Consider the following 115343-nt stretch of genomic DNA (forward strand, 5'->3'; position numbering starts at 1 on the left):
AAAAAATAAAGCTAATAATGATTGGCAATATGGTTTATTAATACCAGGTACAGCACCTTTTGTTGGAGCTGCATTAGCTGCCCTATTTATTCGTTGTTACTTTGGCGTTTAATACTCTAATTTACTAATTTATTTAAATTAAAAAACTTTCTTCGTTTATTAAAAATGAAGAAAGTTTTTTAATATTATGCTAGTAGTATAAAAGTGAATTTTTCCAAACTATTAATTTTTCTAACTTAACTTACTCTGTTTTTTAATCTTAATTTATCAGCAACCATTGCAATAAACTCTGAATTTGTAGGTTTACCTTTGTCATTATGAATGGTATAGCCAAATATTTTATTTATTGTTTCTATTTGGCCTCTAGACCAAGCTACTTCTATAGCATGTCTTATAGCTCTTTCTACTCTACTTGCTGTAGTATTATACTTCTTAGCAATGGATGGATATAACTCCTTTGTAACTGCTGATAAAAGCTCCATATCATTTACTACCATGGTTATAGCTTCTCTTAAGTACATATATCCTTTTATGTGAGCTGGTACACCTATTTCATGTATTATATCGGTTATTTCCTGTTCTAAGTCTACCGGCTCATTTTTAGTTATGCTTACCTGCTGTGGTACATCATTTATAGTAACAGGTTTTTTTGTTTCCTCATCTGTAATAGTGTTGTTAAACATTTGTCTTATTCTCTTTGTAAATACATCCATATCAAATGGTTTAACAACGTAATAATCTGCCCCTAATGTTATGGCTCTTTGGGTTATCTTATCTTGACCTACTGCAGATAATACAATTACCCTTGGTAATGGTTCTATATCCATACTATTTAACTTTTCTAACACTCCTAGTCCGTCTAAATGTGGCATTATTATATCTAATATTATTAAATCTGGTTTTTTCTCCTCCACAAGTTTTAAAGCTTCTACACCGTCATTTGCTATACCTGTGACTACTATATCCCTTTGGTTTAATAGATAATCACTTAAGATGTTGCAAAATTCCTTATTATCATCTGCAATGATAACATTAATTTTTGTTTCTTCCATAGAACGACTCCCCTTTTCTATTAATTACCATATCTTAACAAATTATTATTTCGACAAAAGTAAAACAAATCCTTCTTATTTATAAAATTTTTATATAAATAATATAAGATAGTATATTATTATACTATCTTATATTAATATAGTATCATATATAAATTTATTTGTCATAAAAATTACAAATTAGTTATTTTGAAGCAATCCTGCATCTTTTAGCATCCATTCTATATAAATACCATATCCTACATCTGGTCTATTTATAAGTACATGAGTTACTGCGCCTACTATTTTATTATTCTGTATTATAGGGCTTCCACTCATTCCTTGAACTATTCCACCTGTTTTTTTCATAAGCTTTTCATCTGTAACTTTGATTATCATACTTTTAGGACCAGGTTTATCTTGGGACAATAGTTTTTGAATTTCTATATTATATAGTTTTGGCTCTTCTCCTTCTAAAGTAGTTAAAACCTGAGCAGGACCCTCTTTTATTTCATTTCTTAGAGCTACTTCCATTGGTTTTTTATATATTTTGTTATCCATTTTTAAATTACATGTTCCAAATATCCCACATTCTGTATTATTCTGTATCTGACCTAAAATTAAATCTTCATCTAAAAATATACCTTTTAGTTCCCCAGGACTTCCTTTTATACCTTTCTTTACAGAAACAATAGAGGAAGGAACTATTTCCCCAGAATCTATAGTTAATATTGTTCCTGTATCTACATCTGTTATAGGGTGGCCTAATGCTGCGAATTTGCCCGTTTTGTTATGATAAAATGTTAAAGTCCCTACTCCAGCTGTAGAATCTCTAACCCACAATCCTATCTTATATCTATTATCTTTTTTACTTTGTATAGGCTTTACACCTTTTACGATTTTTTTACCTTTTCTATATAATGTTATCTTTATTTCTTTTCCATCACAAGAACCTACTTGCTTTTCTACATCTTCTGAATTATTTACTTCCCTATCGTTTATTCTTACTATACTATCTCCTATTTCAACTCCATTTAAAGCTGCTGGACTTTGTGTTTTTCCATCCTTACCTTCTATATCAGATAAAGCTATTACTAATGCTCCTTTAGTATTTAATTTTACTCCAATAGGTCGGCCTCCAGGGTATACTGTAATGTTTTTGGATACAGATTTTAAGTCCACAGATTTTACTGGAAGCACTCCTAAAATTTTAACATCTAACTTTTTGTTGTAAGATTTAATATCTGAATTTACATTTTTACTATTGCACTCTTCAGTTAATTTTATAAAATTATTATTTTTTACATTTTCCCCTTCTCTTACAAAAATAGTTGTAGGTATATTTTCAATTTTAAAATAGGTAATTAAACTTATTAACAGGATAGGAATTAAAAAAAAGCTTAATACTTTTTTAAATTTTTTGTGCATAATTTTACCTCCTGTTTCAAAACTTTATTTAATTTTAAATTTCCCCGTTTAGTTTTTTATTATGCTATTATATAGTTTCATTAAAAACCAATACTTTCTTAATTTTTTATTAAATATGTTTTTACTGTAATTTATGCTTATTATATTATTCTTGACATTTATTTTTATTGTTAACAAAAATAAAAAAAATATATCCTCATAAATTTATATTATAAGGATATATCTTTTATTTATTTATAATGGTTATTTTTTTAATTTTATTATTTCTTTTTTCTTGTTATCTGCTATTTTTATCATTTCCTTAGAATTTTCAAAGGTTATATCTGTAATATTATACCCACCAATTATTCTTGCAATTTCTTTTTGTTTTTCTTCTTGATTTAATTTTTTAATTCTAGTATAAGTTTTATCATTTATTATTTCCTTATGTATATAATAATGATTGTCCGACATACAGGCTATCTGTGAAAGGTGAGTTACACAAAATATTTGATGTCCATAAGATATAGAATACATTTTTTCCCCTACACTTTGAGCTACTACACCACTTATTCCTGTATCTATTTCATCAAATATAACTGTTGGTATTTTATCCTTGTCTACAAATACCGTTTTTAAGGCTAGCATTATTCTTGAAAGTTCTCCTCCAGATACTACTTTATCTAAAGGTTTAAGCGGTTCTCCTGGATTAGTAGACACATAAAATTCCACCCTATTCATACCATTTTTCAAAATTTTGTCTATTAAATCTATCTTTATTTTAAAAACAGTTTTTTCTAGTCCTATGTATGCTAACTCTTTCTTTATATTTTTTTCTAACTCTTCCGCATAATTAGATCTTATATCGTGTATTTTTAAAGCTATATTCTTAATGATATTCTCTAGCTTTTCTTTTTCATTTTTTAAATTTTCTATTATTTCTTCACTATTTGACATTTCTTCATATTGTTTGCTTATTTTATCTCTATACTCTAATATTTCTTTTATTGTACTACCATACTTCTTTTTATATGTAGATATCTGAAACAATCTACTATTTATAGAATCCAATTCATTTTCATCATAATAAAATTGATCCTTTATATCTCCTACATTTCTTATAGTTTCCTCTATAATGTAGTAAGCATCCTTTAAAGAGCTTTCTATATTTTTTATTTTATCTATACTATCTATAGATTGTAACTCCCTTAATACATACCCTAAGCTTTCAAAAATAGAAAAGCTTTCTTCTAATCCGCCATATAAAATACCATAACTATTTAAAAGAACTTTGCTTATTTTTTCTGCATTAGAAAGCTCTTTAAATTTTTGTTCTAATTCCTCTTCTTCTTCAGCTTTTAAGTTAGCATTATCTATTTCATTTATTTGGTATCTTAAGAAATCCATTAACTTTTCTCTTTCACCGTTTTCTCCTGAAAGTTCCTTTATTTTTTTGTCAATTTCATATAAATTATCATAATGCTCTTTATAGCTTTTTATTACTTCATATATTTCTTTTTCTGCGAAATAATCTAAATAATTTATATGATTTTCTATGTTTAATAAATTTTGATTTTCATGTTGACCATGTATATCTAATAAAGTTGCACTTATTTCTTTTAAACTTGATAATAATATACTTTTTCCATTAACTTTTGCTATACTTTTACCATATTGAAAAGTTTCTCTACTTATTATAAGTAAATCATCAAATTCTATATTATATTTTTTTAAAATATCTATAGTATTATCATTTTCAATGGTAAATATTGCTTCTACATAAGTTTTATTTTCCCCAGTTCTTATCAAATCTCTATTAAATTTGTTGCCTAATACATAGCTTATAGCATCTATTAGTATAGACTTTCCTGCTCCAGTTTCTCCAGTAAAAACATTAAATCCCTTATTAAAAGATATACTAAGTTCTTCAATAAGCGCAAAGTTTTTTATATTAAGTTGAAGGAGCATATACATCCCCCTTACTATTTTAAAATTTGTTTCATTTTTTGAACTACTTCCTCAGCTTTTTCATTATTTCTTGCTATAGCAAATATAGTATTATCCCCTGCAATAGTTCCAGCTAATCCATCAAGACTTAATGAATCCACAGTTTCTGCCGCTGCTGATGCCGAACCTGGTATAGTTTTTATAATAATAAACTTTTCTATGTTCTCTACACTAACTACAGTTTGAGAAAATATATTAACAAGTTTATCAGACATAGTACTTTCTGTATGATTTATAGTAGCATATTTATATTTACCAGAATCAGCTAATACCTTTATAAGTTTAAGTTCTTTTATATCCCTTGAAACAGTTGCTTGAGTAACATTCATTCCTATTTTTTTTAATTCTTCTGCAAGTTCCTCTTGAGTGTCTATATCCTTTGAATTTATTATTTCTAAAATTTTAGCATGTCTTGAAACTTTCATATTTATTCACCTTCGCATTCTTTAGATCTATAAGTAATTTTTTTTCTTAATATTTTAAAATAATTTTTATTCTTAAATTTTATAATTTTGCATTTATAATCAGATTTACTTACAGTAACAGCATTTTTATAAAGCTTTCTATATACCTGGCCATCTACAGTTAAAACAGGTTCTTCATAACTTTTATTTATTTGTATATAAATTTTACTGTTTCCATTTAATATTATAGGTCTTATGCCTAAAGAATGTGGACATATTGGAGTAACTTCTACTACATCTAAATTTGGATAAATAATAGGTCCTCCTGCTGAAAGAGAATAGGCTGTAGAACCTGTAGGTGTTGATATAATAACACCATCTGCCACAAAAGTAGTATAAAAAACATCATCTATATATATACTGTACTTAACTATTCTAGATAAATTTCCTTTATTAATTACTACATCATTTAAAGCTAGCAATTCTTCTTCATGATGATCCTCTAGAAAATCACATTTAAGCATAATTCTATCTTCTATAATATAATTTCCATTAAAAAGGTTTTCTATAGCATTTTCACACTCTTCCATTTCTACTTCTGCTAAGAAACCTAAATGTCCTTTATTAATACCAAAAATAGGCACTGAGTATTCTGCTAAATTTCTTAAAGTACTTAATATAGTACCATCTCCGCCTAAAACTATTAGTGCATCTAAATTTTTGTTTTTTTCATCTTTTATTCCTTTAGAGTCGTAAAATAGTTTTACATTAGCTTCTCTACACTGTTTATATATACAATTAGTTATAAAATCAATTGTATCCTTGCTTATATTTTTATCTGTATTTATATTTATACCTATATTTTTCATTACTTCTCCCCATTTAAGTTTCCATGTGCCTTATCTACAATATAATCTACATAATCATGAGTGAAATTTGATTCCCTATGCATATCCTTTGTAACATATATAAGATATTCTATATTTCCTTCTGGTCCTTTTATAGGAGAATAATCTAATGACAATATATTAAGATTATTATTTTCTGCGAAATTAACTATTTTATTTATAACTTCTTTATGAGTACCACTTTCTCTTACTACACCTTTTTTACCTACTTTTCCTCTACCTGCCTCAAATTGAGGTTTTATAAGTGCCATAATTTCTCCATTGCCTTTTAATAACTTCATAACTACTGGCATTACAAGCTCTAAAGATATAAAAGATACATCAATGCTTGCAAAATCCCCCAATTCTCCTAAATCTTCTGGATTAACATATCTTACATTGGTTCTTTCCATGCATACTACCCTAGGATCAATTCTAAGTTTCCATGCAAACTGACCATAGCCTACATCTATTGCAAATACTTTTTTTGCTCCATTTTGAAGCATACAATCTGTAAATCCACCAGTTGATGCACCTATATCTAAACAAGTTTTTTCTTTTAAATCTATATTGAAATTATTAACAGCCTTTTCTAATTTCAATCCACCTCTACTTACATAGGGAAGTTTTTGTCCTCTAAATTCTATATTAGAACTTTCTTTTACCTTTTCTCCACATTTATCTACTCTATTTTCATCTACAAATATTTCTCCTGCCATTATGCTAGCTCGCGCTTTTTCTCTAGAATCAAAAAAACCTTTTTGTACCAATAGCACATCTAATCTTTCTTTTTTCTCTGCCATAATTAACTCCTCTATACTTATTATATTATTTTCATTACACTTTTGATAATACCTTCTGTATCCAGCCCTTCTGATTTATATAATAATTCTACATTACCATGAGGTACAAATTTGTCTTTAAAGGCTAAATTTAACACTTTCGTGTTGGTATTTATACTGTTTATGTACTCTAATACCATACTGCCAAATCCACCATGAAGTACATTATCCTCTATAGTAATTATTTTATAATGATTTTTTATAAAATAATTTAGTAAATTTTTATCTAAGGGTTTAATAAATATTGCATTAACTACTGTTACATCTATTCCTATTTCCTTTAATTTTTCCTTTGCCAACAAAGCATGTTGAACCATTTTGCCTGTAGCTATTAAAGCTATCTTACCCTCCTTGGAAATCACTTCCCATTTACCTTTTTCTATATTTACATTAGGTAAAAGTTTTAATTTCTTAATATCTCCACCTCTTGGATAACGAATAGCTATAGGTGAATTTTCATTTAATGCCCATTTTAAAATATATGTAAGTTCCTCAGTACACTTAGGTGCAACTATAGTCATGTTAGGCATATGGGTTAAATAAGATAAATCAAAAATTCCTTGATGAGTTTCTCCATCATTTCCTACAATACCAGCCCTATCTATAGCGAAAACCACAGGTAAGTTTTGTATGCATATATCATGTATTATTTGATCATATGCTCTTTGAAGAAAAGTAGAATATACAGCAAAAACTGGTTTAAGCCCAGCTGTAGCCATACCTGCCGCTAATGTAGTAGCATGTTGTTCTGCTATACCTACATCAAAAAATCTATTAGGATAAGTTTTAGCAAATTCTGAAAGTCCCGTACCATCTCTCATTGCTGCTGTAATAGCAACTATATTTTCATCTTCCTTAGCAAGCCTTGTTATCTCCTTGCCAAAAATCTTAGAATAAGACACACAGGCCTTAGAATTAACCTCTCCACTATTACAGTTAAAAGGTCCTATGCCATGAAATTTATCTGGATATTTTTCAGCATACTCATATCCTTTACCTTTTTTAGTAATAGCATGAATTAAAACTGGACCTTTTATATTTTTAGCCATAGCCATAACTTCTGTTAATTCTTTTATATTGTGACCATCTATGGGTCCTAAATATTTTATACCTATATTTTCAAAAAACATTCCAGGTACAACCATTTGTTTTATACCATTTTTCATCTTCTCTAAGGATTTAGCTACACCCCTACCTATATTAGGTATTTTTCTTAAAGTAGTATCTACTTCTGACTTAAGTCTATTATATGTAGGATCTACTCTTATTTTACTTAAATAGCTAGACATACCTCCTACATTTCTACCTATAGACATTTGATTGTCGTTTAATATTATTATAACATTAGTTTTATTAAAACCTAGATCATTTAAAGCTTCAAAAGCCATGCCTCCTGTTAGTGCTCCATCACCTATTACAGAAATTACATTATATTTATCTTTTTTTAAATCTCTAGCCCTTGCAATACCTAATGCTGCAGATATAGAAGTGCTACTATGTCCCGTTTCAAAAATGTCATAGATACTTTCACATCTCTTAGGAAATCCACTTATTCCTCCGTACTGCCTTAATGTATTAAATTTTTCTTTTCTTCCTGTTAATATTTTATGTACATATGCTTGATGACCTACGTCCCATATAAGTTTATCTTTATCTAAATCAAAAACTTTATATATACTCAAAGTAAGTTCTACTACACCTAAATTAGATGCTAAATGTCCTCCTGTTTTTGAAACATTTTCTATTAAAAATTCTCTTATTTCAAAAGCAAATTCATTTAACTCTTTTGTAGACATAGACTTTATACTATTAGTATTTTTATAATAATTATCTAGTATTTTTTTCATCTTCATCTATCCTTTTTAAAAAAATGTATAATATTAGAAACTTTTCTCACGATTTCGTTACTATTCTTTATAGCAAAACCTTTTCCTAATGCTTTTCCTCCTATTGTTGCTGCTCCTACTAGTACTCCTATTAAAGTAGTTATTATAGTTGTATTTATATCTCCTTTGTAAGCTATAATCTTACTAGCTATAATAACTCCGATGGAACCACTTACTATTCCACATACGTCTCCTACTACATCATTACAAAAACTTGAAACCTTATCTGCATTTCTTATAAGTTTTACCGCAATTTTTGCACCAGATACTTTATTTGCAGCCATAGAATGAAAAGGAACTTCATCTGCAGCTGTTACTGATACTCCTATTATATCAAATATTATACCAATTAATATTATAAATATTAATATAATAAAAGCTACTAACAAATTTACATTTTTTAGTAGCACATCTGAAATAAGAGATATACTTCCAGAAAAAATCATGGACCATACTATAATGGTAGCCATCCATTTTATATTAACACTGGAATTACTCTTTTTATTATTTTTTTTACTTGCCAATTGACTCTTCCTCCAATAAATTATAAAAAAGTGGTAATACTTTAGGTTAATTTTGCGGCTTAGGTCTAGTTGGATTTCCCATAAAGCAATCAAAATGTCGCCATTTTGACGGTTTCCCTTTAATGCCTTATCCATACAATAAAATGTATAGTACTAGATTGCCACTTAGTCCGCACTGCAATCCCTAAAATATCTCTAAAGTTAGAACAGTCTAGGAGATTTCCTCTACAGTTGGGTATATCTCTAGCCTCTTTTGCAACATAGGTTTCAGTAAGCAATAGCTTGAAAGTTTGGCCTTCCTTTCAAGTTTAGACTTAACCTCTCCCTATATCACTCAAGGCAGGCTACACTGCACATAGCATTTAGCCACATTGCAGGTTTAATCCATTATCGTCTATAGGATATCTCTCCCTATACACAAGTAATGGTCTCCGCGAAGGTAGGGTCAATTGCGCATGCCATTGCGGTTGCCCCATCCCCCTTACTCCCAGCACCAACCCACAACTGGGCGTCATAAGCCAGCACCAAGAGCTTCATCGATGTGCCCTTTGGCGGATTTTTAGCCCCGCCTTCAAAATATACTTACCTGACTAGAATACTGCACCACTTTTAATAAAATCTATATATTCAACAATTAAGATAAATTTCAAATTTATTAATTACTAGTGTTTCTAGCAAAGTAGTTTTTATTATATCATATAAAATTAGTTATTGCATTGGTTTATTTTTAAATTTTATTTATTTATAAACCATTTAAGTTTAATAATCTCTTTTTAATAAAAATAGTGTAATATCTCTTAATTTTTCTGTGTTTCTGTCCAACTTATCTAATATATTTAAACAATCTTTAGTTAAGTTTTCACACATAGTCTTACAGTTTTCTATACCATAAACTTTTATAAATGTAGTTTTGTTATTTTCTTCATCACTTTTTACTTTTTTACCTAATAACTTTGAATCTCCTGTTACATCTAATATATCATCTTTTATTTGAAATGCTAATCCTAACTTTTCTCCAAAATCCTCCAAGTAATTTAAATCTTCTAAACCTGCACCAGCAGCTGTAGCACCAGCTAATATAGATGCTTTAATTAAAGCTCCTGTCTTTTTTTTATGCATATAATTTAATTGTTTTTTAGATATTTCTTTATTTTCACTTAAAATATCCACTACTTGACCACCTATCATTCCATTGACTCCAGCTGCTTCAGATATTAAATAAGCTGATTTTAAGGCATCTAATCCATTTTCTATTGAATATTTAAACATTATATTCATAGCTTCATTTAAAAGTCCATCCCCTGCGAGTATTGCGATAGCCTCGCCAAAAACCTTATGATTAGTAGGTCTTCCTCTTCTTAGATCATCATTATCCATACTAGGCAAATCATCGTGAATTAGTGAATAGGTATGTATCATTTCTATAGATGCTGCCATTTCTATAGCTTTATTGTAGTCTTTTTTGTAAAGTTCATAAGTATTTAAGAACAGTATGGGTCTTATTCTTTTTCCACCAGCTTCTAAACTATAGGTCATAGCTTCATATATCTTCTTATCATAAGAACCTTTATTCTTGAAATAATCCTTAAGATGTTTATCTATTTTCACCTTTAATTCTCTCATGTTTTCCATAGATTCATCAATCCCCATTCCTAATTTTTATAAATTTTGAAATTCTTCTTCACCGTTTTCTGTGAGAATCTTTATTTTGCCTTCTGCATCATTTAATATTTTATATAACTTATTGCAAAGTTTTACACCTTCCTCATATTCTTTCATAGAATCTTCTAAGGTTATGTCCTCACTATCCATTTTGTCTACTATAGTTTTCAATTTACCTAGCATAGTTTCAAAAGTTTCTTTTTTCCTCGGCATAATATCCTCCTTAAATTACTATTTTACTTCCTCTATCTTTAATTTTGTACTTCCATCCTTAAAAGTAATATGAATAAAGTCCTTATTTTTTAAGTTATTCTTACTTCCTATAACAATATCATTGTCATCTTTTACGATGGCATAGCCCTTATCTAATATATTAAGAGGATTATGAGCTTTTAAAAGTTCCCTAAGTCTATAAAGTCTTTCTTTTTCCCAATTTACCTTTGAAGTAATTTTTATATTTAAAAGTTCTTTTAACTTATCTATATTATTGTATTCATTTACTATAATATTAAATGGGGTATTAGATTCTAATCTATGTTTTAAAAAAGCTAATTGATTCTTACCCTGTTTAAATAAATTATCCATGGAATTTTCTAAGTGATACTTATAGTTTATTATTTGATTTTCCCATTCTTCTTTATTAAACACTGCAATTTCTGCTGCTGCTGAAGGAGTAGGTGCTCTTTTGTCACTAACAAAATCTGCAATAGTAAAATCCGTTTCATGTCCAACACCTGTAATAATTGGTTTTTTAGAGTTATATATAGCATACGCTAAATTCTCATCATTAAAGCTCCATAATTCCTCTATAGAGCCACCACCACGGGCTATTATTATTATATCTATATCCTCTATTTTATTAAGTTTCTCTATACCCTCTATAATAGTTTTACTAGCATCCGTTCCTTGTACTAAAGCTTTGCATATTAAAATATCTATAGATTTATTTCTTCTCGTAGTAACATTTATGATATCTCTTATAGCAGCCCCTGTAGGAGATGTTATAACCCCAATTTTTTTAGGAAACTTAGGAATAGATTTTTTGTGTTCTTCATCAAAAAGCCCTTTCCTACCAAGCTTTTCCTTTAACTTTTCAAAAGCCATATAAAGATCTCCAAGTCCTTTAGGATTCATATCCACACAATAAAGTTGATAAATGCCCTCCTTCTCATATACAGACACATAGCCATTTATCACTACATTCATTCCGTTTTCTGGTATAAATTTTAATTTTGCTGCATTACTCCTAAACATTATACAATTTATTTTGCTAAAAGAATCCTTTAATGAAAAATAAATATGACCACTACTATGTATCTTTAAATTAGATATTTCTCCCTCTATCTTAGAGTTATTTAATATAAAATCATTATTTAAAATATTTTTTACATATTTATTTAATTCTGAAACTGTTAAGGTTTTAATATACATAAAATTCACCTTTTATCATAATATTATTTAATATAAAAGTGAAAAGCTGAGCTCTCCACTTTCATACAAGTATTATCTTTTAATCATATTTCCTAAAACTCCATTTATAAACGAAGCAGATTTTTCTTCTGAGTATTTTTTAGCAATTTCTATAGCTTCATTTACTGCTACTTTATTTGGTATTTCTTCTTCATATAATACTTCATAAGTAGCTAATCTTAATATAGTTAAATCTATTTTTGATAATCTTGAAAGTTTCCATTTTAATAAGAATTTCTCTATTTCTTTATCTAATTCTTCTCTATGTTCTTCTACACCTTTTAAAATTCTAACTATGTAATCCATGTCTAAATGATTTTCTTTTTCATCTAAAATTTCTTTAGAATTATCCACAACATCTTCGTATTTTTCACCATTAATAGTTACTTGGAATAGTAATTTCATTGCTACTTCTCTTGATTTTGTTCTGTTCATATTTTCCTCCTACATTTACATTATATATTTTTTATTATTAGCACTTTTATTAATATTAATCTTTTACATAGAAACACCCTCTCTCAGAGAGGGTGAATAATATTTTATTATTGTTCTAAATCTATAAACTCCTCTGGTTCTTTATCCATTTTAGGTATCATTACGTTTTGTACATGTATATTTACTGCTGAAACAGTAAGTCCAGTCATAGTTTCTATAGATCTTCTTACATCTTCTTGAACTTTTAAAGCAACATCTAAAATTTTAATTCCATATTCTACAACTACATATAAATCTATAGATACGCTATCCTCAGTTGCATTAACCTTTACACCTTTAGATAGATTTTTCTTTCCTTTAAGTATTTGAGTTATGCCACCTACTACTCCTGAACTCATTCCTACTATGCCTTCAACTTCTGAAGCTGCAAGACCTGCTATAACTCCTACTACTTCGTCAGATATTTTAACTATGCCCATATCATTCTTAATATTTTCTTCCATATCCGTACCTCCTAAGTTTTGCAAAGCAAACCATAATCTTAGGTTAATTATATCAAAAGGAAGTATTTTTTACAATTATTATTGTTTAGTTTCAATTTCTACTTCTTGTATATTGGAAACATTTACCACTACATTTCTTATATCTCTAGTTTGCTTATCTGTCAATTTTTCTTTTCCCTTTACCATTATTCTAACTTTATTGTTTTCTATAGAACATACTACGTCATCATAACCTTTGCTTTTTAGTACAGATTCTATTTTAGATTCGTAGTTTGAATTCATAGCTAGCTTTGTATACTTTTCAACTGCCTCTTTTTTGTTTTCCTTAGGTACATTTTTATCATCTATTAAAGATTTTAATGTTTGAAGTGTTTGTGCTGTTTTTTGATCCCTTGTAAGTTTAGTCTCTGCAAAAAATTCTGATTGAGAAGTATTTGCATTAGTTTTCTTCTCCTCTTTTTTAGAATTGTTATAAGTATCATTAAAAGAAACAGTAGTACCTTCCTCTGTCCCATTTACATAAAGGGGATTATTGAGTTTAGTCGCTATTACGCCTGTACATACTATAAGTGCTAATAAGGTTACAATTATGGCTCCTTGTTTTTTATTCATATAATTCATTCCTCCCATTTATAATTCTAAAAGATTATATGCTTAAAAAATTATTAATATACTACTTTTTCATAGGATATACATTAACTTTATACTGAGGTACATTAAATAAGTCCACCACAGCCTTTGATATCCTAAGCTTTGTAACACTATCTTCAGCCCCCTGGGCTACTATACAAATTCCTATAATTTTAGGCTTGTATTCTTTTACTATAAGAGGCTCTGTTTTATCCCCATTGTTGGTTACAACTACATTACTTCCTTCGTTTTCTTGAGTTGTATTTCTAACTCCACCCTCTGTATCCTTTTCTACACTTTTATTTGTAGAGTTATTTACATTTACCGCTGGAACTTTTTCTTCTCCACTTTCAAAATTTATCATAACCTCAACTTTTCCAACACCATCAATTTTCTCCAATGTACTTTTTAATCTATTTTGAAGTTCTTCTTCATAATTCTTATCTTTATCCTCTTTAGTAGCTTGTAAATTCTTTTCTTCTGGCTTTGGTTCCTTATTTTTTCCCATAGTAGATATATCTTTAAAAAAACTTCCACATATTAAAAATAACAAACCTACCACAACTAGTATCAGTATATTTGAGCTTTTCTTTTTTCCCTTAAAATTTTTTTCAAACTTCTTAAAAAAATTATTAAGATCCATAGATTCCCCCCCCTAAAGCTTATATACTTTTATTTTATTGGAAGATATTTCAAATTCCTTTATAATAAAATCTTTTATTTTTTCCTCTCCTTTGCATTCTTTTTCCTGTCCATCCTTAATATTTTTACTTATATTGACTTTTTTAACCTTTTCCACCTTACTATCTTTAACACCTATTTTCATAGATTTTATTTCTATAGTATTTTTTTCATAGTTATAATCCACTTTGGTGTCCACTTTATATTTATTTTTAGGAAACTTTTGTTCTAATTTTTTTTTAGTCTCATTATTTAAGTTCATTTTAAAGTTTTTTAAAGTTTCTTCATTATTTTTCTTCTTATAATCTTCAAAATCTTTTTGATAATCAATTTTTTCTAGAGAATGTGAAGCTTTTTGTGCGTACATAGCCATATCATAATCATTATGAAAAAGTTTTATAATTGGATTTAAAATTACCATCATAAGTATTAACCCTAAAACAAACTTAGCATATTTTTTTATGGAATTATTAGGCAATATCATTTCTATGGCAGTTATAAAAAGTACTGCTACACATATATTAGTAATCCAATTTTTAATCCAAAGTAACAATATAACACCCCATTTATATGTTATCCCCCTATCATAATTTTACCTGCTGACGCCATTATAGCTATCATTATAAAGAACATAACCGATACACATATAACACAAGATAAAATAAGTATAAGTGAATCCCCTGCAGCTCCTATAGAATCTACAAGTCTACTATCACTTATTGGTTCTATTAAAGCTGCTGATATTTTATACATAAATGCCATAGTTAAAATTTTTATAACTGGTACTAAAAGCATGACTATAATTACTATAAGTCCTAAACTACTTATTGAATTCTTAAGTAGTAGTGAATATCCTGCTACAGTAGATATAGCATCTGATAAGCATTTTCCAACTACAGGTATAAAATTATCTACTGCATATTTAGCGGTTTTTGCCGTAACCTGATCTATAGTTTTAGCACTTATACCTCTAATGGTGATTATACCTACAAATATGGTCATAACTATACCTTGTATCCAAAGCACTCCCTGATTTAAAAGTTTTATAAGCTTACTTATTTTATAATCGGAGGATAAATTGTTTACAAATTGAAGTACAAAAGCCATACATATTATAGGTATTATTAAATTTGAAAATATACTAGCTCCTATATTTAAAGCTCCTATAACAATGGGATCTATTAAAGTGGCTTCAGCAATTCCTCCAACTCCAGCTATCAGCATTATTAAAATAGGTATTAGTGCCATCATAAAATTAGTCATTTTAGTTATAGCATCTCGTGCTATGCTAACACCCATATAAAAACTTTTAGAAAGTATTATTATTATTAAGGCATAACATGCAAAATAGGCTATATTAGATAAACTTTCATTACTAAAGGCCTGTTGCAAGTTTTTCAAAAGAGCACAAATTATTGCTACTATCATAAGTACTCCTATTAATTTCATTGAAGCTGCTACTTCTTTAAACATGTATGTAATACTAGCTGTTGCTATTTTTTTAATAGGAACATTGCCCTTTCCATTTTTCATAAAGCTCTCTACATAATCTTTAGCATTAATATCTTTTAATATTTCATACTGGTTTTTTATGTTAGATATATAATCATAAAAACTTTGTATCTTTTCATCTTCTTGCCTTAATTTTTCTGTTTTAGTCGGTGCAGCTTGTACATTAACCCCTAACATTAGAACCAATATAAAAACTATAACTATAGTAGTTTTTTTCATATTCTCACCTACATAATCTTTAAAATTGACTTAAGTACAGCCATAAGAATCGGTACTGCAAGTCCAAGTATTAATATTTTTCCGGCAAATTCAACTTTAGATGCAATATTGCCTTCTCCTGCATCCTTACATATTTCACTACAAAAGGTTGATAAATAAGCTATACCTAATATTTTAAAAACCGTATTTAGATAAACAAAATCTATATTTGCCTTAACTGCTAATTGTTGAATAAATTGCAGGATAGCTGTTATTTTAGTAATTAAAAATAAGAATATTAAAACTCCTGCTGCAATGCTTATCTGTACTGCCAAATCATCTCTTCTTCCTTTAAAAACAAGACTTAAAAACATAGCAATAAAAGCAAAAGCCACTATCTTAATAATCTCCATTTTCTCCTCCTAAACTTTCTTTAAATGTAGCTTAATGCTTAAAGCTGAAACATAGTTCTTACTGCATTAAATAATCTACTTATTAAATTTATTACCATCATAAGTATAATAACTATTCCTGCTAAATTAGTTAATACAGCATAATCATCTTTACCACTAGATTTTAATATTTTATCTAATATTATTATTAGTATGCTTACTGCTGCTATTTTAAATATCAATTGTACATCTAGCATATTAATCCCCCTCTTATATAAATATAATCACTAGAGTAGCTCCTATAGTAAATCCCAAGTATCTATACATTTTTACACTTTTAATCATTTTTTCTTCAGCTTTTCTGCATTGATTTTTTAGATTATATAAACTTAAATCTATCATTTTCTTTTGACCTTCCAAATCCGACTGTCCTAATGCTTTAGATAAGTCTAAAACTATTTTTATATCTTCCTTATTTAAAGAAAGTATTTCATCGTTGTTTTTAAATGCTATATAAAAAGCTTCATATACACTATTCACTTCATTTTTATATAATATATTTGCTATCTCTTTAAAAATTTTATTTATAGGATATATAGTCTTTTTAGATATATTAATAAGGATCTCTGGCATTAAAGTATAAGAATACATCATTTCATTTTGAAGTTGACTTATACATATCTCTAATTCTTTAAGCTCCTTTGTCCTATCCTTAAACCTTGCAGCATATATAAATCCCCAAATAAGGCACCCTGAAAACACTAATATATTTCCTATGGTTTTAACCATGTTATGCACCCCAAATCTTTTCCTTTCTATTAAAGTCATATATATATTCTAAAGTTCCTACTCCTTTCCTAGAACTTAAAACCACTGCTCTTTTAAACACATTATTTTCAACTATATCTTTAAATACTGGTCTTTTATAAAGATCTTCTATACCAAAGCCGTGTATTGTAGTAATTAGATTTACACCTGAATTTAAGGCACATAAAATACTTTCCATATCCTTATAAGTGCCTATTTCATCACAAACAATTACATCTGGTGCCATGCTTCTTATAGCCATAATTATTCCTTCACTTTTAGGACAGTTGTCCATTACATCCGTTCTATACCCTATATCTAATTGAGGAACACCATTAAAAGACGCTGCTATTTCACTTCTTTCATCAATTACACAAACCTTTTTTCCTTTAAAATTTGAGTTTTTTACACCTGTAGATAAATTTTTAACTATATCCCTTAAAATAGTTGTCTTTCCACATTTAGGTGGGGAAATTATTATAGTGTTTATTACTTCTTGATTTTTTACTATAAAATTCATTATATCTTTTGAACAACCTAATACTTGTCTACAAATTCTTATGTTTAAAGAGCCTATATTTTTTATTGTTTTTACTTTTCCTCCATCTATAATGCATCTTCCACAAATCCCTACTCTGTGACCTCCATTTATAGTTATATATCCTTGCTTTATTTCTTCTTCAAAAGTATACATGGAATAATTACTCATTCTTTGCATAATGCTTGTCATATCTTTAATATTAACTATATAAGAAGAAGAAACTTCTTTATTGTCTACCTGAAAAAGTAGAGGTTTTCCTATTTTAATTCTTATTTCTTGTAATTTATCTAGATTGTTTATATTCGAAAGTTGATTATTTAAATTTTTAGGTAGTACCTTAAATATTTCTTTTGTATTCATCTTTTTCATCTCCTTTCTTAATAAAATATCTATTTCAAACTTAATAAAATTATTCCTTAATTTTGAAAATAAAATAAAAGTATGTATTAGACAGGTGTCTTTTCAATACATACTTTTATCAATTATAAAATAGACTTAAAACAACTAATTTTTATTATTATTCCTGTTTTTGTTATATAAATAAACTATTATAGCCATAGCAGTTATTATAATTCCACCAATTACACTTAGTATATCTGGTACTTCCCTCCATATGAAAAATCCTATTATAGAAGAAAATACTATATTAGTATAATTATATATAGCTACTTCTGATGCAGGGGCATACTTATAGGAATAAGTTAATGAAAATTGTCCTACCGCAGCAAAAATTCCCGTCAATATTAAATATAAAAACTGTATTTTAGTAAAAGGTTTAAATTTTAATATAGTAAAAGGTAATACACCTAGTACAGAAACCAATGAAAAATAAAAAACTATGGTAGAAGGGTCTTCTCTATCTTTTAAAAATCTAACTAAAGTGTACGCTCCTCCCGCAAAAGCTGCTGATAAAAACCCTGCTAAAGCAGGTATAATACTTAAGTTTAATTGTGGTTTTATAACTAATAAGGCTCCTATAAACACCACTATCATTGATATTACCTTCATAAAAGTTAATTCTTCTTTTAAAAAGATAACTGCAAATAATGTTATAAAAAATGGTGACAGTTTATTAAGCATAGAAGAATCCGCTAGACTTAATCTGCTTATAGAATAAAAATAAAGTATCACACCTATAAGCCCTAATATGGATCTTCCTAACAAGTATTTTTGATTTTCCCTTTTTCCAAACAGAGGAGCCTTACTATTTTTCATTGCTATAAAGGCTATACATAAGCTGATAAGATTTCTAAATATAACTTTTTCCATCACAGGAATATCTCCAGCTAATTTAACCATCGCTCCCATAAAAGCAAAGCCTAGAGATGATAAAATCATATATAGTACAGCTTTAGATTTATTTTCCACAATTATTCCTCCTTATATAAAGTTTATCCTTTGTTATAATAATTAACTCAATTACTTGCACTATTATAAATATAATTATAAAACTTTTAAATTTATTAATCATATTTTTTTCTTACAATCTTATCTTTTTACTTATCTAATATAACATATCATAATATAGAAGAAAATAAACTAATTTATTTAAATTGACATTTTCATTTCAAGAAACGAATGATTTCTTTCATTTTCACTGTTATTAATGATTTTAATGGCTTTGCACTATATTTCTTTTATGCATATAATGTTATTAATGGAAATTTTAGTTTTTAGGAGGTTTTAAAATGCTATATTCTTCAGATACTAAACAACCTGATAATTATCTAACTCCTATTTTTGGTATAACCAAAAATAATTGTATAATACCAAAATATAAACTTAGTAAAAATTCTATGGCTCCTCAAGTAGCTTATCGTATGATTAAAGATGAACTTATGAACGAAGGAAATGCTCGTTTAAACCTAGCTACTTTTTGCCAAACCTATATGGAAGATGAGGCTAGTAAACTTATGGCAGAAACTTTGGAAAAAAACGCCATAGATAAGTCTGAATATCCTCAAACTACCGAAATAGAAAATCGTTGCGTTAATATAATTGCAAACCTTTGGAATGTACCTGAAAATGCAAACTTTTTAGGTACTTCTACTGTTGGTTCTTCTGAGGCTTGTATGTTAGGTGGTATGTCTATGAAGTTTCGTTGGAGGAACCAAGCAAGAAAGTATGGAATTGATATTAATAAGAGAAAACCAAATCTTGTAATTTCCTCTGGTTATCAAGTATGTTGGGAAAAATTTTGCGTTTACTGGGATGTAGAAATGCGTACAGTTCCTATAGATGACAATACTTTAAGTTTAAATATAGATAAAGTTTTTGATTATGTAGATGAATATACCATAGGTATAGTCGGCATTTTAGGTATAACCTATACTGGAAAATTTGATGATATTAAAGCTCTAGATGAAAAGGTAGAGGAATATAATAGTACACATGATATAAAAATTTTTATTCATGTGGATGCAGCTTCTGGTGGTTTATTTACTCCTTTCATTGATCCAAAGTTTTTATGGGATTTTAGGTTAAAAAATGTAGTTTCAATAAATGCCTCTGGACATAAATACGGTTTAGTATACCCTGGTATAGGTTGGGTTATATGGAAAGATGAAAAATATCTTCCTAAAGAATTAATATTTAATGTAAGTTATTTAGGTGGAAAAATGCCAACCTTAGCTATTAACTTTTCAAGATCTGCAAGTCAAATTATTGGACAGTATTATAATTTCTTACGCTTTGGTTTTGAAGGCTATAGAAAAATCCATCAGCGTACTAAGGATGTCGCTACATATATTTCAAAAGAGCTAGAAAAAATCGGGTTGTTTGAAATATACAATAATGGACAAAACCTCCCTATAGTTTGCTATAAATTAGAAAAACAAGATAATATAAAATGGAATTTATATGATTTATCTGATAGGTTAGCAATGAAGGGTTGGCAAATTCCAGCTTATCCTTTACCTAAAAATCTTGAAAATACAATAATACAAAGAATAGTATGTCGTGCAGATTTAGGCTATAATCTAGCTGAACTTTTAATAAAAGATTTTAAAACAGCCATAAACGATTTAGAAAATTCTCATATGTTATTCCATGAAAAAGATAATCAAGGAAGCTACGGATTTACTCACTAAAATAATTAAAATATATCTATATAATTTTGAAAACAAGGGTTTGATTGAAAATTATCAAACCCTTATATATTAATTTTATTTAGACTTTTTCTTTTTACTCTCCCCTACTATTTTACCAATGCTATAACCACAGAATAAAACACAAAAAATTTCAATTATATATATTATTGTTTTTAATTGTAATGGTAAAATAATAGATTCGGTAAATATCCCTAAAAAATCATAAATATGCTTATTATAAGAATTCTTAAATCCTTCATAATTATTACACCTCTTATTTTAATATGTCTATAATAAACATATACTTTATTACATTCTCTGACATTTTTTCACTATACCCCTATTTATTTCACTATAGATAATCCCAAAGCACTTTTTAATTTTTAATTATTTTCTATAAACTTAGTTATATTATCTTATCTCCATATCTTTACTTATAATCCTGTAATTATTATATTCATAAATTACTTTAATAGCTAATATAGAATTATTTTACTAGTTGTGTTATCTCATCTTAATTTTATTAAATATGTTTTATTAATCTTAAAAACCGCTAATTAATCTTAAATATTAATTAGCGGTTATATTTACTTAATTATTATTTATATTCTTTTGCAAGCTTTTCAAATGATGGCATGGAATTCTTTATTTGTTCAGTTGTAACACAATAAGATATTCTTACATAACCTGGACAACCAAAGTCATCAGCAGGAACTAATAATAACTCATGTTTTTTAGCCTTTTCGCAGAAAGCATAAGCATCTGATTCCATTGCTTTAACAAATAAATAGAATGCACCATCTGGTTTTATACATTTATAACCTAATTCAGTTAATCCATTATATAATATATCTCTATTTTTCTTATAAACTGAAATATCAGCAGTTTGACCAACACATTTTGCAACTACTCTTTGGAATAAACTTGGCGCACATACAAATCCTAGTGATCTACCTGCCCCACATACTGCAGCATATGCATCTTGCCAATCTTCCATTTCGTTAGATACGACTATATATCCAATTCTTTCTCCTGGTAATGAAAGAGATTTACTAAATGAATAGCAAACAAATGTATTATCATAGTATTTTGTTAGATAAGGAACTTCTATATCATCATAAACTAACTCTCTGTAAGGCTCGTCTGAAATTAAATATATTGGATGACCATATTCAGCTGATTTTTCTTTAAGTACCTTACAAACTGATTTAATATTTTCTTCAGATAAAATAACTCCAGAAGGGTTATTAGGAGAATTAACAAGAATAGCTTTAGTATTAGGTGTTATTGCTTCTGTTAATTTATTTATATCAATTTGAAAGTTTTCTTCATTACACTTAACCACAACAGGCTTTCCACCAGCATTTTGAATAAATACACGGTATTCAGGGAAAAATGGAGCAAAAACAATAAATTCATCCCCTGGAACAGCTAATGCTTTTAAACATATACAAAGTGAAGCTGCTGCACCCACTGTCATATATATGTTATTAGGACTCAAATTTGTAGCATATTTTTCATTAATATAATCTGAGATTGCTTTTCTAACATTAAGATCTCCTGGAGCAGATGTGTAACCATGTAAACGGATAGAATCTTCCTTTTCTAATAATTCTTTAATAGTTTCATTTACACAATCTGGTGCTGGAATGCTAGGATTTCCTAAACTAAAATCATATACATTTTCTTCACCTATTTCTTTCTTTCTAGTCATTCCATATTCAAAAATGTCACGAATTACAGAACGCTTTTTTCCAAGATTAAGCATGTCTTTTGAAATCATTTTATTTCCCCCTAAACATAATATAAATTTGAACTTATTATCTTTAATACCTTTCTATAAGATATTAGTTCCCTAAACTCTTCTAATTCTTTTTATAACTTGTTTGTAAATTTATTTAACTTCACATTCTAGCGTGGAAGTTTTGAATTTTCTGATATTTTGCAAGATATTCATACTACTTAATATTTATAAGAGAATTTACTTCCACATATAACTATATTAAGAAAGAAAAATGTGTTTTTTTATATGAATTCTATATTTGTAATATCTTTGTTATTATTATAACATATATAATAGATTTTGACTAACTTTTTTATCAATTTTTCATTAAACTTTAACAATATAAATCTATAAATAATAGTAATAATTTAAAAAATATACACTTTTTATTTTTTAAATTAAAATAATACTAATATACACTAACTAAGAAATTTATATGTTTGAAAAAATATTAAATTTATTTAATATTAGAGTAAAAAAATTAAAACCCCATAGTAAAATCCGCTTATTCAAGACAATAATCATAGATAAATATAATACTTCTATGGTATAGTTATTCAGCAATATATTAGAATTAGACATATTACTGTATTTAAAATTTATTTATTTATTCTTAAAAATAACAACTTATTATCTTTAAGGTAATATTATATATATTCTTTTATTGTTACTTATATAATAATCTTTTTGTTAAAATATTATTACAATAAACTATGAAATTATACTTTTATGAGGAACTTAGACAAATTAATAGAATATAATCAAATTTTTGTCAAGATACATGCTGTGCTACTAAGTTAATTTCAACCAATTAGTCATTTCATATAAAGAACGTTAATTAATCTTATTACCTATATATTAATCTTTAACTAATAAAATATTCTGATTCAATATTAATCATGAGTTTTTTCTATCATTTTCCAATACTTTTAACCCCTATGTCAATATCATTATATTGAAATTCATATGTTGGCGATCCATTATCTTAATTTTACATTAAATCATGAATATTAGTGGTTCTTTCGATTAAATCAAATCTAATAACTATAATCATCAATATAAAACTTATAATTTTTATAATAATACTTACGATCTTCTTCTGTAATTTGGCGAATAATCTTACAAGGATTCCCTGCTGCTATAGCATTAGCTGGAATATCCTTTGTAACAACACTTCCAGAACCAATAACAACATTATTCCCAATGTGGACTCCAGGATTTACAACAACATTTCCTCCCAGCCAAACATTATCTCCTATTATTATACCAATTCCATATTCATATCCAGAATTTCGTGAGTCGGGATGTATTGGATGACCTGCTGTATACAAGGATACATTCGGCGCAAATTGAACATTATTACCTATTATTACTTTTGCAACATCCAAAATTATGCAGTTATAATTTGCAAAGAAATGGTCCCCAATCTCAATATTTTTTCCGTAATCACAATGAAAAGGTGCTTTGATATGTACATCTATGCCCACTTTTCCAATAATATCTCTTATCAATTTATCAATTTTTTCATTTTCATCTGGCATACAATGATTATACTCATGGACCTTCTTTTCATTTTTCATTCGTTCTTCTGGTAACCCATCTAACCATGCTTTATATGGAAGACCGGCTAGCATTCTATCTTTATGATTCATAATTTTCTCCACCTTTTATTCTATATTAATATACAAAATAAAATTTATTTTACTATTTTTTATATGTTATTTTTTCATTTCCTTAAAAATATGGAATTGCTTTATCAATAATATGATACTAAAAACACCTAAAATACTTTTTATTTAATCTTATATAAACCTAATAACTATATTTTTAACTACCTAAACTGCTATTTTAATTTTTATTTCTTAACACTCATACTCTTTATATATACCACGGAACTTTTCTTCTATACGTAAAATAATATTTTTCTATAATCTTTAATATCTCATTTAAGTTTATACACTTTTTAAAAGAATTCTATTAAATTTTATACCATCTGTTACCACTTCATATATACCAGTAAATTCTTCTTCTATTACTCTTACACTCTTTTTACTCTAATAAATTCTTTATCTACTAGATTGTTATAATGATGAAGAAAAGAGCACATAAACAATAAAATAAAAAAACTATCTCTTTTAAACATTTGTTTTAAGAGATAGTTTTTATTTCAATTAATCATTATTAGTATTTTCGTGTTTAATATAATCACAGCTACAGAAATCCTCTAAGGATATATTTTCGTGGCAACTAGGACAAAATATCTTTGTCATATCTTTTAGGGCATCTTTATCAATATATATGGTCTCATTACAGTTTGGGCACTCTACCCCTATAAAGTCTTCTAAAAAATCTTCTTCTTCACAATCTTCATCATAAATGTTTTCTTGAAGTGAAAGTAAATCCGCATCAATAGTTTCTACATATTCTTGTAAAATACTTTGAGATTCCTTTATATCATTTACTTCTTCTGCTAAAGAATCCAATATATTAATAATTTCTAAAATAATTCTACCTTCTTTAGTATCCTTATTTATTTCTAGTCCATCCATAAGCCCTCTTAGATACGCCACCTTTGAAATAGTAGATTTCATAAAATCACACCCTTACAAATAATATTATCTGTAGTATAGACTAAACTCTTTCCATATATTCACCAGTTCTTGTATCTATTCTTATAACGTCTCCTTCATTTACGAATAAAGGTACAGGAACTACTGCACCAGTTTCTACAGTTGCTGGTTTCATAACATTTGTAGTAGTGTTTCCTTTTGCTCCTGGTTCTGTATGTGTTATAGCTAATTCAACAAAGTTTGGAGCTTCTACTGAGAAAGCTTCTCCTTTGAAAAATTTTATTGTAGCGAACATGTTTTCTTTTAAGAATTTTATTGCTTCTTCAACTTTATCATATTCTAATGGAATTTGTTCATAAGTTTCTTGATCCATGAAGTAATATAATTGTCCATCAGTATATAAATATTGCATTTCTTTTCTTTCAATTACTGCTTCTTGAAGTTTTGCAGTTGGGTTAAATGTTGTTTCAGTTACAGCTCCAGTGATAGCATTTTTTAATTTAGTTCTTACAAAAGCCGCTCCTTTTCCTGGTTTTACGTGTAGGAATTCAACAACTACATACACTTGTCCATCTTGTTCAAAAGTAGTTCCTTTTCTTAAATCTCCTGCTGATATCATTTATGTATCCCTCCAAAACTTAATATTCCTTTTTATATTATAACCTTTATAAGGTATTATATACCTTTTATATAAGCTATAGACAGTTTTTATTTAAAATTATTCATAATAAAATAAATAGCCATTATATAACCATAATATCCAAACCCACTTATTACGCCTACTGCACCCTCAGCTGTAATAGATTTTTTTCTGTATTCTTCCCTTTTATAAATATTGCTAATGTGCACTTCAACTACTGGTATATTTATACTTCTTATAGCATCTAATATAGCTATACTATAATGAGAATAGGCTGCTGGATTTATAACTATTGATGAATATTCTTTTTCCGCTTCACCTATTTTAGTTACTATTTTTCCTTCCTCATTGCTTTGAAAAAAATCTATATTTACTTTATCTTTGAATTCCTTTTTTATTATATTATTTATATCTTCTAAAGATAATTTACCATATACCTTAGGTTCTCTTTTTCCTAACAAATTTAAATTAGGGCCATTTATTATTAAAACTTTTTTTTTCAAAACTTAGCCTTCCTCTTTTACATATTGCACAATAATAAACATACATATTATGTTACGTACATTTTAACTCAAACAATGATATTTTATCAAAAGTTAAGTTTATTTGCAAATACTATTATAGTTAATTATATTTATTTTTTCATAAAATGCACTTATTGTAACTTTTTTCTTATAATGCACTATTAAGTTTTTTATACACCTTTATGATTTTTTCTATAGTATCATCTTCTATACTATCATTATTTACAATAAAATGAGCCTTTTTATAGATTTTCTCTCTTTCTTTATAAAGCTTGTTTAATGAATTCATCTTATCTTTTTCTAATAAAGGTCTTTTAATGTAACTATTTAAATTTCTCTTATACAAATTATGTAAACTAACCTCTAAAAATATGGTAACTCCAATATTATTTAATTTTTCAATATTATTATTATATATGGGTAATCCCCCACCTGTAGCTACTATAGTACTATTAGTATCTTTAATAAAATCTATAGCTTGTTTCTCCTTTTTCCTAAAATAACCCTCTCCATAGATTTTAAACATAGATTCTATACTAATTCCTTCTAATTCTTCTATAAGTTTATCTGTGTCTATAAATTTATAATTTAATTTATTGCTTAAAATTTGCCCTAAGGTAGTTTTTCCTGAAGAAGGCATACCTATTAAAATTATATTATTTATAAAAACCCCCCCTAACGTTAAAAATTAAATTCAAAAGTTAAATTTGTACGTAGTTGTTCCTTTTCCTTTTGAATATCAATTTCTTTCAATCTACTAAACTTCTGCTTTTCTTCTAAATTTTCTACAAATTTCTTTAAATCCTTTATATCTTTTTCGTATCTTACCCTTATATAAATTTTACTTTTTCCTCCTTCAACTTTCAATATACTTACATCATCTCTATCTTTAAACTCATTTAAAACCTGTGCATAACTACATTGTTTATTTTTATTATTATTAATTTTCTTTTCTTTATTATTTATCATATACTCCAACTTGCTTTCTTTTAAATATACATATTTATGTAATTTATAGTTTATAGTTAAAAGTGTAATAAATATAATAGTAAGTATTATACACACAATGCTATACAACTGTTTCTTTTCCATTATCTTTCCTCCAACACAAACTTAAATTCATAAATTCCATCATCTTCTTTTAAAAGATTAGTCCCTTTTATTTTTAAATTTTTGTTTTCTTCGAGATTATGTATAAAATCATAGTAACTTTTAATATAATTGCAACTAAATTCTAATTGAATATTTTTTCCTTTAACTAATATTTTATTTATTGTAATGTTGTCATCTAAAATAGACTCTATACTATTAAAACTGTTAATAGTATGCTCTTTATCATAATTAGGTATTTTATTAAATTTTTGTTTCATACTTATTTTATTAAGCTTACTATCTATTTCTTTAATAGACTTTATATTTTTTATTATGGAAAAGCCGATGAAAACACTTGCAAAAAACCATATTACACTAGCTATAATACATACCTTTTTGTATTTCAAGTAATTCTTTTCCAAATACCAATAGGGTATAAAGTTACCTTTCATTCTTATCACCTTTTTATTATCTTTTAAAACATGTGTTATACAATTTTTCATTAAAATAACCTAGATCTATAAATTCAAAATCCTTTAATTCTTCTTTCAAATTTTCTAAATTTTTAATGTTTAAAGTATATATTTTCTTATAACATTTATGTTTTTCTCCACAACATTCAAATAAAAACTTATTTAATTTTGAATTCAAGTCTTCATTTTCTTTAATCACTTCATTATTCAATATTTCATTATTTTTATAGAATATTGAATATATATATTTTTTATATTTCATTATTAATATAAAATTTTCTTCTTTTATAACTTCTTTATACTTTTCTAAAACACAAAACTGTATTAAATAAATTCCCTTTATTTTCTTATTACTTTTTAAGTATTCTTTTAATACTATATTCTTATCTATATTTACACAAAATACTAATATCTCTATATTATCTTTATTCTCTTTATGAATTTTATAATTATATAAAATATTATCTATACTATGGAACTCATATATTAACTCATTTCTTATGATTTTTTCTAATTTTCTTCCTCTTACCTTAGGTAATGTTAATAATTTTATATAAACCTCTTCTCCCTCTAAAATAAAAAATACTCTTCTCTTTTTCAAATCTACTTTTAAATTTAAAGCATCTTTATAAGACATAATATCCGTACTCTTTATTTTATTAAACATAATGTCCATAATTTTTACATTTTCTTTATCAACTTCCAAAAGAGTTTTATTGTTAAACATAAAATACACTCCCTTAAAATATTAATATTCTCTTTTATATTTTAAATTAGAATTTAGCACATTTATGCCATACACTTCCTTTTTGTAGAGCTTTGAATTCTTACAAAATTCTATAATTATATTTTTATTTTCATCAAAATAAGCATAACTATCTTCACAATACCATTTATAATCTTTATACGATTCATCTATACAAATATTTAATTTTTCTTCTGAAATTGATTCTAAATTATCATATAAACTTTTATCTATATTAGATAGTAAAACTTCTCTTTGTCTTTGTATACTACTGTCTTTTTTCAAATACTTTATTTGATTGGACGTATTTTGGAGTATAATTCCTTGCCATTTTAATAAAAATGCTGCTGTTAATATACATATATTCCCTAGAAGTAAGGCATATATAAGAATATATCCCTTTTTTACTCTTTCTTTTTTAAACATCTTTCATGTACTACACCTTTCTTATCTACAATAGTTATATAAATAACTTCTCCACTTTCATATGGACAGAAATCTTTTATATTTTTTACTATATTATTAGTATTAGAAGAATTTTTAGCTCCATAAGATATAATCACATCTCCCCTTTTGTCTTTCCTAATCCAGTCAAAGCCTTTTCCATCTGCTCTTTTAATTTTTATACATTTTCCTATAACCTTACTTTCTTGTTCACGTTCTAGTTTAAAGTCTATAAAATTAAATCCTTCATCTATATATATTTTTTCAGTAATATTTCTATATTCAGTATTATAAACTTGTAAATGTTTTATAGTTGCTTTTAAAAAATATGCTAATACTAAGCTCATAATAGATAAAGCCACTAAAAGTTCAATTATAGAAAAACCTTTTTTTCTCATATCATCTTTTATACCTACCTTTATAAAATTTACAGTCTATTTTTTTATTTTTTTCATTAAATTTATAATTTAATTGTAGATTTACTTCTAATATTTCATCCCCTAATACATCCATTTTTATATAAGGAAATGTTAATGGAACCTCATCTGTAAATATATTTTTTATATCTTTTGATTTTAAAATTTTCTCTTGTATCTTTTCATCTTTTATATAAATTTTGTTATTTTCTTGTAAAAACTTTAGCTCTTCATAAGTATTGTTATAAATCAAGTTATTTTTTATGCTCTCTAAATATGTAAAATAAACTTCTAAAGGTATTTGCTGTTTTTTTATTTTTAAAGAAGTATAAATTCCATGCAAAGAAGCATAAAACAAAATCATAAATATGGAAATGCCACACAATACTTCTACTATTACAAAGCCTTTTTTACTCTTTAATTTGAACATAAGAACTCCCTACACAAATAGTTATTTTATGTATTTTATTCATTTTATCTTTAAATTTTATAGTACATGCATCTGCTATCATACCGTTGTTATCTATATATATACTATTTAATTTTGAACTATTAGTTTCCATAATATTAAAGCCCTTTGGTACACGTATACCATATACTTTTTCAGATGTCATATAAAAATTTATATTTCTATCTTCAATATTAAAATATATATATCCTCCCATATTATTTCCTTTACAAAAGTTTCTAGAACTATTTATCAAATTTAGTATAGAGGTACTAAACTCTTTAGTTTTTATATCATTAGTAATTTTCTTATTACCTTCTATATTTATCACCACAAAACTTAATAAAATAGTATATATACTTATGTACAATATAACTTCTAAAATAGTAAAACCTTTTTTAGATCTTCCTTTTAATGTTTTTGCATACATAAAAACTATTGTTCCTTTCCATTAAGGAAAATAACTTTATTATCACTATTTGTAACTTTATATCCAGTATCATTAGCATTTACTTCTACAATATAGTTCTTATTATCACTTGCATAAGTTATATTTACACAATTCTCATCTCCAGATATATTACAACTTACACCTGTAAATTTTTTTATATCTTCTTGTAACACAGAGGTTTCAAATTTATCATCGTTTTCATTGTAGCTTGACATAGCTGCCACCTGTATTTGTTTTGCTGTACTTATAGCTTTAGTATCTTTTGCCTTTTGCTTATAGGATATAAACTTAGGTACTAAAAAGCTAGCTAATACTATTATTATGGACATAACCACCATAAGCTCAATAAGGGTAAAACCCTTTTTTCTATTCATTTTCATTACTCCTTTTCATTAAATTAATTCCATTATATTTATCATTGGAATAAACACATTTATAAACACAAAAGTTATAACAATGGCCATAAGTATGATTATTGTAGGCTCAATAAGTTTTATAAAAACCTTAAAATTATCCTGTAGCTCCTTTTGGAAAATACTACAAATATTATTAAGACTTACTTCTAATTGACCACTTTCTTCACCTATTTTTACCATAGACAAAAATAGTTTGTTTGAAAAACCAGCTTCATGTAAGGAATAATTTATATTAAGTCCTTCCTTAATAAATTCATTACATTTTTCCATTTTATCTTTTAGAACATAATTTTCACTAGTTTCAACCACTATACCTAAAGCTTTATTTATATTGACTCCCGCTTTAGTCATAATACTCATAATATTGCAAAAATTTATGATAAACATTTTCTCATAAACCCTTCCTAATATAGGTACCTTAAGTTTAGCGAAATCTATTTTATATTTTAATCTGTAATTTATATTATAAAATTTATATATTGTATAAAAACTAAATGATAACATCAAAATTAATATTAAAATATAATTAATACAATTTATTAATTTAAGTATTTTTAAAGTATTGCTTGGAATACTTCCACCTAATTCAGTAAATATGCCCATAAAATTTGGTATTACTTTATTTATTAGAAAATATAACATAAAAACAAAGATAATAATTACAAATACAGGGTACATTAGAACCGTTTTTAGCTCTCCTTTAAATTTATATTTTTTTTCATAATACTTATTTAATTCATATAATATTTCTGACACTCTACCGCTTTCTTCTCCTATATAAAGCATATTTATAAAAAAACTAGGATATATATATGAAAATTTTAAAAAACTCTCATATATACTCTCTCCATCCAATATATTATTTCTTATAGATAATAAACTAGATCTTATAGATTCCTTTTTAAAATCTAAAGCTATTATACTTAAAGCTTGTGTAATGGGAATTCCTGAATTTATTAGCATATATAATTTGTTGCAAAGCAAGGAACATTCCTTTATGGAAATCTTATTTTTAAAAGAGTTATTATATTTTTTGCGTTTTAATTTAATTAAAAAATATCCCTTTTTCTTTAGATTTTTATATAAATTCTTTGTTTCCTCCTGTCTACAAGTTCCATTTATTTTATTGCCTTTTAAATTTAAAGCCTCATAATTAAAATTAATCATTTTATACTTCTCCTATTTAAAAGTTAATATATAATTCTTTTAAACTCTTGAAAGGATGTAACACCATCTATTACTAAATCTCTACAACTACTAACTAATTTATTTTTTAATATATTTGCTTCTATATCATTGTTTTCATATAGATTTTTTATTAAATATTTTTCGTTATAACCTATATTTATATATTCATAAATTACAGTTCTTCCTAAATAACCAGTATAATTGCAATTCTTGCAGCCCTTTGACTTAAATAATAAATTTTCTCCACCTTGCAAGTTTAAAACTTCTAACTCTTCTTTGGATGCTTTATATTCACATCTGCAATAAGGACATATTTTCCTTATTAATTTTTGTGCTATTATTCCCTTTAACGCATCCGATAAAATATAAGGCTCAACACCCATATCTAAAAGTCTAACTATAGATTCTGATGCTCCATTAGTGTGTAATGTAGATAATACTAAGTGTCCTGTTATACCTGCTCTTAATGCAACTTTTGCTGTTTCCTCATCTCGTATTTCCCCTATCATAATCACATCCGGATCTTGCCGCAATACACTTTTTAAGCCTTGAAGAAATGTTAGTTTTCTTTTATAATCTACATTTACTTGATTAATACCTGGAATTGTATATTCTACTGGTTCTTCAATAGTAACTATATTTTTATGAACATCATTTATTTCATTAAGTAGGGAATAAATTGTGGTAGATTTACCACTGCCGGTAGGTCCTGTAACTAATATTACTCCATTTTGATGTTTTATCATCTTCCTAATATTTGGTATGTCTTCTTCTAAGAAACCTAGTGAATTTAAAGAAATTATTTTTTCATTTTTATAAAGTATTCTTATAACTATTTTTTCTCCATGTACTGTAGGAAGTGTAGATATCCTAAAATCTTGATGTTTTTTATACTCCTCATAAATTTTTCCATCTTGAGGAAACCTTTTTTCTGTTATATCCATATAGCTCATTATTTTTATTCTTGTACACATAAGCTTATATAATTCTTTAGATATTTTTCTGTACTCATATAACATACCATCAATTCTAAATCTTATTAAAGCATTATGTTCGAATGGCTCTATATGAATATCACTAGCTTTTTTCCATATAGCATCCTCTATAATGGAATCAGTAAGCTTTATTATAGGCGCATCCAAACTCCGATAGTCCTTTTTATTTTTCTCTATTTTCTTTATAGTTTTTAAATTTTTCAGGGACTTCTCTAGATTTTTCTTTTTGTAACAAGTTTTTAATAAATAACTTATATGGCTTTTAGAATACTTTACTATTTCTATTTCTTTCTTGCTTAGAAATCTTATTTGATTTATGGTATCTTGATCCAAGTTTCTTGCTGTAGCAATAAAAAGTTTATTTCCTATTAACTTAAAAGGTATAATACCATTTTTAATGCATATATACTCTGGTAAAGTTTCTATAGCTTTTTGTTCTATATTTTCACTATCTAAACTTACATACTCCATAATTCTATACCCCTTGCTATAATTTTATCTAGAGTATACCCACAATTTAGAAATATAAACCCTTGTACATAAAAAAATATGTACAATTTACCACTTAATTCGGCAAATTATACATATTTATTCATTTTAATTATTATTTCCCTTGTAATATATAGTACAAACTCTCGAAATCAGATAAAACATTTACAGAACCTTCTACAGGCTTATATATATATACTCCATCAGAGGAACTATTTCTATCATTATTAGAACCTATAAAATATACATTTCCTTTTTCATCTGTAGATATACCGCCTTTTACATTTACTTCAGTAGGGAAATCATAAGTTAACCTTTTTAAAACCTTATCTTTATATGATATACAATACAAACTCTTTTTTTGTTCTATATAATCATTGGCTATAAAATATATATTATGATTTTTATCTATAGTATAATCATAAGCCTGATCTATAGAATCTGATATTTTTATAAATTCATTAGTAGTTTTTTTATAATAATATAAATTACTTTTATCATTATCCCTAGATATAAAAACTACATCATCCTTTACTGGCACAATATAACTACAGTAACCTTTTATATCACCTACATAAGGTTCCTCTTTCTTCTCTCTAAAATTGTATTTATATATTTTAGATGAACCCTTTTCTTCTGGAATCATTCCATAATAAATAATTTCATCTTCATTTAGCCACTGAAATAAGTTTCCAGATATAAGTACCTTACTATTTAATTTAATTTCTTTATTATTTTCTATATCATACATTTTCATTCCTTGTGCACTATTTAAAGAATCCTCTTTAAAAGTTCTATAAGCAAGCTTAGATGCCTTAGGAGATAGTCTTATATCCGAAGCATTATAAAAATCTTCTAAGACTCTTAAGGTTTTATCTTTTATTATGCTTATTTTACTTTTATCAAGTTCTTTTCCTTTGGATACATAATTTAAATATACATATATAGATTTTTGTAAATTATATTTACCATCCATTATATTTTCTTTAATAGTTCCATTTTTAAACAAACCTTCTTCATTAGCTTCATATATATTTAAATTTTCATTTTTCTTTTCTAATAAAGTAACTTTAGAAAAATTAGGCGGCTCAATCTCTCGCTCCTTTGTATCAGCTTTTTTGGAACATCCTTGCAAATTAAATACTATAAAGATCATAAAAAAACATGTAATGCATTTAAAAATTTTCTTGAACATCTATACATCTATTTCCCCTCTAAAACAAATCTCTGCTGGTCCATCCATAAAAATTCCATCTTCAGTAATTTCTATAAATAGCTTTCCTCTTGATAAAATCACTTCCACTTTCTTATCTGTATATTTTAATAAATTAGAAGCAACTACGGATGCGCAACTTCCAGTACCACAAGCCAATGTAGGTCCTGCTCCTCTTTCCCAAGTTTTTACTTTAATCTTTTTGTCGTTAATTATCTCACAAAAATTCACATTAGTACCTTCTTTAAATATAGGTAATTTCTCTATGTACTTACCTTCCTCTACATCATATTCCCCTAATTTTCCAAATATAACTGTATGTGGCACTCCCATAAATAAAGAAGTAATTTTATATTGTTTTCCTTGTACATTTATTTCTTTGTTAATTATTTTTTCTTTACATAATTTTTCTGAATTTAAAGAGGGATTACCCATATTTATCTTAACGGATTTTACTTTTTCATTTTCTATACATAAATAAGCTTTTTTTATTCCATCTCCTGTTTCTATGGTTAAAGGATTCTCACTTACTATATGTTTTTCCCATACATATTTTGCAAAACATCTTATACCATTTCCACACATAGAAGCATAGGAACCATCTGCATTTATAATAATCATTTGTATAGATGCTTTCTTACTTTTTCTAACAAATAGCACTCCATCTGCACCTATACCAAAATGTCTATCACAAAATTTTATAGCCATGATACCTTCTTTTCCTAAGAATTCATTCTCTCTATCATCTATTACTACAAAATCATTTCCATTACCAGTCATTTTAGTAAACTCCATTACTGTCACATCCTTTTTATAAATTCTAAGATTAAGTTTACTACCATAGTTACCTAATATCAATATTAAGGTTAAAACTTTATTTTAAAAAATTTAAATGTTATACTAATATAAGTTTAATGTAGTTTTTTATAATTTAATATCCTATATTAAATATATACAATATTGTACATTTTTACAAGGAGGGTAATTTATGGCATTAGATGGAGTTTTTATATATAGTATAATTGAGGATTTAAAAAACAAATTATTAGAAGGTAGAGTAGAAAAAGTAGCTCAACCAGAAAAGGATGAAATAATTTTATCTATTAAAAATAATAGAAATACCTATAAACTTTTAATAAGTGCGAGTGCTGTTTATCCTAAAATTCATTTTACTAATATAGCTAAACAAAACCCTGTAAAGCCCCCTATGTTTTGCATGGTACTTAGAAAATACTTAAATTCTTCTAGGATTAAAAATATATATCAACTAAGTACTGATAGAGTAGTTTTTATAGATTTTGAAAGTTCTGATGAAATGGGTTTTAATAGTATTTATACTTTAGTTATAGAAATTATGGGACGTCATAGTAATATAACTTTAGTTAGAAAAAGAGATAACTTAATAATGGACAGTATAAAACATGTAACACCTGAGATAAACAGTATAAGAAGTCTTTATCCTGGTATAGAATTTGTATATCCTCCAGCTTCTTCAAAATTAAATCCTTTTGATTTTACTTTTGAGGAATTTAAAAAATATATAGAAGAAAATAACTTGAATTTTAATAAGAATATATTTTCTAATAGCTTTACGGGAGTATGCTCCATGATATCTAAAGAAATCTACTATAGAATAGTGAATGTTTATAATATAGATTTTACTTTAGAAAATTTAGAAAAGATATATTCTATTGCAGATAAAGTATTTAAGACTATAAAAAACAAAGAATTTTTGTTTACTTTATATATAGATCATAATAAAGTAAAGGATTTTTACTGTATATCCTTAGACAGTTTTAACAATTTAGAAAAAAAACAATATGAAAATCCTTCTTTACTTTTAGAAGAGTTCTATTATGAAAAAGATAAAGCTGATAGATTAAACTCTAAAAGTTCAGATCTTCAAAAATTAATACATTTAAATATTGAAAGATGCACTAAAAAAATTAAAATATTAGAAAACAATTTAAGAGAATGCGATAAAAAAGATAACTACAAAATACTTGGAGAACTTTTAACTGCTAATATTTATAATATAAAATTAGGCATGGATAAAATAAATGTTTTTAACTATTACAATAATGAATACTTGGATATAGCTTTAGATCCTAATAAAAGTTCTTCTGATAACATACAAAAATATTTTAAAAAATATAATAAACTAAAAAAGACCGAAGTAGCTGCTACACAGCAAATTAAAGGTGCTAATGAAGAATTGGATTATTTAAATTCTGTATTAACTAATATATTAAATGCAGAAAATTATGAAGATATAGAGGAAATAAAAAGAGAACTAATTGAAACGGGTTATATAAAATTTAAAAAGAAAAATAATAAGAAAATCAAAGCTTCTAAACCTATGCACTTTATATCTTCTGACGATATAGACATATATGTGGGTAAAAACAATTTTCAAAATGATTATTTAACCTTAAAGTTTGCTAATAAACATGATATATGGATGCATACTAAAAATATACCTGGTTCTCACGTTATAGTTAAAAATTTCCAACGTAATATTCCAGAAAACACTTTAGAAGAAGCGGCTGCCTTAGCAGGATATTATAGTAAAGCTAAAGATTCTACTAAAGTTGCTATAGATTATACGGAAGTTAAAAATGTGCATAAACCTAACGGAGCTAAACCAGGTATGGTTATATACTATACAAACAAAACTATATTTATAGATCCTTACAAACCTAGTTTAGAAACTAAATAATAACTTATCATAAAAGAGGTTATTAAATTATTTTTTAATAATCTTTTTTATTTTTTCTGGAATAAAAGTATAATATATTAAGAATATATTATTTGATTTTAATTTCAAGCATATATATAACTTCAATAGATATACTATTATTTATTTTATTAATTTAACATCTTATAAAAAACTTGTTTTACAGTTATAATAGTTATATTTGATATAATTATTATAAATCTTTTATAAACCATAGCAATATACTATATAAGGAGTGATTTAATGCGTAACATAAAAATGCATATACAATATGATGGTTCTAAATATAAAGGTTGGCAAATATTAAAAGATAACAATAATACAATTCAAGGTAAAATCGAACAAATTCTCTCTCTTATGACTGGAGAAGATATACATGTTATAAGTTCTGGCAGAACAGATGCTGGGGTTCATGCTAAAATGCAAGTAATCAATTTTCATACAAATTTTGAAGGTTCTATAGATTATATTTTAGATTATTGCCTTAAATATATGCCTAAAGATATTCTTGTATATGAAGCTTTTAATGTAGATGAAGACTTTCATTCTAGATATCATGTTAAAGAAAAAGAATATACTTATTATATTTGCAACAAAAAGTTTTATGATTTATTCTCTAGGAAATATAATTATAATCTTCCAGAAAAATTAGATATAGATGCTATAAAAGAAGCTTCTACTTATTTAATAGGAGAACATGATTTTAAAGCTTTTACTGCCTTAAAATCTAAAAAGAAATCTACTGTAAGAAATATATACAGTATAGATATAACTAATAGTGAAGGAAATATTTCTATTGTTTATAAAGGTAATGGCTTTTTATATAAAATGGTAAGAATATTAACAGGCACTTTAATTGAAGTTGGCTTACATAATCTATCTCCTTTAGATATAGAAAAGGCACTTAAATCTAAGGATAGATTTAAAGCAGGTTCTGCAGCTCCTGCCCATGGACTTTTTATGACTAATGTTAAATATTAAAAAAATAAGGTATCACAGAATTTAAGTGGTACCTTATTTTAAGCTTACAATTATAATATTCATTTAATTTTCAACATTCAACTAAGATAATACTTTTTCAACTAATTGAATCAACTTATTCTTAACCATTTCTTTTCTTATAAAATATGATGCTCCAAGTGCTTCGCAAACTCCCGATTCATTTAAAAAATTATCTTTTCCCCCATCTGTAAGTACAATAGTTTTTACATCACTATACTCTCTACCTAATTCTACTATAAGTTCTAATCCACTTTTTCTAGGCATATATATATCTGTTATTATTAAATCTATATTGCCAATTTTCTTATATTCTTCAATTCCTTCTTGTCCATCGCAGGCTTCATATACTTTATAATTTTTTTCTTCTAAAATGGTTTTTATAAAGCTTCTAACGCTAGCAACATCATCAATTAATAATATATTTTTTTTACCTATACCCATAAATCCACTTCCCCCTTTATATAAAATAAAACCATTTATTTAGATAATATTTTACAAATTAACAACTAATTACTACATATATTATATTGGTTATAACCATAACTTTCAATATTTAATCTATTATAATTTACATTAAAAGAGTAGCATATCTGCTACTCTACTGAATAATTATCAAAATATCCTTGTATTAATACTATTGGTGTTCCTTTGTCTCCGCTGCCACTAGTTAAATCACATAAACTTCCTAAAAGATCTGTAATTTGTCTTGGAGTTGTACCTAATTTCTCTCCTTCAGAGGTTTTTTCCTTGGATTTATCTAATATTTTCTTTTTCATAGCTTCTGCTATATCCTCACCACTTAAATTACTAAGCTCATTATCTGCAATATATTTTAATTTAATTTCATTAGGAGTACCTCTAAGTCCTTCGGTATATCCTGGTGATACTACTGGATCTGCAAGTTCCCATATTTTGCCCACTGGGTCTTTAAAAGCCCCATCACCATAAATCATTACCTCAACATTTTTTCCAGTTTTATCTTTCATCTTCTTTTGAATAGATTGTACCATTTTTTCACAATCCCTTGGGAACAATTTTAATTTAGTATCTGTGGCTAAATTAGAACCCAAAACTCCATAGTCCTTATTAAATCCGCTTCCATTTATAGAATTATTTAAAATTTCATCTAAACCATATACAGATTTAGCCCCTGCTTTTTTAAGTAATCTCTTAGTTCTATTTCTCTCATGAATATTAGCAACTAATACTTCCTTGGTATATTTTAATGCTACTCTTGGATCATTAGCTAAAATCACTTCAATGTTATCATTTATAGCAATATCCTTATACATTTGTACATAATCTATTCCTGTAAATGGATGTGAAACTTTTTCACCAAATATTTCTCTATATCTTTTTTCTGTTAAAACATCTGTAAATGGATTTATTTCAGCTTCATCCATTTTATCAACATCCATTAAGTGATTACCAACCTCATCACTTGGATAATTTAAAATTAAATATATCTTTTTTCCTGTCATAGCAAGGCCTTTTAATATTAAAGAAAATCTATTTCTACTTAATATTGGAAAAACTACAGCAAAATCTCCTTGAAATTTTTTGTTAGCATCTGAAGCTATATCCTCTACAGAAGCGTAATTTCCTTGTGCTCTTGCAACTAAAGATTCTGTTACTCCTATTACATCTTTATCATTAATTGAAAATTTCTCATTTTCAGCAGACCTTAATACTGATTCTACTACTATATTAATTAAGTCATCTCCCTGTTTTACAATAGGAGCTCTTACACCTCTAACTGTAGTACCTATTGTTCTTACTACATTGCCACATTCCTTTTTTAAATTTTTGTTCATTTAAGACCATCCCCTACTATTTGTTTTGCAATATAAACACGAACATTATTTATATAAAGGTTACTAAGATACGTATTTATTGCTACTTACAATGATATTATAGCATTAATTATTAATAGTTCATAGGTTTATTAGGAAATTTATATACCACAATAAGGTAATTTTTATTCCATAACTTCTACTAGATACGCTACGTTTTCTGAAAATCTTTTAACAGTTTTCATTCCCTCTTCATCCTTTAGAGCATCTCCAGATTCTTTTCCAAAAACTATGTTCCAATAAGTTGATCCTGGAACAATCATATCATTTATAAGATAAAACATCATCATTTCTTGAATTGTAGATGTGTGTCCTCCACGTCTTGCAACAGCTATTGGTCCCCCTACCATTCTTGATAAGAAATTCCCTTGTTTTTTTGATGCCATAGCAATTTTTTGAAGGGCAGTCATAACCTCAGCTCTTGCTGTTCCCCAATAAACTGGTGATGCTACAATAAGACCTTGAGCGTCTTTAATCTTTTTAATTATTGTTTCAAATCCATCATCAGAGTCTTCAGTAGAATTCATTGTATCTATTAAATTCATTCCTGCAATTGAAACTACTTCAGCTTCAACTCCATTTTCCTTAATAACCTTTGCACATTCATTAAGTATTTGTATACTATTTCCTTCAGCATTAGGACTTCCACTTAGTAATATTACTTTTTTCATATTAAATCTTCTCCTTCATTTTTTATAATTCAATCCATACTATGAATTTATAATAATCTATTATTCCATATATCATTATTTTCTACATAAATGTTATTATTTCCTTTAAATCTTATATAGCTTCTATAGATTTAAGTCCTGTTACTCTTTAAAACCTTCAAGCCATTTTATAGCTCCATCTACCTTTTCCCATATACTTAAACACTCATAAGCATAAAACATAGCTTCTCTTTCATCTCCTATACCTACATAGATTGGTAAAAATTCTGAAACTTTTTTATTTCCTATTATATAATCTGGTACATAAGGATTTGCCTCTATGGCTTCCTCTAATATTAAATTTGCTTTATGTATTTTTCCCATTTTAAAATTTAATAAAGCTTTATTATAAATTACACTTGCAAAATAATCTTCTTTATAACGTTCTAATATCTTTTCTGCACATCTATCGTCATCTTGAATAATTAACCACTTTACTAATACTGTTCTTACTCCTTGATTATCATCTGGATTAAGATTTAACATTTCTTTTAAATGCTCTATAGCTTTTTCTCTCTCACCCATATTCCATAGTAAATAAGCTAATTCAAACTTTGCCATCATATATGGTCTTGTTTCATACATTTTCCAGAACTTGCCTTTGCATTTTTCAAAGTTTCTTTTTCCTATTATATTTTTAGCTACTATTAATGCCTCTTCTAATAACTTCTCTCTCTCTTCATTTTTAATATCATCCTCTGCTGCAAGTAAAATATATGCCTCTACACATTTTTTAGATATATCTAAAGCTTCTCTTGCTAATTCTATTCTATTTTCGTGTGTTTCCATACCCCAAGCTTTATGAATTATATTTTGAGCTATTTTTAAATTTTCTCTTTCTTCTCTACGTTGCTTTTTAGCCTCATCAAAGCATATAACCTTTTGCTTTAAATCAGTTTTTAAATTCCACTGACTATAAGAATATTTATCTTTTATAAAGTCTCTAATTTCATTAGATTTATATAAAACTTCACTATTATCTACATCAAATATTCTATATAAATCTTCTAGTTTTATACATTCTGTACCGTTAAATAATGAATTTATCACACCTAAAACATATACTATAGAACATGCACATAAATTACTTTTAGAATTTAAAATAATAGATGGATTTTCTTCACATAATACTGAACATAATTTTTTACAAAGTTTATTATATTGTTCATTGAAATATTTATTACAAAACTTTTCTATTATTTTAATAATCTCACTATACTTATCTTTTATATTTTCAGATATTTCCTTATCCTTATACATAATATGTATCCCCTTTTATAAAATTCGAATAAATTGTATTGTTAACCTTAGTATATATCAATCAATATTATTTTTAAACCAATAATTATTAATCCTCTACTTAAATTTATATTAATTTTTCTTAAAAATAAGACTAGCCAAAATCTTATTTTAGCTAGTCTTATTTTTAATCCCCTACTCCAAAATCCGTATTGTTATATAATACTTCTATATTAGAGTTTTCATTTAAAAAACTATATTTTTCCTTAAACCAATTTACTAACTCCTCATCTCTTTCAAGGGATGTACTATTTTCTACAAATACATTTATAGTGGCATGATTAAAATTATTCAAAACTATATTAATATCTTCATCTATTTGCTTTTTACTCTGCCCCTTTATACCTACCATAATACATGGTGAATCAAAATATTGTTTTAATTCTTCTACGGTTTTAAATTTTGCATTTTTATTTAAAAACTCATTTCTAAATTTATAATCAAAAGTCTCTACCCCTATTTTAAATATTATAGGAATCTTAAAGTATTCTCTCATTTCCTTTATTTTACCTTTATAGCACCAATGGCTTTCTAAAAATAAAACTTCTATAGATTTTTCCTCTATAATCTCTTTAATTCTTTCTAAGGTTTTCTTAGGAAGTTCAAAACAACTGCCAGAATTAATAACCTCTAAAACTTTATACTTTCCTGTTATATTTTTTAATACTTGAAAATTAATTTTATTTATCTCCTCTTCTGAAGTTGAATTATCTAATATATAATCACAAAAGGTACATTTTCCCCAAACACAAGGAAATCCTTTTAAAAGAACTATTTCTCTCTTAAATTTACTTTCTATAACACTATATCTATTCATCTTATTACTCCTTAGTTTATATTTACTATAACTCTTTTATAAGCTTTTGTTTTAGTGTAGTTGGAAGTGCATTTACTACAGGTACTACTAATGACACTGATAAAAATCTATCTACGTAATCTATTAAAAATTGAACTGTAAATACACTTAAAACCTTATTAAGCCCTAAATTATACAATAATATTACTATATAAGAAGAACTAGAAGATGTAATTCCTCCAAAAATAAAAGCTGCAATAACAGCTCCTGTAAAAGCTGAAACTATAGAAATTAAAAAAACACCTAAGAATCTTTTCTTTCCTTTCATATATCCTTTTTTAAAAATTATAGCTGATAGTAATGCTACAAAAATTTGGACTGGAGCAAAATATAATGAATATATATCAAAAGTTACCCCACTTACTAAAGAGCTTAATATTCCTGTGGCCGCACCATAAATAGGTCCTATTAAGGATGAAATCATTATAGTTCCTAAAGAATCCATAAGAATAGGAATTTTCAAACTATAAGCTATAAGTGTACCTATAACATTCAATGCTACTCCTAATCCAACAGCACTTACTTTATAAGAAGAGACCTTATTCATAATATCTTCCCTCCTTATAAACAAATACCTTAATCAAAATAACTTTTTCCATATTCCTTATCTCCTTTATTATTATATTGGAGAACACTATGTACAGCTTTTAATTTATAAACAAAAAAAGCCGTACCTAAGGATACAGCTATAGTAAGCTAAATAAATCCTTGGTTTTTTATCCTGGGAGTTCTCGAACCAGTCCTATTAGATATAAAAATTTATGACTAATAGATTTATGGATTTACTATAGTTATTACTTTTTAAGTATATCATAATAAATTTATCTTTTAAATATATATAATCTAGATTGTTTTTAATATATTTAGATTAATTTATAGCTAATTTTGTATTATAAAATTAGCCTTATAAATATTATATTTTTATTTATATAACTAAATACTTATGGTTAATATAATTAAATAACTATTTTATTATTCTCTTTATTTATTATAGAATTAAGAATATAAGTAATATTCTCTTTATTTCGACCTATTTAGTTATTATAAACATACTTTAAATAAACATATAATGAAAGGCAGGTGAAGATTAGCTTAATTGTATAAAAATAATTAATTTTAAAGCATTTAAGCTAACTGATTTTATGATAAAAGCAGAAGACATTACAAAACTAAAAGGTGAAGGTTTCTTAGCCCAAAAACATGAAGGTTTTTTTTCTGTAAGGGTATTAAGTAGAGCTGGAAACTTCACTTCTGAACAACTTATAAAATTATCTGAAATAGCAGATAATTATGGTAGAGGATATCTTGGAGTAACTACTAGATTAACTATAGAAATTCCTTGGATAAAATATGAAGATATACCTGCTGTAAAAAATGAGATTATATCCAATGGTATGTCTCATGGTGGGACCGGAAAAAAAGTTAGACCTTTAGTTTCTTGTAAAGGAACTGTCTGTCCTCATGGTTTATATGATACCCAAAAATTATGCTCTGAACTACATGATAAATATTTCGGATATGAACTGCCATCAAAATTTAAAATAACACTAGTAGGATGCCCAAACAATTGTGCAAAAGCTTCTATTAATGACATTGGTATAATGGGTCAAGCTTATGTAGAATTTAATGAAGAAAAGTGTAAATCTTGCGGTATATGTACTAAAACCTGTAGACAGAAAGCTGTAATTAAAAAAGATAATAAACTAATATACAATAAAGATTTATGTGTAAGTTGCGGAAAATGTGCTACTGTCTGTCCTTTTGAAGCTATGACTGTTAAAGAAAAAGGTTTAGCTGTATTCTTAGGTGGACGTTTTGGAAGAGAATATAGAATGGGTAATAGATTAAATAGATTATATAAAGAAGAAGAAATACCAAGCTTAGTAGAGAAAATTTTCCATGTGTATAGTGATATGGCAAACCCTGGAGAAAGACTTGCTAAAATGATTGAAAGAGTAGGCTTTGATAAGGTAGAAAACGCTATATGTGATTAAAAATTTAGGGACAATTCCTTAAAGGTGATTGTCCCCAAATCTTTTATAATATTATTATAATAAATGCATTTTTGCCTTTTCACAATCCTCTATCATTTTGTCTGGCCAAATGGATGCTTGTACTTCTCCTATATGAGCCTTTCTTAGGAAATACATACATATTCTTGATTGTCCAATTCCTCCTCCAATAGTATATGGTAATTTACCTTGTAGAAGTAACTTATGAAATTCTAAATCTTTTCTATCTTCACAACCTGATATTTTTAGTTGCTTTTCTAGCGCTTTTTTATCTACTCTAATTCCCATAGATGAAAGTTCAAAAGCTCTTTCAAGTATTGGGTTCCAAAATAATATATCTCCATTTAGAGTCCAGTCATCATAGTCTGGTGCTCTTCCATCATGTTTTTCTCCTGATTTTAATACGGACCCTATTTCCATCAAAAATACGGCACCTTTATCCTTTGTTATAGCATTTTCTCTTTCCTTAGAAGTTAAATTTGGATACATATCTTCAAGCTCTTGAGAAGTTATAAAATATATTTTTTCAGGTAATATTTCATTGAAAATTTCGTATTTTTCACAAATATATTTTTCTGTATCTTTAAATGCAGCATATATTTTATTAACAGTATCCTTTAAGGTCTCCTTATTTCTATCTTCAAATTTTATTACTTTTTCCCAATCCCATTGATCCACATATATGGAATGAAGGTTATCTAAATCCTCATCTCTTCTTATAGCATTCATATCTGTATATAAACCTTCTCCTACATTAAATCCATATCTATATAGAGCCATTCTTTTCCACTTAGCTAAAGAATGTACAATTTCTATCATCTCATCTTGTAAATCTTTCATATCAAAAGCTACAGGCCTTTCCACGCCATTTAAATTATCATTCATACCTGTCTTTTTTCTTACAAATAAAGGAGCTGATACTCTTGTAAGATTTAATTTTTCTGCTAAAGTCTTTTCAAAAAAATCTTTTACGCTTTTTATAGCAATTTCCGTATCCTTAAGTCCTAATAAAGATTCATAATCTTTAGGTACAATTAAATTATCTTTAAATTCTATCATATCATTCTCTCCTTAGTATATAGTAATTCTGTGATTTTTAAAACTGTATTTTCATAATTAATTAACAGAACCATTTATTAATTTAATAATCTTAAAATAAATATATCAAATTGCATTTTGTTTTTTACACCTATAAACAATTTATCAATTATTTATTATATTTTACTTGAATTCTATCATTAAGTCAACTTATTTTTTATTAAAATAATAAACATATCCAGGTTTTTATTATTAATTTATCAATAGATACATTCTTCCAATATTAAAAAACCTTTAAACTTATACTCATTCTAAAAAATTATTTTATTTATATATTAGATAATCTTTTTATAATATATTGATTTATAAAACATTTAATAAGTATAGAAAAACAGGGATGAAATTTACCCCTGTTGTTTATATGTGTAATAAAAAAATATTAAGAGGTTTTTAACTTCCCTCTTAATATTAGCAATGAAAATTTTAATTTATAAACTCCATTTTCCACTTTAGATATCCTGTTTTTTCATCCAACTCATATTTAAAGTAAGCACTAAAGGTATTTCCCTTTTTACTTTTTAAATTTCTAAACCCAACCTTTCCATTCTTTAAAAGAAGCCTAACCATTTCTTTTGATACTTTTTTTCCAAAGGAACTTATATATTTATCATCTTTCCAAATAGTATATTTGCAACCATTCTTCCAATTTACACATCCAAATCCCCTAGTTCCTTCTACCACTGAATTACCACATATAGGGCACTTCCCTATCTCTTCTACTCCTTCTGGCACTTCTACTTTAAATTTATGAAGCAAGGATGTATCATTTTTTATTTTATGTACTGCTTCCTTTGTAAAATTAGAAATAAGCTTTAGGAATTCTTCTTTCTCAAACTTTCCTTTTTCAATATCAGAAAGAGTTTTTTCTAACCTCCCTGTATATTCTAAATCTAAAAGTTCTTTTGCTGGAAACACCTCGATTATTGTTCTGCCAAGATCTGTACATATTAAACTTTTCCCCGTATTTTTTACATAACCTATGTCGTGAAGTTTTTTTATAGTTTCTGCTCTTGTTGCTGGAGTTCCTATACTAAATCCACTAAGTATAGCTTTCATCATTTCTTCTGTATTTTCTTCACTTTCTTCATCATTATCCTTTTTATTTTTAAAGTTCTTACCACAAGTTTCCATAAATCTAAGAAGTGTTTTCTCGGTATGATGTTTTGGTGGTTTCTTTGTAACTTTATTTACCTTACCATCTGTAACATCTAATAGTTCTTCTTTTTTTACAAGAGGTAGTATAGTATCTTTACTTTCTATTTTTTCAACAACTCTCCATCCTTCAACTAATTGAACCCTACCTTTACCTCTAAACTCGCCTTTAGCCTTTTCATGGCTAACCTTTATTGTTATTTTAGTTTCCTCAAATTCAGCAACAGGCATAAATTGCATTACAAATCTATTTTTAACAGCTTCATAAACTGCTCTTTCATCAGAAGTTAATTTAGAAGGTATCACATAGGTAGGGATTATAGCACTATGACTTTCTACCTTAGAATTATCAAAAACTCTTTTTGATTTGACAAACTTAATTTGTTTCTCATAAGGCAATCCAACTTTTATTTTTTCAAGTACATTCCTAGCCCTATCTACTATGCTTTCTTCTAAAGCTATACTTCCTGTTCTAGGATAAGTTATAAATTTCTTTTCATAAAGAGATTGAGCAACTTTTAAAACCTTATCTGAAGTCCACCCTTTATATTTGCTTGTAATATATCCTTGTAAATTAGAAAGGTTAAAAAGCGGTGATGGATATTCTCTTCTTTTCTCCACTTCCTTATTAACTATTTTTCCCTCTTTACCCTTTATAGCTTTCTTTATTTCATCTAAATATTCCTTACTCTCAAACTTTTCATTTTTTTCATAATACATGGTTTCAAACTCGATGTTATTTTTTGTCTTAAAATTTTCAATAAATTTATAATAACTTGTTTCTTTAAAATTTTCTATTTCTTTATCTCTATCATATATAATTTTAAGTGTTGGAAGTAATACTCTTCCTATATTTATTATTTGTCCATCTTCAAATCCATATCTTAAAGTTGCAACAGAAGTTAAATTTATACCAATAATCCAATCTGCAATTTGTCTTCCTATGCCTGCATCTTGAAGGGATTGCATTTCTGAATTCAGTTTTAATTTTTTCATACCCTTTTTTACTTCTACTTCTGTCCATTCATTTAGTAAAATCCTATATATAGGCTTTTTAACATTATAATAGTTAAAAAGCTCATCTGATATAACTTGACCTTCCCTATCATAGTCAGTTGCAGATATTATTGATTCAATATCCTCTCTTTCTATAAGTCTCTTTATTACATTTAATTGTTTGGCTGCTCCCTTATCTTCAATGTTTTTATTTCTATTATCTGGTTTGATTTTATATTTAAAGTCTTCAGGTATAAATGGAAATTTCTCCATTTTCCATCCTTTCATGCTTTCATCATAGTCTTTTGCATCATATAGTTGTAGAAGATGACCAAATGCCCAAGTAACTATATAACCATTTCCTTCTAAATAACCTTCCCTTTTATTTTTACAGCCTAAGGCCTGTGCAATATTTCTAGCTACAGAAGGTTTTTCCGCCAATATTAATCTACTCATAATCTCACCATCGCTAAAATTTATTTATAAAAACAAGGCTTAAGCCTTGCTTTTATTATTATACATCAATATATATATAATTTCATTTTGTTTTGATAAAAGAAACTGCTGAGTCTTAGTTTTATCATAAATTATACTTAAAAGGAGTGTATATAAAATTATACACCCCTTAAATTCATTATTTAATTATTATAAAATTCTTATCTATACCCTTTTTCTTCTGCTATTATTGCACTTTCATTTTTACCTGGTTCTTCTATTGTAGTATTTAACTTATTTTTAGCCCATTGATTTTGGGTTTTATGTCCATTTGCTAAATAGTTTTCTTTTGTCCATTCTCTTTTTTCTTTTGGTTTCATATTATTTTCACTCCTTAAATTTATAAGATTTATCATTAGTATTATATATATTTTCACTAGATAAAATACTGACAAAATTTTAAATTAAAGATAGAACTTTGACTTATGAAATAAATATAAAAAATACATTTATATTAAAAATTCACCTTTATAAAAAGGTGAATTTTTAATAATTTATAAGACTTTGATTATAAATTTATCGTTATCTAATTTTATGCTTTTGATTTTTAAAGGGTGTGCAATTTGGCTATCCATAAGAATTTCATTTCCCTCAACTGTTATATTTTTTATATTAGACTGTTTAATTCTATTTAAAATATAATCTTTAGGCATAGATATTTTTCCAACTTTAAGATTTTCCATAGAATAAGCTATTTTATCCCCTTTTACAGAAACATCACCTTGTGATGTTAGTAATAAGTCCATTCCTTTGTAATTAAAAGGTACTGTTATATTAACCTTATCATTAACACTTTTAAGTTTTAATGCTTTTATTCTTATGCCACCTACATTTTTCTGTTCTTGAAAATATACTTTTAACATTTCATTAACATCAGATACTGGAACAGTTACAACACCCTTTTTTAACTCTATATTCTTTAAGTTATCTAACATATCCGTATTTTTAATAGATACATCTGGAGTATAATCTTTTCCTGCTGTAAGCTTATTAAAAAATATAGTTCCTGCAACTCCAAGAGCCACAATTATAATTAATAAAACTTTTATAAATTTTTTCACAATATTCAACTCCCCATCCATATTAATTTATTTTTCATAATATTTTTTTGGAGGTTCCATTCCAAAATATTGATAGTAATAACATTTTAGTCTTCCATTATATAACTTTCTATTTTTGTCGGATTTTCTCCCAAAAAATTTCTCAAAATCTTCATAAGAAGTTAATGCAAAATAAGACCAATCAGTTAAGTTTGAATAAACTTCTCCCATATTTTTATATAATTTTTCTACCTCTTTAGAATTACTCAATCTTTCTCCATAAGGTGGATTAGTTATTATAAATCCATACTTCTTTTTAGACCTGAATTCTTCCATAGGCATTTTCTGAAAAGCAATATATTCATCTACTCCTGCCTTTTCAGCATTACTTCTAGCTGTTTGTAGTATTCTCCCATTAATATCAGAACCTAATAATCTGAATTCATCTTTATTTATACAGTTTCTAGCATGTTTTCTTACTTCCTCCCACATATTTAAAGGTATTATATCCCATTGTTCTGCTGCAAAACTTCTATTTAAGCCTGGTGCTATATTTTTACCTATTAAAGCTGCTTCTATAAGAATTGTTCCAGAGCCGCACATAGGATCTGCCAAAATTCTAGTATTATCCCATTTACTTAAAAGAACTAAAGCCGCAGCTAAAGTTTCTTTAAGTGGTGCTTCTCCAGCCTTTTCTCTATAGCCTCTTTTATGTAGACCAGCTCCTGATGTATCCAAAGTTAACGTTACTATATCCTTTAAAATCCCTACCTCTATTTTATACTCTGGACCATCCTCAGCAAACCATGTCATGCTATATTCTCTTTTCATAGCCTCAATGACAGCTTTTTTTACTATAGATTGACAATCTGGTACACTGAACAGTTTAGATTTAACGGATTTTCCCGTAACATGCATAAATCCATCTTCTGATATATACTTTCCCCACTCGACTTCTAGTGTTCCTTGAAAAAGTTCTTCAAAACTTTCTGCTTTAAATTCTGCCATTTTAATTAAAACCCTATCAGCAGTTCTAAGCCACATATTACAAGTAACTATATCCCTCTCGTCTCCAACAAACGTAACTTTTCCATTCTCTATTTTTAAATCGTCATAACCTAATTCTTTTAATTCATCAGCTACTACCTTTTCTAGTCCAAAAGTTGCTGTAGCAATTAATGTATATTCCATGCTTTCATCTCCTATTTTTATATTACTATAAACTCAGCTTTTTATATAATATCATATTTTTTATAATCTTGTTAAAAAATATTTACTAAAACCTAAAATAAAAACAATTCTCTTTTAATAAAAATACATAGTTTAGTCTATATAACTACTAGTCTATATAAATTTTAAATTAATTTATAATTATTGTAATTCTAACATTATAGGGCAATGATCTGAACCATATACTTCATTTAATATTTCTGTTTTCTTAATTTTATTTAAAAAATTATTTGAAATAAAATGATAATCAATTCTCCATCCAGCATTTCTTTCCCTAGCTTTAAACCTATAACTCCACCATGAGTATTTAATTTCATCTGGATGAGTATACCTAAATGTATCTACATATCCTAGTTTTATTATGTTATCTATCCAGTCTCTTTCAATTCTTAAAAAACCTGAAGTATTTTCATTAGCTTTAGGATTTTTAAGGTCTATTTCATTATGTGCTATATTATAATCTCCACATATAATTAATTTTTTACCTTCAGTAACCAATGTATTACAATAGTCAAATAGGGCCTTATAAAAGTCTAATTTATACTGCAATCTTTCTTCATTTTTTTGACCATTAGGAAAATATATATTAAATAAAATAAACTCTTTAAATTCTGTTATAAGTATTCTTCCTTCTGAATCAAACTTTTCTATTCCTATACCATGATGCACAGTAATTGGTTTTTCTTTTGTATAAGTTGCCACCCCACTATACCCTTTTTTTTCTGCAAAGCTAAAATAAGAGTAATAACCATTAATATTTTTTAAATTTTCTTCTAATTGATGATTTTGTATTTTAGTTTCTTGTATACACAATACATCTGGTTTTTCTTCTTCTATCCAACTAAAAAAATTCTTTTTAGCTACAGCTCTTAATCCATTTACATTCCATGAATAAATTCTCATAATATCACCTCTATCAATTAATATTACAATATAATTATATCATTTATTTTGTTAAGACACTCCAGATTATTTCATTAACCATTTCAATAAATACACAAAATCAAATTAAAAACTATTTTTATAGCTTTTAAAAAAGAACAGTTCACACTAAGATTTTTTATTTGTAAAGTCTTAGTATAAACTGTATCTTAAATAACTTATAAAGCCGTTTCTATAATTTCATCTAACTCATCAGTATTTTCACCTTCGTCGCTTTTATCTCCCTCAGTCTTGCTTTGTTCTGGTAGAACTAAATTTAAGATTATTCCTACTAATGTAGCCAAAGCTACCCCTGCTATCTCCACTTCTGAACCTGCAAGCTTGAACTTTATAGCCGCTCCTCCAATTCCTAAAACTATAATTACAGAAGATATAATTAAATTTCTCTTTTTACTAAAATCTACCTTATCTTCTACAAACACTCTGAATCCTGAAGACGCTATAATACCAAATAAAAGTATACTTACTCCACCCATAACCGGCATTGGTATAGTTTCTATTATTGTTGCTACTGGTCCTATAAAGGAAAGTATTATAGCAATAACAGCTGCTCCTAAAATTACCCATACACTATAAACCCTTGTTATAGCCATAACTCCTACATTTTCTCCATAAGTTGTGTTTGGAGGGCCACCTGCAAAACCTGCAAATATAGTTGCAACACCATCTCCTAATATAGATCTGTGAAGTCCTGGGTCTTTAGTAAAATCTTTTCCTACTACATTATTTGTTACATATACATGTCCTATATGTTCCGCTAGCGTTACAAAAGCTACTGGAGCCATAAGCATTATAGCATTTATATTAAAAGTTGGAGCCATGAAAGGTGGCAATTGAAACAGTTTTGCATTAGCTATTTTAGTTAAACTTTCTTGGGAAACTACTCCTAAACATAAAGCTGATGCATATCCAACTATCATAGCTATAAGTATTGGTATAACTCCTAAAAATCCTTTAAAATACATAGTTCCAATTACAGCTGTTCCAAGAGTAATGATAGAAACTGCTATCCACGCCCATCTCGGTACGCTCTTCATGGAATCTACCATGAAATTTGAATTAAGTCCTGCCCAGTTTATAGCAACTCCAGCTAAGCCAAGTCCTATTACTATTACAACAGATCCTACTACTACTGGAGGTAAGATCTTATTTAACCAATCTGTTCCTGTAAAACTTATTATACCAGCTACTATAACATAAACTAAACCTGCTGCTATAATGCCTGATAACATGGAACTTGGTCCATAAGCTGCTGAAGCTACTGTCATAGGACCTATAAATGCAAAAGAGGATCCAAGATATGCTGGAAGTTTTGCTTTAGTACAAAGGGCATACAAAAGTGTGCCCACACCACTACAAAATAATGCTATTGATGGACTCATACCTGTAAGCATTGGTACCAAAATAGTAGCTCCCACCATGGCAAATAAGTGTTGAAAACTTAAAGGTATTGTTTTTAAAATAGGTAATCTTTCATCTACATCTACATAATTTTTCATAATAATTCCTCCTTTTATAGTCTCACGGGACTATTTTAAAAGATCTTTTAAAATCTTATTTTTTAAATATTTTAATTGAGTCTTCTTTATCAATTTCTTCAAATTCTACAGACACAAGTTCACTTCTAGAAGTAGGTATATTTTTCCCTACATAATCTGGTCTTATAGGAAGTTCTCTATGTCCCCTATCTACTAGCACAGCTAATTGAATACTTGAAGGTCTTCCATGATGAATTATAGCATCTAAAGCAGCTCTTACAGTTCTTCCTGTGTAAATTACATCATCTACTAAAATTATTTTTTTACCTGTAATGTCCATATCAAGGTCTAAGCTTTTTAAAACTGGTTGATCTGTTATAGCTGATAAATCATCTCTATATAAAGTTATATCTAAAGATCCTACTGGAACTTTTTGTTCTTCTATATTTTCAATAGCCTTAGCTATTCTCTCCGCTAAGGGATATCCTCTTCTTTTTATTCCCACAAGCACTACATCTTCTATACCTTTATTTTTTTCTATTATTTCATGCGCAATTCTTGTAAAAGTTCTCTTTATGCCCTTAGCATCCAATATAACTGCTTTAAGTTCCACCTAAATTCCTCCTTCTTAACACTAAAAAACGTCTTTATCCGTAAAGACAAAGACGTTACTATTTTCTAACTTATACAATATTTATTAACGCCTTATGACCTCACAGGATCATTTTAAAGGTACTTTATTTTAATATATTATAAAACAAATAGAAACTAAAATCAACATTATTTTTATATATTAATTAATAAACTTCTATAATTCTTATCAAATTAAGCTTTTTTAAATTTTAAAACTAATATATTATAAAACTTAATTTAAATTTATTTCTTCTTTTGTTCTTTAATTAATTTATCTTTTGTTTTTTAATAATTTTATCCTTTGTTTTTCAATACACTAATTTATCTTTCGTTTTTTCATACTTATATAATATATTATTTTAATTCATTTTCTAAAACATTAACTACATTACTAAAATAATCAGGTAAATTACTACTAAATTCTATATATTCTTTAGTAGAAGGATGAACAAATCCTAAAGTTTTTGCGTGAAGCATTTGTCCTTTTAAATTAAATCTTTGTTTTTTATAACCATATACCGGATCTCCCACTAAGGGATGCAATATATGGGCCATATGAACTCTTATTTGATGAGTTCTTCCAGTTTCTAACTTGCACTTTATAAGAGTATTATTTTTAAATCTTTTTATAACTTCATAATGAGTTACTGCATGCTTTCCTCCATTTACTACTGCCATTTTTATTCTTTCTACAGGGTGTCTTCCTATTGGTGCATCGACAATTCCCGACTCATTTTTTATTATTCCCTCAACTAATGCTATATATACTCTATTTATAGAGTGCTCCTTAAATTGTTCTGCTAAATTATTATGAGATTTATCGTTTTTAGCCACTATTAATATTCCCGAAGTATCCTTATCAATTCTATGAACTATACCGGGTCTTGTTACTCCATTTATGCCAGATAAATCTTTGCAATGATATAAAAGGGCATTAACTAAAGTACCTGAATATAATCCTGATGCTGGATGCACTACCATCCCTTGGGCCTTATTTACAAGTATAACATCCTTATCTTCATAGACTATATCTAAATGTATATCTTCAGGTTGTATTTGTAATGATTTAGGCTCTGGTATATTTACCTCTACCTCATCTTTTTCTCTCAGTTTATAATTATTTTTTTTAACTTTACCATTGACTAAAACATTTTTATCGTTTATTATTTTTTGAATATAAGATCGTGATTTTTCTTCATATGTATGAGACAAATACACATCTAATCTTTCTTTTTCAAATTCTTTATCTATTATAAAAATATCTTTTTCCATAAACTAATCTTCCTTTATTAGATATATTGCCAATAATGTTGTTCCAACTACCACTAACATGTCTGCCACATTAAAAGTAGGGTAATAATAAATATCCTTATAATGCAACAATATAAAATCAACTACAAAATTATAAAATACTCTATCTATAAGATTACCTATGGCACCACTTATAATTAGTGCAAGTGAAATTCTAAGAACCTTAGATTTTGGCTTGTACTTTATTAGAAAATATAATATACCCAAAATCACTATTAAAGTTATTATTACTAAAAAAATTATTTTATTTTGTAGTATTCCAAAAGCTGCTCCCCTATTTTCTAGATAAGAAAAACTAAAAAAATCTTTTATTACAACTATTTCTTCTCCTGAGTACAATTTATTCAATGCCCATATCTTAGTTACTCTATCTAAAATAACTCCAAAAATAAAAATTAAAAATTCCAAAGAACCCCCCTGCCTTCCTAAAACATTTTAATCTGGTAATTGATTTTTATAATAATTATTACTTATTCTTTCTACCGGTTCTACATAACCGTCATCCGAATCTTCATAATAATATTCATCTATATTTTCAAGTCTATTGAAAAGCTCTACATCTTGATAACTATCCTCTGCATCAAATTCTACTTTATTTGTGTTATCATTAAATCCATAACCAAAAGGATATCCTAATACCTTCTCCTCAATTGGTCTATTATAACGTTCTTCTTGTTTTCTACTGCTTAATTCATTTTGACATTCAATACAATATTTAGCATAAGGCACAATTTCCAATCTATGTTCTGAAATGTCCTTTCCACATCTTCTACATGTACCATATTCTCCACGGTTTATATCCTCAATGGACTCTTCTATTTGTTTTAATAAGGAAATTTCATTTCCTTTAAGAGTTAATCCCTTTTCTTTATCAAAAAGTTCCGTAGCCGTATCTGATGGATGATTATCATATTGAGAAAGTTCTCTACTCATAGCTGAATTAGAGTCTATAGTTTCGTTTTCTTCCATTTCTTCAAGCAAGTTATACACATTATTTTTTTCTGATATAAGTTTATTTTTAAAATGGTGTAATTTATTACTATTCATTATAAACTCCTTTCACTGTACATAGAATTTTTTTTCTTAATCATATTTTAACTATATTTTTTTTATTTATTCTATACTAAGTAAAAAGAAGTTTTTAGTTTTAAAATTTAACACTTACCTAAAATTTAATATATAAACATCAATTTAATTTTTCATATTCTATAGGAAAATAATCTAAAACATTCTTAAAAGATATTTCTGTGCAATTAAAATTTTCAATAATAGTATTTTCTTTATTTTTTAATGATAAAACTAAAAAAGCTAATGCTATTCTATGGTCATTAAATGTTTTTATCTTTATTGTTTTATTTATATAATTTTTATTACCTTCTATAATCAAGCTTGAATTTTCATATTTACAATTTACATCGCATGCTTTTAAATTATCAAGTATTGCAGCTATTCTATCACATTCTTTATACTTTAATTCATCTACAGATTCAAAGGTAGTAATACCTTCACTAAAACTTGCAACTACTGATAATACTGGTATTTCATCTATTATATTAGGTATTATATCCTTGTCTACTTTGATAGCTTTTAAATTACTACTTTTAACATAGACATCTCCAATTTCTTCACCATTTAAAATATGTTTTATTTCTATTTTTATATTAGCACCCATAGATTTTAATACTTGTATAAATCCACATCTTTTTTCATTTAATAACACATTTTCTATTTTTATATTAGAGTCTTCATAAATTAAAGCTGCACAAATTAAAAAAGCTGCAGAAGATATGTCTCCAGGCACATATATATCTTTACTTTTAATCTTAGATTTTTCTATAGTAATGACATTTTCTTTCACATCTATAAAAGCACCTAGATATTTAAGCATTCTCTCAGTATGGTCTCTTGTAAATTGTTTTTCTATTATTTTAGTTTTACCTTTTGCCTTTAGTGAAGCTAATAAAATACAAGATTTTACTTGAGCTGATGGCACTTCCATTATATATTCTATAGCTTCTAATCCTTCATGCTCTAAAAATTCTAAAGGAATAAAGTTATTATTACTTTTTATTGAGGCTCCCATTTGGGTTAAAGGATTAATAATTCTTGCCATAGGTCTCTTTTTTAAAGAATCATCTCCAATAAATTTTGCCTTGATTGAAGCCCCTGATAAAACTCCAGATAAAAGCCTTACAGTAGTTCCTGAATTTCCTGCATCTAAAACTTTTGGATTTTTATTAAGATTGTCATATCCTGGTGATGTAACGCTAAGTATATCTCTATGTTTTTTTATCTTAATTCCTAATTTCTCCATACATTTTAATGTAGAATTACAATCTAAATTATTAGGGAAATTATATACTCTATAACTTCCCTTTGGTAATGCTCCTATTATAAGAGATCTATGTGCAATAGATTTATCTCCAGGCATTTTAAATATACCTTGTAAATTGTTTTTTATTGCCTTTACTAACAGATCCACTATTTAACTCCCCAATTCTTTTAATTTCCATCAAATATATTAGTTAATTTTTTTACTTTATGGATTATACTTCTCATCTCTTCTATGCTTACAGTTTGCCTTGCATCAGATACTGATTTGTCTGGCTCTATATGGCTTTCTATAATAAGACCATCTGCACCTGCTACAATAGACGCTAAAGCCATAGGTTTTACATACTCTCTAAAACCAGTAGCATGACTTGGATCTACTATAATAGGTAACCTATATTTATCTTTAATTACTGATACACTGTTTATATCTAAAGTATTTCTAGTATAGCTTTCAAAGGTTCTTATTCCTCTTTCACAAAGCACTACATTAGCATTTCCTTCACTTAATATGTACTCTGCTGCATACATCCACTCAGATAATGTAGCACTCATTCCTCTTTTTAAAAGCACAGGCTTTTTAGTTTTTCCTACTTCTTTTAAAAGAGTATAGTTATACATATTTCTTGAACCTATTTGTATCATATCTATATAGTCATAAGCTTTTTCTAAATCCCTAGCATCCATAATTTCACTAACTATAGGCATATTGAATTTATCTCCTACAGACTTTAAAATTTTAATTCCTTCAAATTGAAGTCCCTGAAAAGAATAAGGGGAAGTTCTAGGCTTAAAAGCCCCACCTCTTAATATATGTACTCCTGCATCCTTTAATCCTTCACCTATTTTCATCATAGTATCTTCATTTTCTATAGCACATGGCCCAGATATTATGACTTTTTCCTTATGTCCTATAACTACATCTTTTACTTTAACTTTTATATTATCTCCACTTTTTTTATCTACTAATAATTTTTCCATTAAATTAATCACCTACAAATTTTTTATGTTACCTCTAACAATTTAAAAGCATTCCTTTTAATATGTTTGAAGAATTTTTAATAGCAATATCCATAAATTTTTCATATTCCATATGTGCTCCAATGCTTGCATTATCTGATATAGAACGTATAACTACAAATGGTATACTATTAAGATAACAAACTTGTGCTATACTTCCGCCTTCCATTTCACAAGCTAAAGCTTTAAATTTACTATGAAGCCATTTAACTTTTTCTACATCACCTATAAATTGGTCTCCTGTAACTATTCTTCCTATTAAACATTTATAATCTGATGTATCTTCACATACCTTTTTAGCAACAGATACTAAATCTTCATCACATTTAAAATCAAAAGTATCTAATCTTGGTATTTGTCCTATGGGATCTCCAAAAGCTGATGTATCCATGTCATGTTGAATCAAGTTATCTGCTATAACTACATCTCCTGGAAGCACATTTTCATGAACTCCTCCAGCAATACCTACATTTATAATTCTATTCACCTTAAAATCATCTATAAGTATTTGAGCACATACTGCAGCATTAACTTTACCTATACCACATCTTACAGCAACTACTTCTTTATTCCAAAGCATTCCAAAACTAAATTTCATGTTAGCTTTTGTTTCTTGTTTTTCTATAGTCATTTCCTTTAATAATAATCCTAACTCTTCATCCATAGCTCCTATTATTCCAAATCTCATTACTAATTTTCCCCCTTACATATACTTTCTTCCATAGCTTCAATTATTTCTTTTTCATTAATTTCCACTTTAATTTTAAATTTTCCTATTTTCTCTAAAAGTACAAACATTATTTTATTTGTATTTTTTTTATCATGTTTTATAGCATACATAAAGCTTTTATAATTGTCAACTTTATACTTATATGGTAATCCAACTTTTTTATAAATATCTACTACTTTATTATACACATCTTTTGATAAATTTAACTTTTTTTCAGACAATTTTAAACTAACTAATATACCTAACGCTACTGCTTCTCCATGAAAGATTTCATAATTAGAACTTACTTCTATAGCATGACCTACAGTATGACCAAAATTCAAGGAATTTCTAATACCTAAATCATTAAAATCTTCCTTAACTATTTTAGCCTTTATAAATAGACATTCATGAACTATATGCAAAAGCTTATCTTGCTCTTTTTCCATTATATATTTAATATTATTTTGTATAAAATCAAATAAGTTATTGTCTTTTATTAACGCATATTTTATTACTTCCCCAAATCCTGCTAAAAATTCCTCTTTATTAAGGGTTTTTAAAAAATATGTACTTACATATACAAAAATAGGGTTATAAAAATTTCCTATTATATTTTTAATCCCTTTATAATTATAACCAGTTTTTCCTCCGATACAACTATCTACTTGAGATAGCAGTGTGGTAGGCACATTTATAAATCCTATACCTCTCATATAAGTAGATGCTACGAAACCTGCTATATCCCCTACAATTCCTCCACCTAAGGCTATTATTATACTAGATCTATTAGCCTCTTTCTTTATTAAAAAATCATATATATGGCTTATAGTATTAAAATTTTTATTTTTTTCCCCTGATTCTATCACATAAACAAAATATTTATTTTTATTTTTCAAGGTCTTTAATACTTTTTCATAGGCTTCATATACATTTTCATCTGTAATTATAAAGATACTATTACTATCTTTTATTTTATTTTCTAAAAGTATATTATGAAATTTATTAATATTATTATTTATGTAAACCCTGTAGTCAAACTTATCATTCTCTAAAATTATTTCTTTCATATTTTCACCTACTTTATTGGTTGCATAGTTAAAAATATTATAACATATACTACATACTATATACTCACAAAATAATAAATTCATTATTAAAGAAAAAAATTTTTCACCCTATAGGGTGAAAAAACAAAATTAATCTTCTTTTACATAAAAACTTTTTATTTCATTATCATTCTTGTTTAAAGGGGAAGTATCTATAGTTATATCTGAAACTTTAAATCCATCATCTTCTACAATATCTTGTCCCATATTTAATTCTATCTCTTTAGATTTTAAATCATCCTCGCTAATTTCACTACCCAAATTATAATTTTTAATAAAATCTCTTTCCATCTCGTCAAACATATCCATTTGTGTTTTCATGAAAGTTTTGTATCTATTTCTAAATTTATTAAATTCTTGTTTTGTACACTCAAACTCATCATTTATCTTCATTACGTCATTTTGAGCTTTTTCTATTATTCTTTTAGCTGAATCATTAGCATTTTTAATTATAAGTTCTGCTTCTTTTTGTGCAGATTCTTTTGCTTGTTCTGCTGCATTTTGTGCTAAAAGAAGCGTGTTTTGTATAGTATCTTCCATCTTATCATAGTGAGTTATTTTTTCCTCTAGATTAGTTATTTTTTCATTTAATGATGAATTCTCTTTATATAGATCCTCATAGTCCTCAGCTATTTTATCTAAAAATTCATCTACTTCATCACAATTATACCCTCTAAGAACTCTCTTAAATTCTTTATTGGTAATGTCCATTGATGTTATTTTCATATGAAATACACCTCAAATCATATAAATTTTTTAAAGGAAACTTTTATACGCCCTTTAGAAGTACATCCTATTTCTTCTCTCATCTTAAATTTTCCATAGCCTCTTATTATTATTGTAGAATTTTCTTCCATTTTTTTATCTTTTCTTATAACTTGCTCATAGTCTAACAAAACCTTTCCAGAATTTATTAAACTTAATGCTTTATTTCTTGAAATATTACAAAGTTCTGAAACTATAGCATCTAATCTATTAGAATTTATAATTATAATCTTTTCTTTAAAATTAAACTCAGGAATTTCCTGAGTATCATCTAACCTTTGTATTTTACAAGGCACTTTAGCTATATGACTTAAATTAATTTTTATGTACTCATAAAGATCTTCATAAATAGGTACATAGCACTCATTATTTTTCAGTATCAAATCTCCTATCTTTTCCCTTTTAATACCTAAAGAAGTTATAGCTCCTAAAAAATCTTTATGTTTTAATGTAGTAAATTTAGAGTTATAACTTATTTTTATCATTATAATTGGAAAATTATAATTACTGTATACATTAAAACCAATAATTCTTCTTTCACTTTCAGTAAATACACCATAAGTACTACAAGATACGCCAAATTGAGAAATAACCTTTTGTATATATTTCCATATATTGGGTGAGTAAAAATATTTAGTAAAAATCTCTTTACCCGTTTTTCTCGCTAAAAATAACTTATCATAAACCTCAGATAAACTATTTTTATTTTCTATATTTGCCCCTTTTAAAAATTCTTCTTTATTCATTTAATATAAAAATGTATATACAATTCTTCTTAAAATATCTATTAAAAGCAATGCAAATATAGGTGAAAAATCTATCATAAAATTAGGAAATATTCTATTTTGTAACTTTCTAAAAGGTTCCATAAAAGGTTTTGTAAAAGCACGTATAAAACTTATGAATCCGCTATACTTTCCATATGACATAGGTATCCATGATATAAATACGTCTATTAAAATAGCTACTTCTAATAACTTAAAAAGTAAATTAAAAGCTACCATTAAAAAATTTCTTAGCATAACTTCCTCCAAATTTATTTATTCCAATTAAATATTCCTTTACTAGATATTAGCTGACTTTTCAATTCGTTAGTTACTTCTACATTAGATGGAGCTAATATATAAACTGATTTTTCTACTTCTTCTAAGTTACCATTTAAGGCGTAACTAGCACCTCCCATAAAATCTAGTAATCTTTGTGCTATTTTTGTCTCTAATCCACTAGTATTTACAATTATTATTTTTCTATTTTTTAATTCGTCACAAATATCTGCAGCTTCTTCATAACTAGTTGGTTTTATTATTTTAATTTTAGCCGAAACTGCTGTATGAATACTTACTACCTTACCATTTCTCTTTGAACTAGATGATATTATGGGCTCTACCTCTTGCTGATTCATTTCTTCTAATTCTTCATCTACCTCTTCTAATTCTTCATCTAAATCATCTTCTAATCCTAAAATTCCTGCCATTTTATTTAATAACTTTCCTGACATAATGTTCTCCTCCTTATTTATCATAATTTCGTTTTCCAAAAATCCCTTGTCCAATTCTCACCATATTGGAGCCTTCTTCTATTGCTATCATATAGTCTCCTGTCATCCCCATAGAAAGATATTGCATTTGTATATTTTTAAAAGTTCTCCTTTTAAGTTGCTTAAAAATATTATTCATTTTTTTAAAATACTGCCTACACTGATCTTCACTACCTTTAGGAATAATAGTCATAAGCCCTTTAACTCTAACATTATCACAGTTTTCTACAGCTTTTATAACGTACTCTAATTCTTCTTCATTTATACCATATTTACTTTCTTCTTTTCCTATATTTATCTGTATTAGTGTATTAGCTACAATAGATTGTTTTTTATATCTACTTTCTATTTCATTTAGTAACCTTACACTATCTAAAGAATGTATCAGATGAACTTTTCCCACTATATACTTAACTTTATTTCTCTGAAGATGTCCTATAAGGTGCCATCTTATATCCTGCTTTTGTTTAAAATAATCGACTTTTTCTATTAATTCTTGAACCTTATTTTCACCAAAATCTCTAATACCTACTTCATATGCTTCTTCTATACACTCTATAGGTTTGGTTTTAGATACAGCTATAATAGATACATTGTTCGGTATCACACTTTGATATTTTACAATATTTCCCTTCACACTCAAAACTATCGTCTCCTTAATGTATTTTAACATTATGTCACAATAATCCATTTAATATAATATTCTTCATAACTTTAGAAATTCCTTCATTAAAAAATATATTTTAATTGTATTAAATTACAACAGAATATTGTTATTTTTTTACTTCCTTAATAAAATTTCTTTTAAATTCCCCACTATAAGAGGGAATATTTATATTATCGGCTTCTTCCAGCTTTACATATATCTTTCTTAAAATAAGGCTTTGTAAATAATTGTCGTTTCTTAACATATATTCCTTTAAAGAAGTTTTATTTCCTATAGCATTTACATAAAAAGGAGAAACTATCTTTACCCCATTAACACTTAAAAAAGGTCCATTACAATATACTTCTGATTTATTGGTTACTCTTTGCCCATTTATAGAAATAGCTTCCGCTCCCGCATTTCTTAAATCATTTATTACTTGTATCATATCACTATCATGTATAAGTCTTAATCTCTTCTCATAATAATTTCCTTCTTTTAAAATATCTCCTTGTGCATCTTTCAAGGTGATTTTTATTCCTTGTCCTTCCACCTCTACCGTTCCCATTTCCAGTTCATTTTCTAACATTTCCTTTTTTATTTCTTCCATTATTTTTTTTTCATTTTCATTGTCTTCTTTATATCCTTTAAGCTTATCTGAATATTTATTATATTGCTCCAACAAATTGGTTACTTGTGAATATAATTTAGTTTTTTCATTATAAGCTTCTTGATACTGTTTTGCACTTAAAAAAGGTCTAATATTAACTTTTTTAAGACTTATATTCATAGAGATAAGTATGCCTATGGCTATAGAAGCTATAAATATAAATGAGTTAGCTTCACTTTTATATTTCATTTATTTCACCTCATTGGTTACTAACTTTGATGATTCTTAGCTTTTTCCAATAATATTCTTCTTATCATTCCAAAGTTTTCAAATATTCTACCTCCAAATACTACTACAGCAGCTAAATATATAGGTACACCCATTTTATCGCCTAAATATGCAAGCCCTGCTGCAAGTACGGCATTTCCAAAAAATCCTGATATAAAAATATCTGCATGAAAATTTTTAGATAAAGAAGCTCTTAAAGCTCCAAATACTGAGTCTAAACAAGCTAAAATAGCTACTGACATATAAGGTGAAAACTTATCTGGAATATTTATATTCCAAACAGCTCCTACTATGATTCCTACAATAAGACCTATAAATCCTACCATTTAAAAACCTCCTGATATTCTATAAAATGTATAATTATTTTTGTTCTACAGGTTTTGCATATTCATATTTATATACTTTTGTATACTTTTTAATTTTAATGTTGTCGGATTTTTCATACTTAACATCGCATATACCTTTAAAATCTACAAAAGCTTCTGGAAAATCTAAGGTTCCATATAACAGATCTTTATTACCTATAGCCTCTATAGTTATACGGCTATTAGGAGATATTTTTTCATCATTAACTAAAATATAGTTACCTGCATTTCTAATACCTGTTCTATTAATTACCCTTATCCCATTTATAGCTATAGCTTCTGCTCCTGCAAATCTTAATTCATTTATTATATAAACTAAATGCTTATCAGTTATTCTATCCTCTGGATTTGAACCAAATATGTTATTTGCTGGGTTTAAATATAACACTATTCCAGGACCTTTTACATCGGTACTGCCAGTTAAAGCCCTAGTATTTTCTAATTCCTTTAGTATATTTTTTGTAGATTCACTTTTACTTGCGGCACTATCTTCATATTTTTTAGTTTGCTTTTGAAGTTCATCTACTTTCTTTTCAAGTTCTGTTTTATCTTTTTTATACTGCTCAATTTCTACCGTAACATCTGAAGTATTTCGCTTGGTTAAATTTAAATTTTTTTCTTGCCTTATAATACTTTTAAATTGATAGGATAGCATAAATCCTAAAATTACACATACTAAAGCTACACTTATTTGTGAACCCTTCTTCATTATTTTCCTCCTATTTTTCAATAAAAAATACTGGATTACCTTGATAACTTACATCAATATAACCCTTTTTAGAATTTTTAAATTCGTCTTTTTTTAATATATTTATAGCAGTATTTACTTTTTTTTCTATATCACCGCTAGTTCCAAGTTTTATACATATGTTTCCATGATAAATTTTAATATCTAATATATTTTTTAAATCTATCTTATTAAATTTTATATTAGAGTTGTTACGATTTAATAATTCCCCTATTTCTTCTAAAATTTTTAATTTTCTATCTTCGTTAGTTTTTAATTTTTCTCCTACATCTAAAGAGTTAAAATTAAACCCTTCTAACTCTGTAACTTCCATTTTGGATATATTATTCCTCTTTTCTAAAACACAGCCATTTTGAGATATTATTAAATATTTTTTCCCTACCTTCGTATAAAAAGTAGCTTCCCTTTCCTTTACTATTATATTTATTTTGTTTGGAATTACTTTTTTTATTTTTACTTCTTCTATATAAGGATTTAATAACACATTTTCCTCTACTGTTTTAGAATTAGTATAAAATATATTATCACCTAAATTTACTCTAGATATATTTATTATATCATTAGATGTAATATTTTTATTACCTTGTACATTTATATTTTGTATATTAAAGTAAGACAACTTTAAACATAAAGTAACTAATATAGAACAAAGAAGTATGAAAAATATTATCAATTTTTTAATAAATTTTTTTCTCTTCCTTTTACGTATAAATTCGTCCGTATTAAAAGATTTATTTTCCATAACATTTACCGCCCATTCCTATGTAATATCATTAATCAAAATTAATTTTACCACTTTCAGTAACTTATTTCATTAAAAATTATTTACAATATTTATTTTTCTTAATATAATTATTAATACTTACAGAATAAATATAATTTTATACTAATACACCTAAATTTGTATTAGTGTATTATTGTATATAGTACACTTCTAATATACTAAATTATATTATATTTGTAAAGCTACCTTAAATAAAATTCATTATAAAATATTAAATTTAATATTTTTCTATGTTTTAATATTGTATAAAGAGAATTTGTTAAGTCTCCTTATAATATTTATAAAAAATTTCTACATTAATCTTTATAAACATAATTAAATTCACAATAATTATAACAACTTCTAATTACTTGATATTTTACCAATCCAACATCTTTAGAAAAATATTTCATATTGATTATTCATTTTTTACACCCTAATTTAGAATGATGAATACACTAAGATACCTATATTTTAAATTTCTTATTCCCATATAAGTATATAATTTCCCCTAAGGTATGTATTGTCTTAATTATAGCATATACAAAACTGTAATCATTTTCAATATTTATTGTAAATATGTCCTAATATTTTAAATATACGGAATATAAAAAAGCATATATCTAAAATTAAAAGATATATGCTTACATTATTCTTAAATCTGGATTTAAGTATTATTTTGTCTTGAAATATTTAAAAGTATTCCCATAGCCAACAGATTAAATACCAAAGAAGATCCTCCATAACTTATAAAGGGAAGTGGTACTCCCGTAACTGGCATAGATCCTGTTACAACAGCTATATTTATTATAGCCTGAACAGCCACTATAGATGTTATACCTATAGCAAGTAAAGTTCCATAAGTATCCTTAGCTTTTGTGGCTGTAACTATACCTCTCCATATAAATATTATAAAAAGTATTATTATAAAAATACAACCTATAAGACCTAGTTCTTCACCTATTATAGAAAATATAAAATCATTATGGGGTTCAGGTATATAATAACATTTTTGCCTTGACTTTCCTATACCCACTCCCCAAATACCACCAGATCCTAAAGCAAGTAAAGATTGTATAAGCTGATAACCAGTTTTTTGAGGATCATCCCATGGATGTAAAAAACTTAAAAGTCTAGCCCTTCTAAAAGGTTCAAAATATATACCAGCACCTCCTGCAAATATTACCATAAATAACACAAAATATATATGCTTTGATTTAGCTCCTGATGCATATAATACTATTAATGTAACTATCATTATGACAGATGCTATACTTAAATTTTTCTCTAAAAATACTAGCCCTGCATAAACTCCTGATACCAAAAGATACGGAAATACGCCATATATAAAATTTTTAACTTTTTCCCCTTTACTCTCTAAACTTTTAGCCATATATAAAACAACTATATATTTAGCTATTTCTGAAGGTTGGAAAGATGCAGGACCTAATCTTATCCATCTTCTTGCTCCGTTTACAGGAGGAAATAAAAAAACTAAAAGTAATAACCCTATAGTTATAATCATTATAATTTTCGTGTGCTTTTTTATTTTATGATAATCCATCTTTATGGTTAAGAACATACATATTATTCCTATAACAGCCCACATTCCCTGCTTTTTTAGAAAATAAGTACTATCTTTTATTTGTGAATTAAAAAAAGCACTATAGGAACTAGCACTATAAACCATAACTACTCCTATGGATACTAAAAGCATTATTGTACAAAATAGAGTAAAGTCTATAGCCCCTACTTTTACATTAGATTTTTTCATACTAAGTTAATCCTCCCAAAAATTACTTATAAGGATAAAAAACCAATCAAGCACAAAATTACTGTAATTATGGAAAACATAGAAACTACTTTAGTTTCATGCCAACCACTTAATTCAAAATGATGATGTATTGGACTCATTTTAAATACTCTTTTACCTGTAAGTTTAAAAGATGCAACTTGAATTATTACAGATAAAGTTTCCATTACATATATTCCACCTACTATTATAACCAAAAATGGTAATTTTAATATCATAGCCACTGCAGCTATAGCTCCACCTAAAGCTAAAGAACCTGTATCACCCATAAAAACCTTAGCTGGAAATGCATTATATCTTAAAAATCCTAATAATGCTCCTGCAACTACTGCACAAAATATAGCTAATGTATAGTGACCCATTCCAAAACTTATTAAAGCAAAGAATGTCATAACTAATAAAGTAACAGATGTTGATAAACCATCTAATCCATCTGTTAAATTAACAGCATTAGTGGTAGCTGCAAAATAAAATATAATGAATGGTATATACCAAACACCTAAATTCCAAGATCTTCTTGTAAATGGCATTATTATAGATGTACCTATATGGGGATTATTGGCTGAGTAATATCCAAATATTCCTGAAACTACTAAAATTAATAACATTTTTTGATAAGCCTTTAAACCCAAGTTCTTCTTGTGTATTATTTTTAATCCATCATCTAATGCTCCTATAATACCAAAGGCTAAGAATGCATATAAAGCTACCATAGCTTCATCACCTGGTCTTCTAACTATAATTGCCATAGTTATTACTGAAGCTAACATAAATATTACTCCACCCATAGTAGGAGTTCCTGCTTTTTTTCTGTGACTTTTAGGTCCTTCCTCTCTTATATTTTGACCAAACTTAAACTTGTGAAGTATCGGTATAAGTATAGGTCCTAATAATATAGATATTAAAAATGCTAAAAGTACTGCATATATTATTCTATTCATAATCCATTGCTCTAAATTTATGAGCATGTTCACCTCCTAATTAACTTTACTTTTCTTTAGTATTTGTACTATTTGTTCAAATTTCATGGCCCTAGAAGCTTTAATTAATATAGCATCTTCCTCTTTTATAATACTTTTTATGTAATTGGCTGCTGTTTCATTATCTGAAAAACTTTTATAAATACCTTCTGCATTGTTATATAAAAATCCTTTTTCATAAGCATTTTTAAATTCACCTAAAGCAAATAATATATCTATATTATTTTTTGAAGCATATTCTCCTATAGATTTATGGGCGTTAAAACTTTCTTCTCCAAGCTCTTTCATATCACCTAAAACAGCTATTCTTCTTTTGCATTTTATATTATTCATTACATCTATAGCAGCTTTTATAGAATCTGGACTTGCATTATAACAATCATTTATTATAACAAATCCATTGTCCTTTATAATATCTAACCTCATAGATGTAGCTTCTAGATTTTTTATACCGCTTTGTATTTCTTCATAATTCATGTTCATAATTCTTCCACAAGCTATAGCTACAAGAGAATTTAACACATTATGAATTCCTGGTATATCAACTTCAAAATCTTTATAAACCTCTTTGCCTCCTTCTTTTATACTAAATACTATACTTTCTTCCCCTAAGCTTATATTATAAGCCTTTAAGTTAGAATTTTCTTGTGTACCTATTTTATATACTTTATAATCTGCACTTTCAAAATTTGAAAGCATATCATTATCTACATTTATTATTAAGTTATTTTCTTTAGAAAAGTAATCTGTTATTTCTAATTTTGCCTTTAATATATTTTCTCTTGAACCTAAATTTTCTATATGAGATATACCTATATTCGTTATTACAGCTATATCTGGCTTTGCAGCCTTTGTCATGTTATGAATTTCATTGAAATGATTCATACCCATCTCTAATATCGCAATATCATAGGATTTATCTAACTTAAATATCATAAGTGGAAGTCCTATTTCATTATTAAAGTTTCCTTCTGTTTTAAAAACTTTATACTTCTTTGAAAGTACAGATTTTATTAGGTCTTTGGTAGAAGTTTTTCCTGTAGATCCTGTAACTCCTATTATTTTTATATCAAGAGTACTTTTATAATAACCTGCTAAATCTAACAAAGCCTTTTTAGTATCTTCAACCTTTATTATATAGGCTTTATTATCTACTTTTGTTTTTTTAAAAAATACTTCATCTACAATACATAAAGCAGCACCTTTTTCTATAGCACCTTCAACGAATTTATTTCCATTAAAATTTTCACCTTTAATAGCTATAAATATATCACCGCTTTTAATTTTCCTAGTATCTATACTTACTGAATTATATTCATCTTTTTCTCCAGTTATCACTAAGTCACCCTTAACTGCTTTTAATATTTCCTCTAAGGTAATTTTATCCATAAAAAACACTCCTATTTTAAGAACTTCAATATTACTTATAAAGCTCCTTTACTAATTCTTTTATGACTTCTCTTTCATCAAAATGAATAGTTTTATCTTTTAATATTTGATAATCTTCATGGCCTTTACCTGCCACTACAATTACATCATTTTCTTTAGCTATTTCCATAGCTTTCTTTATGGCTTCCCTTCTATTTTCTACTACAACATAGTTATCTTTCTCTATACCTTCTAATATATCTTTTATTATTAGTAATGGTTCTTCTGTTCTTGGATTATCAGATGTTATAACCGCTATATCACTTAAATTAGAACCTATTTTTCCCATGAGAGGTCTTTTAGTTTTATCTCTATCTCCTCCACAACCAAATACACTTATTAATCTTCCTTTTGTAAACTCTCTAGCTGTATTTAATATGTTTTCAAGTCCATCTGGAGTATGAGCATAATCTACTATAACTTCATAACCCAAATTAAAATCTTTAGTAACAATTTCACATCTTCCTGGAACAGCATACATAGACTCTATTCCATCCTTCACTACATTTAAAGATATCCCTTCACAAAGACAAGCACCCATACTACCTAATGCATTATATACATTATATTTACCTGGTATGTTTAAGCTTATAGAACTCTTTTCATTTTTGTAAATCAAATTAAATTCTACTCCTCTTGAATGCATATGTATATTTGTAGCTTTTAAATCAGCATCTTTGTCTATAGCATAATTGAAAGTTTTTCCTGAAGATTTACATATAATTTTTTCTCCATAAGTATCATCTATATTTATTACAGAATTTTTAGTATTTTTAAATAACATAAGCTTTGCATTAAAATAATTTTCAAAAGTTTTGTGAAAATCCAAGTGGTCTTGGGTTAGATTTGTAAATATAGCCTGACAGAATTCAATTCCATATACCCTATTTAAATATAGAGAGTGAGATGAAACTTCCATAACACAATAATCAACTTTAGCATCTACCATTTCTTTAAATAATTCATGTAATTCCAAGGATTCTGGTGTAGTCCTATCAGAATGAATTTTTTTACTTCCTATATAATTTGCTATAGTACCTATAACTCCTACTTTATATCCTGCTTTCTCTAGTATTGATTTAAGCATAAAGGTAGATGTAGTTTTTCCATTTGTACCGGTAATTCCAATTATTTTTAATTTATTCTTGGGATTATCGTAGTAATTAGACGCAAGTATTGCCAATGCCTTTCTTGTATCGTCTACCTTTATAATAGTACAATCTTTATAATAGCTCAAATTATCTAAATCTTTTTGACATACTATGATATTTGCACCCTTTTCATAAGCAGACTTAGCATATTTATGTCCATCGGTACTATAACCTTCTATACAAATAAATAGGTCTCCCTTTTTTACTTTTCTTGAATCATACTCTATCTTGTTAAATTCTTCAGTGTTTTCTCTGATAAAAGAATAGTTAAAGTCCTTTAAAACATTGTTTAATTTCATTTTTAACACTTCCTTATACAAAATTTTAAACAAATCACAAAATATTAGCATGCAATGCACAGGTTTCTGTACTACTGCATGCCTATTTTAAAAGTTTTAATATTTTAATCTCCTATAGGTTCTGCTTCTAAATTAATCATAGTTCCTTTTTGAACCTGTTTATTTGGCTCTATATTTTGACGTGATACTATTCCCTCACCTTTTATTTCACCTTTAAGACCTACGCTATTTAGTACAGATATTGCCTTTTCCATAGTATAGCCTTTTACATTAGGGACAGATACTACTTTATTATAATTTTGACTAGCCCCTGTGTAAAGTACTATTTTGCTTCCTTCCTTTACAGTATAACCTGGTTTAGGGTTCATATCTACAATATATTCTCCCTCTGATTGAAATTCACAGTCTAGTTTAAGATCTTTTAGTATTTTATTACCTTCTTCTTTTTTCATTCCCCTAACCTCTGGAACTATTACGTCTTTTAAAAGACTCTTAGCTATCCCTTCTCCGTCTGCATCACTTTTTAACGCTAAATAATTAAATATATCATTAAATAAACCTTGTGCTGCTGGAGCTGCAATTTGTCCTGCATAGTAATTTGATGGATTAGGTTCATCTATGGATACAAACACTGTAATTCTAGGGTTATTTGCAGGAGCCATACCTGCAAAAGATGATACATACTTTCCTGGCATATATCCGCCTTTTCCGGCTTTTTGCGCTGTTCCAGTTTTTCCTCCTATATGATAACCTTCTATAAAAGCTTTTTTACCTCCACCTTCAGCTACTACTTTTTCTAAATAACTTCTTAAACGATCTGTCTTCTCTTTTGTTAATATCTGTTCGCCTTTTATATCATTCTTTTTTTCCGCCACTTCTTTGTTGCTATTTTCATCAAAATGACCTATCTCTTTCATTAAATGAGGTTTTATTAAATTTCCCCCATTAGCTACTGTATTAAAAGCTTGCATATATTGCATAACAGATACTGTATTAGCTTGACCGAAAGATATAGTAGCCAAATCTATATCTGTAATATCCTTAGTTTTCTTTATTATACCCGAAGCCTCACCTGGCAGATCTATTCCAGTTTTTTTACCAAATCCAAATTTTTGTATATATTTATTTAAATTTTCTTTTCCTATTTTTTGACCTAGTTGTGCAAATCCTACGTTACAAGAATTTTTAAGTATATCCATGAAGGCTTGTGTTCCATGACCTCCATGTTTCCAGCAATGTATAACCCTTTTTCCTATAGTTATTTCTCCACTACAAGTAAATTTATCTTCCGAAGTTACAGCATTTTCTTCTAAAGCTGTAGATGCAGTTATAACTTTAAATATAGATCCTGGTTCAAAAGTATCATTAACAGCTCTATTTCTCCATTTTTGCTGAAGTTCAGCATAACTTTTCCCTTCTTCCCAAGGATCATTAGGATTATAATCTGGCTTATTTACAAGTGCTAATATTTCTCCTGTTTTAGGATCCATAACCATTACGGTAACTGCCTTAGCAGCATTATCTTTTAATGCTTGCTCCGCTGCTTTTTCACTAAAATGTTGTATCATTTCATCTATAGTTAGAATTACATCCTTACCTTCCTCTGGTTTTGTAAATTCTGAAATAGTATAAGGAAGCTCCTTACTTTTTCTATCAGTTTCTGCAATTCTTATCCCAGGTTTTCCCGATAGTATACTATTATAATAAAGTTCTATTCCAGTTAATCCCTTACCATCAGAATTGGTATGTCCAAGAACATGTGCTAAGAAGTTATTATTAGGATAATATCTCTTAGTATCTGAAGATACTAACACACCTCTTAAATTTAAAGCCCTTACCTTATCTGCCTTATCTTTTTCTATTCTTCTCTTTAACGTAGCAGAAGCTAATGGTAATCCATTAGGGAGCTTTTTATTTAAAACTTTTTCTACTTCCTTATTATCCATGTCTAAACAAGCTGATAGCTTTTCAGCCACATATTTTTTAGATAACCTCTTCTCTTTCATAGTATCTCTTAAAGTATTCATATCCAAGTCTACTCTGTAAACATTAGCACTTACAGCCAATTCATTCCCGTTTCTATCTAATATTCTTCCTCTTTTGGCATCAATTTTCACTTCACTTGTCCACTGTGCTATTGCCTTTTTCTTTAAATCTGGAGACTGATTTATCATAATATAAAGTAACCTTCCTACCAATCCAGTAAATAATAAAAGTAAAAGACAAAATATAAGAACCATTCTTTTACGAATGATAACCTTGTCTCTGTAACCCTTTTTTGTCAATTATTATACCTCCGTTAAATTAGCATTTCTTTTAATTTATAAAAAAACTTAAATAAACTCTTATGTTTATCATTTTTATTTTTATTTGTATTTTCTTTAAAATTATTATAACTCAAATCTGTATATATAGCAGATTCTTTATCAGGAACTACCATATGTAAGTTATCTTTTGCTTGTTTTTCTATAGTGTTTAAATTACTATATTTTACTAAGTCAACTTTTAAATTTTCACTATCCTTGTTTAAAACTGCTACCTTATTTTCTACATTATTAAGTTCCTTTTGCATATTGTATATTATACAATATCTAGTTATAATAGTAACCCCTAATACAAATATTAATAATATGTTTCCTAAAGTTTTAAATTTTTTCTTTAATCTTCTGTCTTTCTCTTTCTTTTTATTATTTCTTTTATTCTTTTTTATTTTCTCATATTGGTCTTTTTTAGAAGGTACATACTCTGGAGCAAGAACTGTGTTTCCATTAAACCTATTTTCTTTATCTAACATTATCAATTTATTCAGCCTCCTTTTGGTTTAGAACTAAAGCTTTTCACACACCCTAAGTTTTGCACTTTTACTTCTAGAGTTAATTTGCTTTTCATCCTCCGTAGGTTCAATAGGTTTTCTTGTGATTAGTTTTATTGTAGACTTTTTGCCACACATACATATTGGAAAATCTGATGGACAAGTACATGGATTTTCCATTTCCCTAAATTTAATTTTTACTATTCTGTCTTCCAAAGAATGAAATGTTATTATGGATAATCTACCCTTGGAATTTAATCTGTTAACACTATCCTCTATTGCACCATTTAGAATTTTTAATTCTCTATTTACTTCTATTCTTATAGCTTGGAAAGTTCTTTTAGCTGGATGACCATCCTTTTGGAATTTCAAAGGTATAGCTTTTCTTATAATATCTACAAGCTCCATTGTAGTTTCTATAGGTTTTTGTTTTCTTTTATCTACAATAAACTTAGCTATCCTTCTAGAAAATCTTTCCTCGCCATAGTTCTTAAGTATTTTATAAAGCTCTTCTTCTCCATATCCATTGACTACATCATAAGCTGAAAAATTATCATCTTTATTCATTCTCATATCAAGAGGTGCTTCTTTCATATAACTAAATCCCCTAGATGCTTCATCTAATTGGTAAGATGATACTCCAAGATCCATAATTATTCCATCTACTTTTTCTATTTGTAATTCTTCTAATATACTATCTATGTTATAAAAATTATTATGTACATATATTACATTGGTAAATTCCTTCAAACGCTCTTTAGCTGCTTTTATAGCACAGGTATCTTGATCTATTCCTATTAAAGTTCCTGTACCTTTTAACTTTTTTAGTATTTCATAAGAGTGTCCTCCTCCACCTAGGGTACAATCTACATATACCCCATTTTCTTTTATGTTAAGTGAATTTATTGTCTCTTCCAATAATACTGACACGTGCTTAAATTCCATTTGTATCCTCCTAATAAACTAAATTCCTAGTTCGTTCATTTGTTCCGCTATATTATCGTAATCTATATTTAGGTCATTATATTTATCCCAATTTTCCCTACTCCAAATTTCTATTCTGTTAGAAACTCCTATGCTTACTATATCCTTTTTCATATTTCCATATTCTAAAAGATTTTGTGGTATAATGGTTCTACCTTGTTTGTCCATTTCCATTTCATGTGCCCCAGAAAAGAAAAATCTAACAAAGGCTCTAGCATTTTTGTTAGTCAAAGGTAGCTTATCTAATTTTTCTTGTAAAATTCCCCATTGGTTTTTAGTATAAATATATATACAACCATCTAATCCTTTAGTTAATATAAATTTTTCTCCTAGTTCATCCCTAAATTTAGCCGGAATTATAATTCTATTTTTCTTATCTAAACTATGGTTATACTCCCCTATAAACATATTTACACCTCAAAGCATATTTTCTGCTCCACTTTCAACCACTTCTAACCACTTTATTAAATATTCTATACTTTACTTAAAAATCCTTCTCTAGCTATCGTAATTTTAGTTTATTTTTTAAACAGATTAAATTAATATAAATTGTATTTTTTTGTTTAATACTCTCTTTTAAAGATAAATAGGCACTATTTTTAAATCAAAAACCAAATATTTCCTATGTGTATATTGGCTAATTTTGTATTATTATTATAGATTTAATCAAAATTTAAATAAAAAATACTTTTTTGTAGAAAATATTATTGGAGGTGTTATTTATGATAAAGAATAAACTATTTAAAAACAGCTTTATGAAAAATAGACTTGTAAGGCCCCATTATATTAATTGTTTAGATAAAAAGGAAAAAATGGTTTTAGCATCTATTATAGGAGTATCTTTTATGCGTGGTATTTGTGTTGGTATGTACATTAATGATAAATAATACTTCTACTTTTCTTGAAATAGAACCTATCCTGGAGTATAATTTAATAGGAGTTTATACCTATTATATAAGGTATAAATCTCCTTTTTAATTTGTTAATTATACAAAGAAAGGAATGTACATAGATGAAATTAGGAATAGTTGGTTTACCAAACGTTGGTAAGAGTACATTATTTAACGCCATAACTAAAGCGGGAGCAGAATCTGCTAATTATCCCTTCTGCACAATAGAACCAAACGTAGGTGTAGTTAGCGTACCAGATAAAAGACTAGATATATTAGAAAAAATGTATAATCCTAAAAAGAAAATCCATACAGCTATAGAATTTTATGATATTGCAGGATTAGTTAAAGGTGCTAGTAAAGGTGAAGGTTTAGGCAATAAATTTTTATCTCACATACGAGAAGTGGAAGCTATTGTTCATGTAGTAAGAGCTTTTGAAGACTCCAATATAGTTCACGTAGATGGTTCCGTAGATCCTATCCGCGATATAGAAACTATAAGCTTGGAACTTGTATTTTCTGACTTAGAAGTAATGCAAAGAAGAATTGATAAAAGCGCAAAATTAGCTCACGGTGGAAGCAAAGAAGCTAAAGCTGAACTTGAGTTTATGCAAAGAATTAAAACTCACTTAGAAGAAGGAAAACCTGTAAGAACTTTATCTGTTACAGAAGATGAAGAAAAGATGATAAAGGGATACTTCCTTTTAACTTCAAAGCCTGTTTTATATGTAGCTAATGTATCTGAAGAGGATGCATCTGCAGATGCTTTAGATAATGAATTTGTAAAAAAAATAAAAGAATATGCTAAAGGTGAAAACTCTGAAGTAATAACATTATGTGCAAGACTTGAAGAAGAATTATCTACTTTAGAAGACGATGAAAAACTTGAAATGCTAGAAGGCTATGGTCTTAAAGAATCTGGCCTTGATAAATTAATTGAATCTAGTTATAAATTATTAGGACTTATAAGTTTCTTAACTGCAGGTTCAGATGAAGTTAGAGCATGGACTATAGTTAAAGGTACTAAAGCTCCAAAAGCTGCTGGTAAAATTCATACTGATATAGAACGTGGATTTATCCGTGCTGAAGTTATTTCTTATGATAAATTAATCGAATCTGGTTCTGAAGTTCAAGCTAAAGAAAAAGGCTTCTTTAGACTTGAAGGAAAAGATTACATAATGCAAGATGGAGACATAGTAAACTTTAGATTCAATGTATAATAAACTCATTTTATTGAAAAAGCGTGAAAGAAATTTCATGCTTTTTCAATTATGAAATTTATATTAAATCTATTCCATATATTTTTTATTGGAGTATACTTAGTATATATAATTAAACGGAGGTATTTTTCTATGTTTGAAAATGATTTTTATACTAAAGGTGAGGAAATAGCCAATTCCATAACTCATGGTATAGGTACTCTTCTTGCTATAGCTGCTCTTGTTATTTTAGTTGTATTATCTGCTAAATATTCAGATGCATGGCATGTAGTAGGTTATAGCATTTTTGGATCTTCTTTAATAATTTTGTATCTAGAATCAACCTTATACCATAGTCTTCAAGGAAAAAAAGTAAAAAAAGTATTTAGGATATTTGACCACTGTTCTATTTTTATATTAATAGCTGGAACCTATACTGCATATATTCTTTCATCTCTTAGAGACCCATTAGGATGGACTATTTTTGGTGTTGAATGGGGATTAGCTATAATAGGAATAGTTATGAAATGTTTTACTACAGGTAAATTTGAAAAATTATCTACATTTATATATGTACTTATGGGCTGGCTTATAATGTTACATGTAAAAAAATTATCTTTGGTTATTCCTAAAATTTCTTTAGTATATCTTATAGTAGGTGGTGTTGTATACACTTTAGGATCTCTGCTTTTTATAAAAGATGATATACCTTATAACCATCCTGTATGGCATTTGTTTGTTTTAGGCGGAAGCGTTTGTCACTTCTTTTCTCTTTTTTATATAATTCCAAGATAAGGGGTTATAGCAAAATAAATTACTATACAAAAACATTTAAAAACAACACCCAAATATTGTAAATAATTGAATTTTTCTATAAAATAAAAAAGGGGCTTCTCTTATTGCATTTTTATGCATTATGAGATAGTCCCTTTAAAATCTGTTATTTTTTATTTCTATACCTTTTAGTATATCTTCTTAATTCTTTATTTATAATATCAATTATTTTATCAAAGCGCTCCCCTAATAATATTTCTAATGCATCCTCTACATTTTCCATAGTGTATATAGTGAACTCTCCTTTAGCTATTGCATCCTCAACTTCTTTTTTCAAAACTAAATTATCCCTATTACAATGAGGTATAATTACAGCATTTCCTTTTACTCCTCCATTTTCTTTGCACACTTTAAAAAATCCTTCTATTTTGTTATTAACTCCTCCTATGGGCTGAACTTCCCCAAACTGATTTATAGATCCCGTAATAGCCACATTTTGCTTAACCGGTATTTTACTTAAAGAAGATATCATAGCTGTTACTTCTGCAACAGATGCGCTATCCCCATCCACCTTTCCATATACCTGTTCAAAACTTATATGAAAATCTACAGGTAGTATTTCATACTTCCCAATTATAGTATTAATGTAGCCCTTTAAAATGTTAATAGCTTTATCATGTATATCTCCACTTAAATTACTTTCTTTTTGAATATCAATTATATCTCCATTTCCCTTATAACAACAACAAGTTATTCTTATAGGCCTCCCAAAAGAAAAATAGCCTACATCTATTATAGAAAGTCCATTAACTTGACCTATCTTTTTTCCTTCTGTACTTATAAATATCTTTTTTTCTTTATATTCTTTTAAAACTTCCTCTTCTATTATCTCTTGTGTATAAGCTACTTTTATTATATCATCACAAATTATAGAATCTCTTCCTTCTTTAACTGCAATACTACTTGCTTGTGTTAGCAATTTATCTAATTCATAATCATCAAAATAAATTTTATTCCTATTTTCAGCCTTTCTAGAAAGATACTTTGATATTTCAATTATAGCCTCTTGGTCTACGGGTATTAATTTCTTTTTTTTACATAACTCCCTTATATTTTCCGACAAATCTTCTCCAAAAGAAGAATTTATATCTATTATGGGATTATACTCTGCCCTTAACTTAAATATTTTTTTAAAATCTTCATCATGATTGTATAACACGTTATAGGACCCATAGTTTCCTATAAGTATTACTTTTACATTAATATTTACAGGTTCAGGCTTTAATCCATTTAAAGATAAAAGTTCTAAATATCCTCTATTATAATCGAAATCATTTTTTTCATTTAATAATGTTTTCTTTAAATAATAATAAGATAAAGAATTAAAAAAAAGACTATTTAATCTTATTATTAAAACTCCCTCATTAGCTCTTAGTATAGATCCAGGTTTTATTAAATTTACATCTGTTGAATATACTCCGTTTCGATTTTCATATTCTATACTGCCTATTAAATTACTAATAGATGGATCATCTTCAAATAAAACCAGTGGGTTTTTATTACAACTATTATCTACTAGCACATTTACCTTATATTTATATATAGCCTTAGCTATTAATTCTTCATCATCATCATAACTTATACTATAATTTTCTATTACTGATTCTTCAACTTTTCTACAAACACTATTTAAAAAATCTAATACCTCCATATTATTTTCAAACTTCATTCTAAATTTATCCTTGGAAGTTTTCATATTATCTTTGATATATTCTTTCATAATTTTTTTTATTTTATCTAATGCCTCTATTTCTATATCCTTTAAATCATCTAATATCTTATTAGCTTCTTTCTTTAAATAAGTAACTTTGTCTAATATTTTTCCTTTTTCGTCCACTTCTAAACTATCATAATTTTCTTCTGTTAATACTTCCCCTTGTTTTATAGGAATAAAAGCAAATCCTGTACTACTAGCTTTTATTTCAAATCCACACTTTTTTGATTCTTCCATTAAATTCTCTATTAATTCGGTTCTTTTTTTTTCTAATTTATCTATTATGCTTTCTTTTTCTTCAAGTGAAGAATCAGAATAAAATTCATATATACATTCTAAATACTCTGATTGAATATTTTCTAGAGTATCTCTTAACACTTTACCTTTACCATTTTCTAAAGTTATGGGGTAAGGATATTTTTCATCTTCATTTATTACATAACATATATCATTGGGGCTTTTCTTTTTTGATAACTTCTTTTTTATAAATCTCATTAGATTCTCCAACTTTTCTTTTGAAAAATTATCTATCAAATATAAATTATATCCTTGCCTATCTATATCTAAACATTCTTCTATTTTATTATATACATTTTTGTATCTAGGAATATTATCTGAAATTCCTTCTATATCAAGAGGGTTTATATCTAAATTATATAATACTTCTTCTTTTTTTAGCTCTCTTAACATATCCACTCCTCCTTTCACTAGTTAATATAATATTATTCATGACAGCTTGTTTTAGTAACTAAAAACCTATTAAATTTAATAATTGATTATAAATTCACTTGAATTAATCAATGATTAAATTTTAACAATGATTAAATTTTAAAATCAAACATAGGTTTAAATTTCAGCTTGAAACATATATTTTTTTATAATGTATATTCAGCTTACTTATTATTTTTTTTAAGATATTTTAGAAATATTTTAAATTTAGAAATATTTTGTTTTTATTTTTTCATTTTATATTAAAATGCTCAATGTATTTTTAACTATTTACTTTATAAAATATAATTTTTAAACTCATATGTTACAATAATTCCAATATATGTGGTATTTTAAAATTTCTTTTGTATTAATTTACATATAAGAATTATTTTTTTTGAAAAATCTAATATTTAAATATTAATTAATTATTAAAATTCTTAATAACACCTTAATAAAGCTAACTATTTTTTATTATATTTTTTATTTAACATCAACTCTTCAAAGAATATCGAAAGATTTGTGAAAAATATTGTTAATTTAATAGCATAGTATTATATAATTAACTCTAATTGTTCAATTTTAAGAAAACTTCGCAATTATGGAGTTTGATTTTAAAATGCCATTATAGTATCTTTAATATAACGAAAACAATTAGGAAGTGGTTTTGTGGATAGTATTAATTATAGAGCCAGAAGAGCTTTCATAACATTTTTATTAAGCAGCTCAGCTTTTTTAATAACTTATTTTCTTATAAGATTTAGATATGTATTACTTTAATATATAAAAAGAGAGTATGTGAAAATTATTTATAAAAAAATAACTTTCACATACTCTCTCTGTCTTAATATATTTTATAATAATAACTCCATATTTATCATATATTTCATAAAAAAATAAAAGCTATATAAAAGTTTTATATAACCTTCTATAGCTTTCATTTTTTTATATTCGATTATTCTTCTGCATTTTCACATATTGAAATAGACGCTGATGCTCCTATTCTTGACGCTCCTGAATTTATCATATCTAACGCTTCTTCATAACTATGTATTCCACCAGATGCTTTAACACCTATATCTTTTCCTACAGTTTCTCTCATAATCTTGATATCTGAAGCCTTAGCTCCTGATTTTGAAAATCCAGTAGATGTCTTAACAAAGTCTGCTCCTGCTTTTTTTGCAATTTCACAAACTTTCACCTTTTCTTCATCAGTTAAAAGACAAGTTTCTATTATAACCTTAGTTAAAGCTTTTCCACTAGCTGCATTTACTACAGCCTCTATATCTTTTTTTACATAATCGTAATCCTTATCTTTTAATTTACCTATATTTATAACCATATCAACTTCTTCAGCACCATTTTCTATAGCTTCTTTAGTTTCAAAAGCTTTTACATTACTTGTAGTAGCTCCTAAAGGAAATCCTATAACTGTGCAAACTTTTACAGAGCTTCCCTCTAATAATTTAGCTACTAAAGGTACATTACACGGGTTTATACAAACTGAAGCAAATTTATTTTCTATGGCTTCCTTACAAATTCTTTCTACAACCTCTTGTGATGCCTCTGGCTTTAATATCGTATGATCTATCATAGCTGCTAATTCATTTTTTTTCATACATTTATACCTCCATATATTTTTTGGTACATATTTAATTTTGTTTTCAAATTCATAGAAATTCAAAATATTAGTATATCTACATTGTATAAAACCTGTTTATTTTTTTCAAGTAAGTATTTTAAATAATTCTATTTATTTTTCATATTTTATAGTATATTTATAAATATTATATTTAATACTAGCATATGTATATGTTAGTATATATAATTTAGTATATTAAACTATAGAAAAATTCATTAATGACAATTACTTTTTCAGTATATTATACATATAAACTGCCTGATATAATGATTAAATTATTTTAAAAATATGAATACTATGTTATAATATACATAAAATTTAAATGCGCTTTTATTTTCAATTTTAAATATAATACATATTAGTAAAGGAGTTATACTTATGAGTTTTAAGGAAAAACTTGGAAAATATTATACAGAAGCATACTTAACAAAATACGGAGACAGGATTACTCAAATTCAAGGTAATGCAGTTTCAGTTAGGGTTGAAGAAAAATCTATTTTATGGATTTTTCATAAAATAACAGCAACGCTACTCATAAGGCCAGAAAGAAGTAGAATGATTGTTAAATGCATTTACAAAAAAAAGAAGTGGTTTAAAAAACCTAACTTTATAAATATATCTCAAGGTAACTATGTTCTTATACAAGGTCTCAAAGGTAAAAAAGGCAAAGATAATAGAGAAACTATAGAAATATTAAATGTACGAAATATGACTACTAGAAAAGATTTAATACCTATGGAAGGTAAAATTAAAAAAGTTCAAAAAGTACAAAGAATGAAATAAAATAGAACTTAGAAAACTAAGTTCTATTTTTCATTTATAATATGTATATGATTTATTTCTACAGATTTCAAAGCATCAAAAACTAATTTTATTGTATCTAAATTAGTATATTCTCTATATTTATTATAGTATTCTACTGCATGTTTTTCTCTTTTTTCTGCCATATCCAAAAGTATTTCATCTTCATTATATCTACTATAATCCATATTATTAATTTCAGGCAATTTATCATAACACGCTAATCTCTTATGAACATTAGCATGAGCATATTCTATGTTAGCTAAGTCTTTAAATAATTTAGATATATGTAAATCTTTACTTAACATAGCGGCTTTTTTATAAAAATCTCCATTAAATATCTCTAATTTCATAGCATGGTCTAGTATTTTTAGTATATCTTCATTTAATTCTTCTTTTTTTATTGTATAAACAAAAGGTTTATCACTTAAATATTTTAATTCTACCCCACAAACTGGGCAAAACTTTATAGAATCTATAGAATTTTCTTCTTCAAAAGCATATTTATTTAAGTTGTAGTTTTTTTTACTTATCTCTACACCACAAATAGGACAATATAAACTTTCCATATTATCTCTCCTTAATATAAATATATAATATAGTTTTTTACATTTATTATATAGTATACCATATAATAAACAATTAAATAAGAACAATAAATTAGAAAGATTTAAGATCCTTTAATCTAATTTATTATGTTTACTATTTTTGTTTCATTAATTTTCCTATGTTTATTATCAAATAGGCATTTTATCTATCTGTTTTTAATATTATTTATATGCTATATTTGATTTTTTTGACAAACTATTATAAAATTAATCTAGATTTTATTAAATTATTATAACATAGGAGGATTTCATGAAAGAACACATAAAAAAATCTTTGTTTAATTTAAGTAATGCAATTATACTATCTATGATCTTAGGTATAATAGTAGGTTCCATTATGGGAAAGAACGCTGTTATATTTTCTCCATTAGGAGATATATTTATGAAACTTATAAAAATGGTAATCATACCTTTAGTTTTTTGTTCAATTGTTGCGGGAGCTTCTTCTATAGGAGACAGTAAATCTGCTGGAAAAATGGGTATAGCAACCTTTATATATTATTTAGCAACTACAGCTGTAGCTGTATGTATAGGGCTTGTATTCGGAGAATTATTCAAGCCTGGTACTGGAGTACCAATAGATTCCATAAAATCTATGTTTTCAAATGAATATTCAACCAAAGGTAACATACCTGGCTTTTGGGAAACAATTAAAGGTTTTATACCTGAAAATCCTATAAAATCCATGGTAGAAGGAAATATTCTTCAAACTATTTTCTTTAGTTTATTTTTAGGTTTCGGTATATCTTCATTACCTAAAGAAAAAAAAGAATTTTTATCAAAATTATTTAACCATTTAAATGATGCTTTAATCTATATAATAATGAAAGTTATGTATATAGCACCTATAGGGGTGTTTGCACTTATGGCCGATGCTACTGGAACTTTTGGATATGAAATTTTAAAAAGCATATTCTTCTTATTTATAGTTTATATTTTAGCCTTGGCTATTCATAACTTCGGAATATACTCTTTATTCATTAAATTATTTTCCAATGTTCCTATTAAAAGATTTTGGAAATCAATATTTAAAGTAGAATTAATGGCTTTATCTACTGTTTCTTCTATGGCAGCTCTTCCATTAAATATTGAAACTTGTCAAAGCGAATTAGGCGTTTCAAAAGAAACTAGTTCTTTTGTACTTCCATTAGGTGCTACTATAAATATGGATGGAAATGCAATTTATTATGCCTTAGTTTGCTGTTTTTTTGCACAAATGTTTAATATAAATTTAGGACCTTCTCAATATTTAGCTATAATATTTACAGCTACTATAGGTTCTATAGGACAAGCTGGTGTACCAGGACCTACATTATTAGTAGTAGCAGTTCTTTTAGCTGCAAATATCCCAGTAGTAGGTCTTCCTATGCTATTTGGCGTAGATAGAATTTTTGATATGTTAAGAACTGCAGTAAATGTAACAGGAGATGCTTCTTGTGCTCTAGTAGTAGAAAAAGTTAAAATCTCTTCTGAAAAATAAAATAATTTAAAAGGCTAACAGTCCCTTAATTTTAAGATCCTGTTAGCCTTAATAAAATTTATTGTTCATATATAAATTATTAATTACCTCTATATTTTTATGAATATATTAATACGGCTTTACATAATTATTAATGTTAGTATTATATGGAGGTTTTATTTTGATTTTGAAGAAAAGAAGCACATTCTTTAGAGAGTCCTTAATTCTTATAATATCAAATTTAACTACAGGTCTTTTAAGATTTATTTTTTCAATTATTTTATCTCAAAAATTACAAGCTGAAGGTATGGGACTTTATAGTCTTATAATGCCTATATATGATTTATTTACTTGTCTTATAAATGGTGGTATGATAGCAGCCTTATCTAAAACATCTGCTATTTATTTTGGGAAAGATGATTACGACAATTTACATAAAAGTGTAAACGCAGCTCTAACTTTCGATATTATATGGGCTATAATTATAGTTTCTTTAGTCTTTATAAATTCTCCATATATAAGCAAATACATAATAAAGGATAGCCGATGCACTAAAGCTTTAATAGTTATGTGTCCTGCTATGATATTTATAGCACTTTCCGCTATTTTAAAAGGGTATTTCTATGGTATATCAAAATCAAAAGTACCTTCTATAATTGATATATCTGAAAAAGCTTTTAGAGTACTTGTTTTTCTATTTATTCTAAATTTATTTAATATAAAATCCGTAGAAAATACCGTAACTGCAACCTATGCAACTCTTACTTTTGGAGAGTTTACAAGTTTTATTTTTTTATACTTATTCTATTTAAAAGATAAAAGAAGTTACAATTTTACTAACTACAAATCTGAAGATAGCATACAACTTTTGTTTGATATATTAGTTATATCTATACCCCTTTGTATCAACGGATTTTTAACTACAATTTTATCTACTATATCTACATTAATAGTTCCTAGAAGACTTATGAGTATTGGTATAAATTATAATACCGCTCTTTCTATGATAGGTAAGTTCTCTAATATGGCTTCATCTATACCTTTATTTCCTATAATAATTTTAACCTCTATATGTACAATATTAATACCAAATTTATCAGAAAGCCTAAATAAAAAGGACTACTTTTCCATAGAAAACAAAATTCTTAAAGTATTGAAAATATCCATTATATTAAGCTTAGCTACTGTAGCTGTATGTGTAACTATTCCAAATGAATTAGGATATATGTTCTTTAAGAGAAATGATCTTAAAAATTATATAATTTTCTTATCATTTTGTACACCTTTTGCCTATATATCCGTAGTAAGCTATGCTATCTTAAATGGAATAGGGAAGCAAAAAATATTATTAAAAAACTCTATAATAATTTCAATAGAAGAAGTTATTCTGCTTTATGTCCTTACAGGAATACCTAGTATAAATATATACAGTTGTGGTATTAGTTTGATATTAACCTCTATAACTTCTATAATATTAAATTTTAAAGAAATTACTAAACAATGTTTTATAGATTTAACTTTATTTAATATATTCATATATATATTAAATAGTATATTTGTATTTTTTATATTAAATATAGAAAAAAAAGTTATAAATCTAAACAATGTATATATAAGAAATTCCGTAATAATTGTTAGCGGATTTCTTATAATGTTTATTTTAAGCTCTATTACTCATATTAAATCAAAAAAATAATTTTATATTAAAAAGGTATTGAAAATACTTAAATTCAATACCTTTCTTATTAATCTAAGAATTTTTTTAAATATTCCTCAGCCTTTTTATCTTTAATAATTATTTTGTCGTTATTTTTTAATACTATTATTAAATTATTATCTTCTTTATATTTTCCTAATATATCTTCATATTTAAATATATGATCTCCTATTATAATTCCATACTTATATCTTCCTATCTTAGATGAAAGCAAATTACATTTACGATTATATGAAGTATTCAAAATATATTTTTTATTATATTTCTTCTTGCAAACTTCAACATCTACTCCCATTAATCCATGCAAAAACATAAATAAAAATACAATATCTATAAAAATTTTAGAAAATAAACTTTTATCTATAAAATCATAGAAAATTCCGTAAAATACTACTATATAGTAAAAAGACAATATAAGAATTATCATAAATGAAATTTCAACCTTGGGATCTAATCCTAAATATTGTAATTCACCAACTTTAATTTTTGTAATTCTAATTTCACATTATTATAAACAAAATTAATTATATATTTATTTAAAAAAGTTTCTATTATTATTAATAAAATTTTTGTAGAAATCAAATAATTAGTATAGTGTATTATTAAAATTCCACCCAATACACTTATAAGTATATATAACTTTTTTATTAAAAAATTAAATTTCATATTTAATCCTTTCATAAAAGATATAAATTTAATAGTTATATAAATATTCCAATGCTTTTCTAGTTGTAATAGTTATATTACTTGGCATATTATTAATAGAAAACCACTTCATGTCTTTATGTTTTTGAGGTTCCATATTCTTTACTTTCCCTTGTGTAATTTTAGTAAGAAAAGTAGGCGCTACCCAATGAACTTCCTCTTTTAAAACTATATGATTAGTAACTCCTATAAGCTTAATTATTTCAACATCTACATTAACTTCTTCCTTAACCTCTCTCTTAATTGCATCTTCTATAGTTTCCCCAAATTCAACCTTTCCCCCTGGTATACACCAATATCCTTTCTCTGGCGATCTTTCCCTTAACAATAATAACATCTGGCGCTTTTCATTTAATATAACGGCTCCTACACCAACTCCTATATAATCTCTTCCCTTTTCCATTTGTATCCCCCTTAAAATCTTAAATATATGAAAATTATAACATTAGATTTTAAAAAATCAAAAGGCGTTAATAGCCTTTAATTTTCATTAAAAGTTATTAACCCCTTTCAAAAGCAAAACAGTTCTGATTTTTATTTTAATCTTTTCTTTATAAAATTAGGTATTAATCTTACAAACTTATTAGGAAGTTTATTTAAATCTTCCTTATTTAATCCACCAGTTAATGCTAATGCAAAACCATAGAATAAAATTCCTGCCAATATAGCTACAACTGTGGCTAAGAAATTAGTTATATATCCTTTATTCACTAAAGATAACAACATATGAATTCCTTTAAACACAGCAAAAACTACAACGCCCATTATCTCTGCTGATATTAAAGGTTTCACCATAGGTTTTAATAAATTAAATTTAACCCTCAATGTTTTCTTAATAATTCTATGATTTAATATTATAGGAACTAAAAAACCTACAATACTACCATAAATAGCACCTTTTATATTTATACTAGGAATAGCTATTAAAAAGTAATTTACAGCTATTTTACATATTATACCTATAAGTGAATATATTGTAGCTATGTTTAATTTGCCTATACTTTGAAGTATAGTGGTTTGTATTTGAGCTATAGCCATAAATACTAATACTAAAGCTCCATATCCCATAATGTCATAACCCCTACCTAACTTTAACATTTCATATACAGGTCTTGATAATACCCTAAGTCCCACTGCAGAAGGTATAGCTATTAAAAAGCATAATCTAAAGGCATAATTTATATTACTTTTCACTGCTTTTTTATCCCCATTAACTACAGCTCCTGAAATAGCTGGAAGTATAGCTGCTGATAAAGAAGTTATTATAGCTATTGGTACATTTATAAGCTGTTGATATTTACCTAAAAATCCATATAGTATTGTGGCCTGACTATTAGTAAATCCACCTACCATAAGACGAGACTTAGTATTATATAAATCCACTATATTACCTGCATAATTCATACCTACACATAAAGTTATAGGTAGACCATATTGAATAATTTTTCTTATTAACTGTCTATTAGAATATTTTCTTTCTTTTATTTTGTTGTATTTAATTTTCTTATTTCTATTATAATAATTCAGTAAAAATAATGCTGAAAAAAGAGCTCCTATAGAAGTTCCAATAGTTCCTCCAGCACATCCTAATTCTAATCCATATTTTATCAATAATGCTGCACATACTAAAGAAAATATAGTATTTAATATTTGTTCTATAACTTGAGATACTGCTGTAGGAATCATGTTAGCTCTACCTTGGAAATATCCCCTATAAGCAGATGCTACTGAAGTAAACAATATAGATGGTGCTAAAGCAACTACTGCTATATAGGCTCTACTATATTGTGTAATATTAGCTAAAGGTCTTGCTAATATTATCATAAAAAAAGCCATAATAGAACCTAATAGTAAAAGCATAATTCTTGCTAATTTAAATGCTCTTATGGCGTCTTTATGTCTATCAGTTGCTGTAAGCTCTGATATAAGCTTCGATATAGCTACAGGTATTCCAGCATTAGTTAAAACAAACATAAAGGCATATATCTGATAAGCTGCCGTATATATTCCGTAGCCTTCATCCTTTAATATATATCTTAAAATTGGTATGTATAAAAGAGATAAAATCTTTCCTAGTATCCCTGCTATAGAAAGTATAGCAAAGCCTTTAGTAACTGATTGTTCTTCCATAATTTACTCCCCATTAAAATTTAAATATATCTTTTTTAATCTTTTTAAATATAGGAGGCAAAGTTTCTGCAATTGTTTTATTTTTCATGTATTGCAAAGCCTCTGGGCAATCCTTAAAAACTAACTTATATGCATATAAATATTGATATGATAATCCATATTTATTTTGAAAATAACTATTTAACTTCCTATCCCCATATTTATAATCCCCTATTATAGGATTATTTAGATGACTTAAATGAGCTCTTAATTGATGACTTCTTCCTGTAATTAATTCTATTTCTAAGAAAGAAAAAGAACCACAAGTTTGAATAGTCTTAACATCCATAGCTATTTTTTTAGTATTAGCCTTAGGACTATCATATATTTTAGATATATTAGTATCTTCATTTTTAGATATATAAGCCTCGTATATACCATCCTTTATTCTACCTTTTACTAAAGTAGAATAGTATTTTTTAACTTTTCTCTCTCTTATCATTTCATTTAATGACTTCAAAGCTTCATAATTTTTACCGAATATAACCACACCCGATGTATTTCTATCTAATCTATTACAAGATGCTGGAGTAAATGTAACTTCCAACTCTGGAGTATAATCTCCCTTATCATATAAATAAGATAGAACATAATCTGTAAGGGTAGGATCTCCGCCTTTTCTATTAGCATGAACTAAAACTCCTGGCCATTTCTCAACTAATAGCATATTTTCATCTTCATAAGTAATTTTTAGATGATTATCTATTCTTATAAATTTACTTTTAGCCTTAGTTTTATTGTCAGTTTTATTGTTACTTTTGTTAACAGTTATGTATTGTGCTTTAACAATATCTCCTTGTTGTACAAAATACTTTTCCTTAGATTTTTTACCATTTACTTTTATATCACCTTTTCGTATAGCTTTATATATAGAACTTAGTGGTGTATCTTTAAGCCATTTTCTACAAAATTTGTCTAACCTTTGTCCTGCTTCATTTACTCCTATTACTATTTCCATAGGCACACTCCTTAAAATATAATTACAATAATATTTATATCTTTACATTATATAATTAGCATTTATAAAACTTATAATCTACGTACTAACAATTTATTATATATTACTATGATATTTTTATCAAGTAAGTAATAATATGACTTATTTTCAGTTAATAAGGAATTTTTTTGTAACCCACTTACACTTATTCAATAATATATAAATTTCCCTTTTAATATAATCTAGCTTATATTAAAAATGAAGCTATTTTTTTATATTCTTATTTAATTATATATTAATTTAATGCTTCTTTTATACCTTTAGTTAATCTTGTACAATTTTTTCTCTATGGCTTTTTCAGTATTTAAATTTAAAATTACTACAAAGCTACTTAAAATTAAATAACTTTGTAGTATTTTTATAAAAATATAATTAAATTTTCAATTAAGAATTTAAAAAATCATAAGCAGCTTTGCTTTGAAGCGCTACGCCAATTGGTATAGCATCTTCATCTATATCAAACAAGCTACTATGAGCTGGATGAACTATTCCTTTTTCTTCATTTCTACAACCTAAATAATAAAATACAGAAGGTCTCTCCATAGAAAAATAAGCAAAACTTTCTACACCCATACTTGGCTCCTGTAATATTTCTATATTATCTTCACCTATAATATTTTTAGATGATACTATAAACTTTTCTAGCATTTCATCATCATTATAAAGACAAGGATAACTTTCCTCTATATCTATTTCGCATTGCCCCCTTAAAGAAGTACAGAAGCCTTCAACAATCTCACAAAGCCTTTTCTTTACATATTCTCTGTGTTCTGTTTTCATAACTCTTATAATACCAGATATAGTAACTTCCTCAGGTATTATATTTTGAGCTGTACCACCATGAATACTTCCTATAGTTAATACTTTAGGATCTTGCGGTGGAAGTTCTCTACTTATTATAGTTTGAAGTGCTAAAATTATATTACTAGCTATTATTATTGGATCTACTGAATTGTTAGGTCTCGCTCCATGAGCTCCCTTACCCTTAATTTTTATAGTAAACGGGTTAGAAGCTGCATTTACTACACCTTTTCTTAATCCTATTTTACCTGTATTTATTTTTTCTTCCACATGCAGTCCTATTACAGCATCTACCCTAGGGTTTTCTAACACTCCCTGTTTTATCATAATTCTAGCTCCACCTGTGGTTTCTTCCGCAGGTTCAAATAAAAGTTTTACATTTCCATTTAACTTATCTTTTATACTATTTAATATCTTAGCTGTTCCCATAAGTATTGCAGTATGGGCATCATGACCACAAGCATGCATTCTTCCTTGAATTCTGGATGAATAACTACAACCATTTTTTTCCTCCAGAGGAAGGGCATCCATATCTGCTCTTATAGCTATGGTTTTATCTCCATTTCCCTTTATTAATGCACATATACCTGTATCTGCAGTTTCATAATATTCTATATCTTCATTTCTTAAAAACTCTTTTATTTTTCCTGAAGTTCTAAAAAGATCATAATCTAATTCTGGATTTTCATGAAAATCTCGTCTTAAATCTATTAATTCTTGTTTTATACCTTGTGATAACTTTAAAAAATCTATATTTTCCATGGTTAACCTCCAATTAAATTACTTAAACTTAACTATAATATATCTATATTCAAGTCATAAAGATTGGTCTACATTTATTCCCACTTTATTTCTACTATATCTCCTTGCTTTAATCTATCATAGTATCCTGCAGGTTTACCATTTAAAAGAAGCAGTAAATTTCCTCTAACTAAAGATAAATCAAATTCTATATAATTAAATATATCTACGAATATATATTCTTTCTTACCTTTAAGATCAACTTCTTGTCCATTAGCAGTTACCTTTACACTTACAACCTCTTTTGGTAAATCAGTCTTTTTTTCCTCTGCTACAGTAGTTTTTTCTTCTTTTGTATCTAAAATACTACTAGTTATAGCTACTTCATCATAAGTTTTATTTTCAGTAATATCTCTTGTTTCTTTTTTAACCTGCACTATATCTTTTTTCTCTTCTTTTATTTTATAAATTCTATCTCCTTCTTTTATTTTATAACTATCATCTAAAATTTTATCCTCTAAATAATATTTAAAAACTCCTTGTAAATCATCATAATACTTTTTATAATCCCCTAAGGTTTCTGGAAATACTATATATACTTCATCATTTTCCTTAATTTTATCATTTAAATTAACTTTATTTCCATTTATAAATCCTAAAGGACACATAGTTTCTATAATGTCATTTATAAAGAAGCTAATAGAATATACCTTTTTTATATAATCTTTTATAGTAGGTTCAGCATCCCTACCATTTTTAGCAAACTCTATTTCTACTGTATCTCCTTCTTTTACATTATCCTCTACAGAAGATATTTGTCCATTTATTCTTATTACCGCATTAGAAGATAACGTTCCAAAAGAAACCCTTGGTATATTGTTCAATGTAAATCTTATGTTTTTTCCATTTCGTCCTAAAAGCACTTTAGGACTTATACCTCCCTGAATTATTAAATCCATAACTGTATGCTTATGTGAGTTAAACAAACTAACTATATTTCCATTCAACATTACATCTATAAAATCGTTTCCTAATCTTCTTATAGATGTTAAAGCTATTCCAAGCACAGTAACTCCTTCACTACCAAAGTTAGCTTCATTTACAACACAGTCTAAAACAGCTTGTCTATCTTTTACTGCTATTCTCTCTATAGGAAGATTTAATTTTTTTGATATATACTCTTTTAATAAAGGACTATGAGCACCTCCACCTATAAGAAAAACTGCATTAGGAGATTTATCCCCATTTATTTCTAATATTTTATTTCCTATTTCATCAGCTATCTTTTTAACTGTGGGATCTATAACTTTTAAAATCTCTTGTGATTCTATTTTATTTTGCAATCCAATAACATCTGTATACTCTATAGTTTTTTCATCATAACATTGTTTTTTTATTTTTTCTGCAGTTTCAAAATCTACCAAATAACTTTGAACTATTGCTTCTGTAATTTCATCTCCTGCTAAAGATACCATTCCAAAAGCAGATACAGTATCTTTACTACATATAGCAATATCTGAAGTTCCTGCTCCTACATCTACCAAAGCTAAATTTAAAAGTCTTAACTTTCTAGGAATAGCTGCTTCCATAGCTGCAATAGGCTCTAAAGTTAAACTATCTACAGTAAGTCCTACTTTTTTCATAACGGAATATAAACTATCTATAACATATCTTGGAAGAAATGTAGCTATAACTTCTGTTGCTATTTTTTCTCCTTTTTGAAGAAGCAAATTACTTATTACATAATCATTTAAATAATAATTTTTAACAGTATACCCTACACAATAAAGTTTTCCTTGAGATTTACCAGCAATTTCATCTTCCGCTTTTTTAACTGCTGTAAGTTCCAAACTTCTTATAGTATCTTTATCAATTTCATAACTACTATCTATATCAACTTCTACTTTAACTGTATGAGTCTTTAAAAATCTACCTGCTGCCGCAATAGAAACCTTATTAAGCTGTATATTAAGCTTTTCTTCTAAAGTTCTCTTTACCTTTTCTACTGCACTAGCTACTAAAGTTACATCATGAATTTGTCCATCTATCATAGCTCTTTCTTCATGTTCTATATAACTTTCTTCTAAAATATGAAACTTTTTATCCTTTACTATACCAACTGTTCCTAAAATAGAACGAGTTCCAACATCTAAAGCAAATATTATATTTTGTGAATTAACTTTCATACTCTGCATAGTTATACCTCTTTTTTTTTCATAGTTTAAAAGCTCATATTCTTAGAATATGAGCCTAATAAAATTATATAATATTATAGTAAAATATTCAATAAACTACTCTGTCAAAGTTATTACTCCATTAGAATCATTTATATAAGGTAAGTTTTTAACAATATCACATATATATTTGTGACGACTTTTTCCATTTTCCTCAATTTCCATCTTAGTTACTTTCTTGAAGCATAACATATGACACCAAAAGTCAACAAAATCATCTTTTGTAATAAATTCAGCTTCATCATTACCTTTGACTATAAAACCAGTATTAAAAGTTTCTAATATTTCTAAATCATCTATTTCGTCATTTATTAGTATATTACATACATCATCCCACATCTTTTTAAAATGGACCATTGTTTTTCCTCCTTACCTTTTAAATTATATTGTGATTATTTTTTTAAATATAGTATATCACAATGTGTTTCAGTGTCAATTATTAAAAAACAATAAATTTTATTAATATACTATAATACCTGAATTATAGTATATTTTTCTTCTTTAAACCTCACATATAATTTTTTAAATACAGCTTTATTTTCTAAAAATAGTTAAAGCTAGATATTTATTTTTAAATTTTTTAAATTTATTTTTATTTTTATATAAATTCCTCTTTTTAATCATGTCGTTTTTTGTTACAATAACTCGAGTGTGCATAAATTTTAATAATATATTTATGCTACAAAATATTATTAAAATACTAGGAGGTTTTTTATGTTAAAAAAATTTAAATTAGGATTAATACCCAAAATTCTTTTAGGTATTATTCTAGGTATACTAATAGGTAAATTTACATCTGTAAATGTTGTAAGATTATTTGTAACCTTTAGTTCAATCTTTGGAAATTTCCTTGGATTCGTTATACCTATACTAATTTTAGGATTTATTGTAGCAGGTATTGCGGAACTAGGTACAGGAGCTGGTAAACTTTTAGGTATTACAGTAGGATTAGCTTATTTATTTACCTTAATTTCAGGTTTATTTGCTTATACTGTAGGAATAAACATATTACAATTTATTATTACCCCTTCAACTTCAAGCATTATGGGAAAAGCTGCTGAAGATTTAAAACCATTTTTTACAATTGAAATGAAACCAATAATGGAAGTTATGACAGCACTTATATTTTCATTTTTATTAGGCCTTGGGATATCTGCTATTAAAAGTGATATTTTAAAGCAAATTTCTATAGACTTTCAAAAAATAGTTTCAAAGGTAATCACTAATATCATTATTCCTCTATTACCTTTATACATACTTGGTATATTTGCAAATATGACTTATACAGGAAAATCTAATGCTGTACTTAAAGTATTTGGACAAGTATTTATAATTATTTTAATATGTCATATTATAATTATAATATTCCAATTTTCTATAGGATGTATTTTAAGTAAACAAAATCTATTTAAATGTTTAAAAATACAAATCACAGCATATTTAACTGCATTAGGTACACAATCTTCTGCAGCTAGTATTCCTGTAAACGTAGAGTGTTCCGAAAAAATGGGCATTTCTAAAGGAATAAGACAATTTGTTATTCCTCTTTGTGCAACAACTCATATGTCTGGTAGTACAATCACATTAACTCTTTGTGCTATGTCTGTTATGATGTTAAATGGAATGCCTATAAAACTATCTATTTTTTCTGGATTTATAGCTATGCTTGGAGTATCATTAGTAGCTGCCCCTGGTGTACCTGGTGGATGTGTTATGGCAGCCTTAGGAGTGCTTCAATCAATACTTGGCTTTAACGAATCTATGATAGCTTTAATGATAGCTTTATATGTAGCACAAGATAGTTTTGGAACTGCCTGTAATATCTCCGGTGATCAATCAATTGCCATGATAGTTGATTACTTCAATAAAAAATTTATAAAAAGTAATTAAACAAAACCTAATTTTTAGGATTTATTTAAATTAAGAAAATATTTTTCTGTGAATCGGTGTAACATAATATTACACCGATTTTACTTTCTTAAAATATTTATACCCTCTAGTAAATATTTTAAGATAAATGGTAAAAAATAATACCATCGTTTATTCTTTTATCTTTATTAAATGCCCCTCTGCTAGCACCTTCTTATCAAAACTTCTATCTATACCATCTAAAAATCTTATATTTATATAGCTATCATCGGAGTTTAATATAATACCTTCTCCAAATGCTCTATGAACTATACGTTGTCCTTTTGAGAAAATATCACTTTTTTCTAACTCCATCTTTAAATTACACTCACTTATAAACTTTGAAGTTTCTTTATTTTTTCCTCTTAATAGTTTAGGTACACATATATATAAATGTTCAATGGTCCTGGTTACAGCCACATAAAAAAGTCTTCTTTCTTCCTCTAGATTTATTTCTCCTTCTGAAGTTTTATATGGTATATTATCTTCATTGCAATTTATTACAAATACATTTTTAAACTCCATACCCTTAACTCCATGAATAGTACTTAAAATAACGCTATCCTCATTTATATCCTTTTTAGTTATCTCCTTTTCTACTTCCTCCACATGAGCTAAAAATGCAATTATACTTGTATATTCTTCAGCAGATTCCTTTAATTCCTCTACTATTTCTATAAGTTCTTCTTTTTTTATCTTTGTTCTCTCACTATAGGTTTTTATATAAGATTCATAATCTAAATTCTTCATTATAAAATTAATTGCTTCAGTAGCTTTCATTTTACTTATCTTAACTATATCTTTTTGTATATCTTCTATATTTTTAATTTGAAAAGGTTGTATATCACTTTGAGATTTTAGTATTTCAAAACAATCTTCATCATACTTATAATTTCTAACCTTTTCTGTATTTAACTTACTTATATATCTAAAAGGTTTATTTATAATTCTAAGAAATGCTTTTCTATTTCTAGTATCTAGACTTAAATACATATAATCTAAAATATCTCTGCAAACAAAATGTTGAAAAAAATTATATCCTTTATCTAAAAGTCTAAAAGGTATACTGTGTTTAAAAAATACATCTGTTATACTTCTACTTTCCATATTAGTTCTATAGAGTATTGCTATTTCCTTGTACTTATACCCTTTTTCAATCACATCTTTAACTACTTTACATATGTATTCTGCCTGTTCTCTTTCATTAAAAAAAGAAGATATATTTATTTTCTTATTCTCATCCCTATGAGCTTGTATACTTTTATTATTTCTTATCTTATTATTAGAAATAAGTTTTTTAGATACATCTACAATATTATTAGGACTTCTATAATTATAAACTAAATATTCTTTATTACCATCTTCAAAATGTTTAGCAAAATCCACCATACATTCAGGCTTTGATCCTCTAAATGAATATATACACTGATCTTCATCTCCTACAGCAAAAATAGAATTTCCCTCTCCCAACATTTTAAGAATTTCAATTTGCAGTCCATCACAATCTTGAAATTCATCAACCAATATATATTTAAATAAATTTCTATAAGATCTTAAAAGCCTAGGATTATTTTTAAATAATCTAAATATATTTATCTGCAAATCATCGAAATCTAATAACTCCCTTTCCTTTTTATATTCCTCATACTTTGTATAACATTCTACAAATATACTCTTATCTATTTTAGATGAAAAATTCTCCAAATGCTGTCCACTTGTTTTTAAAACAGATATATCGTTTAAAACATCCTTTATTTTGTCTTCACTTACAGTATCTAAATACTTCATAAGAATAGTATTTATTAAATTAAAGCTATACTTTCCCTCTATTATATTTATTCTTCCATAATATCTTGAAAGTATCTTATAAAACAACCCATGAAAAGTTCCAAAAAAGGGACTTCTATTAATATTTAGAATAGCTTTATATCTTTGTTTCATATTCATAGCTGCAGCTCGTGTAAAAGTTATTACTATTATATTGTTAGGATTTATATTTAAAATTTCTGTTAAATAAACTACTCTATTTATAATAACAGTAGTTTTTCCACTACCTGGAGGCGCTACTACCAAAATATTTTTATCTTCGCATACTACTGCTTTTTTTTGATGTTCATCCAAAAAACTATAATCCACCATAAAACTACTACTAGAAAATCACTAGTATTCTTCCCCCCCTTAATACTTTCTAAAATAAATTAAAAGGATTCTAAATTTATCTAATCAAAAGATTAAAATAAATAAGAATCCCATAAATTATAACATATAATTATTCTTCATAAGTATTTGAATATAAATGTAAAAGTTCTTGCTTAATTCTCCAAAGTTTTGGTGAAAGATCTACATAATAATTATGAGGATTTTCAAATCTTAAAACCTCAGGCCATAATCTTTCTGTTTGCTTTTTAGCTATATTTTTAATATCCATAACATTTGGACTTTCATATACTTGCTTTCCTTTATCAAATATCTTAACTAGTAATTCCTCTGCATAATAATTTTTAACTTTCTTCTTTTTCCAAGTAAACAATGGGTCAAATATTTCTAGTGGTTTACTTTCATCTATTTCTTCATCTCTCATAGTTATAAGATCTGCTATGGCTTTATGAGAGGTTTTATCATATATTCTGTAAACTTTTTTAAAACCCGGATTTGTAATCTTTTCTTGATTCTCACTTATCTTTATTCTTGGAGCTATAATGCCATCTGTCTCTTCTATAGCAGCTAACTTAAATACTCCTCCAAAAACAGGTTCTGATCTTGCAGTTATAAGTCTTTCTCCTACACCAAAGCCATCTATTTTAGCACCTTGGCTTAAAACATCCCTTATTATAAATTCATCCAAAGAATTAGACACTAATATATCAACATCTTCATAACCTGCTTCATCTAATAATTCTCTACATTTTTTAGTAAGATAAGTTATATCTCCACTGTCGATTCTTATTCCCTTTGGTCTATATCCCTTTGGTCTTAATACCTCATTGAAAACTCTAATAGCATTAGGTATACCAGATTTTAATACATTGTAAGTGTCTACTAAAAGTACACAGTTATCTGGATATACTTCTGCCCATGACTTAAAGGCTTCATATTCACTTGAAAAAAGTTGTATCCAACTATGAGCCATAGTCCCTGAAGAAGGTATTCCAAACATCTCCTCAGATATAGTACATGCTGTAGCATCACAACCACCAATTACAGCCGCCCTAGCTCCATATATAGCTCCATCATAACCTTGAGCACGTCTTGAACCAAATTCCATAACAGTACGTCCTTCAGCTGCTCTACATATTCTATTAGCCTTAGTAGCAATAAGAGTTTGGTGATTTACTGTAAGAAGGATCATAGTTTCTAAAAATTGAGCTTGAATAGCAGGCCCTCTAACCGTAACCAAAGGTTCATTAGGAAATACAGGATATCCCTCTGGTACTGCCCATACATCACAACAAAATTTAAAATTTCTTAAGTATTCTAAAAATTCTTCTGAAAATTGATTTTTTTGTCTTAAATATTCTATATCATCATCGGTAAATCTTAAATCAGATAAGTATTCTATAAGCTGTTGAACTCCAGCCATAATACAATATCCACCACCGTCTGGTACTTTTCTAAAAAACATATCGTAGTAAGCTATTTTTTCACCTACACCACTTTTCAAATATCCATTTCCCATGGTAAGTTCATAAAAATCTACTAGCATTGTAAGATTTCTATTGTTTTTCACATCAAAATTCTTAGTATATTCCATAGCTAATTCTCCTCTGTATTTTAGTACACACACTGGTAATACATATTTCATGTGTATATACAACATTTTAATACTTTATATTACTTATTACAATACTTTATACAAATTTAAAACATTAACTAAAAATATAAATCTGAGCATAAGTTTTCTACTCAGATTTATACTACACACAATAAAATACAATACTTAATATCTTTAATTATAAATAATGTTTATTGGTAACACTATAATTCTCCGCTATAAAGTCCATTCCCTCCACTATAAAAGGATCGTTGTCTAATTTATCAAAATCTTCTTCGATTTTTAATTTATTATATTCTAAACTCTTAAAAGGACATTCTCCGTCATTATGCTTATAATTGTATAACGCACATTCTCTGAAACATTCTACGGTTTCATCAACAGTAGATAAAAATGGACATTCCATATAAATTCCCCTTTCCATCCCTTATAATAAATCATCTAATATTATACATTAGAAAAGAGGTATTTTAAATAGTATTGTATGAAATTAACTAAATTTTTATAATATTTTAAATTAATTATTAACTCCATCCTTAACAAACTTCCAAATTAAGCTATCTCCAGCTTTTAATTTATAAGCTCCTGCTGAGTTAGATGCCTTAACTCCATTTACATAATAACACCATCCACTAAGAGGTCCTTTAGATTTTTCATTTATACCTGCTATAGAAGAAAAGTATATATTATCACCATATCCCGTTGCTTCATATCTCCCTTGCATAACCTTAATAGTAACTTCACCAACACTAGGATTATTTGAAAAATCAATATAAGTTGAAGTTATAGTCTTTCCAGTAGTTTCGTCTTGAATTAAAATATTTGGAGTCTGGGTTTTATTCTCTGATATATTATTATTATTATTTTTAGATTGTGGAGAGATCTTCTCTTTTGAATTATTATTTTCTTTTGAAACATTATTACTCTTTTGCTTAGGCTGAGTATTGGTTGATGTTTTATTTGATTTTTTACTAGATTTATTTTCTTGTATACTATTTAAATTATTGTTTTCTTTATTTTCCTGTTTTTTTTCATTCTTATCTTTAACAGTTGTATTTTTACGTTGAGTTGAAATTTGTCTATTATTGTCGTTAGGATTTATCATACTTTTTTCTACAGATTTTGCTCCTAAAATAGTTCCTATAGATATAAGTATAACCATTAAAGATAAAACTATCTTCTTCTTCATTTTATTCCTCCCAGATTAAATCTTTTGTAATAATTTAAGAGGGGTCTTCCCCCTCCTTTTTTATTTCTTTTTCCATATAAAATATAAACTTATTAAAGACACGCATATAACACCAACTATTATAGTATTAGTGATTTTACTCTTCCCAAATAAAAATATATTTTCTTTAGTTTCTTTAGTTTCTTTAGTTTCTTTATTATTTTTAACGTATGTTTTAGATTCCATATTATTAACATTGTTATTGATAGACATTTCTTCATTAGACTTATTAACCTTATTGTCGTCATCTTTCAAAAGTGGTTCTTCCATTTCGTTTTTTCCAAAGGCATGATTTTTAGCTTTGTTCTCTATAATCTTTAAAGCTTTTTTTGAAGAATAAAAGTCATTATTTTTAAAGCTATGCTTATTGGAACTTAATGGTTTATTATAACTGTTCATTGGAATATTACCATTTTGGGTATTATCCTTGTGCTTTATTATCTTATTTGAATCTTTATTATAATTTTGCTTTACTTTATAATCATATATAGGTAGTTTATCTGCCTTAACTTTATTTGCATAATAGTTATACTTACCAGTTTCATTAAAGTTTTTCAGGGAAATATATGCTCTAAGTGCTTGTTCTGTGGAAAAATTATTTCCTCTTTTATCTTCTAAAGTATGTTTTAAAGTACCATCCTCTAACTTAAGACTTAAAAGTCCAGACAATAGGTTTCCTTTTGTTTTTTGGAAATCTCCTTTACTAGGATCTATGCCAAGTGAAGTTAAAGCCATTATAGCACAAGCTGTACTTTCACTAGATACACCATAGCTTCCCTTTATAAGTCCATCTTCAGTTTCCATATAATTTAATGTTTTAACAGCTTTATCTAATGCATTTTTTACTTTTATATCTTTATCATAGAAAGGTTCCAATGCACCTATAACCATAGCTGTCATATCTGGATCTATATCCTTAGCACCACTATAGAAATTCCAACCATAATATTCTTTATCAAAAATCTTTAATTGAACTTTACTTTTTATGATATAATCCTTTAATACCTCTCTTGTTATCTTATAATTTCCATTTATGTCTCCGTAATTATAAACTATTAAAGCAAAAGCGGCATCATTTACTAAGAAAGAATTTATATCTCTATTATATAAATTTTCTATTAAATTACAATTAGCAAAGTTATATGGATTATATCCTGCTGCCATAATTCCTAAAATAGCTTTTTCAACTTCTGTATTAGACCATTTACTTATAGGTTTAACTTTTAAAGCCTTCTCATAATCTTTTACATATTCTTTACTAAAATCTATACCTAATGCTTTAAAATCCAAAGCTATCCAAGCGTTAATTGGAAGATTTTTTACATAATCTACAGTAGCTGAAAACTGCTTATCTATATTAATATTATTTTCTACTTTATCTTTATTTTCATCATTATCTGTATTAATATCTTTATCATCTTTACTACTTGTATCTTTATGTTCTGTATTTTCCTTATTTTTTTCACTTTTATTTATATTGAAATGAATAGTATCTCCTACTACCTTAGGTAATTTTTCTCCATCTATTGAAAAATCGCTTAAAGTAAGAGTGTGGTCCCCTTGTTTTAAACCATCCTTTATATGAATTTTATTTCCTTCTAAATTAACAGTATATCCGTCTATTTTAACATTTATATCTTTTACTAAAGTTATATTATCTTTACCTGTATTCCAATCCTTTTTTACATTATTTAATGTTATAGTTAAAGGCTTCTTTTCTTCTAAAGTAGAATATTTTATTTCATTAGGTAATAATGTAGTGTTCCATTCACCAAAATATATTATTAATCTATCCTTATTTTCTAATCTAAATTTATCTATAGAACACATAGGTTCTACATACTTATTACTTCTGTTTACAACATAACTCCAACCAGAATACTTTTTTATACTCCCTGGTTCTATATTCTCTATAGACTTTATGTATTTTCCATATTCACTGTCTTCTGCTTTATATTTTATATTATGTTTAGCTAAAACCTCCTGTAAAGCTTCATAAGCATTATCCTTATCAGATTTATCTTCGGTAATTACATCTTTAACACCATTTACTATGACCTCTACTGAATAATCTTTTTGATCCTTTGCAAAAACAGAACATGAATTAAATATATTTAAGGTTAAAAATAACCCACATATAATGCTACTTAAAATCCTCTTTTTGATTTTCATGGTATTCCCCCTATACATTTACTGTCGATTTTTTATTTTTATCTAATAATTTCTCTTTGTATATTGTTTTAATTCTTAAGTTTTAATTTAATTTTGTCTGGAGTAACAGTATTTCATATTATTAAAAATACATTTTTAACTCTCAATCTCTTATTTACCAATATAATTAGTAATGAATATTTTTCTGCTATTGGAGTAGAACATAAAGCATCTGGGTAGTTTTGACCTGTACAAATAATTAAATTATCTTATTTTTGCTAGTACTTAAGTATTGCTTTATTTGTTTCATATCTATCTTTCTCTACTAATGATTTAAAATTTAAATTTTGATTTTAGTTTTAATTTTGGTGTTTTTATTTGCCACATTAACGCTAATAAATAAACCTAATATTGAACCCAAAGTTAAATCTAAGGCTAATATTAAATATTTTATTTTTTATTACTAATTTTAAACCCCAGTATAACTTTAAAGTTTTCATTCCTTTATATAGGTAAAATAAAGCCTTTTTTTAAATCGTGTTAAAACCTTTAAAAATTTATTATAAAATACCATAGAGAACAAAAAATTTCCTAAACTGTGCATTACATCTACCATAATACCTGATAGATAACTAAACAAAATAGACTGAAAATTTAAAACTTTTACAAAGCCTATTATATGCCACAGATTCATTATCCAATCAAACAAAAAACCATATAAAAAACATATTACTGAAAACTTTTCTACAGAAAGTTCCTTTTTTCTAATTCCTAGCAACCCAGATATAATCCCAACTATACCCCATGAAAGCATTTGCCATGGAGTCCAAGGTCCTTGACCTAAAAATATATTAGATATAAAAGCCGTTAAACTTCCTATTAAAAACCCCTCGTAAGGACCAAAAACATATCCAGATATAGCAACAATAAAAGTTGTAGGTTGCACATTAGGTATAGCCGCAAAAGGAACTCTAGCCACACCTGCAAAAGCACTTAAGGTAGCTATAATAGCCATTTCCTTTGTACCTAAACTGCTTTTTTCAAAATAAAAATAACTTATAACAAATATGGATATTATTCCTAGTGTAATAATTAAAGGAAATATTTCCCTGTTTCCATACCTAAAACCTAAAACTATAAGAACCAACATTATAAAAAACACTAATAAAGTTAATATGTTTCTTAATTTATTTTTATGAGTATATAATCTATAATTCAATTTTTTATCACCTTTAAAACTTTCTATAAGATGCTTTTAAATCCTCTAATGTAAATATATTTTCATCTATATTCCTAAATAATTTATTTATAGATGTTGTATAAAATATACCTTCTTTTAAAACCTTGTCTTTACTATCTAACGCCGTTACTTCTCCATTAAACATTACCATAACTTTATTTGAGATATTTGCTACAAAATTCATATCATGAGTTACTAAAATTATAGTAGTTCCCTCTTGATTTATTTCTCTTAATAAGTTTAAAAGCTGATTTTTAGCTTCTACATGGAGTCCCCTGGTAGGCTCATCTAAAAGAAGTATCTTAGGGTTTAAAACTAGCATGGAAGCTATTGCCACTCGTTGTTTTTCTCCTCCACTTATATCCCTTGGATTCTTATCTTTAATATTATAAATGTGAAGTTTTTTTAGAATTTTATCTATAATATCATAACTTTTTATATTAAAATTATCTAAGGTAAATTTTAATTCCTCATAAACCGTATCTTTAGAAATATAGTCTTGTGGGTTTTGTGATACATAAGCTACTATACTACTAAGTTCTTTCCTTTTATACTTTCTTAATTCTTTATTAAAAATCTTTATACTACCTTTATATTTTAAAATACCTGCTAAAAATTTTAAAAATGTGCTTTTACCTGCACCATTAGCACCTATTATAGATAAAACATCTTGTTTATGTACCTTTAGATTTATATCTTTTATCCTAAAATCATCTGAAGTATTTTTATAAGAATATTTTAAATCATCAATATCTATAATAACCTCTTTATTATTCTCGCATTTTATAATTTCACTATTATTCTCACATTTTGTAACTTCACTTTTTTCATAATATTTCAAAAAATTTTCTTGTAAATATTGTCTGGTTTCTTTAAAACTATATATATTATAAATCCCTAAACTCTTAAGAATATTTATATGCTGAGGCAAAAAATATTTTACTTTTTCATAATGCTTTATAAATTCTTCCGAAGTTCCATTAAAATCTAATTTTCCTTTTTTCATAAAAGCTATCTTATTTGCACATTCAAACCATTTTTCTATTCTTTGCTCTACAACTATTATAGTGATACCAAATTCCTTATTTATCTTCTTTATTATATTAACTATTTCTTCTTTGGATAAAGGATCTAATTGAGATGTAGGTTCATCTAATATTATACACTCTGGTCTATAAGCTAATGCTGAAGCTATACTAACCTTTTGTTTTTCTCCACCGGATAAACTATCTACATCTTTATAAGCTAAATGTAATATATTACAAAATTGTAAGGATTCCATAACTCTTCTTTTTATAATTCTTTCATCAAGACCTATGTTCTCAATACCAAAGGCTATTTCTCTATGAACCTTATTCATTATAATTTGCTTTTCCGGATGTTGAAATACTACGGTTATTTTTCCTTTTAGATCTTTGGGTAATATATTTTTTAAATTCTTACCTTCTATATAAATATTTCCTCTTATTTTACCACCATAAAAATTAGGTATACTCCCACATAAGCATTTAATTAAAGTAGATTTTCCAGAACCTGATTCACCACATAATAAAATAAAATCTTCTTTTTTTATCCTAATATTTATATCTTGTAAAGACCTATTATTGCATCCACCATAGAAATAACTTAAATTTTCTACTGTTATAAAATCCTTATTCATCTTATACCTTCCTTATTAAATAAATGCTTTATTTAAATTAAGCTACAATTATCAAAGATAAACTTAATATAGAAAAAGAAATAATTAAACTAGCTATGTTTAGTGCCATTATTAAATCTTCCAACACATATATATTAAACTTTAAATATCCTCTAATTAAAAAATACATAGAAAAGACTAATATAATACCACATAAAAAAATTAAGACATAATCCTTAATTTTAAATTTATCCCTTTCGTATACACTTCTTTTACCACTTAGAAAACCTCTTACAAAGGCAGACTCTCCTATATCAAAAGACTCTTCTAAAGAATCTTCTAAAAGTATAGAAAAAATAGGTATATAGGATTTTATTTTTTCTTTTAGAGTTTTACTTTGAAAATCCACACCTCTTATGATATATATTTCTTTTAAAGCCCGTATTCTCTGTTTCATGCTAGGAAATAATTTTAAAGCTATCATTAAGGTTAAAGTGCACTTAGGAATTATACTAGAAAAATATGATAGTGCTTTATCTGAATCTATCATTATAGAAAAACATATAAAGATATACATTATAATAAGTAACTTTAAAGACAAAATCAAAGCATATATTAAAGATTCTAAGGTTAATCTTCTTGAAAAAACTATAAAAAGAATCGTATTTCCTTGTTGAACAAAAATCATATTTACTATTATAGTCATAATTGAGAAAGGTATAAAATATATAAAACCCTTTTTAAGTTTTATTAAATTGTCTGTAGATAAAAATATAATTAAGCAAAATAAAAGTAAACTTAAAACTATAATAGGATTATCTGTTAAAAACAAAATTATAATAACTAATAAATTAGCTAGAATAGCTGTAAGTACATGAATATCCTTATTCATAAAACACTCCATTTTTACACAACAAAAAACATACTTGGAAAGTATGGTTGTTTTTTTAAAATTTTTCATTTTAACCATACCACTAATTCTGGTATTTTTCAATATTAAAAATTTATTTTGAAATAAGGGATTATTTATATAATATTAGGCAAGAATAATAATGGAAAATTTTTTAGTAGTGTTTTATTCATTTCATTAAAAGGAGTGTTTTCATGAATATTACAAGTATTTCTATATCTTATCTATTTTTAATACTAGGAATAATATCATTAGTATTATTTATTTACTTTAAAATAATAGTTTCAAATACTAATGAAGATAGTGACAATAAGGATAAAATTCTAGGAAATATGAAAGATCCTGAAGGGTGGAGAAGTAGAAATAATAAAATAGCTTATTTATCACTATTTTGGTGTATTGTATCATTAGCTATATTTATATATTTAAAATTTTTTATAATGCCTACTCTAATTTCAACAGTATACTTTTTAATATACGCTATTATAGTTATACTTAGTATTTTTTTAATAGGAAGAAGACAAAAAGAAAGAGATAATTAATCTTTAAATTTCATAAATTTTGCCCTTATGTTTTTGATTAAAATGGTAATCTTTAAATTGAAGATTCACTTTTACATCATAACATAAGGGTTTTTACTATAGTTGTTAATATAAACAGATTTAAAATATTTTTTAAACTATATTCTTCTTAAATTTAATATGTAATTATTACAATTAATATATTATAATTAAATATATTATAATTAAATATATTACAACTATATTGTTTGTAAAAAAAATTATTAAATGCTATACTAACAAAGTATTACAAGAATATAAAATTAAACGGAGCGATGACTATGAAAAATAAAAGAATTTCTTTAATAACTCTATTTATTTGTTTATTTGTTATAACATCTAATGTATTTGCAGCTTCAAATGATAATCCAACAATGCCTAATATTTATGCTAAAGCTGCCATAACCATTGATGTAAAAACAGGCGAAATAATTTATACTAAAGATATTGATAAAAAAATGTATCCAGCAAGCACCACAAAACTCTTAACAGCTCTTTTATTAGCTGAAAATAAGAAAAAAGATGATGCTATACCTTACACCGCTGATGCCAAAAAACAACCTGAATATTCATTAAATAAAAACATTCGCCCTATTGATTTAAATGAAACTATAAAGGCTAATGATGTAATGGATGGATTGTTACTTTTCTCTGGTAATGACGTAGCCTATATGATTTCGGATTCTGTAGGTGGAAATAGTAAAAACTTTGAAAATATGATGAATAACAAAATTAAAGAACTTCATCTAAAAAATACACATTTTGTTACTCCAAATGGACTACATAACGATAATCATTACACTACTCCTTACGATTTAAGTGTAATAGGTAGAACTGCACTTAAAAATCAATGGGTATATAATTCTTCTCATAAAAAAGATAGCATAGTTGCTACTTCTAAAGGTACTAAAATGCCTATAAAAAATAGAAATAAACTTTTAGGGGAAGATGGTTGTATAGCTGGCAAAACAGGCTTTACTAATGCTGCTGGCAGATGCCTTGTTGCTTTATTTGAAAGAAATGGAAGACAAATTCTCGGAGTAGTTATGGGATCTGTTTATGATGCTCACGACTCTTTTGTTTTTAATGATATGAAAAAAATAATGGATTGGAGTTATGGCACAAAACCTTCTCATTTATATAAAAAAGGAACTACTTTAAGTACAAAAAAAATAGCTTATAAGCCTTTAGGCTTTGTAGGACCATCAAAAACTATTGAAGTTCCTTTAATCTTACAAGAGGATGCCCTTTATTATAAAAATGATATAAATGATAAAGAAATTAAAAAGAATTTTAATATAGAAAATACATCATTTAATGCCCTTTGTGGTAAAAAGAACATAGGAACCTTAACTATACAGGAAAGAGAAACTAAAAAAACTTATTCTCTTTACTCATCTCTTTCTTCTAAACAAATATTTAAATACAATATGCCTTTTTATATAGCTACTGCTGTAGCTTTGATAGTTGTTATAGCTATAATATTTCTAATATTTAAGTTTAAACATAATATAAAACGAAAAAGAGATAGAAGAAAAAATAAGTATTGGTATTAAAATAAAAAAGTAGTGGAAAATTAATTTTCCACTACTTTTATACATTAATTATTCTTTATGCTCATCCTTTCTATTTACTATAACACTAGACAAATTGTTTATACTATTGGTTAAAATCTCTAATTTACTTTCTAGTCTTACTAATAAATATACAGATATAGCAATAGGGAAGCCTACATTTCCGACAACATTCATTATTTCATTTTCCATTTTCATATCACTCTCTTACAATTAGATTAAAGAACATTTTTAACTTAATTTATTTTACATTTATTTTCTTTTCTTCTTTATCTATTATAAAAGCAGAATCTTTTATTTTTAAGTCCCCACCTTTAGAGAAGAATATATTTTTATTTATTATAGTGTCCATTACTTCTGAAACTTTTTTTGCATCTATATTATCTTTTATATTGTTTATTGTTATAGAAGACTTTTTACCTTCTTCATTTAAAAACTTCATAACTAACATTTTAGACATTAAAAAAAACATTCCTTTCCTATTCATTTACTAAAGTATTTTTATCTTCTATCAATATTTCACTTATAGGATTTTCTAAAAAATCTTTAATTAAATTTACTACATCTAATACGTCTTGAAAGTCTGCGGAAATCTTTAATTTAGGCATTCTTTGGTATCTTATAATATCTTTACCTTTGTCATCAACCCCTGCAACATATTTTATAGCTAAGTTGCGTTCTTTTTTAACTAATTTTGCAGCCATATTATTAATCAGCTCCTTTAAATAATATGTATGTGATAAAATAAAAGAGGTATTATATTAATTTTCAAAAACTATATAAATTAGTATATAAAAAATAAAAAGTATGCCTCAAAAGCATACTTTTAGTTATTAATAAATTATAATTCATATATTTTTACTATAATATTATTTATTAAACATTTGTATTTTTAATATTGCTTTACCTTGAAACTAAGTCATCCAATTTACATCTTAAGATTTGAGATATTACAACTACCTTTTCAAAACTTGGATTTTTCTTATCTCCCCTCTCTAATTCTTCTAAATAGGATTTTGAAATAGAAGTACTAAACTTAGGGTTACGAGTAAGATTTTCGATGTCTTTAGTTGTATAACCTAATTTTAATCTAGTTTCGCGGATTTTTTCTCCATTTAACATACAAATCCTCCTTAAAATTGGTAAAGCATTATTTAATTTTATATTTTAATTATATAATAAATTAGGCTTATTTTCTAGTTTATATAAATCCATTTTTAGCTGAAAATAGTATAAATGAAATCTCAATCTTAGTTTATCATTAAGATTGAGATTTTTAATTATTGTTTTTATATTTACTTATTTTTAACTTGGTTTAAAAACTTAATAGTTCTCTCATTTTGAGGATTTGAAAAGATCTTGTCTGGAGATCCTTGTTCTACTATTTTTCCATCATCCATAAATATAACTCTATCTGCTGCACTTTTAGCAAAATTCATTTCATGGGTCACTATAATCATAGTAGTATTCTCATCTGCTAAATTTTTAATAACTGACAAAACTTCTCCTACAAGTTCAGGATCTAAAGAAGAAGTAGGTTCATCAAATAACATTATTTTAGGTTCTACAGCCATTGCCCTTCCAATCCCTACTCTTTGCTGTTGTCCTCCAGACAGCTTGGATGGATAATAATCCTTTTTATCTTCTAACCCTACTACTTGTAATATATTTAGTGATTTGTTTTTTGCTTTATCCTTGTTCATTCTTTTTACTACTATTAGAGGTTCCATTATATTTTCCAAAGCAGTTTTATTCTTAAATAAGTTGTAACTTTGAAATACCATAGAAGTATTCATTCTAAGTCTATTAATTTGATCTTTTGTAGCTTTTTCTACATCAACCTTTAAATCTCCTATTTTTATTTTCCCTTTATCAGGTTTTTCTAAAAAATTTATACACCTTAATAGTGTAGATTTTCCTGTACCTGATGGTCCTATAATAACAAGTACCTCTCCTTTTTTTATATCCAAATCTATTCCCTTTAAAACCTCTACTCCATTAAAACTCTTATGTAAATTCTCTATTTTTATCATTTACACCGCCATCCTCTACTAACTAATAAGATTTACTCATTTTCTTTTCTATTACTTTTTGTAAATATCCAAAAATACTAATAATAATCCAATAAATCATTATCACTGCAGTAAAAGATTCTAAAAATCTATAACTTGAAGCTCCCTCACTTTGGGCTACTGCCATTATTTCTGTAACCCCTAAAGTAAAAGCTAAAGCTGATCCCTTTATTATATCTATAAAGCTATTAGATAAAGCTGGTATCGCTACCCTAGCTGCTTGTGGAAAAACAATTCTTTCCATGGTCTGAAATGGAGTCATACCTATAGATAAACTTGCCTCTATTTGCCCTTTATCTACTGAAGAAATAGCCCCCCTTAAAGTTTCTGACATATAAGCAGATGAATTAAATGCTAATCCAATAACTGCCGCCATCATAGCAGTCATTCCTTTTAAGCTAGGAATTAATTGTACTACCCCAAAATACAGAAAAAACAACTGGGCAATTAATGGTGTTCCTCTAAAAAATGATACCCAAATCTTAGTTATAGGATTTAAAAATTTAATCCTTAATTCATTAGCTAAAGCTATAACTATTGCAAGAATTAAACCTAGAATTAAAGCTGATATAGAAATTTTTAAAGTTACTTTTAAATATTTAATCATTAATGGAATTAAATTAGTAAAATATTGTACATCAAATTTCATAAATTTATCACCTAATTCTTTTTGGTTGTATCAAGCTTGAACCATTTTTCAGATAGTTTGGTTAATGTACCATCTTCTTGCATACTATTTATTGCCTTATTTACATCCTTGACTACACTCTTGCTTTTCTCTTCTCTTCTAAATGGATATTGATTTATTTCATAAACATATTTAGGATCATATAATTTTAAATCCATTTTTTCTTTTTCTATAACAGTTTTAGCTTTAACTGTCCCAATCCATGCCGCATCTAATCTTCCTATTTCTACGTCCTTTTCCATTGGGGTTTGATCATAAGTTAATATTTGTAAATCTAATCCCTTTTCTTTGTTCAAATTTTTTAAAGTTTTTTCCCCATTACCACCTAAAGTACATCCTATCTTTTTACCTTTGAAATCTTCTATACTCTTAATATTCTTGTCTTTTGTAACTACAAAACTATATCCACTATAAGCATAAGTTTCAGTAAAATCATATTTTTCTTTTCTTTCTGGTGTAGTTGAAATTTGGTGAGCAACTGTATCTATTTGCGATGAATCTAACATACCAAATAATCCACTAAATTTAGATTGTTTAAATTCAATTTTATAACCAGATCTTTTACCTATTTCATTCCAAATGTCAATTTCAAATCCTTGTAACTTCCCACCTTCAGTATAACACCATGGATAATAATCCGGTGATGTTCCTACTCTTATTACCTTTTCTTGAGAATCAAAATTCTTATTCTTTGTAGCATTTGTAGCATTTGTAGCATTTGAATTACTAGAACTACATCCTACTAATAATCCAACTAAGCTTACTAGTCCTAGTATAATTAACCCTAATCTTTTCTTCTTCATTTATAATCCCCCTATTCTATTTAAAGTTATTAAATTTAAATATCGTTTATAGCCTTTTCCATTTTCACTAGTGCTTTCTCTAATATGCCTCTTGGGCAAGCTATATTCATTCTTTCAAATCCTTCTCCTGCCTGTCCAAATATATATCCCTCATCAAAGGCTACTCCTACATCCTTAAGCATAAATTCCTTTAACTTATTTATATCCATATTAAGGTCTCTACAATCTATCCATAATAAATATGTTCCTTCCGGTTCTATTACTTTAAGCTTAGGAATTTTTTCATTTATGAATTTTTTTACAAATTCTTTATTTTCTTTTAAATAATCTAAAAGTTCATTTAACCACATTTCTCCATGGGTATATGCTGTTTCACAAGCTATATATCCAAACAAATTAAGACGATTTATCCCTAAGTTTTCTAATGTTAACTCATACTCTTTTTTTAACTTATCATTAGGTATTATAATATTAGAAGTTTGCAATCCTGCTAAATTAAAAGTTTTACTTGGTGCTGTACAAGTTATTGATGCATCTCTAAATTCCTGGGAAATAGATGCAAATGGAGTATGTTTATACTCTTTATAAACTAAATCTGAGTGAATTTCATCTGAAATAATTAGAACGTTATGTTTTATACAAAGTTCCCCAACTTTTATCAATTCTTCCTTCGTCCATACTCTTCCTGTAGGATTATGTGGACTACAGAGTATCATTAATTTAACCCTAGAATCTGATAATTTAACATCTAAATCTTCAAAATCTATTTCATATCTATTACCATCAAACTTTAGAGGATTATCAACTATATGACAACCATTATTTTCTATACACTTAAAAAATGGATAATATATAGGCTTTTGAATAACTACTTTATCACCTGGATGAGTAAAAGTTCTTATTAAGGCACTTACTGCCATTACTACTCCTGGACTTAAAGTAATCCATTCCTTTTTTATATTCCATCCATGACGATTTTTCATCCAATTTATTATAGCATCATAATAAGAATCTGAATTACTAGAATATCCATAAATTCCATGCTTAGCCCTTTTTATTAAAGCTTCTGTAACTTCTGGAACAGTTTCAAAATCCATATCTGCAATCCACATAGATATAACATCCTCATGACCTAATAGCTTCTTATTAAAATTCCACTTTATACAATTAGTTTTATCTCTTTTAACTATCTTATTAAAATCATATTTCACTATTATCCCCCCTAATATGTTTTAGATTTTAAGATTAAGTTTTTCATTTTTCTAGGCATTAGTACCAAATCTGTTAAACTTCGATAATTTAACCTTCATATATAATAACATAAGCTCAATTATTAGTTAAATAATTAATAATTATAGCTTATCTATGAATTTATAATTTTTCCTTATACTTTAAGAGTTATAATATATATCAAAAATTCTAAGTATAAATTTATATTGAAATATTAAAATAAAAGTAATAAACTTAAAAAGCTTATTACTTTTATTTTAATATTACTTTACCATTTAGCATAATGCTCTTCTGCACAACCTCTTAAATCGTTTACATTGATAACATTCCCTTGTTGATCCTTTATGTATCC

119 protein-coding genes and 1 riboswitch (2 of these 120 running past the window's edge) are annotated in these 115343 nt (G+C 26.7%); of the genes, 14 read left to right on the forward strand and 105 right to left on the reverse strand.

Annotated features, from left to right (window positions below; all coding sequences use genetic code 11):
- Positions 1–112: the 3' end of a D/L-lactic acid transporter LarD gene (larD, locus tag BN1711_RS07730; RefSeq protein WP_050607585.1), read on the forward strand. 599 nt of this gene lie to the left of the window's left edge; only the last 112 of its 711 coding nucleotides appear in the window; its start codon lies beyond the left edge, outside the window; its stop codon occupies positions 110–112.
- A gap of 124 nt (positions 113–236) precedes the next feature.
- Here the strand turns inward: larD and spo0A are convergent, their stop codons facing one another.
- From spo0A to BN1711_RS07840, 22 genes are all read right to left on the reverse strand, one after another.
- On the reverse strand, positions 237–1052 hold the full coding sequence (spo0A, locus tag BN1711_RS07735; protein WP_050607586.1) for a sporulation transcription factor Spo0A: 816 nt from the start codon (positions 1050–1052) through the stop codon (positions 237–239).
- A gap of 180 nt (positions 1053–1232) precedes the next feature.
- Positions 1233–2459: a SpoIVB peptidase gene (gene spoIVB / locus BN1711_RS07740; RefSeq protein WP_050607587.1), complete on the reverse strand. Its 1227-nt coding sequence runs from the start codon at positions 2457–2459 to the stop codon at positions 1233–1235.
- Positions 2460–2702: 243 nt separating this feature from the next.
- Positions 2703–4406: a DNA repair protein RecN gene (recN, locus tag BN1711_RS07745; RefSeq protein ID WP_050607588.1), complete on the reverse strand. Its 1704-nt coding sequence runs from the start codon at positions 4404–4406 to the stop codon at positions 2703–2705.
- 14 nt (positions 4407–4420) lie between these two features.
- Positions 4421–4870, reverse strand: a complete 450-nt coding sequence (locus tag BN1711_RS07750) for an arginine repressor (RefSeq protein WP_050607589.1) — start codon at positions 4868–4870, stop codon at positions 4421–4423.
- Between the two features lie 2 nt (positions 4871–4872).
- Positions 4873–5718: an NAD(+)/NADH kinase gene (locus tag BN1711_RS07755; protein ID WP_050607590.1), complete on the reverse strand. Its 846-nt coding sequence runs from the start codon at positions 5716–5718 to the stop codon at positions 4873–4875.
- Complete coding sequence (locus tag BN1711_RS07760) at positions 5718–6539, reverse strand: TlyA family RNA methyltransferase (RefSeq protein ID WP_050607591.1); 822 nt, start codon at positions 6537–6539, stop codon at positions 5718–5720. Before BN1711_RS07760 ends, BN1711_RS07755 begins: the two co-directional genes overlap by 1 nt.
- A gap of 20 nt (positions 6540–6559) precedes the next feature.
- Positions 6560–8425, reverse strand: coding sequence for a 1-deoxy-D-xylulose-5-phosphate synthase (gene dxs / locus BN1711_RS07765; RefSeq protein WP_050607592.1), 1866 nt, complete (start codon positions 8423–8425; stop codon positions 6560–6562).
- Between the two features lie 2 nt (positions 8426–8427).
- Entirely contained in the window at positions 8428–8934 is a 507-nt protein-coding gene (locus tag BN1711_RS07770) for a CNNM domain-containing protein (RefSeq protein WP_050608468.1), read from the reverse strand.
- A gap of 813 nt (positions 8935–9747) precedes the next feature.
- Positions 9748–10638: a polyprenyl synthetase family protein gene (locus BN1711_RS07775; protein WP_423243700.1), complete on the reverse strand. Its 891-nt coding sequence runs from the start codon at positions 10636–10638 to the stop codon at positions 9748–9750.
- A gap of 9 nt (positions 10639–10647) precedes the next feature.
- Positions 10648–10863: an exodeoxyribonuclease VII small subunit gene (locus BN1711_RS07780; RefSeq protein WP_050607594.1), complete on the reverse strand. Its 216-nt coding sequence runs from the start codon at positions 10861–10863 to the stop codon at positions 10648–10650.
- An 18-nt stretch (positions 10864–10881) separates the two neighbouring features.
- Positions 10882–12081 (reverse strand): exodeoxyribonuclease VII large subunit, encoded by a 1200-nt coding sequence (xseA, locus tag BN1711_RS07785; RefSeq protein ID WP_050607595.1) that lies wholly within the window; start codon positions 12079–12081, stop codon positions 10882–10884.
- A 72-nt stretch (positions 12082–12153) separates the two neighbouring features.
- Positions 12154–12555, reverse strand: a complete 402-nt coding sequence (gene nusB, locus BN1711_RS07790) for a transcription antitermination factor NusB (protein ID WP_050607596.1) — start codon at positions 12553–12555, stop codon at positions 12154–12156.
- Positions 12556–12662: 107 nt separating this feature from the next.
- A complete protein-coding gene (locus tag BN1711_RS07795; RefSeq protein WP_050607597.1) occupies positions 12663–13058 on the reverse strand; it encodes an Asp23/Gls24 family envelope stress response protein in 396 nt (131 codons plus the stop codon).
- Positions 13059–13136: 78 nt separating this feature from the next.
- Positions 13137–13670, reverse strand: a complete 534-nt coding sequence (locus BN1711_RS07800) for a SpoIIIAH-like family protein (RefSeq protein ID WP_050607598.1) — start codon at positions 13668–13670, stop codon at positions 13137–13139.
- Between the two features lie 61 nt (positions 13671–13731).
- On the reverse strand, positions 13732–14331 hold the full coding sequence (spoIIIAG, locus tag BN1711_RS07805; RefSeq protein WP_050607599.1) for a stage III sporulation protein AG: 600 nt from the start codon (positions 14329–14331) through the stop codon (positions 13732–13734).
- A 12-nt stretch (positions 14332–14343) separates the two neighbouring features.
- Positions 14344–14922, reverse strand: coding sequence for a stage III sporulation protein AF (gene spoIIIAF, locus BN1711_RS07810; RefSeq protein ID WP_050607600.1), 579 nt, complete (start codon positions 14920–14922; stop codon positions 14344–14346).
- Positions 14923–14942: 20 nt separating this feature from the next.
- Positions 14943–16100, reverse strand: coding sequence for a stage III sporulation protein AE (gene spoIIIAE / locus BN1711_RS07815; protein ID WP_050607601.1), 1158 nt, complete (start codon positions 16098–16100; stop codon positions 14943–14945).
- Positions 16101–16108: 8 nt separating this feature from the next.
- Positions 16109–16492: a stage III sporulation protein AD gene (spoIIIAD, locus tag BN1711_RS07820; RefSeq protein WP_050607602.1), complete on the reverse strand. Its 384-nt coding sequence runs from the start codon at positions 16490–16492 to the stop codon at positions 16109–16111.
- Between the two features lie 38 nt (positions 16493–16530).
- A complete protein-coding gene (gene spoIIIAC / locus BN1711_RS07825) occupies positions 16531–16728 on the reverse strand; it encodes a stage III sporulation protein AC (protein WP_050607603.1) in 198 nt (65 codons plus the stop codon).
- 13 nt (positions 16729–16741) lie between these two features.
- Positions 16742–17260, reverse strand: coding sequence for a stage III sporulation protein SpoIIIAB (gene spoIIIAB, locus BN1711_RS07830; protein WP_050607604.1), 519 nt, complete (start codon positions 17258–17260; stop codon positions 16742–16744).
- Position 17261: 1 nt separating this feature from the next.
- Positions 17262–18179 (reverse strand): stage III sporulation protein AA, encoded by a 918-nt coding sequence (gene spoIIIAA, locus BN1711_RS07835; RefSeq protein WP_082174084.1) that lies wholly within the window; start codon positions 18177–18179, stop codon positions 17262–17264.
- Positions 18180–18323: 144 nt separating this feature from the next.
- The gene (locus BN1711_RS07840) at positions 18324–19187 is read right to left on the reverse strand and encodes a DMT family transporter (RefSeq protein WP_050607606.1); all 864 of its coding nucleotides are present in this window, start codon (positions 19185–19187) and stop codon (positions 18324–18326) included.
- 320 nt (positions 19188–19507) lie between these two features.
- On the opposite strand from BN1711_RS07840, the gene gad reads away from it, so the two are divergent.
- Positions 19508–20908 (forward strand): glutamate decarboxylase, encoded by a 1401-nt coding sequence (gene gad, locus BN1711_RS07845; protein ID WP_050607607.1) that lies wholly within the window; start codon positions 19508–19510, stop codon positions 20906–20908.
- Between the two features lie 598 nt (positions 20909–21506).
- Here gad and BN1711_RS07850 read toward each other — a convergent pair.
- The 18 genes from BN1711_RS07850 to dapF all read right to left on the reverse strand — a co-directional run bounded on the left by BN1711_RS07850 (position 21507) and on the right by dapF (position 35590).
- The gene (locus BN1711_RS07850) at positions 21507–22691 is read right to left on the reverse strand and encodes a pyridoxal phosphate-dependent aminotransferase (protein WP_050607608.1); all 1185 of its coding nucleotides are present in this window, start codon (positions 22689–22691) and stop codon (positions 21507–21509) included.
- Between the two features lie 1037 nt (positions 22692–23728).
- Complete coding sequence (locus tag BN1711_RS07855; protein ID WP_050607609.1) at positions 23729–24343, reverse strand: sugar O-acetyltransferase; 615 nt, start codon at positions 24341–24343, stop codon at positions 23729–23731.
- 519 nt (positions 24344–24862) lie between these two features.
- Complete coding sequence (locus BN1711_RS07860) at positions 24863–25282, reverse strand: CD1247 N-terminal domain-containing protein (protein ID WP_050607610.1); 420 nt, start codon at positions 25280–25282, stop codon at positions 24863–24865.
- 40 nt (positions 25283–25322) lie between these two features.
- The gene (efp, locus tag BN1711_RS07865) at positions 25323–25880 is read right to left on the reverse strand and encodes an elongation factor P (RefSeq protein ID WP_050607611.1); all 558 of its coding nucleotides are present in this window, start codon (positions 25878–25880) and stop codon (positions 25323–25325) included.
- A gap of 89 nt (positions 25881–25969) precedes the next feature.
- Complete coding sequence (gene aroQ / locus BN1711_RS07870) at positions 25970–26404, reverse strand: type II 3-dehydroquinate dehydratase (RefSeq protein ID WP_050607612.1); 435 nt, start codon at positions 26402–26404, stop codon at positions 25970–25972.
- A gap of 169 nt (positions 26405–26573) precedes the next feature.
- Positions 26574–27065 carry a shikimate kinase gene (locus BN1711_RS07875; protein WP_243128232.1) on the reverse strand — a complete coding sequence of 164 codons (492 nt, stop codon included), beginning with the start codon at positions 27063–27065 and terminating at the stop codon, positions 26574–26576.
- Between the two features lie 41 nt (positions 27066–27106).
- Positions 27107–27517: a hypothetical protein gene (locus tag BN1711_RS07880; protein ID WP_050607614.1), complete on the reverse strand. Its 411-nt coding sequence runs from the start codon at positions 27515–27517 to the stop codon at positions 27107–27109.
- Positions 27517–27924: a hypothetical protein gene (locus BN1711_RS07885; RefSeq protein WP_164995937.1), complete on the reverse strand. Its 408-nt coding sequence runs from the start codon at positions 27922–27924 to the stop codon at positions 27517–27519. Before BN1711_RS07885 ends, BN1711_RS07880 begins: the two co-directional genes overlap by 1 nt.
- A gap of 61 nt (positions 27925–27985) precedes the next feature.
- Positions 27986–28717: a hypothetical protein gene (locus tag BN1711_RS07890; RefSeq protein WP_050607616.1), complete on the reverse strand. Its 732-nt coding sequence runs from the start codon at positions 28715–28717 to the stop codon at positions 27986–27988.
- A gap of 21 nt (positions 28718–28738) precedes the next feature.
- The gene (locus BN1711_RS07895) at positions 28739–29161 is read right to left on the reverse strand and encodes a hypothetical protein (protein ID WP_050607617.1); all 423 of its coding nucleotides are present in this window, start codon (positions 29159–29161) and stop codon (positions 28739–28741) included.
- Positions 29140–29577 (reverse strand): prepilin-type N-terminal cleavage/methylation domain-containing protein, encoded by a 438-nt coding sequence (locus BN1711_RS07900; protein ID WP_050607618.1) that lies wholly within the window; start codon positions 29575–29577, stop codon positions 29140–29142. Before BN1711_RS07900 ends, BN1711_RS07895 begins: the two co-directional genes overlap by 22 nt.
- 1 nt (position 29578) lies before the next feature.
- Entirely contained in the window at positions 29579–30025 is a 447-nt protein-coding gene (locus tag BN1711_RS07905) for a hypothetical protein (protein ID WP_050607619.1), read from the reverse strand.
- A complete protein-coding gene (locus BN1711_RS07910) occupies positions 30006–30473 on the reverse strand; it encodes a type II secretion system protein (RefSeq protein ID WP_050607620.1) in 468 nt (155 codons plus the stop codon). The genes BN1711_RS07905 and BN1711_RS07910 overlap by 20 nt, the downstream gene beginning before the upstream one ends.
- A 5-nt stretch (positions 30474–30478) precedes the next feature.
- Positions 30479–30868: a type II secretion system protein gene (locus BN1711_RS12420; RefSeq protein ID WP_163248591.1), complete on the reverse strand. Its 390-nt coding sequence runs from the start codon at positions 30866–30868 to the stop codon at positions 30479–30481.
- Between the two features lie 18 nt (positions 30869–30886).
- Positions 30887–32077 carry a type II secretion system F family protein gene (locus BN1711_RS12275; protein ID WP_129582145.1) on the reverse strand — a complete coding sequence of 397 codons (1191 nt, stop codon included), beginning with the start codon at positions 32075–32077 and terminating at the stop codon, positions 30887–30889.
- A 23-nt stretch (positions 32078–32100) separates the two neighbouring features.
- Positions 32101–33564, reverse strand: a complete 1464-nt coding sequence (locus BN1711_RS07920; RefSeq protein WP_082174085.1) for a GspE/PulE family protein — start codon at positions 33562–33564, stop codon at positions 32101–32103.
- Between the two features lie 133 nt (positions 33565–33697).
- Positions 33698–34777 carry a hypothetical protein gene (locus tag BN1711_RS07925; RefSeq protein WP_050607621.1) on the reverse strand — a complete coding sequence of 360 codons (1080 nt, stop codon included), beginning with the start codon at positions 34775–34777 and terminating at the stop codon, positions 33698–33700.
- Positions 34778–35590 carry a diaminopimelate epimerase gene (dapF, locus tag BN1711_RS07930; RefSeq protein WP_050607622.1) on the reverse strand — a complete coding sequence of 271 codons (813 nt, stop codon included), beginning with the start codon at positions 35588–35590 and terminating at the stop codon, positions 34778–34780.
- Positions 35591–35783: 193 nt separating this feature from the next.
- Between dapF and BN1711_RS07935 the strand changes: the two genes are divergently transcribed.
- Positions 35784–37514: an Rqc2 family fibronectin-binding protein gene (locus BN1711_RS07935; RefSeq protein ID WP_050607623.1), complete on the forward strand. Its 1731-nt coding sequence runs from the start codon at positions 35784–35786 to the stop codon at positions 37512–37514.
- Positions 37515–37775: 261 nt separating this feature from the next.
- Positions 37776–38513: a tRNA pseudouridine(38-40) synthase TruA gene (gene truA, locus BN1711_RS07940; RefSeq protein ID WP_050607624.1), complete on the forward strand. Its 738-nt coding sequence runs from the start codon at positions 37776–37778 to the stop codon at positions 38511–38513.
- Between the two features lie 81 nt (positions 38514–38594).
- Here the strand turns inward: truA and BN1711_RS07945 are convergent, their stop codons facing one another.
- From BN1711_RS07945 to BN1711_RS07970, 6 genes are all read right to left on the reverse strand, one after another.
- A complete protein-coding gene (locus BN1711_RS07945) occupies positions 38595–38975 on the reverse strand; it encodes a response regulator (protein ID WP_050607625.1) in 381 nt (126 codons plus the stop codon).
- A gap of 152 nt (positions 38976–39127) precedes the next feature.
- The gene (locus BN1711_RS07950) at positions 39128–40348 is read right to left on the reverse strand and encodes a coenzyme F420-0:L-glutamate ligase (protein ID WP_050607626.1); all 1221 of its coding nucleotides are present in this window, start codon (positions 40346–40348) and stop codon (positions 39128–39130) included.
- A 164-nt stretch (positions 40349–40512) separates the two neighbouring features.
- Positions 40513–41058, reverse strand: a complete 546-nt coding sequence (locus BN1711_RS07955) for a flavodoxin family protein (protein WP_050607627.1) — start codon at positions 41056–41058, stop codon at positions 40513–40515.
- Between the two features lie 141 nt (positions 41059–41199).
- Positions 41200–42357, reverse strand: coding sequence for a DUF6398 domain-containing protein (locus tag BN1711_RS07960; protein ID WP_050607628.1), 1158 nt, complete (start codon positions 42355–42357; stop codon positions 41200–41202).
- A gap of 166 nt (positions 42358–42523) precedes the next feature.
- On the reverse strand, positions 42524–43213 hold the full coding sequence (locus BN1711_RS07965) for a radical SAM protein (RefSeq protein WP_050607629.1): 690 nt from the start codon (positions 43211–43213) through the stop codon (positions 42524–42526).
- A 25-nt stretch (positions 43214–43238) separates the two neighbouring features.
- Complete coding sequence (locus BN1711_RS07970) at positions 43239–43799, reverse strand: ECF transporter S component (protein WP_050607630.1); 561 nt, start codon at positions 43797–43799, stop codon at positions 43239–43241.
- A 155-nt stretch (positions 43800–43954) separates the two neighbouring features.
- Positions 43955–43998, reverse strand: a riboswitch (PreQ1 riboswitch).
- Positions 43999–44394: 396 nt separating this feature from the next.
- Between BN1711_RS07970 and BN1711_RS07975 the strand changes: the two genes are divergently transcribed.
- On the forward strand, positions 44395–45246 hold the full coding sequence (locus BN1711_RS07975; protein ID WP_050607631.1) for a 4Fe-4S binding protein: 852 nt from the start codon (positions 44395–44397) through the stop codon (positions 45244–45246).
- 54 nt (positions 45247–45300) lie between these two features.
- On the opposite strand, the gene asnA is transcribed toward BN1711_RS07975, so the two are convergent.
- The 32 genes from asnA to mraZ form a co-directional block, all read right to left on the reverse strand.
- Positions 45301–46323 (reverse strand): aspartate--ammonia ligase, encoded by a 1023-nt coding sequence (gene asnA, locus BN1711_RS07980; protein WP_050607632.1) that lies wholly within the window; start codon positions 46321–46323, stop codon positions 45301–45303.
- A gap of 462 nt (positions 46324–46785) precedes the next feature.
- Positions 46786–48966, reverse strand: coding sequence for a type IA DNA topoisomerase (locus BN1711_RS07985; protein ID WP_050607633.1), 2181 nt, complete (start codon positions 48964–48966; stop codon positions 46786–46788).
- Positions 48967–49166: 200 nt separating this feature from the next.
- Entirely contained in the window at positions 49167–49325 is a 159-nt protein-coding gene (locus BN1711_RS12425) for a hypothetical protein (protein ID WP_129582147.1), read from the reverse strand.
- Positions 49326–49499: 174 nt separating this feature from the next.
- Positions 49500–50066, reverse strand: a complete 567-nt coding sequence (locus tag BN1711_RS07990; protein ID WP_050607634.1) for a hypothetical protein — start codon at positions 50064–50066, stop codon at positions 49500–49502.
- A gap of 27 nt (positions 50067–50093) precedes the next feature.
- Positions 50094–51236 (reverse strand): THUMP domain-containing class I SAM-dependent RNA methyltransferase, encoded by a 1143-nt coding sequence (locus tag BN1711_RS07995; protein ID WP_050607635.1) that lies wholly within the window; start codon positions 51234–51236, stop codon positions 50094–50096.
- A gap of 180 nt (positions 51237–51416) precedes the next feature.
- Positions 51417–52178, reverse strand: coding sequence for an exodeoxyribonuclease III (locus tag BN1711_RS08000; RefSeq protein ID WP_050607636.1), 762 nt, complete (start codon positions 52176–52178; stop codon positions 51417–51419).
- A gap of 197 nt (positions 52179–52375) precedes the next feature.
- Positions 52376–53716: a uracil permease gene (uraA, locus tag BN1711_RS08005; RefSeq protein ID WP_050607637.1), complete on the reverse strand. Its 1341-nt coding sequence runs from the start codon at positions 53714–53716 to the stop codon at positions 52376–52378.
- Positions 53717–53771: 55 nt separating this feature from the next.
- A complete protein-coding gene (pyrR, locus tag BN1711_RS08010; RefSeq protein WP_050607638.1) occupies positions 53772–54308 on the reverse strand; it encodes a bifunctional pyr operon transcriptional regulator/uracil phosphoribosyltransferase PyrR in 537 nt (178 codons plus the stop codon).
- Between the two features lie 374 nt (positions 54309–54682).
- On the reverse strand, positions 54683–55600 hold the full coding sequence (locus BN1711_RS08015; protein ID WP_050607639.1) for an RluA family pseudouridine synthase: 918 nt from the start codon (positions 55598–55600) through the stop codon (positions 54683–54685).
- A 3-nt stretch (positions 55601–55603) separates the two neighbouring features.
- Positions 55604–56047, reverse strand: a complete 444-nt coding sequence (gene lspA / locus BN1711_RS08020) for a signal peptidase II (protein WP_050607640.1) — start codon at positions 56045–56047, stop codon at positions 55604–55606.
- Between the two features lie 27 nt (positions 56048–56074).
- Entirely contained in the window at positions 56075–56686 is a 612-nt protein-coding gene (locus tag BN1711_RS08025) for a TraR/DksA C4-type zinc finger protein (protein ID WP_050607641.1), read from the reverse strand.
- 139 nt (positions 56687–56825) lie between these two features.
- Complete coding sequence (aroA, locus tag BN1711_RS08030) at positions 56826–58121, reverse strand: 3-phosphoshikimate 1-carboxyvinyltransferase (RefSeq protein ID WP_050607642.1); 1296 nt, start codon at positions 58119–58121, stop codon at positions 56826–56828.
- 20 nt (positions 58122–58141) lie between these two features.
- Complete coding sequence (gene aroF, locus BN1711_RS08035; RefSeq protein ID WP_050607643.1) at positions 58142–58951, reverse strand: 3-deoxy-7-phosphoheptulonate synthase; 810 nt, start codon at positions 58949–58951, stop codon at positions 58142–58144.
- Between the two features lie 34 nt (positions 58952–58985).
- Positions 58986–59678, reverse strand: a complete 693-nt coding sequence (locus BN1711_RS08040) for a 5'-methylthioadenosine/adenosylhomocysteine nucleosidase (RefSeq protein ID WP_050607644.1) — start codon at positions 59676–59678, stop codon at positions 58986–58988.
- A 2-nt stretch (positions 59679–59680) separates the two neighbouring features.
- On the reverse strand, positions 59681–60769 hold the full coding sequence (gene aroB / locus BN1711_RS08045; protein WP_050608469.1) for a 3-dehydroquinate synthase: 1089 nt from the start codon (positions 60767–60769) through the stop codon (positions 59681–59683).
- 129 nt (positions 60770–60898) lie between these two features.
- Positions 60899–61534, reverse strand: a complete 636-nt coding sequence (locus BN1711_RS08050; protein WP_050607645.1) for a DivIVA domain-containing protein — start codon at positions 61532–61534, stop codon at positions 60899–60901.
- Positions 61535–61551: 17 nt separating this feature from the next.
- Complete coding sequence (locus BN1711_RS08055; RefSeq protein WP_050607646.1) at positions 61552–62319, reverse strand: YlmH family RNA-binding protein; 768 nt, start codon at positions 62317–62319, stop codon at positions 61552–61554.
- A complete protein-coding gene (locus tag BN1711_RS08060) occupies positions 62320–62595 on the reverse strand; it encodes a YggT family protein (protein WP_050607647.1) in 276 nt (91 codons plus the stop codon).
- A gap of 14 nt (positions 62596–62609) precedes the next feature.
- Positions 62610–63071: a cell division protein SepF gene (locus BN1711_RS08065; RefSeq protein WP_050607648.1), complete on the reverse strand. Its 462-nt coding sequence runs from the start codon at positions 63069–63071 to the stop codon at positions 62610–62612.
- A 13-nt stretch (positions 63072–63084) separates the two neighbouring features.
- Positions 63085–63753: a YggS family pyridoxal phosphate-dependent enzyme gene (locus BN1711_RS08070; protein WP_050607649.1), complete on the reverse strand. Its 669-nt coding sequence runs from the start codon at positions 63751–63753 to the stop codon at positions 63085–63087.
- A gap of 130 nt (positions 63754–63883) precedes the next feature.
- Positions 63884–64615, reverse strand: a complete 732-nt coding sequence (locus BN1711_RS08075) for a DUF881 domain-containing protein (protein WP_050607650.1) — start codon at positions 64613–64615, stop codon at positions 63884–63886.
- Positions 64616–64635: 20 nt separating this feature from the next.
- Positions 64636–64980: a small basic family protein gene (locus BN1711_RS08080; RefSeq protein WP_050607651.1), complete on the reverse strand. Its 345-nt coding sequence runs from the start codon at positions 64978–64980 to the stop codon at positions 64636–64638.
- A 34-nt stretch (positions 64981–65014) separates the two neighbouring features.
- Positions 65015–65728: a DUF881 domain-containing protein gene (locus BN1711_RS08085; RefSeq protein ID WP_082174086.1), complete on the reverse strand. Its 714-nt coding sequence runs from the start codon at positions 65726–65728 to the stop codon at positions 65015–65017.
- A 10-nt stretch (positions 65729–65738) separates the two neighbouring features.
- Positions 65739–66509: a cell division protein FtsQ/DivIB gene (locus tag BN1711_RS08090; protein WP_050607652.1), complete on the reverse strand. Its 771-nt coding sequence runs from the start codon at positions 66507–66509 to the stop codon at positions 65739–65741.
- Positions 66510–67197: 688 nt separating this feature from the next.
- Positions 67198–68304, reverse strand: a complete 1107-nt coding sequence (gene spoVE, locus BN1711_RS08095; RefSeq protein ID WP_050607653.1) for a stage V sporulation protein E — start codon at positions 68302–68304, stop codon at positions 67198–67200.
- A gap of 26 nt (positions 68305–68330) precedes the next feature.
- Complete coding sequence (gene mraY / locus BN1711_RS08100; RefSeq protein WP_050608471.1) at positions 68331–69284, reverse strand: phospho-N-acetylmuramoyl-pentapeptide-transferase; 954 nt, start codon at positions 69282–69284, stop codon at positions 68331–68333.
- Positions 69285–69320: 36 nt separating this feature from the next.
- Entirely contained in the window at positions 69321–70712 is a 1392-nt protein-coding gene (locus tag BN1711_RS08105; RefSeq protein WP_050607654.1) for a UDP-N-acetylmuramoyl-tripeptide--D-alanyl-D-alanine ligase, read from the reverse strand.
- A 31-nt stretch (positions 70713–70743) separates the two neighbouring features.
- Positions 70744–72201, reverse strand: a complete 1458-nt coding sequence (locus BN1711_RS08110) for a UDP-N-acetylmuramoyl-L-alanyl-D-glutamate--2,6-diaminopimelate ligase (protein WP_050607655.1) — start codon at positions 72199–72201, stop codon at positions 70744–70746.
- Positions 72202–72305: 104 nt separating this feature from the next.
- Positions 72306–74441 carry a stage V sporulation protein D gene (locus tag BN1711_RS08115; RefSeq protein WP_423243708.1) on the reverse strand — a complete coding sequence of 712 codons (2136 nt, stop codon included), beginning with the start codon at positions 74439–74441 and terminating at the stop codon, positions 72306–72308.
- A gap of 59 nt (positions 74442–74500) precedes the next feature.
- Entirely contained in the window at positions 74501–74995 is a 495-nt protein-coding gene (locus BN1711_RS08120; protein ID WP_243128301.1) for a septum formation initiator family protein, read from the reverse strand.
- A gap of 33 nt (positions 74996–75028) precedes the next feature.
- On the reverse strand, positions 75029–75958 hold the full coding sequence (gene rsmH / locus BN1711_RS08125; protein ID WP_050607658.1) for a 16S rRNA (cytosine(1402)-N(4))-methyltransferase RsmH: 930 nt from the start codon (positions 75956–75958) through the stop codon (positions 75029–75031).
- Positions 75959–75976: 18 nt separating this feature from the next.
- A complete protein-coding gene (gene mraZ, locus BN1711_RS08130; RefSeq protein ID WP_050607659.1) occupies positions 75977–76405 on the reverse strand; it encodes a division/cell wall cluster transcriptional repressor MraZ in 429 nt (142 codons plus the stop codon).
- Positions 76406–76719: 314 nt separating this feature from the next.
- On the opposite strand from mraZ, the gene BN1711_RS12575 reads away from it, so the two are divergent.
- From BN1711_RS12575 to trhA, 3 genes are all read left to right on the forward strand, one after another.
- Entirely contained in the window at positions 76720–76884 is a 165-nt protein-coding gene (locus tag BN1711_RS12575; protein ID WP_164995938.1) for a hypothetical protein, read from the forward strand.
- 125 nt (positions 76885–77009) lie between these two features.
- On the forward strand, positions 77010–78107 hold the full coding sequence (gene ychF, locus BN1711_RS08135) for a redox-regulated ATPase YchF (RefSeq protein ID WP_050607660.1): 1098 nt from the start codon (positions 77010–77012) through the stop codon (positions 78105–78107).
- A 132-nt stretch (positions 78108–78239) separates the two neighbouring features.
- A complete protein-coding gene (gene trhA / locus BN1711_RS08140; RefSeq protein ID WP_050607661.1) occupies positions 78240–78881 on the forward strand; it encodes a PAQR family membrane homeostasis protein TrhA in 642 nt (213 codons plus the stop codon).
- A 145-nt stretch (positions 78882–79026) separates the two neighbouring features.
- On the opposite strand, the gene BN1711_RS08145 is transcribed toward trhA, so the two are convergent.
- Together BN1711_RS08145 and deoC are read right to left on the reverse strand one after the other, a co-directional pair.
- Positions 79027–81324: an AAA family ATPase gene (locus tag BN1711_RS08145; RefSeq protein WP_050607662.1), complete on the reverse strand. Its 2298-nt coding sequence runs from the start codon at positions 81322–81324 to the stop codon at positions 79027–79029.
- 973 nt (positions 81325–82297) lie between these two features.
- A complete protein-coding gene (gene deoC / locus BN1711_RS08150; RefSeq protein ID WP_050607663.1) occupies positions 82298–82960 on the reverse strand; it encodes a deoxyribose-phosphate aldolase in 663 nt (220 codons plus the stop codon).
- Positions 82961–83362: 402 nt separating this feature from the next.
- Here deoC and BN1711_RS08155 point away from each other — a divergent pair, with 402 nt between their 5' ends.
- The gene (locus tag BN1711_RS08155) at positions 83363–83767 is read left to right on the forward strand and encodes a hypothetical protein (protein WP_050607664.1); all 405 of its coding nucleotides are present in this window, start codon (positions 83363–83365) and stop codon (positions 83765–83767) included.
- 23 nt (positions 83768–83790) lie between these two features.
- Here BN1711_RS08155 and BN1711_RS08160 read toward each other — a convergent pair whose 3' ends face one another.
- Positions 83791–84354, reverse strand: a complete 564-nt coding sequence (locus BN1711_RS08160) for a metal-iron-binding protein (protein ID WP_050607665.1) — start codon at positions 84352–84354, stop codon at positions 83791–83793.
- Positions 84355–84643: 289 nt separating this feature from the next.
- Between BN1711_RS08160 and BN1711_RS08165 the strand changes: the two genes are divergently transcribed.
- Positions 84644–85873, forward strand: coding sequence for a dicarboxylate/amino acid:cation symporter (locus tag BN1711_RS08165; RefSeq protein ID WP_050607666.1), 1230 nt, complete (start codon positions 84644–84646; stop codon positions 85871–85873).
- 163 nt (positions 85874–86036) lie between these two features.
- Complete coding sequence (gene spoVB / locus BN1711_RS08170) at positions 86037–87548, forward strand: stage V sporulation protein B (protein WP_082174134.1); 1512 nt, start codon at positions 86037–86039, stop codon at positions 87546–87548.
- A gap of 49 nt (positions 87549–87597) precedes the next feature.
- Here spoVB and BN1711_RS08175 read toward each other — a convergent pair whose 3' ends face one another.
- The 7 genes from BN1711_RS08175 to BN1711_RS08210 form a co-directional block, all read right to left on the reverse strand.
- Complete coding sequence (locus BN1711_RS08175) at positions 87598–87996, reverse strand: hypothetical protein (protein ID WP_050607668.1); 399 nt, start codon at positions 87994–87996, stop codon at positions 87598–87600.
- Between the two features lie 267 nt (positions 87997–88263).
- Entirely contained in the window at positions 88264–88677 is a 414-nt protein-coding gene (locus BN1711_RS08185) for an NUDIX domain-containing protein (RefSeq protein WP_050607670.1), read from the reverse strand.
- A 131-nt stretch (positions 88678–88808) separates the two neighbouring features.
- On the reverse strand, positions 88809–90404 hold the full coding sequence (locus BN1711_RS08190; protein ID WP_050607671.1) for a putative polysaccharide biosynthesis protein: 1596 nt from the start codon (positions 90402–90404) through the stop codon (positions 88809–88811).
- Between the two features lie 13 nt (positions 90405–90417).
- Positions 90418–91401 (reverse strand): RluA family pseudouridine synthase, encoded by a 984-nt coding sequence (locus BN1711_RS08195; RefSeq protein WP_050607672.1) that lies wholly within the window; start codon positions 91399–91401, stop codon positions 90418–90420.
- A 423-nt stretch (positions 91402–91824) separates the two neighbouring features.
- On the reverse strand, positions 91825–93003 hold the full coding sequence (locus tag BN1711_RS08200; RefSeq protein WP_082174087.1) for a M20 metallopeptidase family protein: 1179 nt from the start codon (positions 93001–93003) through the stop codon (positions 91825–91827).
- 74 nt (positions 93004–93077) lie between these two features.
- On the reverse strand, positions 93078–95177 hold the full coding sequence (locus BN1711_RS08205) for a cell division protein FtsA (RefSeq protein ID WP_050607673.1): 2100 nt from the start codon (positions 95175–95177) through the stop codon (positions 93078–93080).
- 96 nt (positions 95178–95273) lie between these two features.
- Complete coding sequence (locus BN1711_RS08210) at positions 95274–95573, reverse strand: hypothetical protein (RefSeq protein ID WP_050607674.1); 300 nt, start codon at positions 95571–95573, stop codon at positions 95274–95276.
- A gap of 357 nt (positions 95574–95930) precedes the next feature.
- Here BN1711_RS08210 and BN1711_RS08215 point away from each other — a divergent pair, with 357 nt between their 5' ends.
- Entirely contained in the window at positions 95931–97106 is a 1176-nt protein-coding gene (locus BN1711_RS08215) for a dicarboxylate/amino acid:cation symporter (RefSeq protein ID WP_050607675.1), read from the forward strand.
- Between the two features lie 150 nt (positions 97107–97256).
- Here the strand turns inward: BN1711_RS08215 and BN1711_RS08220 are convergent, their stop codons facing one another.
- The 8 genes from BN1711_RS08220 to BN1711_RS08255 all read right to left on the reverse strand — a co-directional run bounded on the left by BN1711_RS08220 (position 97257) and on the right by BN1711_RS08255 (position 108046).
- Entirely contained in the window at positions 97257–99263 is a 2007-nt protein-coding gene (locus BN1711_RS08220; RefSeq protein WP_050607676.1) for an ATP-dependent helicase, read from the reverse strand.
- 130 nt (positions 99264–99393) lie between these two features.
- Complete coding sequence (locus tag BN1711_RS08225) at positions 99394–100875, reverse strand: nicotinate phosphoribosyltransferase (RefSeq protein WP_050607677.1); 1482 nt, start codon at positions 100873–100875, stop codon at positions 99394–99396.
- 199 nt (positions 100876–101074) lie between these two features.
- Positions 101075–101302, reverse strand: a complete 228-nt coding sequence (locus BN1711_RS08230) for a hypothetical protein (RefSeq protein WP_050607678.1) — start codon at positions 101300–101302, stop codon at positions 101075–101077.
- Positions 101303–101413: 111 nt separating this feature from the next.
- Positions 101414–102085, reverse strand: coding sequence for a DUF4430 domain-containing protein (locus BN1711_RS08235; RefSeq protein ID WP_050607679.1), 672 nt, complete (start codon positions 102083–102085; stop codon positions 101414–101416).
- A gap of 60 nt (positions 102086–102145) precedes the next feature.
- Entirely contained in the window at positions 102146–104296 is a 2151-nt protein-coding gene (locus tag BN1711_RS08240) for a DUF4430 domain-containing protein (RefSeq protein ID WP_050607680.1), read from the reverse strand.
- A gap of 475 nt (positions 104297–104771) precedes the next feature.
- The gene (locus tag BN1711_RS08245; RefSeq protein WP_243128234.1) at positions 104772–105494 is read right to left on the reverse strand and encodes an ECF transporter S component; all 723 of its coding nucleotides are present in this window, start codon (positions 105492–105494) and stop codon (positions 104772–104774) included.
- A 13-nt stretch (positions 105495–105507) separates the two neighbouring features.
- Positions 105508–107175, reverse strand: a complete 1668-nt coding sequence (locus tag BN1711_RS08250; RefSeq protein ID WP_050607681.1) for an ABC transporter ATP-binding protein — start codon at positions 107173–107175, stop codon at positions 105508–105510.
- Positions 107176–107212: 37 nt separating this feature from the next.
- Positions 107213–108046 (reverse strand): energy-coupling factor transporter transmembrane component T, encoded by an 834-nt coding sequence (locus BN1711_RS08255; RefSeq protein ID WP_082174088.1) that lies wholly within the window; start codon positions 108044–108046, stop codon positions 107213–107215.
- Between the two features lie 212 nt (positions 108047–108258).
- Here BN1711_RS08255 and BN1711_RS08260 point away from each other — a divergent pair, with 212 nt between their 5' ends.
- The gene (locus BN1711_RS08260; RefSeq protein ID WP_050607683.1) at positions 108259–108606 is read left to right on the forward strand and encodes a hypothetical protein; all 348 of its coding nucleotides are present in this window, start codon (positions 108259–108261) and stop codon (positions 108604–108606) included.
- Positions 108607–108905: 299 nt separating this feature from the next.
- Positions 108906–110180: a D-alanyl-D-alanine carboxypeptidase family protein gene (locus BN1711_RS08265; protein ID WP_050607684.1), complete on the forward strand. Its 1275-nt coding sequence runs from the start codon at positions 108906–108908 to the stop codon at positions 110178–110180.
- 48 nt (positions 110181–110228) lie between these two features.
- On the opposite strand, the gene BN1711_RS12280 is transcribed toward BN1711_RS08265, so the two are convergent.
- The 9 genes from BN1711_RS12280 to BN1711_RS08305 form a co-directional block, all read right to left on the reverse strand.
- Complete coding sequence (locus BN1711_RS12280; protein WP_082174135.1) at positions 110229–110390, reverse strand: YvrJ family protein; 162 nt, start codon at positions 110388–110390, stop codon at positions 110229–110231.
- A 49-nt stretch (positions 110391–110439) separates the two neighbouring features.
- A complete protein-coding gene (locus BN1711_RS08270; RefSeq protein ID WP_243128236.1) occupies positions 110440–110685 on the reverse strand; it encodes a DUF2922 domain-containing protein in 246 nt (81 codons plus the stop codon).
- A complete protein-coding gene (locus BN1711_RS08275) occupies positions 110678–110902 on the reverse strand; it encodes a DUF1659 domain-containing protein (RefSeq protein WP_050607685.1) in 225 nt (74 codons plus the stop codon). The genes BN1711_RS08270 and BN1711_RS08275 overlap by 8 nt, the downstream gene beginning before the upstream one ends.
- Positions 110903–111101: 199 nt before the next feature.
- On the reverse strand, positions 111102–111320 hold the full coding sequence (locus tag BN1711_RS08280) for a helix-turn-helix domain-containing protein (protein WP_050607686.1): 219 nt from the start codon (positions 111318–111320) through the stop codon (positions 111102–111104).
- 173 nt (positions 111321–111493) lie between these two features.
- Entirely contained in the window at positions 111494–112231 is a 738-nt protein-coding gene (locus tag BN1711_RS08285) for an amino acid ABC transporter ATP-binding protein (RefSeq protein WP_050607687.1), read from the reverse strand.
- A 22-nt stretch (positions 112232–112253) separates the two neighbouring features.
- The gene (locus tag BN1711_RS08290) at positions 112254–112919 is read right to left on the reverse strand and encodes an amino acid ABC transporter permease (protein ID WP_050607688.1); all 666 of its coding nucleotides are present in this window, start codon (positions 112917–112919) and stop codon (positions 112254–112256) included.
- A gap of 11 nt (positions 112920–112930) precedes the next feature.
- Positions 112931–113761, reverse strand: coding sequence for a transporter substrate-binding domain-containing protein (locus tag BN1711_RS08295; protein WP_050607689.1), 831 nt, complete (start codon positions 113759–113761; stop codon positions 112931–112933).
- 35 nt (positions 113762–113796) lie between these two features.
- A complete protein-coding gene (locus tag BN1711_RS08300) occupies positions 113797–114972 on the reverse strand; it encodes a MalY/PatB family protein (protein WP_050607690.1) in 1176 nt (391 codons plus the stop codon).
- 287 nt (positions 114973–115259) lie between these two features.
- Positions 115260–115343, reverse strand: the end of a protein-coding gene (locus tag BN1711_RS08305; protein ID WP_050607691.1) for a DUF2804 domain-containing protein. 957 nt of this gene lie beyond the right edge of the window; the window shows 84 of its 1041 coding nt (coding positions 958–1041); its start codon lies beyond the right edge, outside the window — the gene reads right to left on this strand; it ends in the stop codon at positions 115260–115262.

This window comes from Clostridium niameyense (assembly GCF_001243045.1).
In the GTDB taxonomy this organism is placed as follows: Bacteria; Bacillota; Clostridia; order Clostridiales; family Clostridiaceae; genus Clostridium_F; species Clostridium_F niameyense.

Bases quoted from the DNA above. Each gene is read 5' to 3' on its own strand.
- spo0A (WP_050607586.1), bottom strand. From the start codon at position 1,052: ATGGAAGAAACAAAAATTAATGTTATCATTGCAGATGATAATAAGGAA.
- spoIVB (WP_050607587.1), bottom strand. From the start codon at position 2,459: ATGCACAAAAAATTTAAAAAAGTATTAAGCTTTTTTTTAATTCCTATC.
- recN (WP_050607588.1), bottom strand. From the start codon at position 4,406: ATGCTCCTTCAACTTAATATAAAAAACTTTGCGCTTATTGAAGAACTT.
- BN1711_RS07750 (WP_050607589.1), bottom strand. From the start codon at position 4,870: ATGAAAGTTTCAAGACATGCTAAAATTTTAGAAATAATAAATTCAAAG.
- BN1711_RS07755 (WP_050607590.1), bottom strand. From the start codon at position 5,718: ATGAAAAATATAGGTATAAATATAAATACAGATAAAAATATAAGCAAG.
- BN1711_RS07760 (WP_050607591.1), bottom strand. From the start codon at position 6,539: ATGGCAGAGAAAAAAGAAAGATTAGATGTGCTATTGGTACAAAAAGGT.
- dxs (WP_050607592.1), bottom strand. From the start codon at position 8,425: ATGAAAAAAATACTAGATAATTATTATAAAAATACTAATAGTATAAAG.
- BN1711_RS07770 (WP_050608468.1), bottom strand. From the start codon at position 8,934: ATGGCTACCATTATAGTATGGTCCATGATTTTTTCTGGAAGTATATCT.
- BN1711_RS07775 (WP_423243700.1), bottom strand. From the start codon at position 10,638: ATGGGGATTGATGAATCTATGGAAAACATGAGAGAATTAAAGGTGAAA.
- BN1711_RS07780 (WP_050607594.1), bottom strand. From the start codon at position 10,863: ATGCCGAGGAAAAAAGAAACTTTTGAAACTATGCTAGGTAAATTGAAA.
- xseA (WP_050607595.1), bottom strand. From the start codon at position 12,081: ATGTATATTAAAACCTTAACAGTTTCAGAATTAAATAAATATGTAAAA.
- nusB (WP_050607596.1), bottom strand. From the start codon at position 12,555: ATGAACAGAACAAAATCAAGAGAAGTAGCAATGAAATTACTATTCCAA.
- BN1711_RS07795 (WP_050607597.1), bottom strand. From the start codon at position 13,058: ATGGAAGAAAATATTAAGAATGATATGGGCATAGTTAAAATATCTGAC.
- BN1711_RS07800 (WP_050607598.1), bottom strand. From the start codon at position 13,670: ATGAATAAAAAACAAGGAGCCATAATTGTAACCTTATTAGCACTTATA.
- spoIIIAG (WP_050607599.1), bottom strand. From the start codon at position 14,331: ATGGATCTTAATAATTTTTTTAAGAAGTTTGAAAAAAATTTTAAGGGA.
- spoIIIAE (WP_050607601.1), bottom strand. From the start codon at position 16,100: ATGAAAAAAACTACTATAGTTATAGTTTTTATATTGGTTCTAATGTTA.
- spoIIIAD (WP_050607602.1), bottom strand. From the start codon at position 16,492: ATGGAGATTATTAAGATAGTGGCTTTTGCTTTTATTGCTATGTTTTTA.
- spoIIIAC (WP_050607603.1), bottom strand. From the start codon at position 16,728: ATGCTAGATGTACAATTGATATTTAAAATAGCAGCAGTAAGCATACTA.
- spoIIIAB (WP_050607604.1), bottom strand. From the start codon at position 17,260: ATGGTTAAAACCATAGGAAATATATTAGTGTTTTCAGGGTGCCTTATT.
- spoIIIAA (WP_082174084.1), bottom strand. From the start codon at position 18,179: ATGAATACAAAAGAAATATTTAAGGTACTACCTAAAAATTTAAATAAT.
- gad (WP_050607607.1), top strand. From the start codon at position 19,508: ATGCTATATTCTTCAGATACTAAACAACCTGATAATTATCTAACTCCT.
- BN1711_RS07850 (WP_050607608.1), bottom strand. From the start codon at position 22,691: ATGATTTCAAAAGACATGCTTAATCTTGGAAAAAAGCGTTCTGTAATT.
- BN1711_RS07855 (WP_050607609.1), bottom strand. From the start codon at position 24,343: ATGAATCATAAAGATAGAATGCTAGCCGGTCTTCCATATAAAGCATGG.
- BN1711_RS07860 (WP_050607610.1), bottom strand. From the start codon at position 25,282: ATGAAATCTACTATTTCAAAGGTGGCGTATCTAAGAGGGCTTATGGAT.
- efp (WP_050607611.1), bottom strand. From the start codon at position 25,880: ATGATATCAGCAGGAGATTTAAGAAAAGGAACTACTTTTGAACAAGAT.
- BN1711_RS07875 (WP_243128232.1), bottom strand. From the start codon at position 27,065: ATGCCTTCTTCAGGAAAAACTACCTTAGGGCAAATTTTAAGCAATAAA.
- BN1711_RS07880 (WP_050607614.1), bottom strand. From the start codon at position 27,517: ATGGAAAAGAAACAGTTGTATAGCATTGTGTGTATAATACTTACTATT.
- BN1711_RS07890 (WP_050607616.1), bottom strand. From the start codon at position 28,717: ATGTTTAACAATAAAACTCTTTTGGAAGTTGATAAAGAAAATGTAAAA.
- BN1711_RS07895 (WP_050607617.1), bottom strand. From the start codon at position 29,161: ATGTTTAAAAAAGAAAGAGTAAAAAAGGGATATATTCTTATATATGCC.
- BN1711_RS07900 (WP_050607618.1), bottom strand. From the start codon at position 29,577: ATGAGAAAAAAAGGTTTTTCTATAATTGAACTTTTAGTGGCTTTATCT.
- BN1711_RS07905 (WP_050607619.1), bottom strand. From the start codon at position 30,025: ATGTTCAAATTAAAGAGTAAAAAAGGCTTTGTAATAGTAGAAGTATTG.
- BN1711_RS07910 (WP_050607620.1), bottom strand. From the start codon at position 30,473: ATGTATGCAAAAACATTAAAAGGAAGATCTAAAAAAGGTTTTACTATT.
- BN1711_RS12420 (WP_163248591.1), bottom strand. From the start codon at position 30,868: ATGAATAGAAAAAAGGGTTTTACCCTTATTGAGCTTATGGTGGTTATG.
- BN1711_RS12275 (WP_129582145.1), bottom strand. From the start codon at position 32,077: ATGATTAATTTTAATTATGAGGCTTTAAATTTAAAAGGCAATAAAATA.
- BN1711_RS07920 (WP_082174085.1), bottom strand. From the start codon at position 33,564: ATGGAGTATGTAAGTTTAGATAGTGAAAATATAGAACAAAAAGCTATA.
- BN1711_RS07925 (WP_050607621.1), bottom strand. From the start codon at position 34,777: ATGTTCAAGAAAATTTTTAAATGCATTACATGTTTTTTTATGATCTTT.
- dapF (WP_050607622.1), bottom strand. From the start codon at position 35,590: ATGGAGTTTACTAAAATGACTGGTAATGGAAATGATTTTGTAGTAATA.
- BN1711_RS07935 (WP_050607623.1), top strand. From the start codon at position 35,784: ATGGCATTAGATGGAGTTTTTATATATAGTATAATTGAGGATTTAAAA.
- truA (WP_050607624.1), top strand. From the start codon at position 37,776: ATGCGTAACATAAAAATGCATATACAATATGATGGTTCTAAATATAAA.
- BN1711_RS07945 (WP_050607625.1), bottom strand. From the start codon at position 38,975: ATGGGTATAGGTAAAAAAAATATATTATTAATTGATGATGTTGCTAGC.
- BN1711_RS07950 (WP_050607626.1), bottom strand. From the start codon at position 40,348: ATGAACAAAAATTTAAAAAAGGAATGTGGCAATGTAGTAAGAACAATA.
- BN1711_RS07955 (WP_050607627.1), bottom strand. From the start codon at position 41,058: ATGAAAAAAGTAATATTACTAAGTGGAAGTCCTAATGCTGAAGGAAAT.
- BN1711_RS07960 (WP_050607628.1), bottom strand. From the start codon at position 42,357: ATGTATAAGGATAAGGAAATATCTGAAAATATAAAAGATAAGTATAGT.
- BN1711_RS07965 (WP_050607629.1), bottom strand. From the start codon at position 43,213: ATGAATAGATATAGTGTTATAGAAAGTAAATTTAAGAGAGAAATAGTT.
- BN1711_RS07970 (WP_050607630.1), bottom strand. From the start codon at position 43,799: ATGAATAAGGTCTCTTCTTATAAAGTAAGTGCTGTTGGATTAGGAGTA.
- BN1711_RS07975 (WP_050607631.1), top strand. From the start codon at position 44,395: ATGATAAAAGCAGAAGACATTACAAAACTAAAAGGTGAAGGTTTCTTA.
- asnA (WP_050607632.1), bottom strand. From the start codon at position 46,323: ATGATAGAATTTAAAGATAATTTAATTGTACCTAAAGATTATGAATCT.
- BN1711_RS07985 (WP_050607633.1), bottom strand. From the start codon at position 48,966: ATGAGTAGATTAATATTGGCGGAAAAACCTTCTGTAGCTAGAAATATT.
- BN1711_RS12425 (WP_129582147.1), bottom strand. From the start codon at position 49,325: ATGAAACCAAAAGAAAAAAGAGAATGGACAAAAGAAAACTATTTAGCA.
- BN1711_RS07995 (WP_050607635.1), bottom strand. From the start codon at position 51,236: ATGGAATATACATTAATTGCTACAGCAACTTTTGGACTAGAAAAGGTA.
- BN1711_RS08000 (WP_050607636.1), bottom strand. From the start codon at position 52,178: ATGAGAATTTATTCATGGAATGTAAATGGATTAAGAGCTGTAGCTAAA.
- uraA (WP_050607637.1), bottom strand. From the start codon at position 53,716: ATGAAAAATTATGTAGATGTAGATGAAAGATTACCTATTTTAAAAACA.
- BN1711_RS08015 (WP_050607639.1), bottom strand. From the start codon at position 55,600: ATGGAAAAAGATATTTTTATAATAGATAAAGAATTTGAAAAAGAAAGA.
- BN1711_RS08025 (WP_050607641.1), bottom strand. From the start codon at position 56,686: ATGAATAGTAATAAATTACACCATTTTAAAAATAAACTTATATCAGAA.
- aroF (WP_050607643.1), bottom strand. From the start codon at position 58,951: ATGGAAAAATTATTAGTAGATAAAAAAAGTGGAGATAATATAAAAGTT.
- BN1711_RS08040 (WP_050607644.1), bottom strand. From the start codon at position 59,678: ATGAGATTTGGAATAATAGGAGCTATGGATGAAGAGTTAGGATTATTA.
- aroB (WP_050608469.1), bottom strand. From the start codon at position 60,769: ATGAAAGAAATAATTTTAGAGAATGATAAGTTTGACTACAGGGTTTAC.
- BN1711_RS08050 (WP_050607645.1), bottom strand. From the start codon at position 61,534: ATGAAAATAACATCAATGGACATTACCAATAAAGAATTTAAGAGAGTT.
- BN1711_RS08055 (WP_050607646.1), bottom strand. From the start codon at position 62,319: ATGAATAAAGAAGAATTTTTAAAAGGGGCAAATATAGAAAATAAAAAT.
- BN1711_RS08060 (WP_050607647.1), bottom strand. From the start codon at position 62,595: ATGCTAAGAAATTTTTTAATGGTAGCTTTTAATTTACTTTTTAAGTTA.
- BN1711_RS08065 (WP_050607648.1), bottom strand. From the start codon at position 63,071: ATGTCAGGAAAGTTATTAAATAAAATGGCAGGAATTTTAGGATTAGAA.
- BN1711_RS08075 (WP_050607650.1), bottom strand. From the start codon at position 64,615: ATGAAATATAAAAGTGAAGCTAACTCATTTATATTTATAGCTTCTATA.
- BN1711_RS08080 (WP_050607651.1), bottom strand. From the start codon at position 64,980: ATGGTAGGATTTATAGGTCTTATTGTAGGAATCATAGTAGGAGCTGTT.
- BN1711_RS08085 (WP_082174086.1), bottom strand. From the start codon at position 65,728: ATGAAGAAGGGTTCACAAATAAGTGTAGCTTTAGTATGTGTAATTTTA.
- BN1711_RS08090 (WP_050607652.1), bottom strand. From the start codon at position 66,509: ATGGAAAATAAATCTTTTAATACGGACGAATTTATACGTAAAAGGAAG.
- spoVE (WP_050607653.1), bottom strand. From the start codon at position 68,304: ATGAAAAAATCTAATGTAAAAGTAGGGGCTATAGACTTTACTCTATTT.
- mraY (WP_050608471.1), bottom strand. From the start codon at position 69,284: ATGAATAGAATAATATATGCAGTACTTTTAGCATTTTTAATATCTATA.
- BN1711_RS08105 (WP_050607654.1), bottom strand. From the start codon at position 70,712: ATGGATAAAATTACCTTAGAGGAAATATTAAAAGCAGTTAAGGGTGAC.
- BN1711_RS08110 (WP_050607655.1), bottom strand. From the start codon at position 72,201: ATGAAATTAAACAATGTTTTAAAGGACTTTAACTATTCTTTTATCAGA.
- BN1711_RS08115 (WP_423243708.1), bottom strand. From the start codon at position 74,441: ATGGTTCTTATATTTTGTCTTTTACTTTTATTATTTACTGGATTGGTA.
- BN1711_RS08120 (WP_243128301.1), bottom strand. From the start codon at position 74,995: ATGTTAGATAAAGAAAATAGGTTTAATGGAAACACAGTTCTTGCTCCA.
- rsmH (WP_050607658.1), bottom strand. From the start codon at position 75,958: ATGGAATTTAAGCACGTGTCAGTATTATTGGAAGAGACAATAAATTCA.
- mraZ (WP_050607659.1), bottom strand. From the start codon at position 76,405: ATGTTTATAGGGGAGTATAACCATAGTTTAGATAAGAAAAATAGAATT.
- BN1711_RS12575 (WP_164995938.1), top strand. From the start codon at position 76,720: ATGATAAAGAATAAACTATTTAAAAACAGCTTTATGAAAAATAGACTT.
- ychF (WP_050607660.1), top strand. From the start codon at position 77,010: ATGAAATTAGGAATAGTTGGTTTACCAAACGTTGGTAAGAGTACATTA.
- trhA (WP_050607661.1), top strand. From the start codon at position 78,240: ATGTTTGAAAATGATTTTTATACTAAAGGTGAGGAAATAGCCAATTCC.
- BN1711_RS08145 (WP_050607662.1), bottom strand. From the start codon at position 81,324: ATGTTAAGAGAGCTAAAAAAAGAAGAAGTATTATATAATTTAGATATA.
- deoC (WP_050607663.1), bottom strand. From the start codon at position 82,960: ATGAAAAAAAATGAATTAGCAGCTATGATAGATCATACGATATTAAAG.
- BN1711_RS08155 (WP_050607664.1), top strand. From the start codon at position 83,363: ATGAGTTTTAAGGAAAAACTTGGAAAATATTATACAGAAGCATACTTA.
- BN1711_RS08160 (WP_050607665.1), bottom strand. From the start codon at position 84,354: ATGGAAAGTTTATATTGTCCTATTTGTGGTGTAGAGATAAGTAAAAAA.
- BN1711_RS08165 (WP_050607666.1), top strand. From the start codon at position 84,644: ATGAAAGAACACATAAAAAAATCTTTGTTTAATTTAAGTAATGCAATT.
- BN1711_RS08175 (WP_050607668.1), bottom strand. From the start codon at position 87,996: ATGATAATTCTTATATTGTCTTTTTACTATATAGTAGTATTTTACGGA.
- BN1711_RS08185 (WP_050607670.1), bottom strand. From the start codon at position 88,677: ATGGAAAAGGGAAGAGATTATATAGGAGTTGGTGTAGGAGCCGTTATA.
- BN1711_RS08190 (WP_050607671.1), bottom strand. From the start codon at position 90,404: ATGGAAGAACAATCAGTTACTAAAGGCTTTGCTATACTTTCTATAGCA.
- BN1711_RS08195 (WP_050607672.1), bottom strand. From the start codon at position 91,401: ATGGAAATAGTAATAGGAGTAAATGAAGCAGGACAAAGGTTAGACAAA.
- BN1711_RS08200 (WP_082174087.1), bottom strand. From the start codon at position 93,003: ATGGAAAATATAGATTTTTTAAAGTTATCACAAGGTATAAAACAAGAA.
- BN1711_RS08205 (WP_050607673.1), bottom strand. From the start codon at position 95,177: ATGCAGAGTATGAAAGTTAATTCACAAAATATAATATTTGCTTTAGAT.
- BN1711_RS08210 (WP_050607674.1), bottom strand. From the start codon at position 95,573: ATGGTCCATTTTAAAAAGATGTGGGATGATGTATGTAATATACTAATA.
- BN1711_RS08215 (WP_050607675.1), top strand. From the start codon at position 95,931: ATGTTAAAAAAATTTAAATTAGGATTAATACCCAAAATTCTTTTAGGT.
- BN1711_RS08220 (WP_050607676.1), bottom strand. From the start codon at position 99,263: ATGGTGGATTATAGTTTTTTGGATGAACATCAAAAAAAAGCAGTAGTA.
- BN1711_RS08225 (WP_050607677.1), bottom strand. From the start codon at position 100,875: ATGGAATATACTAAGAATTTTGATGTGAAAAACAATAGAAATCTTACA.
- BN1711_RS08230 (WP_050607678.1), bottom strand. From the start codon at position 101,302: ATGGAATGTCCATTTTTATCTACTGTTGATGAAACCGTAGAATGTTTC.
- BN1711_RS08235 (WP_050607679.1), bottom strand. From the start codon at position 102,085: ATGAAGAAGAAGATAGTTTTATCTTTAATGGTTATACTTATATCTATA.
- BN1711_RS08240 (WP_050607680.1), bottom strand. From the start codon at position 104,296: ATGAAAATCAAAAAGAGGATTTTAAGTAGCATTATATGTGGGTTATTT.
- BN1711_RS08250 (WP_050607681.1), bottom strand. From the start codon at position 107,175: ATGAATAAGGATTTTATAACAGTAGAAAATTTAAGTTATTTCTATGGT.
- BN1711_RS08255 (WP_082174088.1), bottom strand. From the start codon at position 108,046: ATGAATAAGGATATTCATGTACTTACAGCTATTCTAGCTAATTTATTA.
- BN1711_RS08260 (WP_050607683.1), top strand. From the start codon at position 108,259: ATGAATATTACAAGTATTTCTATATCTTATCTATTTTTAATACTAGGA.
- BN1711_RS08265 (WP_050607684.1), top strand. From the start codon at position 108,906: ATGAAAAATAAAAGAATTTCTTTAATAACTCTATTTATTTGTTTATTT.
- BN1711_RS12280 (WP_082174135.1), bottom strand. From the start codon at position 110,390: ATGGAAAATGAAATAATGAATGTTGTCGGAAATGTAGGCTTCCCTATT.
- BN1711_RS08270 (WP_243128236.1), bottom strand. From the start codon at position 110,685: ATGAATAGGAAAGGAATGTTTTTTTTAATGTCTAAAATGTTAGTTATG.
- BN1711_RS08275 (WP_050607685.1), bottom strand. From the start codon at position 110,902: ATGGCTGCAAAATTAGTTAAAAAAGAACGCAACTTAGCTATAAAATAT.
- BN1711_RS08280 (WP_050607686.1), bottom strand. From the start codon at position 111,320: ATGTTAAATGGAGAAAAAATCCGCGAAACTAGATTAAAATTAGGTTAT.
- BN1711_RS08285 (WP_050607687.1), bottom strand. From the start codon at position 112,231: ATGATAAAAATAGAGAATTTACATAAGAGTTTTAATGGAGTAGAGGTT.
- BN1711_RS08290 (WP_050607688.1), bottom strand. From the start codon at position 112,919: ATGAAATTTGATGTACAATATTTTACTAATTTAATTCCATTAATGATT.
- BN1711_RS08295 (WP_050607689.1), bottom strand. From the start codon at position 113,761: ATGAAGAAGAAAAGATTAGGGTTAATTATACTAGGACTAGTAAGCTTA.